This window comes from Pseudomonas sp. LB1P83 (genome assembly GCF_054897885.1).
Genome location: NZ_CM142709.1, coordinates 173,014 through 285,076, shown reverse-complemented (window position 1 = coordinate 285,076; position 112,063 = coordinate 173,014). Strand labels below are relative to the sequence as shown.

The window sequence follows — 112,063 nt, the reverse complement described above, 5'->3', positions numbered from 1 at the left end:
GAGTGTAAATCGGTAATCGCTCCAGGCTGCCGACCGAGTCACGCCACTCACGTGGGTAACGCACGTTAATCGGAAAGCGTGCGAGACCTTCAATGGTCTCCCCGACGTTTTCGCCGCCGATAGCGCCGGCAACGATGGACTGCACATCAGCGATATTTAGTCCGTAGCGGGCGGCGGCCTTGCGGTCGATATCTACGTCGATATAGCGGCCACCGGTCAGTCGCTCGGCCAGAGCCGAACTGACACCGGGCACACCCTTGGCCACCCGCTCGACCGCCTGAGTAGCGGCATCGATCTCCGTCAGGTTGGTGCCGGCAACTTTCACGCCGATAGGACTCTTGATCCCAGTGGCCAGCATGTCGATGCGGTTTCGAATCGGTGGTATCCAGATATTGGTTAGCCCAGGAACTCGTACCACTCGATCCAGTTCCTCCACCAATTTTTCCTGTGTCATGCCTGGGCGCCATTGCTCGTGCGGCTTGAATTGAATGGTGGTTTCGAACATCTCCAGCGGAGCCGGATCGGTAGCGGTTTCGGCACGCCCGGCTTTACCGAAAACGTGTTCTACCTCTGGAACAGTCTTGATCAGGCGGTCGGTTTGTTGCAGCAATTGCGCCGCTTTCTGCGCCGACAATCCTGGCAGGGCTGAAGGCATATAGAGCAGATCGCCCTCGTCCAACGGGGGGAGAAACTCGCCGCCCAAGCGCGACATTGGCCATAGCGCGCTGACAAATACCAACAACGCGACAAGCAGCGTGATCTTTGGTCGACGCAAGACTGCGTCCAGGGCAGGCTGATAGATCCGAATCAACCACCGGTTCAACGGGTTCTGTTGTTCAGTGGGGATTCGCCCCCGAATCCAATAGCCCATCAGCACTGGCACCAGGGTCACTGACAATCCCGCCGCTGCGGCCATGGCGTAGGTTTTGGTGAAAGCCAACGGGCCGAACAACCGTCCCTCTTGCGCTTCCAGGGTGAACACCGGAATGAAAGACAGGGTGATGATCAACAGACAGAAGAATAGCGCAGGGCCTACCTCTGCCGCTGCTTCGGTCATCACGTGCCAATGACGCTCACCCTTCAGTTCCTCCCCAGGATTGGCCGCGCGCCAGGCCTCGATCTTCTTATGGGCGTTCTCGATCATCACCACGGCGGCATCGACCATGGCGCCGATGGCAATAGCAATCCCACCCAACGACATGATGTTTGCGTTTATCCCTTGGTAACGCATTACGGTGAAGGCAATCAACACACCAACCGGCAGGGAGATGATCGCCACCAGCGATGAGCGCAAGTGCCAGAGAAAGATCCCGCACACCAACGCGACGACGATGAACTCTTCGATTAGCTTGTGGCTGAGGTTTTCTACGGCACGGTCGATCAGCTTGCTCCGGTCATAGGTGGTGACGATTTCCACCCCGACCGGCAAACTGCTTTTCAGCTCGTCGAGTTTGGTCTTGACCGCCGCAATGGTCTCGCGAGCATTCTTGCCACTACGCAAAATTACCACGCCGCCGACGGTCTCGCCTTCGCCGTCGAGTTCAGTAATTCCACGCCGCATTTCCGGCCCCAACTGGATCGTGGCGACATCGCCAAGACTCACCGGTACACTTCCAGCACCGAGCTTCAACGGGATAGCACGAAAGTCATTAAGCGTTTTTAGGTAGCCTGAGGCCCGCACAATGAACTCGGTCTCTGCCATCTCCAGCACGGCACCACCGGTTTCCTGATTGGCCTTGCCGATAGCCTCGGTTACCTCTGCTTGAGTGATACCGAGGCTGGCCAGTTTGAGCGGATCAAGCTGCACCTGGTACTGCTTGACCATACCCCCCACAGTAGCCACCTCCGCAACGTTCGGCAGGGTCTTGAGTTCGAACTTTAGAAACCAGTCCTGAAGTGCACGAAGCTGTGCCAGATCGTGTCCGCCACTGCGATCCACCAGTGCGTACTGATAGATCCAACCCACGCCCGTCGCATCCGGCCCCAACGCTGGCTTGGCGCTGGCTGGCAACCGACTTTGTATCTGACTTAGATACTCCAACACCCGTGAGCGGGCCCAATACAGGTCAGTACCGTCCTCGAACAGTACGTAGACGAAGCTGTCACCGAAGAAGGAATAACCGCGCACCGTCTTTGCGCCTGGCACCGAGAGCATGGTGGTCGCCAACGGATAGGTCACCTGGTTTTCGACAATCTGCGGCGCCTGGCCTGCGTAAGGTGTACGGATGATCACCTGCACATCGGAGAGATCCGGCAGCGCATCGATGGGCGTGCTCTGCACCGACCAAATGCCCCAAGCCGTGACGAACAGTGTCGCAAGTAATACCAGGAATCGGTTGGCCACCGACCAACGAATGAGGGCAGCAATCATGGCTGGCTCCCCGATTTATCCAGACGCTCAACACGCAAACCATCATCGGTCTGGCTCACCGCAATCCGAACCTTGTCGCCCGTTTTGAGGCCCTGCATCAGAGCCGGATTGGCGAGTGGGAAAGTCATCGTCATGCCAGGCATGCCCAGCGTCTTGAAGGGGCCATGGGCAAGCGTGACTTCTTTGTCGGTGATCTCAACGATCTGCCCATCCGCCTCATGAAAACTGGAAGTTGCTGCGCTGGGCAGTGACGCTTCCTCCGAGCTTGCAACGATCCCCTTAAGACTGGCCTCCGAGTCGAGCAGGAACTGGCCAGACGTAACCACCTTCTGGCCTTCTTCCAGACCTTTCACTATCGCCGTCTTGCCATCGCTTTCCTGCCCGAGGTGCACTTCCACTGGACGGTAGCGGCCCGCGTCTTCGGCGAGCATCACCAAGGCGCGTCGGCCAGTGCGGATGACGGCCTCGCTCGGCACCCACAACACACTTTGCCCGGTCGAGCGAGTCAGGCGTACCTGCGCCGTCAAACCCGGTCTGAGGCGTCCGTCGGGATTGGGGAGTTCCACCCGCACGCGAAGAGTGCGGCTGTCCGGGTTGGTCTCGGGCAAAATCGCGCTGACTTTGCCACTGAGCATTGTCCCTGGGAAGGCTGGTAGACGCACTTCGACCGCCTGCCCCACGGTGATCGATCCGGCATCCGATTCTGGAACGGCCACGGCAAGCCAGACACTGCTCAAGCCATTGACGCGTGCCAGAGTATCGCCAGTAGCCACAGTCATACCCGCACGTACATTTAATTCTTGCAGCACACCACCAATTGGGCTGGTGAGAGTCAGGTAGGGCTGAACCTTACCGCCACGCTCTACCTGAGTAATCAGTGCTGCCGGCATCCCGGTGAGCTGCAGTCGCTGGCGGGCCGCAGCCAACAAATCAGCATCCCCGCTGCGCTTCAATGCAAAAAACTCTGTCTGGGCAGCCGCCCATTCCGGCACCAGGATATCCGCCAACGCCGCGTTGGCTATGAGCACATCACCGGGAGCGTGGGCATAGACCCGCTCCACAAAGCCCGTGGTGCGTGCCTGAATCACAGCGACATCACGTTCGTTGAATCCCAAGACACCCGTCACATCGAGGCTGGAGTCAAAGATTCCACGGGTGACTGTTGCAAAACGCAGACCGAGATTCTGGGTCAGACTCGGATCGATACTGACGGTCGCACGATCCCCTGCGCCCCCGGCGTACTTAGGAACCAGTTGCATGTCCATGAAGGGGGACTTACCCGGCTTATCGAACTTTTGCTGCGGGTACATGGGGTCGTACCAATACAGTGCTTTGCGTTCGCCCGGTAAATTGAGGCTCTGCTCCTGTGTGGTATTTGGTAGTCCACTCATGCGCTGATGCGCCAACCAAAAACCACCGGCAACACCCAATGCCAGCGAGATGCCTACCAGCAATGCCCCGTTCCCTTTTTTAAGGATCATTGGCTGGACTCCCCATAAGCAAAATACAACCGCGCACTGGTCAGCGCTCGCTGCTCTTCCACGTCGATCTGTTTGAGGCGGGCCTCGATGAGTTCACGTCGGGCGGCAACAACGGCGTTTAAATCGCCTTTGCCCGAGCGATAACTGGCCATGCTGAGTTCGACCTTTTCCTTAGCCAACGGCAACAGGCTTTCCTGGTTACGGCGTACCGCACGATTCAGGCGCTCATAGTCAGCCAGTTCGTTTTCCAGTTGCTGGGTATGCTCGCGTGACAGGGCTTCGCGCTCGGCCTCAAGCTGACTGAGTTCCGCCTGTTTGGCTGCGATTTTGGGGTTTTGGCGAGAGTCAGGAAACAGCGGCAGATCCCAGGAAAATTGCACGCTGACCATATCGCCGAACTCACGGCCACGGCGCTGGTAATCCAGTTCCCAGCTCCAGTCTGACTGCTTCTCCGACACGGCTTCACGAACCTTGGCTTGCGCTTCGCGGGTCATCGGCGCAAACGCTGCCAACTCGGGATGGTGTTGCAGTTTATGGGAGTAACTTGAGGTGTCGACGGGCCATTCAGGCAAGCTGCCCACAGGCTTGTCGTTGGCGGCGGAGCCAATCCAGCGTTTGAGGGCCGCTCGGGCCTGTGCTCTCTGGAGAATCAGATCGTCCTGTTGCTCCGCCAGTTGAGCTGCTTCCTGCTTGGGTGTCACCGCATCGGCGGGCTGAGCGCGGCCCCCGGCGATTTGGGCTCGGACGGCATCGGTCAATAATCGGTTTTCTTTGTAGAAGTCCTGGAACAGCGCATCTTTACGCTCAACCGCATAGCTACTGATCCAGGCCAATGCCGTGGACTGGCGTACCTTCAGACGTTCGACTCTACGCTCCGCAGCAGCGCGATCAACAGCAGCATCGGCGACCTCGATGCGCGCTTTGCGCTTGTCGCTATTGGGCATCTCCTGCCTGACCCCGACCATTTGCATGGTCATGAAGTCCTGGTCGATGCTCCAGCGATCCGGGCCGCCAATGGGGTAGTTCTGCACACCCACCAATAACTTGGGATCAGGTAATTCACCAGCGGGGATGGCTGCACTGCTGGCAGCCTGAATTTTCGCGTCTTGTGCGTTCAGCGACGGCGCATTGTTTTCGGCCAGCCGCAACGCTTCATCGAGTGTCAATGCGGCAGCGAAGCTCGGCAATGCCAGTACGCTTGCCGCCAGACCGGCCACGAGGGGCCAACCTGTGCAATAGCACCTAGAGTTCATGTTTGCGATTCCTGTGATGATCCACTGCACACGAAAAAAGACATGCGCGCAGCTAGTCCATCCCGCTAATGCGGAATGAGGCTCAATGTGGGACAGGAATCAAACGCGAGGCGGTCGCCAAACCCCGGACGAGGTCTTTACAGGTAAGGAATCGCTGAAGAACGAAAGCACTACGGGGCTAAATACGGTTACAGGAGGCTTGAAGATCGAGACTTGCAGCATGCCGCCTGTCTTGCATTCCTGGCCCGGCTTACAAGGTTTGCCGTGCTCGGAAGGGCTTTTCATATCGTTGCAGCAGTCCATCCCCATGTCGTCCATCATCGCCATGCCCATCGTCTTCATAGGGCACGTTTCTATTGGTGCCTGAACGCCCGCCATCCCGCTGAGGGGAAGCGCCAAGCTGATCATGAAGATGATGCAAAACCGCAGATAGCGTTTCATGGTCTGGAGTCTAGTCGCTGCAAATGGCTCTTACAATTGGTCATGTATCAACAGCGCCCGGTCGTCAAGATGTGATGTAGGCAATCACACCTGACATCAATTAAGACAGAATTACGTGTCAAAAATAGATATTTAACCCATCGCTTTAACCATAAAAAATCCCGGCCCTGCGCGCCCCAATCAAAGGGGATTTTTCCCCGGAGTTGGCTGTAATTCCCCAATGTTCGTGTCTGACTGTCGGAACGGTCGCGGATTTAATTTTCCTGTTTCAACGCAGCGCAATTCAGATACGGGCTGCGCGCACCATCATTGCTTGGTAGCGAACATTTGGCATAGAGAATGCTGGATGTCACCTAGGCTTCATTGAGAAATTCAAATTGAAGGTGTAGTTAGGAAATTCTCTATAGGACGCTAGCATGCCTGCAATATCAGTATTGTTTAGGCGCCTACATCGGGTAGCAGCTGACTCAGTTGCTTCGACCAGACAACCGAATCTCCTGCGCTGGTTTTCGATCATCAGCTTCATCCTGATCAGCGCGATAGCTTTTGGGCTGGGTTCAGTATCGACTCGCTTCCTGGTCATCGAAAGCCTGGAGCGCGACGCACTGTTGTCGGCGCAATTTATCCAGACCATCGCTGTGGGTGAAATCCGTCACCACGGGTTGTCCGGGATGCGGATGGGTGACGTTTTGGCAGCCACCCCATATGGAATGCTGTCAGAAGAAATGGCGCTGAATCGGCACCGTGCCCGCTCCGAGTTCCTCGACCACCTTTCACACCTCCCGGATACACTCCTGATTAGCATCTACTCGCCACTTCGGGCGGTGATGTGGTCAACCAATCCGCAACTGATTGGACAGAAAATCCTCAACGACGAGGCACTTGAAGCGGCATTCAGCTCGAAAGACAGGGTTTCCACCAAGTACAGTAATGCTAATGAACGCCGTCCCGAACAGCAATTTTTGCTCGCTCCCAAAATGTTCTTCATCGAGAGTTACATCCCTTTGGTCGACGATCTGGGGAATACGCTGGCCGTGGTTGAGATTTACAAAGAACCAGCCGACTTGATCGAACGCCTTAACCGGGGCCACTGGATCATCTGGCTGTCTACCGCACTGGGCGGTCTACTGCTTTATTTCGGGCTGTATTGGATCGTTCGACGGGCATCGATTCAGTTGGCCTCACAAGAGGCGCAACTCGTCGCCAACAAGACTTACGTGGGCTTGGTCGAGATGTCCACGGCAGTCGCCCACAGTCTGCGCAACCCCTTGGCCTGTATCCGCTCCAGCGCAGAACTGGCGAACGAAACGGAGGGCCAACCCGCCAAGAAGAACATCGACGATATTGTCAGCCAAGTGGATCGGATGTCGCAGTGGGTGCATGAACTCTTGCAGTGCTTGCGCCCGATTCGTGGAGAGGCGGAACTGGTGGAGCCGATGAATGTGGTACAGGCCACGTTGGCCGGCTACAGCGCGCAACTGGCTCAATCAAGCATCCAGGTCGAGTTCAACAATGAGCCGACACCCCGGATCATCAGCAATCCACTTTTGCTTTCTCAAATTCTCAATAGCGTCATTGCCAATGCAATAGAGGCGATGCCGGGAGGCGGGAAGCTAACCATCCAGGCGAACGTGGATGACACCCATCAGTGGCTGCATCTCATCATTGCTGACACCGGGGATGGAACGTCACGACAACAGGAAATGATGGCGTTCAAGACCTTCTACACCACCAAGCAAGGCAAGCTCGGTATAGGGCTGATCATGGTGAAACAGATCATGGAAAATTTTGGTGGAGAAGCCAGTCTGACCCACCACGAAGACCATGGAACATCCGTGCACCTGAGTTTCAGGGTTGTGGAAAGAAGATCCAGTGGGGTGCGCTAGTCTTCGCGCAACAGTTCCTCTAGATCGGCAGAAAGCGGCATGGCGGCAAAAGCACTGACGCGCGCTCTTCCCGTGTTGCCGACAGGCACCCAGATCCTGGAAAACAACAACGCGGCAATGATCCGAGGAAGCTGACCTGCAACCTCCCGCCAATCCTTGGTCAGTAAACCCAGGTTCAACATAAGCCAATGAGATTTCGCGTGAGCCAGCGGCATACGCTGGGTAAGGATGTGCGCACGCTCAATCCAGCTGTAAGCAGCCTGAAAGTCATGGGCCCTCATAGCAAGCCCAGCCTCATGGAACGCCTCGGTTATGGCGTTACGCAAAACCTCTTTCATGTCGACCTCCAACGCTACTTCTTCAGCAATCGCCCGTTAAGCACCACCAGCAAGCTGACTACCACATCGGCAGAGACAGCCAACTGTCGCGCTTTGTCCACTATACGTTTAGGCCTATCCAGCCATGGAAGCCAACGTAGAGGCCAACAGCGATAATCAGCACGCTGGATAGGTAGGGCGCACGTCGAGCAACGGTGCCCAGCCATGGCCAACGGTTGGAAGCCTGCTTGGCACCGATGGCTGCCGCCGCACCGACAGATACCAACGTGAGCGCCAAACCAATACTGAAGCACAAGACGAGAACACCACCCAAGGCGACTTCTTTGACTTGAAGGCAGAGCAACAGGACGGTGATAGCCGCTGGGCAAGGAATGAGCCCACCCGTCAAACCGAATATGATGATCTGGCCCGTGGTGACTTCACGGTTGGTGAAGCGTTTGCGGATATCGTTGGCATGGGCACGCTCATGCGCATCCTGATAACCGTCAATCGACAATTCCAACCCTTCCAGTTCGGAATGCGCGTGCCCGTGTCCATGCTCTTGGTATTCCAGGTCGTAATCATGGGAATGGCCGGCATGGCCCAGACTCAGGCGGGCACTGAACTCATGTGGCTCGGGAATATCGACCGTCGACTCCAGGAAGCCTTCGCGCTCGACGAATGAAAACGTTTGAGTGCTGCCGTCAGCACGAGTCGTCATCAGGCGAACGTCTGAGGCGGCCCAGGCGTGTCCGGTCAATGTCTTCACACGCCAATGCGGTGGCATGCCTTCTTCGAAGATCGACAATTCGATGCGCCCGTGGCCGGTATCGATTCGATGGGTTTCATCATGATGACCATGGTCATGTTCGCCGTGGTGATGCTCATCACCTTGCTCGAACTTGAACATCTGCTCACCGCGCCAGGTACGCCACAGCATCCAAAGTGCAATCACGATGATCAGTGCAGAGGACGCAAGCTGGAAGTACGGCTCAGTGGTTTCAGCGTCCAAGCCTTTGCCCAGGTACATGCCGCCGATGGCGACCAACCACACCACAGCGGTGTGCGACAGCGTCGCGGCCAAGCCCAACAAAACGGCCTGTTTGACCGAGCCACGGATGGCCACGATGAAGGCCGCCATCATGGTTTTGGAATGGCCCGGTTCCAGGCCATGCAAGGCACCGAGCAGAATCGCGCTCGGGAAATACAGCCAGGCGTGAGCCCCGCCTTGTTGCAGTAGTTCAGCGAAGTTGGGCATGTCAGACCTAGAGGTACTTGGTGATTTGCTTGAAGGCTTCCAGTGGTGCGCGCTCGCCATTGTTCAACGCCGAGACGGTGTCCTCCAGACAATGATCGATGTGATCCTGTATGAGCGTGCGCTTGGCTTGGCACACCGCTTTTTCAACAGCATGCAGCTGCTGGGCGATGTCCACGCACTGACGACCCTCTTCGATCATGGTGATGATGCCGCGTAAATGGCCGTCCGCCCGTTTGAGACGCTTGATGATCGCCTCGTGACTTTGGTGGGTATGGGGATGGTTGTGTTGGTGATCGTGCTCACTCATGACTTGAGCCTCAGGCCTCAATGAATTACGCTGGCATCCTATCCCCCCTAGGAGGATGGGTCAAACGCATCAAAGCCCTACAAAACGAGTTGAAACCCGAACGCTATGTTCAGCAGAACACTGACAACGACGGTGGTAATCGCGCTTGCTCTCGCCATGTTTGTGGCCTGGGCCGGGCATACCTATACGTTGTCAGTGATGTCGAAACAGCCAGCCTGGGAGATTGCGCAAGACGCTCATCACTCCCATGAAGAACAAGCCGAGATGTCGTGTGCGAGCTGTTCGGATCACTATCACTCCCCGTTGACCCCTGACCACCAGCACGAAACGCCACAGCTCAGTTCTGTGTTGACTTTGTCTGCGCAGCCGAAGCTGTCCATGCGACTCGAAGCCCCATCCTATTCCGTTCCTCGTCCGCCGATTTTCTTGATCGAGCGTCCACCCCGTCCTTCGTTCGCATCCTGACCATGGCCGTACTGCGGCCTTTGATCCCTGCAACGTAGGATTGATCTATGCATTCGCACTCGATGAGCGGCGTTGACGCATTTACTGCGCCTTCGCGTCGCCTGCTACTGCTGTTGTTTTTATTTGTCGCGGCACTTTTCCTCGCAATGCCCGAGGCGATGGCTCATGCCGTCGCGGAAGGTGACAAGGGATTCATCCAGGAAAGCTCCGGCGTCATGTTGTTGCCCTTCATCTATATGGGCGCCAAGCACATGATGACGGGCTACGACCACCTGCTGTTTTTGTTCGGAGTGATCTTCTTTCTCTACCGCCTGAAAGACGTGGGGCTCTACGTCACGCTATTCGCTGTAGGCCACTCGGTCACGCTACTGCTGGGCGTGCTGACCGAGATCAGCATCAGCTCCTACATCATCGACGCCATCATCGGTTTCTCGGTGGTGTACAAGGCGCTCGATAACTTGGGTGCATTCCAGCGCTGGTTCGGTTTCCAGCCCAACACCAAAGTGGCCACGCTGATCTTCGGCCTGCTCCATGGGTTCGGTCTGGCCACCAAGATCCAGGAGTACGAAATCTCACCTGACGGCCTGATTCCGAACCTCATCGCCTTTAACGTCGGTGTCGAGATCGGCCAATTGCTGGCCCTCAGCGCGATTCTCATTCTGATGGGGTATTGGCGGCGCACCGGCAGTTTCTGGCGCCACGCCTATACCGCCAACGTCGCCATGATGAGTGCCGGCTTCCTCCTGATGGGTTACCAGATCACCGGCCTGTTTGTCTCCGCGTAAGGAATTCTGACCATGTTCAATACTCCGCTTCCAACTGTTAATGAATTGCCTAGCACTCGCAAACTGGTGCATTCGACTGTCATTGCACTGCTGACTGCGGTCGGTCTGCTGGTGACAGTGGTCATGCCTTCGGAATATGCCATTGATCCTACGGGTGTGGGCCGCGCACTGGGTCTGACCCAGATGGGCGAACTGAAGATCATCCTTGCCCAAGAGGCGTTGGCGGATGCCGCGCCACCGCAACCAGCAGCTCCAGCTCCAGCTCCAGCTCCGCAGGTTGCGCAAGTCCAACCTACTGCGAAACCTGCTGCTCAGCCGGTGGCGACACCTGACCCTACTTTGAAGACGGATCAAATGACCGTCACTCTCAAGCCAGGTGAAGGGACAGAAATCAAACTGGAAATGTTGAAGAACAAAACCGTCAGCTATGAATGGACAGCGGCTGGTGGGCCTGTGAACTACGACACCCATGGCGAGCCCTACAACGGTGAAAAGGGCTACTTCCACAGCTATACCAAGGGCAAGCAAGTCAAAAGTGACAAAGGTGAATTCACCGCCATTTTTGACGGCACCCACGGTTGGTTTTGGCGTAATCGCAGCAACAACTACGTGACCATCTCACTGAAAACGACCGGTGATTACTTGAGCGTCAAACAATGATCCGAAGCAGGCATGGCTGTTCTACAGCCAGGAATACAGAGTTCAGCCTGACCACAGGCCATTTAATTTCATCCATTTTTGAAGAGTCTTTCGATGAAAACCTCAACTACCTTGATCCGTTCGATGCTCCTGATCTGCTTGCTTGGCCTGATGACGGCATGCGGCGGCGGTGAAAAAGGCGCAACCTCCGAAAGCGCTGAGCACGGGCACTCGCACGAGTAGGTCGCTGGATGAAACAGGGCCGCATTAGCGGCCTTGTTTGCTTCCTTATCTCAACTTGCATGAGTTCGATCACACGGTTCAGCGGCAGATTTGAGCTTTCTAGTCGCTTACAGAGCAGGCGCCACATCCTGTTGTCATAGGGTAAGGCACGCAACCGATCTCTTGCTTTCACGCGTGGTCAGCAGGCCACGCGGGTAGGCTGATCACAAAGGTCGTATGACCTTCTTTGGATACACATCCAACGGTGCCGTCATGGGCGTCAACCAGTGATTTGACGATTGCCAGCCCTAAACCGGCATGGTTCGTGGCGCCCTCTCTCCGTGCAGGATCGACTCGGTAAAAACGGTCAAATAGCCGGGGCAGATGGTCTACCGCTATCTCCTCGCCGGGATTTTCTACAGACAGGCTAACCATCCTGCCAAGCGGCTCAATTTTCACGGAGATTACGGAGTTAGGCGGGGTATACCTGAGCGCATTGGACAGCAAATTGGAGACCATCCTATCCAGCATCGTCGCATCACCATTCACAGCGCCGTGCCCGACTACCTCTAGCTTTACCCCTGTGTCGTCTGCCAGAAGTTGGTAATACTCGAACAATTTCTCGACGACCGAACGCAATTCGATTTTCTCTTTGGCAGGTAGAACCAGACCGTTGTCTGACTTTGCTAAGAAAAGCATGCCATCAATAATGCTGGAGAGTCGGTTCAGATCTTCCAGGTTGGAATAGAGATTCTCTTCATAATCCTCTGGTGCACGTTTCTTTGTGAGGATGACTTCGGTATGTGTGCGCAGATTGCTGATAGGAGTACGTAGCTCATGCGCAATATCGGCTGAAAAGTTAGACAACCGAGCAAAAGATTCTTCAAGGCGAGCCAACATAGCGTTGAACGAAGTGACGAGGAGTTCTAGCTCGCGAGGCACAGAGTCCATGGGAATCCGCTCTTTCAGCGATCCGGCTGACATTGAGGCCGCGACTTGCGTCACTTGTGCGACCGGCTTCAGCCCGCTGCGCGCCACCAGCCACCCTAAACCTGCGCTGACCAAGGCGCTAATCGCCAGCCCGATCACCAACCACCAGCGCAGAGTTTCAACGAAATGCATATGGCTTGTGATGTCTAGACTCAGCCACGCGGTCAGTGGCTCAGCTTCATTGGCTAAATGAACTTGGGCTTTCATGCCTCGGTACATATGGCTTCCAGCTGTCCACTCCCACATACCTCCCCCTGAGTCACCAGAGGAGGAAGGTGGATGTCCAACTGCATTTGAAGTCGCGAAGAACGTCTTCCCTCCCTTCGTGATAATGGACGCGGAGAGTTCCTGGTGAGCACCAAGGAGAGCTTGAAGTTGCAACACAACTTCTGAGGGGGCTGCGGAGCCAGCTTCGCCATCCATTATTTGCCGAATGGATTCGAGCTTTTCCGTCATCGCTTGACGGTCGAGGGCCTTGAAGTGATGTTGGCTGAATCCGTCAAAAGTAAAGCCTGCTACTACCAACACGGCCACCACGGCACAGACAAACATCATGCTCAAACGGAGGGTAAGAGATGCGCGCTTCATTCTGTATCCGGAGCATCTAGCATGTACCCCATTCCCCTCGTGGTCTGAATCAGCTTGGTGTCGAAATCATCATCGATTTTGGCCCGTAGGCGACGAATCGCGACTTCGATCACGTTGGTATCACTGTCGAAGTTCATGTCCCAAACCTGCGATGCGATCAGTGATTTCGGCAAGACTTCTCCCCGGCGGCGCATCAGCAGCTCTAGCAGCGAAAATTCCTTGGCGGTAAGGTCAATACGTCGACCTGAGCGCGAAGCCCGACGCCTTAGAAGATCGACCTCCAGATCCCCGATTTTAATAGATGTCTGGTTGGGTATGGCGGCACCACGGCGAAGCAAGCTTCTGACGCGAGCAAGCAACTCGGAAAATGCGAAGGGTTTGACTAGATAATCGTCCGCACCTAACTCCAAGCCTTTGACCCGGTCATCAACTCCGTCCCTGGCCGTCAGAAACAGCACAGGGACTAAACTTCCGCCTGCGCGGACATTTCGGATGACTTCCCAGCCATCAATGCCCGGCATCATTACGTCCAGAATTAAGAGATCGTAGGTCTCGCTCAGCGCTTGGTGCAACGCCTCTGTTCCTGTCACAACCCGGTCGACACTGAAGCCAGCTTCCAAGAGGCCTTGCTGTAGGTACATTCCGATTTTGGGTTCGTCTTCTGCAACCAAGAGTTTCATGCTTGGGCTCCGGTTTTGCGGTGTTCTAGTGTGCTACCAATCTGACAACTGTGCGGAAACTTACGCAAATGTAATTGCTCCAACAGCAAACAGAAAGCACGCAGTCACGACAGGCTCGGGGGCAATTGAGCGGCGGCAGCGAAGATGCGGCTTACAAAAATGTAATCGGCAACATGACTTTTTGCGCTTAACCTACTTTTCTGACGGCGCGGAAGCGCTACTCGTGGCGCACGGCCAAGGGCATGCAGAGCAACCGCGCAATGACACGTGACGAGGTGCATAGAATGTTCAAACGAAAGCTATCGCTTGCTGTGGGATTGATGATTTGTGGGGTTGTGCAGGCCGCTGAGCCACTGACAATTGATGTACATCGTGATGCGAACTGCGGGTGCTGCAAGGAGTGGGTCAAGCACCTCGAATCGAATGGATTCAAGGTGGTCGACCACGTAGAAACCAACATGAGCGCTATCAAGCAGAACCTGGGCGTGCCACAGGGACTCGCTTCATGCCATACGGCTGTGATTGACGGCAAATTCGTAGAGGGTCATGTCCCAGCCGATGAAATCAAGAAGCTGAATGGTCGTTCAGACCTCGCAGGAATCGCAGTGCCAGGCATGCCCGCAGGTTCTCCCGGTATGGACTTCGGCCAGAATCATCAACCTTACCAAGTCTTAGGGCTCACCAAGGCAGGTGCGCAAGAAGTGGTCGCTGACTACCCTATCAGCCGATAGTCGTTGCCCAGATTTGAGCGCCTGTAGGGCTGCTCGGATCTAGCTCCTGGATCATCCTTGAGCCATCTCGATTGAGGGGCTCAGTGTTCCTAGCCAGGCCACCAAGCAAACGATGACAACAGCACAAGTTGATTCGAGCACCACGGTTTTTCTTAAAGCAGTTGCTGCTAGTGAATAATCACCCCCCTCCACAGAACGCTCTAGTGAAGGACTCAGGTAGAAACGATTGAGGGTAGCTAGTCCGATCATGCCGGCGAAAAGTAGGATTTTCAGGAGTAGAAGGACGCCATAGGTGCTGGTTGCGACTTCTATTACTGTCGGCCCGACAATGAAGAGATAGTTAGCGACGCCAGTAACTATGATCGTACCAACAATGAATGCGCCCGCTGTTTCGAATCCTCTGAGCGCTCGTGACAGCACTCGTACCAGATGCTCCGAATTCCCCCCCCTAATCCTTAACATCAGACCGAACGCCGCGAGGGCTCCGATCCAGCCGCCAGCGGCGAGTAGATGCAGAATATCAGCGGCAAAGTGCCAGAACCGCTGAGTACCTTCATCCATCGCCCCGTGACCTGTCCATGCAAGCGTCGCTAAGGCGATGCTGCCCGCCAAGGTAGCAACCCAGAGACTGCCTGTTGGCCATCGCTTGCTCTGGCTTCCGACAAAAATCACCACCGCTAGCGCGACCATGCGCGTCACCCAGCTGTAGCCGACCTCAGTCTCGTACAGCATCATTTCCAAGTGAGGCCGCAGCTCCGCCCAGTCGGATGCGCCGCTCATATTTCTTGTCATAACGATGCAAGCTGCTATCGACAAGAACACACCTATAGCAGCGATGCCAGGCAGTAGCGACCCGAAATGCAACACTGTTCCTGATACGCGCTCTTTTCCCCGAAGGCTGTATAGCCCAAAGACCGCTAGACCGAACAGGAGCATCAGATCCAGGTAAAGCGCGAGGCGCAGTACCACATTCAAAGGGTCGCTCATGCTTATTTCACTTTGAAAGTAACGCTGCCGGTAATTGGATGGGTATCGGAGGAAACCGCTCGCCATTCCACTTTGTAGGTGCCAGTTGTGAGAGGAGAGGCCGGGGTCAAGACCATGGTTTTAGGGTCGTTACTGCCGGCCACGCTGGCTTTCACACCCATAGGAGAGTGCGACGACATGCCAGGCATTTCGGTCATGATCAACTTGGCTCCGGAAAACTGGGTAACCAGGTTTTCAGAAAAGTGCAGCTCAATCTTTGCTGGGGCTGGGCCGTTCGCGCCTTCAGCTGGAGTTGAAGAGACTAGCTTCGGGTGAGCCTGGGCAACTGCACTGAGCAGAAGGCTGGATGAAAGAGCGACGGCCACAACACACGATTTAAGTACAGACATGCAAGGCTCCTCACAGCACGTAGCTGTTGTAATGAGGTTAGATAATTATTTGGTGCCGTTGACTTTGATTTAGAACCACACCCGGACGCCGAGCACCAGGCGTGCTTCGCTACTGTCTTCGCCTTCCTCGCGGGCATAGTCAGCGGTCTTTCCATAAGCCCGATTCCACGTCACACCTACGTAAGGTGCGAATTCTGGGCGGATTTCGTATCGGAGCCGCAAACCGACCTCACTCTCAGACAGCCCTGAACCGACTCCACGCTTGGGATCGTTTTTGCCATAGAAATTGAATTCTGCCGTTGGTTGCAAAATCAGCTTATTGGTTAGGAGAATGTCGTAATCACCTTCCAGCCGCGCTGCGGTCTGGCCGCCTTCTCCCAAATAAGCAGTAGCCTGGGCCTCGAAATTGTATAGCGCCAAGCCCTGGATACCGAAAGCCGCCCACGTTTGAGGGTCGCCTGGTTTGAAGTCTTGACGAACCCCGCCGACTAAATCCCACCAAGGGCTGATGGCGTGTCCCCATAAAGCTTGAACCTCAGCTTCTTCAGTCCTCCCATTGGTGCGCTCGCCTTCGGAGCGCAACCATAGACGATCAACATCTCCCCCTATCCAACCTTGGGCTTCCCAGTTCAGTGCGCTTCCATCATCAGCATCCTGCCATTCCAATTTCTCAAATATAAAAAAAGAGTTGAGGGCTGTGTCATGAACTTGGTGACCACCAGGGGACTTATAGACTGCGGCTCTGTCAGCATCAGTTAAGGGCGGTATCGGAGTCCGACTTTGGGTCTGTGGTTGGGGCTTGGCGGGCTGCATACCCTCCATTTTGCTGTGATCCATACCCTGCATCTGGCTGTGATCCATGCCCTGCATCTGGCTATGATCCATGCCCTGCATTTTGCCGTGTTCCATGCCCTTCATCTGGCTGTGATCCATAGTCTGCATCTGCCCGTCTTCGGTGCCCTGGCCTGGTTCAGCGGCTGCCGGCAAGACAAAACCAGCGGTCAGAGCGACCGTAAACACAGCTGAGTGCATGCGAGTTCCGCAAAGAAATTTGCTCATAGTCGACTCCTTATTCCTCTACACGCACTTCGCGGAACATCCCCATTTCCATGTGGTATAGGAGATGGCAATGATAGGCCCAGCGTCCCAGCGCATCGGCTGTTACTCGGTAGCTGCGCTTTGATCCAGGCGGCATATCAATGGTGTGTTTGCGGACAAGGAATTGGCCATTCTCGTCTTCAAGGTCGCTCCACATGCCATGCAAGTGGATGGGATGAGTCATCATGGTGTCGTTGACGAGAACGATCCGGACTCGCTCGCCGTATTTCAGTTTTAAAGGCTCGGCGTCCGAAAACTTCACGCCGTTGAAAGACCAGGAAAATTTCTCCATATGCCCGGTCAAGTGCAGTTCGATAGTTCGACTTGGCTCACGGCCATCTGGATCCTCAAACGTGCTTTTTAGATCGGAATACGTCAGCACCTTTCGGCCATTCTCGCGAAGGCCCATACCAGGATCATCAAGCTTTGGCGACGTCGACATTGCCTGCATGTCGACGAGAGGATTGTTGGATTCTGTGGCTGGGTGCGACTGCATTTCTCCCATACCACTCATGCCGCCCATAGACATTTTGCTGTGATCCATCCCAGCCATGCTGTCCATGCCGGACATGTCTTGCGTAGCGCCATGGTTCATACCTTCCATCGCACCGCCGTCCATGCCTGACATGCCCTCCATTGAGCTGTCCCCCATACCGGCCATCTTGCTGTGATCCATTCCAGCCATATCGCCCATACCAGCCATCGCGCCATGATCCATACCGGCCATACCCATGTCGGCCATGGTGACGAGAGGACGTGGGTCTAGCTCAGGTACTGGAGCGGCCAAGCCAGACCGGACGGCCAAGGTGCCTCTTGCGTACCCCGACCGATCCATCGACTGCGCAAACAGTGTGTAGGCGTCCTGAGTTGGTTCGACGATCACATCGAAGGTCTCAGCTGTGGCGATCCTGAACTCGTCCACGCTTACGGGCTTAACATACTGGCCATCGGCAGCCACAACAGTCATCTTCAAACCCGGAATACGGACATCAAAGTAGCTCATGGCTGAACCATTGATGAACCTCAACCTAAGCTTTTCGCCAGGTTTGAAGGTGCCCGTCCAGTTGGAATTCGGCGCTTGGCCGTTCATCAAGTAGGTGTATGTCGCGCCACTGACGTCTGCAATGTCAGTGGGATTCATCTTCATTTCGGCCCACATCTTGCGGTCAGCGACGGTGGCTGACCAACCTTTGTCAGCTACGTCATGGATGAAATCACTGACTGTGCGCTTGTGGGTGTTGTAGTAATCAGACTGCTTCTTCAGTGTTTTCATCAGCGAAGCCGGATCTTCATCCGTCCAGTCGGTAAGCATCACCACGTATTCACGGTCATACTCAAACGGCTCGGGCTCTTTCGCGTCGATTACCAGTGGGCCGTACACACCTACTTGTTCTTGGAAGCCGGAGTGACTGTGATACCAGTACGTTCCGTTTTGCTTGACCTTGAATTGATAGACATACGTGCCGTTAGGCTCGATCCCATGGAAGCTAAGGCCTGGCACACCGTCCATATTCGCGGGGAGGATAATCCCGTGCCAGTGGATTGATGTCATATCCTTGAGGCGGTTCTTGACCCGCAAGGTCACGGTATCGCCCTCACGCCAGCGCAGCTGAGGCCCCGGAATCCCACCATTGATTGTCATGGCAGTCCGGGCATTCCCAGTGATATTTACCGGTGTCTCTCCAATAAAGAGGTCGAACTCTGTACCTGACAGGACATTAGTCTCGCCCAAGCTACGGGCCGCCCAAATAGGGGTATGCCAGAGGCCTAAGCCACCGAGAATCCCGCCTGCGGTGAGACCTTTCACAAAGGTGCGCCGAGAAGTCTTGGAATGCATACCGATTCATGTCCCGTCAGTCGGATGTCAGGTGCACGCACGTTGGCGTGTTCCCGAGGGTTCACGCTTTGGAGAGCTAGTGCGCTTGATACATCGGAAGATGCCATAAGCCAGCAAACGGGGTGATTACATTTCCGTAAGCTGGGCGGCTCAGCATTGATGCTTCTGCTCTTCAGCCGTGGGCTTTTCCTGTGCAATATCCTCTTGCACTTGCGCTTGTGGGACGGGTTTGGTGGTGGCCATTGCCGTCTCGCGAGCTCGTTCCATGCGCTCAACCGCACGGTCGCCGCCACCTTCGGCAAAGGCCAGGGACGATATAGCCAAACTGAGTATAAGAATCACAACGTTGGTTGCTTTCATAGTGCATCTCCTTCAAGGAATTGACTCTCGATGAAACCAGAGAGTTTGAGCGTCAGCTCGATGAGGATGATGAGGGGACGCACCTGTCAGCACGCTTAGCCGGTGATTACACTTTTGACAGCACACGGAGAAACTCAACATCTGAAAGATCGACGGGCGTCATAAAATTTGACCGCACCACAGAACCGACAGCCGGCTGCATAAATTGATGTAGATCAACCGTGGCACTTCAATGTGCTGTATGTTGAAAAATCAACATCCGCTAATCAGTACCGGAGATTCTCCATGTTCTGGTTTCGCCATCGTCAACCAACGTTCCTACGCCTCGCCATCGTGCTGTGGGTGTTAGCGTTTGGTCTGGCAGCGACCCAGGGATGTCTGGCACAGCCCAGCCACAATCCAGCTACAACTCATGTCTCGCTGATCACCGCGCAAGATCACGATAGTCACGACGCCCATGCCCTCGGTTGCCTTAAGCACTGCGCCGATGCGGCAATAGCTGTAAGTCCTTCGCTCCATCTTCAAATATTTGACCTGTTCAGTTGGACGTTTCTGCTCCTTATCCCAGCGTTGCTGATTTTGTATCCCGCCAATCCCTCCGCTTTTGCCTTTCTTGCATTACGGCGCCCTGTACCGGCCAGACCTCCTGCCCGCCTGATTTTCGTCCGTTTCAACGATTAATCCGACCTTCTGCGCGCCGATCTTCGGCGCACTGTCTGACTGCGCCAACCTGGCGCGGCTTGGTATTACCTGAGTTGTCCTGACCCTTTGGAGATTGCCATGCATGCCACATTGAAATTTATCCTCGCCACCCTGCTGGTGAGCAGCCCACTTATCGCCTCGGCAGTCGATGAGCATCACCCGGAGGGGCAGACCGCGCCCGCCAAGACAAGCGAAGCAGCTACGCCGATGCAAAACAATGTCATGACCGAGCAAATGCAAAAAATGCAGGCTGCACACGACAAGGCAGCCGCCGCCAAGACCCCTGCCGAGCGACACGCCGCCATGCAGGAGAGCATGAAGACGATGAAGGACGGCATGGCCATGATGCATAAGAACTGTCATGGCAAGGGCATGGGCATGGGCATGGGCATGGACGGCAACAAAGACGGCATGGAGATGGGAATGATGAACATGATGATGAAAATGATGGATCAGCAATCGAGCATGATGAACATGCCGATGAGCAAGTGACGCGCACAAGCCTGTAGGCAATGCAGCGACGGTTTTACCTTAATCAATATGCCAAGGGTAAAACTGCCGCCCGTTGCACCTTTACGACGTATCACTAAACAGCACTCCCTCAGGAGTACAAAACCATGATGAATTCACCACATTCCGCTAACACCTCTCCAACATTTTGGAGGAGTAAACCCGGTATAGCGCTGGTCATGCTGCTGGTGATCGTGCTGTTCTATCTAGCAAGAGAACACTACGGCCATATGCTGGGCTTACTGCCTTACATGATTTTGCTGTTGTGCCCGCTGATGCATTTTTTCGGGCACCACCACGATGGTCACAATCATCACGGCGAAACCTCAGTCTCAACCAAGGATGCGAACAGGAGTTAGCTCATGCACACCCCTGAGGTTCGTCAAGAGCACGGCCCAATACAGAACTCTGAACCCCAACCCACCGGCTCCCATGACCCGGTATGTGGCATGACCGTCAGTAACGACAGCCAGTTCAGCACGGAATATGAGGGGCAAAACTACCGGTTCTGCAGCCAGAAATGCCAAACGACCTTCAGGGCAGCGCCCGAGCGTTATCGAATATCTCAACTGAAAATCGAACAAATCCCTCAGACAACAGCAGAACCGTTAACGGGTGCCGCTGAATACACATGTCCCATGCATCCGGAAATTCGCCAGATCGGCCCCGGCGTCTGCCCTAAGTGCGGCATGACCTTAGAGCCGGTGATTCCCGAATTGGAGGAAGAAGAGAACTTAGAACTCAAGGACTTCACCCGGCGCTTCTGGTGGACATTGCCACTGACAGTGATCGTAACCGTGCTGGCTATGGGTGGCCATGCCCTGGTGCTGTTCCATGGCACCACGCAAAATTGGGTCGAGCTGGGATTGGCTACACCCGTCGTTCTGTGGGCTGGCTGGCCGTTTTATGTGCGTGGTGTGCGTTCGGTGATTCAGCGAAGTCCGAACATGTGGACGCTAATCGGCCTCGGCACGGCGGCGGCCTTCCTTTACAGCGTCGTGGCCACCCTGACCCCCGATGTATTCCCCAGCACCTTCATGATGGAGGGCCGCATCGGTGTGTACTTCGAAGCGGCGGCTGTGATCATCTCACTGACCCTTCTCGGCCAGATGCTTGAACTCAAGGCTCGCTCGCAAACCTCGGCTGCCATCAAGTCGCTGCTTGGACTGGCACCCAAAACTGCCCGACGGATCAATGCCGATGGCACGGAAGAAGACATCCCTCTGACACACGTACACAGCGGCGACACGTTACGTGTGCGACCGGGCGAAAAAGTGCCTGTCGACGGCCAGGTATTGCAAGGCGAAAGCGCTGTAGATGAGTCGATGCTCACCGGCGAACCGATACCGATCATGAAGAGGGCCGGCGACGCGCTGATCGGCGCCACTCTCAACATCCACGGCAGTCTGGTGATGCAGGCGCAGAAGATAGGGTCGGCGACCCTGCTCGCACAGATTGTGCAGATGGTTGTGCAGGCACAACGCTCAAAAGCGCCGATGCAACGGCTGGCAGACGTGATTGCCAGTTACTTCGTGATCGTTGTGATTGCTATCGCCGCGCTGACTCTACTCGGCTGGGGGCTGTGGGGGCCCGAGCCAAGTTGGGTGTTCGGACTGATCAACGCTGTCGCGGTCATGATCATCGCCTGTCCCTGTGCCCTTGGCCTAGCGACACCGATGTCAGTCATGGTTGCCACCGGCAAGGCTGCTGGCAGCGGCGTATTGTTTCGCGATGCCGCCGCCATCGAAAACCTGCGCAAGATAGACATCTTGATAGTCGACAAAACTGGCACCCTCACTGAAGGTCGACCAGCGTTCCATAGCGTCGAGGCCGTACCCGGATTTACTCAGGATGAAGTGTTGCGCCTGGCCGCAAGTCTCGATCAGGGCAGTGAGCATCCATTGGCCCACGCCATCGTCGAGCAGGCTCGTGCCGCAGGGCTAAAACTGGTGACACCTGAAACCTTCGAGTCAGCCTCAGGTATTGGTGTAAGCGGTCAGGTCGAGGGTCGCCGCCTGATGCTAGGCAATACCGCGTTGATGCAGGAGGCCGGCGTTTCCACAGAGAGCTTGCAAGAACATGCCGAGAAGCTACGCGGCGACGGTACGAGCATCATGTACCTGGCAGTCGATGGCGCGCTGGCGGGTTTGCTGGCTGTTGCCGACCCCATCAAACCCACCACGAAGCTGGCCGTCGAGCGTCTGCAGGCGGATGGCGTCAAGGTCATCATGGCCACTGGCGACGGCCTCACGACTGCTCGCTCGGTAGCTCGCCAGTTGGGCATCGAGGAGGTTCACGGCGAGGTCAAACCGCAAGATAAAGAGCGCTTGGTGGCATCTCTGCAACAAGCCGGACACCGGGTGGCGATGGCCGGCGACGGCATTAATGATGCCCCCGCACTGGCTCGCGCTGATGTAGGTATCGCCATGGGCACTGGCACTGACGTGGCGATGAACAGCGCTCAGGTCACCCTGGTCAAGGGGGATCTGCTCGGTATCCTGCGTGCTCGCAGCCTGTCAGTCGCAACGGTGAGAAATATGCACCAGAACCTGACCTTCGCCTTCCTTTACAACGCCATGGGTATCCCACTGGCTGCCGGCTTGTTCTTTCCACTTACCGGTCACCTTCTGTCACCGCTCATTGCCGCACTGGCCATGAGCGTGAGCTCGGCGTCGGTAGTATTCAACGCCTTGCGTCTGCGCCAGGCTTCCATTGAGTGAGTGAAAACGACCGCTTGACCTTGCCATGGCGGCAAGGTTGAGGATAAGCCAACGCCGCAGAAAAGCCTCATGCGTCAGTCTTTCCATGATCAACTTTGTTGTGAGGAGTCACGAATGAAAACTGTTGAACTGCAAGTCCAAGGCATGAGCTGTGGTTCATGTGTCAAACATGTCACCGAAGCGCTGCGCCCAGTTGAAGGCGTCAGTGACGTAGCGGTGGATTTACAAGCCGGACGGGTGAAGGTCAGCGGCGATTCGGACAACCATGCGCTGCTTGCAGCCCTGCAGGACGCGGGCTATCCAGCACAGCTGGCGACAGTGGAAAGCGTAGCGAGTAAGAAAACCTCGGGCTGTGGCGGGAACGGCGGTGGTTGCTGCTGTCGGTAAGCGTTATTTTTAAACTGGAGACTCGCAGGTACGGGTCTTCGCCCAGTCCAAAAGGGCAAAATCATGAAAAAAACAGGTCGTGATTTTCTCGAAAGCGTTCAGAAGCCCTAAGTTATCCTAGAATGATTTGACATTCACTGGGGCTCTGAAAATGATCGACGCAGAACTGCTGAAACTGGTGGTTGAAGCATCCAACGATGGCATCGTGGTAGCAGAGCAGGAAGGCGACGAAAACATCCTGATCTATGCCAACCCCGCCTTTCAGCGCCTGACGGGGTACAGCGTTGACGACATCCTGTACCAGGACTGCCGCTTCCTGCAGGGTGATGACCGTGACCAAGCCGGCCTTTCAGTTATCCGAGAGGCGATAAAAAACCTTCACCCCTGCCGGCAAATCATTCGCAACTACCGCAAGGACGGGAGTGCCTTCTGGAACGAACTGTCGATTACTCCAGTATTCAACGACACCGATCAACTCACCTACTTCATCGGTATCCAGAAGGACGTCAGCGTCGAGGTTGAGGCTAGCGAGCGAGTGCGCGAACTGGAAGCTGAAGTCGCACTGTTGAAGAGCCAACTGGCTCAATTGCAACGCTAAATCTAAGAGCACTCGGTGAAAGAACAACTTTGAACATAGACTTGCCCCTACAAAAACCGGACACCAACTGCCAGTTAAATTGATGCTATCGCTAAGCGCCTGAACTCCCTCAGTGAACAATATTTCAAGGCGCTGTGCGGATGCTGCTCGTTGTAATGTTCGAAGGTGATAGCCAGGTATCGCAGCGCCGTTTCTCGATCTGGCGTGAGTATATGCGCAAGTAGTCACGCGTGATTGTCTTCACGAAGCTCTCGGCCTTGCAGTTGCTGCGTGCTGTGGTGGTCTCCCGTCGCAGGCTGATCTCTCGAGCATGCATCATCTCCTCCTGGCAGCCGACCGATCAAGCGCATCAACCACCAATCGCCTAATGAGAGCAACAGAAAATATCAACACATCTCCTTACAGAACTCTGTTAAAACTGGACTCGCTACAATTAAATCAGCTTCCAATAAAGCAATTATCTGAGTGCAACTGGTAAGTAATGGCGTGTTGAAGTCCTGCATAATCAAGGTAAGTCATCTTGGATTGTATTATTTCGCAATGATTGGTGTGAGGTTTTTCAATTGAAAGCACCTTGGCGACATCTAAGCTCATGCCATAAGCGTAAGGAATCGCTGGTACAAGCTCGGGATCCGTAGACGCTGATGCAAAGGACGCCGTCAATCCGGACAGAGAAATGGAAAGCAAGAGGCCAACTATCGATAAACGTTTCATAACCTTTCTCCAAGACCAGCGCGAATTGCGTTGGGTATGGAGCTATCTTCGTTTGTCTCGACGATTCTGAGCATACCGAATTTCTCAATAATTGTGCAGATCGTCTAAATCGCCCGCGACGGATAAAGGTTTTCTGGCGACATGTTGGCTCACCATTTCAAATTGTTGGATTTCCGATTAAAAACTAAGACGGTATGCAGTCTGCGCTTGATTTCAGAACCATTGGTACCCGTTTGCATAGGCACTTATTAACTATTTCGATCATGGCTATAGTTTTTAAATAGCTGGAAAATTACTTTCAACATGACGCCTATTTTCATTTCCCCAATCACACAGTGGCATGAGAGCTTGAGCAAGCGTCCTGCCAAACTCAGTTATCGAATAAACAACGCGAGGTGGTACTTCTTGATAATCACGTCGTACAATAATTCCGTCGTCCGTTAGCCCTCTCAATTGTTGGATCAATACCTTTTCGCTGATGCCTGCCACAAGCCTTTTCAGTTCACCAAAGCGGCGCGAGTCGGCACTTAGGTAAAAAAGAATCAGCGGCTTCCATTTGCCGCCAACCACCCGCAACGCTACATCCAGCCCACAAATATTTTCCATCACAGCACCATACTTACCTTTTAGTAGGTACTACCTTAATTGAAATCAATCCTTCAAAGTAGTCCTTCTTTTGATTGAGGTTTCCGAAATGGGCAAGCTTGAAGGAAAAATCGCGGTGGTCACAGGTGCAAACAGTGGTATCGGCCTAGCCACCGCGAAGCGATTCGCAGAAGAAGGCGCACGAGTGTTTATGACTGGCCGGCGCCAGAAGGAGCTTGATCTAGCGGTTTTAGCGGTTGGACAAAACGCTCGGGGAATCCAAGGTGACGTGTCCAAATTAGAAGATCTCGATAGACTGTTCGAGACAATCAAAAAGGAAGCCGGTGCAATCGACGTGTTGTTCGCGAATGCCGGCGGTGGAACGTTTGCAGCCTTAGCGGACATTACTGAGGAACATTTCGAAAGCATTTTCGCCACCAACGTCAAAGGAACACTGTTCACAGTCCAAAAGGCGCTTCCCCTACTGAAAAATGGATCATCGATAATTCTGACAGGATCGACGGGCGCTACGACAGGTATACCGGCATTCAGCGTCTATTGCGCAAGCAAAGCGGCAATACGTAACTTCGCAAGGGGTTGGATTCTCGACCTTGCCCCTCGAAAAATCCGCGTGAACGTTCTGGTTCCAGGCGCAACTTCAACTCCTGGATGGCATGATCTAGCCCCGAATTTAGAGACTAATCAGGAAATGATTCGGTTCGTGGAGTCGAGCACGCCACTGGGCCGTTTGGCGAACCCTGAGGAGTGCGCAAGCGCAGCCTTGTTCCTAGCCTCCGATGAGAGCAGCTTCGTTAATGGAAGTGAATTGTTCGTGGATGGGGGCTCAGCGCAGATCTAAAGGAAAACAACGGCGCTGAGAAAAGAAGGTCATCGTGAAAAACCTTAACACGATGACTTTCCATAAGTTTTGATTGGGCGTCTTTGAGTTTCAATCGTCGAATTTTTGGCAAAAAAAAGCTCGCAATGCGAGCCGAATCAAAACAAGGAGCCCTACTAACATGCCGTTTCAATTGTGAAATTTTTGTGAAATGGTGTATTGGCGGATCAAAAAAGGCGGTAAATTGTGCTTGGGTTTCCAAAGCGGCGACCCTTATGCTAATTCGTTAATTTCTGATCAAATGGTACAGGAATTATTGGTAAACTCTTTTCGCAGATAACCGGAGTTTTCTTCTAGTATAGTAATTGCCAAAATCATATCCAGCCTAACCTCTTGTATTCGGCCCGGCGACTCCAATTGAAGATACTCCTCCTTGGATGTTGATATCTTCGTAGTTAAGGCTCTCGCTTTCAGACATTCACCGTCGAGCAATTCTACTTTAAGTTCGTAATTTCGCATGCAGACAATCTCAATAAAATCGTAGAGACTACAATCCAGCGGTTGGTATTTCATATTGATGACCTTTTTCCTTCGAGTGCTGCAAGCCAACGACCAGCGATAAAATTTGAAATCGCGAGAAGCGCTAGATCTTTTCGCAAAAATTGCCCAGGTGCAACAGTTTCTTATCGTAGGCCCGCACCGAGCCAGAGCTAATACCAACATCAGTGCCGCATGTAAATATGCGGCACTGACGGATACTCAGCTAACAGCTGGAAAATCAAGTGGCGTATCGTTTACTCGGTTGATCAGGTTAGTGAATGTAATGCTGGTGACGGCGAGCAAGATATCCATAATCTGCTGATCACTGTACCCTGCATGCTTAACGGTATTAACAGTATCGGCAGAGATGGTTCCCGAAGTGCTCACCAGCGTTCTAGCGAACTTGGACAAAGCATCAAATTTTATGTTTCCAGAAGATGTGCTATGGCGAGCCGCCAGTATCTCATCGTTCTTAAGGCCGGCACCTTTCCCGATGACAGTGTGTGCAGCAAGGCAATAGTCACAGCCAGAAGTCTGGCTGACGGCAAGCTTGATGACCTCGATTTCCTTGACGCTCAAACTGCCCTTATGTAGGGCGCCGTCAAGTGCAAGTGCAGCTTCCAAAGCTAAGGGACTATTGGTGCCAGCAACCAAAAAAGCGTTCGGTACAGCACCAAATGCACGTTTGATAGAAGCAAATACTTCTGCGGTGTGGCCAGTTGCTTCGTCGACGCTAACAACATTTAAGCGGTTCATAGTAATACCTTTTTTTTTGCATGGGAGAACACGGCAGCGCCTTCGTAATGAGTGCTGGATTCTGCTTTCGTGTTCATATTTACGCCTTAGTATAGGCGATCTCTAATGCTGGCTATAAAACCAGCATTGGTGGATTTAGGGTGATGGAAAAACTAATAGTATCGCGACGATTACTTCAAATTCTGTCCGAGAAATTTAAGCATTTTCTCAGCGATGACATCTCCATGAGTTTCAATCGCGAAATGCCCGGTGTCGAGAAGTACGATTTCAGCATTTGGAATGTCGCGTTTAAATGCCTCGGCGCCAGCGGGCAAGAAGAATGGGTCGTTTTTACCCCAGATTGCTAACACAGGAGGTTGCTTAGATTTAAAGTATTTATGTAATTCAGCGTACTGCTTAATGTTTTCGCCATAATTCATAATCAAATCAAGTTGAATGTCAACGCCTAAGCGCTCTACAGCGGCTTGTGCCAAGAAATAACTTTCGGGCGGTATAAGAGCTGGATCCTTGACTCCTTGGGTGTACTGCCATTTAGTCATTTCCAGCGTATTCAACTTGCGCAACGCTTCGCGATTTTCAATGGAGGGATCTGCCCAAGCTTTACGCATATCAGCCCAACCAGGACTAAGCCCCTCCTCGTAGGCGTTTCCATTTTGAGTGATAATAGCTGTAATTTTCTCAGGGTTTTTTACCGCCAGACGCCAGCCTACAGGCGCACCGTAGTCGAACACATACATTGCATATTTATCTAAAGCTTTAGCCTCGGTGAATTTTTGTATTGTTACTGCTAGATTATCGAAGTTGTAGACAAACTTCCTTTCCGGATTGACCGTTGTTAAGCCAAATCCTGGCAAATCCGGTGCGACAACGTAGTATTTTTTAGCCAATTTCGGAATTAGATCGCGAAACATATGAGATGATGCGCCAAAGCCGTGCAGCAACAGAATCGCAGGGGCGCTCTTGTCACCCGCTTCGCGATAAAAGACTTCTACTCCGTCGATATTTATACTTAGGTGATGAGTTTGGTTAGCAGCAGGGTTCGCCGAGGTGACGCTTGAAAGCAAACCTAAAGCAGCCACCAATCCGGCAAACAACACAGTTTTCACATTGAGTTTCATAAATTTCTCTCGCCTCATAAAGTTAAGCACTCTATAAATACAGATTGACTCATTTATTAATAGAGGCCAGGCAGCGGCCTTCAATAAACTTCTGAGTATTCGCCTGTAACTGCAAAGGTTACTGCAAGTTCCACAGAAGCCCCAAGGGGCAACTGTGTTACAGAAAATGCCGTTCTGCTATGGCGACCTAGAGACTCGCCAAAAACCGATACAAACAGCTCTGACGCTCCATCCAACACATGTGGCTGCGCAATGAAACCCGGCGCACTCGCAACATAACCTTCCACTCGGAGTAAACCGCCAAACCGTTGAAACCCGCCTAAGGCCGTTTCGATTTGCGAAATGACATTGAGTGCTGCCGCCCTAGCAGCGGCATAGCCATCAGCTTCACTTAAATGGAAGCCAACCGCACCTGGGTGCAAAAGTTTGCCGCCTACCAAAGGAAACTGGCCAGAGACAGCCCCAATGCCATTGCGAATCACGACCGCACGATAGGAACCTACCGGCTTAGGGGCCTGAGGTAACGTAATGCCTAGCAAGCGTAGTCTTTCGGCAATCTCGTTGGCATTGCGCGCGTCTGACGATAATTCCAATGACATAGGCGTCTTCATAGGCTGCTCCAGATTAAGGCTTCAAGACAAGATTGCCCGACACACGACCTTCAGCAAGTAATTCATGAGCACGAGATGCTTCAGAAAGCGGAATCACTTGATCCAGTACCGGGCGCACCGCGCCTTTCTTAATCAAGTCCAATCCGAAGCTTAAGTCATCCAAATCCCCCATAAGCGTCCCAAGCAGCCGGCGCTGACTGAAGAAGAAGCTTCGAATATCAAGATTCAGCTCAGACCCCGCGACGAAGCCCAGGGTAACCACTGTGCCAGTAGGACGCGTGGCTTCAATACTGCGCGCCAGAATCTCACCGCCGAGGTTATCGATAGTCACATCGATACCTTTACCCCCTGTCCATTCACGAGTCACTGCAACAAAGTCTTCAAGCTTACTGTTGACGACCAGATCGGCACCGAGCTTACGTGCGACTTCAGCTTTCTCATCGCTACTAACTGTCGTTACGACCCTGGCACCAAGCGCCTTGGCAATTTGGATGCTCATCGAGCCAGTGCCCGAACCGCCCGCTTGAACCAAAACGGTGTCTCCTGCTTTCACTGCGCCAACGACTTTCACAGCTCGTACTGCGGTCACCACAACCATTGGCAGCGTGGCGAGCTCCTCAGGTGAAAGTCCGGTATCGTCGCGCAGCAACCAATGTGCTGGCACCTCCATGTATTCAGCGTAAGCGCCCCAACTCATGATGCCTGCAATGGCATAGCTGGGAGCTGCGCTCATTGGGGAGAAGGCATAGTCAGCGACATCTAGCGGGTAACCTGGCATTGGAACAACACGCTCGCCCAGAACGAAGTCAGTCACACCGGCACCCAGCTCAACGACTTCACCAACCGCATCTGATCCCAGAACGTGGGGAAGAGCGAGATCACGTGTTATGGCACCTTCACGCAGGTAGAGTTCAAGGCGGTTTATGCCCGCAGCTAGTACCCGGATGACCACGTGTCCCGGACGCGCGCTAGGCGTAGCGACATCCTCGTAGCGCAAAACACTTGGAGCACCAAACTCACGAAAAATAGACGCTTTCATAAACACTCCGTTAATAAGAAACAGTTACAACAATTAGAGAGATCATGTCGGCGGTCATCCATCTCACTTACCCGCGTGGCATGGCTACAATTATGTTAGCTAATGAATCAGCCGAATATTGGGATTTTCTTGCCGGGGTAATAAGCTGTGCTTAACGAAGAAGCTCGCCGAATCGCCATCTATTTGAATGCTCTCCGAGCATTCGAGGCAGCAGCAAGGCTGCAAACGTTTTCCGCTGCTGCGGAGGAACTCCACGTGACCCCTCCTGCGATCAGTCAGCTAATAAAAACGCTAGAGGATTACGTAGGACGCTCACTATTTGAACGATCTCGGAGTGGCGTGACATTAACGCCGGAGGCCGCTGCTATTTATCCCCAAATTCGTGACGGCTTTGCGCTTCTAGCAGGGGGACTGCACCGTTTGCGAGCAGCCCTACCGGTTAACGTCGTAACGCTATCGGTGACACCTGCTTTTGCTAGCAAATGGCTTCTCACCCGCATTTCAGGCTTCAGTGCTCGCTATCCACAATGGGATATTCGATTGCACACCACTGACCGTCTTGTCGATTTTCGCAGTGAGGGCGTAGACATCGGAGTTCGCTTTGGTATCGGTCGTTATCCCGATTTGACCGCAGAGCGAATGATGGGAGAGTACGTATTCCCGGTTTGCAGTCAAAAGCTGTTAGATAAGCTAGGAAAAACCTCATTGAGTCTCGACGACATTGCCTCTTTGACCCTGATACATGATGCAACCATAAGCTTTGACTCAAATTTCCCAACGTGGTCTTCCTGGCTGTCATCACGAGGCTACAGCCGCAACCAAGGCTTACGAGGCATGCACGTAAATGCGTCGGCTTTGGCTATCCAGGCTGCGGTAGAAGGGCAAGGCGTCGCGCTAGCACGCAGCCAGCTGGTAAAAGAAGATTTGGCTTCAGGGCGATTAGTGCGTCCTTTTGAGGGATACGAAACCTCTCACTCATCCTATTTTGTAGTGTATCCCCATCATGCAACCTTACAACCCCAAGTGAAAGCAGTGCGTGATTGGCTAATGGCGGAAGCGGAGGTAGAGCAAATACTACATCTCTGATTTTTAAAGTGTGGGTTCAGGCATTATCTAAAAAATGGAAAGCATTCTACCAATGAAGTTGGCTATCCATTGAGATATGCATTTTTACTCGGGAATGGAGAGATGATTCCCTACGCAAAAAAGACAATGACAATGGCCTGCCTTTTCCAATTCCCGAAGCAGGCGATGTAAGGTTATTTAAGGTTGCTATAGCGGTGGCGGTCAAAATCCCACAAATAACAACTGCCCGGAAACAGACAAAAAACTGTAGCAATTGCATAGCACTCTTCATGACGGACTATGACACTTCCGATTGGATGTTCCAGGAGTGGCGAATAATTGGCTTTAATTAAGTTAAGTTATAGTCTTGGTCAGCTCAAGATGTCTGACCAAGCCCATATTTTTCACAATCCTAGCAGTGCGTCAAGACGACCAGTACGTTCGAGCGCAGCCATATCATCGAAGCCACCGATGTGGCGCCCACCTATAAAGATTTGCGGCACACTGCGCCGTCCACTTTTTGCGACCATTTCGCGCAACCGCTCTGGGCTTGCTTCAACATTGATTTCTTTTGCCTTTATGCCCTTGCCTGCTAGCAACGCTTTCGCGTTACGGCAATATGGGCAAACACTGGTGGTATACATAGTCACGTTGTTCATTTTCACTTCTCCAGATTTAAAATATTAGTCTTCGATGGCAGGCCAATCGATGTCAGTAGCCGCGACGTTGTTGAGGTAGTTCGTAAAGGTAAGCAGCGCGACCTGTGCAATGATCTCTACGATTTGGGCATCGTTTAGTCCCGCCTGACGGGCCTCCGAGAGTTGTACGTCCGTAACCTGCCCACGGCTTTCGGTAACATGGAGAGCAAAACGTGCGAACTCGTTAAGTTGACCATGGCGAGCATCCCGAATTTCCGATGCAGACAAGCCGGCCTTCTGAGCGAACAACGAATGCGCCGCCAAGCAATAATCGCATCCGTTTACTTGAGACGCGGCGAGCGCTACTGCTTCCCGCTGGCTCGCGCTGAGCGAGCTTTTACCCATTGCCTGATTGAATTGCATGAAGCCGTTTAGCGCGGCTGGTGAGTGGGCAAGTGTCCTAAAAGTGTTTGGCAAAAAACCCAAGCCCTTCTGAACGCTTTCCAATGTCGGGCGAATGTTTTCAGATGCGTTTTCGATTAAAAGTGCGGGTATGCGGGACATAATTTTTCTCAAAAGCCCAGGCGCAAAATGCGCTAGGTACAACGCCATATTGGAGAAAAAATAGATTTTCTTGGATGCAAATCGTCGATAATATGATGCAGATCGTCCAAGCTTGATAAAGGTGAATCCATGGATCGCTTGTCAACGTTGCTGTCCCAATTCGGCGTGCGCGCAAACCTATTCCATAGCGGGCGGGTTTGTGGAGTGGCGTCATTTGATGGCGTCGAGCAGCGCGGTCACATTCACTTGCTGCAGGCCGGTGATCTTACGTTCAGCGGGCCCAACGAGCGTGGTTTGCTTATCACTAAGCCAAGCCTTATTTTCTCGCCGCGCCCTAGCAGACATAAGCTAATAGCCAACGAGGCAGAAGGGGCGCAACTTCTTTGTGCATCGTTGGAGTTTGCGGGTGGTATCGATAATCCGTTAGCTGCGTCCCTACCGGACTTGCTGGTACTCACACTAGATGAAATGCCGATGCTAGCCGATACGCTGACATGGTTATTCGCGGAGGCTGAAGGTGCGCATTGCGGTAGGGAAGCAATGCTGGATCGCTTGTTTGAATTACTAATTATCCAACTGTTGCGATACCTCCTTGACCATCAGGAACTTAGCACCGGTATGATGGCAGGACTAGCCGATTTGCGCCTCGCGCGCTCGCTGGTGCAGATGCACAATGCACCGCAGCGGAGTTGGTCAGTTGCCGATTTAGCAAACGAGTCAAACATGTCACGAGCTAGCTATGCTGCGCACTTTCGTGACGTGGTAGGTAAGACACCCGCCGAGTATCTTTTGAGTTGGCGCATTAGTTTGGCCCAGAAGCGACTGCGTGAAGGCCGGCCAATTACGTTGATTGCTGACGAAGTGGGTTATGAAAGTCCTTCAGCCCTTGCGCGCGCTTTCCGGCGCAAGACAGGATTAAGTCCTAGAGAGTGGATGAAGTGACGCGACACCGAAACAGAGCTTTGTGCACAGCGTTTCACGAGTCGACGGGGTAACTGATGGATAAGGTGGCGACTCCGAGAGGGAACGCTTGCGGGTTGTATCTGTGAAAACGCAACCTTGAAAATCTATCGCTATTGAATTGAGTTTAAGATTTACCACCCAAAGCCGTCGCTTTCAGGCACCTTGGTACTGTAAACCAAGAAAAAAACCTCAATTTCAAACTGAGTGCAATAGAAGTTCTTATTGACTCTATAGGGGTTATCCGTAGAGTCTATAACGCAAGGGAAATTAATAACCGCAGGCAGATAGAATCTGCCGCACCTCAGTGCGGCCTAAGTCTAGTCTCTGCTGGATCGTTATTTGTTAACTATTCGATCTCTTAAGTTTGATAACAGCTTTTGAAGTTTCACGATATCTGTTGGTGGTAACCCAAGAGCAGCATCGATACAAGCCGGAACCTCAAGAGCACGAGCTTTGAGCGCTCTCCCCTTATCCGTCAAACTAATGATTACTTGACGTTCATCTCGTAGATCGCGTGTACGACCTATAAAGCCTGCAGCTTCTAGGCGCTTAATCAGGGGGGTTAAGGTGCTGGAATCCAGAAACAACGCGTGGCCTAAGTTCTTCACAATTTGATGATCCTTAGCCCAAAGCGCAACCATCAGAAGATACTGGGGATACGTCAACCCCACAGAATCTAAAAGTGGACGATAAAGCTGCGTAAAAGCGTGTCCAGCGGAATAGATAGAGAAACAGAGGAATTCGCTCAATGGGGCGAAATCCTCGGCTTCTGCTTGCGGCGCCTTACTCAAAGGAATGCCCTCCAAGAAATCGAGATAAATTATTACGTGCACGATTCAATCGCAAGCTATTGACAGTTTTTTTTTGCTCAAGCATGATAGTACCTGTGCGATTAATTTGCGCGCAAACATATTTTGTGACCGTCAAACCACTCGAAAGGCATTCAGAATGATCAAGATTTTTGCAAGCTTGGCTCTCACCAGTGCGTTCATGTACAGCGCTTTAGCAGGGGCTACAGACGTGAAACCCACCGTGGTGCTCGTACACGGCGCATTCGCCGACTCATCCAGTTGGAATGGGGTGGCAAAAATTCTCAAGGAGGATGGTTATACCGTAGTGTCGGCAGCAAACCCTCTGCGCAGCGTCAAAAGTGACGCGCAATACGTTGGAACACTCATCAATGGAATCAAAACCCCCGTGGTGTTGGTTGGGCACTCCTACGGAGGGCCAGTGATCAGTCAAGCAGCATTTGGCAATCCAAAAGTAAAAAGTCTCGTGTATGTGGCCGCTTTCGCGCCAGAAGCTGGCGAGTCTGCTGCCCAGCTGTCGGGGCGCTTTCCAGGTGGAACCTTGGGCTCTGCGTTGGCTGAGCCAGTAGAACTCCCTGGCGGCGGTAAGGAACTTTACATTCAGCAAGACAAATTTCATGACCAATTTGCCGCAGATTTGCCCGCAGGTGAGGCACAGTTAATGGCAATAGCTCAGCGTCCTGTTACCGTTGAGGCTTTAAATGAAGCTGCGGCGGAGCCTGCCTGGAAAACTAAACCCTCATGGTTTGTATATGGCGACAAGGATAAAAACATTCCCGCCCAGGCGCTCGCATTTATGGCTGAGCGCGCTCATTCGAAGCAAACTGTTGTGGTGAAGGGTGCATCCCATGTGGTGATGATCTCCAACCCTAAAGCTGTGGCAGACTTGATTGAAAAGGCCGCACAGTAAGCGAAAAATGGCTGCCAAAAGGATAGGGCAGCCGATACAAACCGAGAATTTGCTCGAATTTTCTAAATTCAATCGTTCTGTGAAGCGTGTTTCTGAACTTAGTCAGCGATGCTATACAGTAAGATGATTCTCATCGTTCGCTAAACGTATCATTTAGGTATCGAAGGGCTTCGGCCCCATAACCTGGAAGCCTATCGCAGCTGGTATTTCGCCCCCGCCATCAGCCTTACGATGACCAGCCTACTTCCGTAGCGGGTGTTTGTAGCGATAACGAAAAATGAGCGCTGTCGATTAAACCCAGATACTGCCGAACTTTGCCCCTTTCGGGAATCTTCCGATCTTACGCCTCCAGATATGATATTGCAGGGCCCAATACTGCGAAGTATAGTGCTCAAAAGTATCATAATTGGACTTCCACATGACTACACCAATACGGCAACAGGATTGGCTCAGTCAACTCTTGGACATGATGACTGTTAAAGGCCGGTTGGAGATCCGGTGCTCATACGGAGCCCCATGGCAGGTGGCGCATGAAGATTCAGAACCTGGCGAAATGCCTTACCACATTATATTGCGTGGGTCAGCTTTTCTTGAAACTCCTGGCATGGGAGCGCCACGACTACTGCAGGCAGGCGACGTGGTGCTTCTTCTTCATGGATCCCAACACCGTCTTCATGACGGGAGTGGAATCACGCCTTTACCGGCAAGTACGCGTGATGAACTGAATTTTTCGGTTAGCGCGAACGCAGGCACTGGTGAACGTTTGGACATGCTATGTGGTCGTTTTGTCATCACGCCACCTCATGACCGCTTCATTCGCGATTACTTGCCAGGGCGCCTCATTGTCAGCACCTCAAATGCAGATCAACCATTAAATACAGAGACCGCCGCCCAGTTGACCAATCTGGTTGCCCTGATGAGAGGAGAATCTAGTGCCCCAAGTCTTGGGGGTAAAGCAATGCTCAACGCCTTATCCGCAGCTTTGTTTACCCTGACGCTCAGATTGGCCAGCGAGTCTAACGATACTCCCATCGGCTTATTGGCAATGGCTGGCCATCCCCGGCTTGCTCCTGCACTTACCGCTATTTTCAATGACCCAGCTCATCCTTGGACGTTGCCTGAACTAGCTGAACTCTGCAACATGTCCCGAGCAACCCTAATTCGCCAATTTCAAGTAAAGGTCGGTAAATCGGCAAATGCAATTTTGACTGATGTAAGAATGACCATGGCTGCAAATGAACTTGCTTCCACGACCGTGTCGACAGAGGTCGTTGCAGATAAGGTCGGTTATCAATCTGTCGCTGCATTCCGACGAGCATTCACTCAACGCATGGGTATGACGCCGGGTGACTTGCGAAGATCGAGCCACGTAGAAAATCAGTCATGATTTGATTCTCGCCTCGCGCTGTAATTGGCCATTTTGCTATAGGTTTATATGTAATATCAGGCGAATTGGCTGGTAAGCGTCATAATCTAAGTGATCCGAGAATATGCTAGTGTTTCAGGCAAAGCTCTAAAAGTGAGGCGCAATTGGATCAATCGCTATATCCAGGTGCATCCGGACAACACTCCACGACCTAGCCACCAATCAATACAATTGGATTCGATTGGCCTGAGCAGCACTCTGATTGATGACGAACTCCGATCTTGCACAGATTCGCTGTTGATACCTACCAGCATCGATATTACCTCAGCTCGCTGCTGTGTAGGGCGTGAATGCGATTCTGCTGGAGAGATCAAGGAGCCGGCTTAACAATCCGTTCAATAGAGACCTAAGCCTTACATTTGATACTTTTAGGCATGTCATCGAGACGTTTCGACCTTATTGATATTACTCCTGGCGCATATAGTGGGGTCACTTACGAAAAGCCATCACTGATGGAAGGAGTTTCCAATGTTACGCATCCAAATCCAAGCCATTCAAATCGGCACCAATGCCTCAGAACTCGCGGCTAAAAATTGGAGAAAGTCATGAATTATCTCGTTAACATACTGGGACGTTCAGGTCTTCTGAAGCGCGATTTGGACTACCACCTTCTCCGCGCGGCCATGGTGATCATTTTTGTGTGGTTCGGATACGACAAATGGTTTGAGGCTGAAATCAGAGACTTAATTCCATTAATCAGTAACGGCCCATTAATCTCTTGGACGCTTCCAGTCTTGGGTGTTCGAGGCACAAGCTTTCTTTTGGGTGCTTCAGAATGGACTTTTGGTTTGTTACTGCTGCTGGGATTTTGGAATAAAAAGTTAGGGGTGCTAGGGGCTCTTGGATCTTGCGCTACCTTCATTGGTACCCTCACGATCTTGCCATTCGCTCCTGGCGCCTGGCATCCCGAGGCTGGAGGATTTCCAGCCATGACAATTGTTTCGGCCTTCCTTTTGAAGGATCTCGTTTTGCTGGTTGTCTCTGTCTACCTACTTAAGCAAGACGTAGCCAGAGTGATCGATGCTCGGGCTCTGCCGATTACAGAAAATCCGAACAAGTCCTCAAATGTGCTGAAAGCAGGCAGGTCATAGCAGGGTTAAATCACCGAGAACGCCTCGGAGCCGGCACGCTGCGATACTAAACCGACTCAAGACTCAAAGTTGCTCAATCTTCAACCTGAGTTTTGAGCGAGGCTCAAGCGCAGGGCAGATCATCGTGTTGGCTCAGGAACGGCAAAGGACATCAAGGAAGAGCTGTTTTCGCAGATATTAGAACGGCTCAACGAGCTATTTGTGACTGATCAGCTGACTGAGAAAGACATGGTGACTTACGCTTACACCATCCGCGACAAGGTTAGTGAAAATCAGCTGGTCACGCAGCAGCTGGAGAACAATACCGCTGAGCAAGCCCTGCTGGGTAACTTTGCCAACGCGGTAGATGACGCAATTATGGACAGTGGCGATACTCACCAGAATCAGATGATGCAGTTGCTATCTGATCCGGCTAAAGCAAGTAAATCTGCGAAGGTGGTTTTTGATTTGCTTAACTTGACGGCGTAATGATTGGCTGAAGCATCGACAGCACCTGGGCCACTTAAAGTCAGTGGCGCTGGGCTCGACAGGCTCTCACTGCTTTAGTGCCTTGGCCGCCGCGATGCCACCGGGGGTGAGCCCCCCCGAATCCACTTAGACTTCAGAAGTCTTCCTTCTCTTCCCGGATGTCGACCTCGCCCATAGCCCCCAAATAGATCTTCCGACAGGCAGCTCGGTGATGAATCCGCTTTCGAAAAGCATCCTGGGGATATCCCCAAACAAGCTCGACACTTCCCATTTCTCTGTGAGCGGCTTCATTGCCTCTGCAACGAATGAATCGAGGTCGAAGTACTGCGTAGCGACAAATGGCCCGGCGCGGTCGTACCCTTCGAAAATGCCCGAGGCTATGCAGATGATTTCGCCACCCTTGACGATCATGACACCACCTTGGAATTATTCAGGAGGCTTCACCTATGGCGAAGAAAAAAACGACCATCACTGCAGCACGTGAGGGGTCAAATGATGGTGCTTCCGTGAAAGACGCAGGTACTCACGGAGGCTAGAGCGTCCGTTCTCTCTCTGAAAAGTTGCGATCACATATCGAGAGTTCACCGTCGTCAGCACCCAAAATCGTCCCTCGCGTTCAGCCTTAATAACGTCTGAAGTTCGGATTAAATGACCATCGCCGAACCGACCGTACTGGTCTTCGCGTTTGTGACCAAAAACTACGCCTATACCAGCGCACGCCCTGATCGACACTCCACAGAGGTAGGCGGTGACTGGCTCGTCAAACCCTTGCTCCCGAGCTTTGATGATTCGTCTAAGATCGAAATCCGTATGGCGCTTTACGTGAAAACTTACCTCAATCGTATTCAGCATAATTGCGTTCCTTTGAGCGCACGTATGGAGAGCAGGAATTCGACACGGAATCATCCACGCTGATTCTGTGACGAAAACCTGATGGATTTCAGGCTGCGCGGATCATGCCCACTTGAAAAATCGGGCTGAGATTGGTCAGCAAGTTGCTTTGAAACGCAGGGTTGTGGGAGCTGTGATATGTGGAGCCCGTCTCTACTTCTACTAGACACACCACACACTCGTTCTCATCCTCACCAAGTGTCACCTTGGTCAGAGTTTCCATGCGCCAACCTTTTGTGCCATTCATGTGGGCCGGCGTGACAACCTGAACGTCGGTGACGATGGTCTCGGCGTCTTGGGCAATCAAGATTTGTTGTAGCCGATTTTCGCTATCGACCATCAACGCCGCTTCGGTGATTCTGTCTTGGTGCTTTGCTTGGACGGTCACGTGATACCAGTGGGTGCGTAGCACTCTGGATACCTTCTGCCAATGGCATTGGCCTTCGCCGAACATACCAGGGAGGCCAATCATCTCGTTGTCATGGGTTCTAAACATTTTGTGTCTCTGAAGCTCAACGGGCTCGACGTGGAAACCGAGGTTAAAAGAAGGAAAAAATGGTCTTCAGGCTCGCGGTTTGTTCATGGCCTTGGCCAATCAAGATGTAAACCGTGTTTCTGGTTTCGAATACGGCACCGTCATCGAACCTGGTGCACATGCTTGAACGAACCCAGTCGCCCTGTTGGAAACGCCCTTGGCTGTCCTCGATTACTTTGTGGGCAAACACGATCAGTGGGAGCTGGCCGGCGGCATGAACTGTGGTGAGCTCTTCGGGCGTGATATCGATACGAAAAACTGTCCAGTCTTCAACCAGGCAGTACGCCTTGCCAGAAAAGTTTTCGGAGACGAGAGTTCGAGCTTCTGAACTGCTTGGCAGACCAATACGCGGGGTACGTGGCCCACCTGCAACGTCGGACTCTTCGACGCTAACCATAGAATTTCCTTCCACTAATTTTCATTAAATTGACAATACGACCCTTCCTGCCGCCGTTCACGGGGGCCGGGCTGCCCCATGCCAGCGATGTCTTGGCCTCATGGGTGAGACCATTAAACCGTTACGAAAGCCGATAGGCAATCATAATGAACCTTTTAATGCGTGTTATGACGGATTGGTGTGTGGCCTTATCCTCAAATTTGGTTGGGGAAAATACCGATGGATGCGGCAGAAGCGCTGGCTGTCGTGGTTCGTGGGATTCGCAGAGGACAAGGCCTGTCTCAAGAGGACGTCAACAGCATCGGCCGCTCTCATCTCAGTCGGATCGAGCGGGGGGAATTAAGCATCACGCTTGACGTCCTGGTACGGCTCGCCGGGATCCTAGATCTCGACCCGGCTGCGCTGATTCTGATGGCGACCTCGCTGCAAGCTCACGAGTCATTCAGTGACGGTCTAAAACGTCTCTCGAAGCAACTGACCAGAATCAAGAAGGCTGGGATCGATCTTGAAATTGAGTCACTGGTTCAGGCTGGGAAGCTACCTCCTGGTCGACCAGCTCGATCTGGGGCGGCGGCTAATGCGCTTGAGGCCATTCAATTGAAGAATGACGGAGTGCCCGTTGTCGAGATCGCGGAAAAATTAGGGCTGTCCGAAGCTACTATTCGTAGATATCTGAAAACAACCACGTTCGAACAACCGTGATTTCTGAATGACCTGTAAATGACCAGCACCCGACTGAAAATGTCACAGGAAGGACAGTTGTGGAAGACTGCTCTGGAACACCTTGGCCCCATAGGTCTCCATCGATTTGTGGTCGAGATCTGGGCTAGCACCCGGCCTGCCGCTCGTCCAACTGTCGAGTACCTGGACAGCGACCACGTTGGCGGTGACGTGCTGGATTTACTGAGAATTGCTCAAATCGCTGTAGGCGCGGTTGTGCCTTACAGGCCGGTTGAGTCAGGACGGATCGCGATCTACTCCGCTCATGCCGAGCATCTCGCTGCCGAGTTATTGCAGGCCGTGCCGGTCGGAAAGCTTCCACCCAGTTTGAAGGGGCCCCGGCTTGAGGGTGAGCTGGGAATGTAGATCGAATTCCGAGCCCCAGCCCAATCAGACTTTTCAACAAACTCCTTGTTTGTCCCAGCCCAGACCAGCCCTGGAAGGGGGTAGTCGGGTCATGCTGTCTAGGAGCGGGCCAGAATCAAAGGGTTCGGCTTGATTCTGACCCTTGCTCAATGACTCACGTTAACTGGCTCTAGATCCAAACTCGGTGATCCAGTTGTACAGGGCTGTCACATCGGCTTCAAATACATCCAGCTCAAGACCGCTGCTTGGCATCTCCTCAGACTGAGCATGCTCAAACACTGAGTAGCGGGTCATTAGGTCATCAATGAAATTACAGTCGTCATTTGTTACCTTGGCCACCTTGTACAACTTGCCCTGGGTATTGATTGCACGCCTGAAGCGACCGACGACATCCGCCAACAGAACGTACTCAATCGTCTTCTCGACGATGATCCTGAAGTCACTGCAGGCGCTCTTGGCGAGCACCTCATAAGTCTCGACCTCAGCCTTCTCCTGAAGCTTTCTCAGACGGGTAATCGTATTGTCGATCAAACCCCTGACCGCGCTTTCCGGCCTCAAGTCTCTGGCACTCGCAGTGGCGACAATGCCTGCCGTTTTTTCCATCCTCCGAAGTGACGTCAGCGTTGACTTGATGGAGGGCATCCCTGGCGTTTGCTCCCATTTCTTAGTAACAGCTTCTACCTGGGCCACGAGAGAAAGTCGGTGGGTGAATATGATGACCTGCCTTGTCTGTGACAAGGACGCGAGGCGCTCGACCACCTTCTCTTCAAAGTCTTGGTCAAGCGACGAAATCGGGTCATCGAAAATGAAAGGGGCCAGTTGGTTTGAGCCTGTGGTGTCTGCAAGGAACGCGGCCAGTGCGGCGATTCTGGTTTCACCTTCGCTCAAGATGTATTCCAGGCCGTGAGAGCCATGTGCACCTACTAGGTTCAAACCGAACGTGATTTTCCCCTTGCCGCCAGATTTACTCTGCGGAGCTATTGGGATGCGGTGGCCGCCTAGAAGCTTCAACTCTTCGATGAATCGAGCTTGGTAACCAGCATCCAGTTCGGTCTTGGCCAGCTCATTTTTCTTGGTGGTCAGGGAGTTGGTGGCGGCTGAGCGTGAAGCTTTGTCTATCGCTGCAACCGCGATCAACCTCGCCTTTTCAGCGCTGATGGAGGTCTTGTTCTGTGAGAGCCACTGCTTGGCTTGAAGCCGCTGAACTCGGTCTTGCATTGCCTGGCGATGCTCATCTTTCAACAGGGCCGACAGGCTCACTTCTTCGGCAATCAGGTCTGCAGACTTAGCTTTTGCCGCTTCGTTTATGTTCGACCAGTCGAAAGGCTGCAAGGTGCCGACAGGGCTTCCCAGCACAATTTGATCGAACCGCGTTTTCAGCATGCCAAGCCAGGTGATCCCATCGGTCTCTTCGAAGCCCAGAGTGGACATGTGAACAATCCAGTCCGCTTGTCCTGGAAGAGCTGGCAGCTGTTTTTTTCGATCAGTAAAACTACCTTCAGCTTTCTTGGCGGTTGTCTCAAGGCCGTCAGTTACAAACTTCTCAAACCCCGCCAGGCGGACTGTCGCCTCCTCGCCGAGGTTTTGGTGGCAAAGCACGCAACGTGAATCAGCCGAGACGTTGGGGAACGGAGATTCAGCGTAGGCCATGCTGGTAGAGTAGGCACGTGCGTGTTCCCACATCTGCTGCCAGGTCGCAGAGCCGACGCCTTCAAGCTCTGCTTTCCCGAAAATGGCTGCCGCCGCCTCTTCGCAGGTACTTCTTGCCTTGACGGCTACATTCTTTAGATTTTCCAGCTCAGCCGCCGCTGCGTCGTTCAATCCCAATTGGAGTGCCAACATCGTTGTTTCAATATTTTTCAGTGCGGTTTTTTCTTTGTTGATGGCCAAAAGCCGACCAGCAATATCCTTCTCTGCGAGCAAGGATTCGTTCTCTATACGCTCCCGATCAAGTTGGTCTGTGTACAAACATTCCTTATCAATGCTCGCGGTAGTAGTCGTACCCTTCAGACCCTGAAGCCATTTCGCTTCGGCAGTTTGATTTAGGATCTCAGGGAATGCGGGTAGTGCTTTGCTGAGTAATGCCTTTTCTCCGGCAAGCTCTGCGTTAACTGCGTCCGCTGTAATGATCAGCGCCGATACAAACTTCATCCGGCTGGGTTCATAGCATGCCTCAGTCCTGCCCATGTACTGCTGGGCTGCCTTGCTGTCGAACACCTGTGCATGCCGTAGAGCTTTGTGGGGCCCGCTGGGTATATCCCAGTGAACATCAGCGGGCTTGCCGTCAATGGACACCTTGAAATGAGCACGGCATGCCGTAGGGGTTGGATCGAAGACATTGCTGTGTATCTCGTCCTTGGAACGTGACCCGCAGATCTGCTTTAGCAACCGTGCAAATCCGCTCTTGCCGGTTCCATTCTGTCCGTAGATCACCGCGAGATTGCTTTTACCGAATGGCAGATTGGCGCCGGCTTTAATCGCGTTCAACCCATGCACATCAAGGATCTCGTCAATCCGAAGCAAGGGTCTATTGGCTGCCTGCGATAACGTACCAGGTGTTACGGTCAGAAATCCTGGATCAGCCTCATCCTTGGCTTCGAGCTTGCAAAGCCTAGCTAGCGTTTTGATCTCCTCTTGGTTCAGCTGTCGCTTCGAGTCGATCAGCATACGAGCTGCTGTCTGCAACCATTTAGGGCGTCCGTTCAGCCAAGTCTCGAAATCATCAGCTACTACCGGCTCTATCTCAATCGTCGACATGGCGTACCTATCTCACGGGTAAATCATTGAGCGTAGCCGTTGAGTGGCGTTTTGCTACTATTTCGCCATTAAGTTAATTGCGAGATGTGACCGCTATGGTCTCGCCGTGACCGTAGGTCTTGAGTAGCGGTCGTGTTAGCTATGTGAGGCCATGTTGCTAAATCGATTAGTTCCAAGGCTGAACATACCGGCTATGATTCTGGCGTCTAAAAGAGCGTGGTGTGGGAGCTCGTCCCCATCATTGAGCGCGGTCAGGGTAGTTGCGTCAGTGGGATGGTTCCGCACATTCTGTGGCCACTTCCCACCATCGTATGCGAGCTCGCAAAAAAGCTCCCAGTCGTATTGAGGGGCGTCTGTGACAATCTCCAGAACCTCATCAAACGACGCGATGAACTCGAGCAGTGCTTTCCTCGCCTCTATGACGGGCATAGCGTGAATTCCTCCCCAGAGCTGTGGAAGGACGATCCTCACCACGAACTCGCTGCAATCCGCTACTCGCCATGCGTCCAGCAATTCGACGTAGAATTCGCGCCCATCCTCAGCGACCAATGCTAAGGACACCAGCTTGGCTTCAGCGCTGAGATGGGTGAACTCGCAATCTAGAAAGAGCCTCATACTGTCGAATCCTCTTACATGACTACCCAGTTAATCAGACAATGGATGTGAGTAGTTTCCATGCCGGGCACTGCGATGTGATCGTGGCTTTCTCTGGAGTCAACAATCTATTTCGAAGGAAGGCCGAAGCTGGCGATGAGGCTTGCCGTCGCTAGAGTGCACATCACAATGAGCAAAGGCGTTGAACCGAGCTTGTCCAGAATAACGGCAGCTGTCACAGGGCCGACGGCTTGTGCGACCAGCATGGGACGCGCCAATAAGCCCATGCGAGCGCCGTAGCCATCTTGCCCAAAAAGAGCCAGTGGTAATGTCCCACGTGCAATGGTCAGAATCCCATTTCCAGCGCCGTATAGCGCCATTGCAATGAATGCCAGCCATGGAATGGCCGGTAACAGAAGCCCGATTCCTATCCCACTTAGCAATATCGCTGCCTTGGCAGATGTGGTCGGATGCAAATTTCGACCAAGGGAGAATTCTGCAAGCCGGGCTACGACTTGAGATGGCCCTATCATCATGCCAATGGCCAGTGCGGTGGCCGTAGCGATGCCGAGAAGCTTCAGCACATCAAGCAGATGGACAGAGATTGACGAGATCACCAGCGACTGGAGTGTCAATAACGCTGCCAACAGCAGAAAGAGGCGATTGCCTGATTTTGTGTCATGGGCAGTGGCGACGGAAGAGGCGTGTGTAGGAACTACCGCACTGCTAGGAATGCTCTCACTCTTTGGAATCAACAAGAGATGAATCGGCAATCCTATGACCAGATGAGCTGCGGCTAACGTGACGCAGCTATATCTCCAGCCAATCTGATGTTCTAGGCCGGCGATCAGTGGCCAGCCCAAAGTGCTGGCGAACCCACCCAGCAGAGTGAGGCCGGTCATCGAAGTGCGTGCGCTGTCCCCAAATAGACGTCCAAGAGTCGAGAAGGCGGCGTCATACAGGCCGGCAGCCATGGCGGCGCCAATGAATGTCCAGGCCAGGTAGTAGATGACCAAGTTGCTAGCCACACCCATCAGCAGTAGCCCCAGTGCCATCAGCATCGAACTGGTTGCCAGGACGGGGCGGCCACCGTGCCGATCTATCTGCCTCCCGACCATGGGAGAGCACGCCCCTGCAACCAACAAACCCCATGAAAGTCCGGCCACGGTACTGGTAATCGACCATCCCATTTCTCGTGCAATCGGCGTCGCGAGGACTGCGGGCAAGTAGTACGTTGTACTCCACGCGAGTATCTGTGCGATGCCCATCGCCCAGACCAGCCCAACTCGATTGATTGTGACCTGACTGCTAATTGGATAACTCACAAGGTGCGAGCCTATTTTAGTTGTTAGGTGCAACAAATTAGCGACGCCGGTACAGCATCGTCAACCAAAATGAAGGAGTGATTGACCGTTTCCTGAAATCGGGATTATTGTTGCATCTAACAACTAATTTGTGATGATCATGGCAAAGCGAAACAAAGACCAGCTGACTCAGGATTCCGAAGATCTATACGAAGCCTTAAACCAGCTCGTTCGGGTGTATCAGTTCCGCGACCGGGATCGCATCTGCTGTTACGACGTTTCGGTCACGCAATGCTACGCCATCGAGACTCTCGTCAAAAAGGGTCGACTCCGCCTGCAAGCGCTGGCTGAAGAGATGTTTCTGGATAAAAGCACCGCGAGCCGGGTGGTCGATACACTTGAACGCAAAGGCTATGTGTCGCGGGTGGAAGACAGCGAGGATCGTCGCGCAGTGCAGGTCGAGGTCACTGAATCTGGCCATGAGCTTTACCAAAAGATCCGTGCTGACCTGATAGCTGAAGAGCGGGCAATGATCGAACAGCTGTCACCTGAAGCGCGGCAAGGCGCGTTGAGCTTGCTAAAAAAAATCACTCGAGCGACTGAGATTCGCTGTGGTCTGGTCAGTGGCTGTTGCCCGTCGGTGCCCGATGTGAAATGAGGGCGGGAGCCCCTTTTTTGTTAAAAATGTTGTTACTACCAACTGGATGGATTCAAGCATGCATATTCGATTTGCTGAAGTCAGGGACGCTGCGTCGATAGCTGGCATCTACAACCAGGGTATTGAAGAGAGAAGCTCTACATTCGAGACAGCGCCGCGTAATCCAAATGACATGCTTGAGCGCATCTCCCTGATGGAGCGCTATCCGACCCTGGTTATGGTCAACGATGCGGATGAAGTGGTCGCGTGGGCAGGATTGAGTAGCTATCGTTCTCGCGCCTGCTACGACGGTATCGCAGATTTTTCGATCTATTTGGATCGGAGTGTTCGAGGCCAAGGGCTAGGAAAAGTTTTGCTTCAAGCGCTACTGGATGAGGCCCGAGCCCGAGGATTTTGGAAGGTGCTGTCGCGCATCTTTACCTTTAATGCGGCCAGTTTGGCGTTGTGCTGTTCGTGTGGGTTTCGGGAGATGGGTGTGTACGAAAAACATGCATGCCTTGAAGGCCAGTGGCTCGATTGTGTGATCGTCGAGCATCTAATCCCTGCTAATCAGCCGTACTAAAGCGAGGAATCAGTCATGGGCAGTAAACTTCCTGTCGCCATCATCGGCGCCGGCCCCGTGGGGTTGGCTGCTGCCTGTCATCTCATCTCGAGAGGACTGACTCCCTTGATCTTCGAGGCAGGGCCCAGTGCAGGGGCAAGCATCGAAAACTGGGCACACGTGCGGATGTTCTCTCCATGGGGGTTCAACATCGACAAGCAGGCTGCCAGGCTGCTTACGGCCCAAGGATGGGTGACGCCCGCAGAGGACGTTTATCCCACCGGACGTGAACTGCTGGATGACTACGTACATCCACTTGCAGCACTGCCATCCGTGAATAGGAATCTGTGCCTGAACACCGAAGTCCTGGCGGTGACTCGGTTCGGCCAGGACGTCATGAAGACGAAGAACCGTGCAGCCGCATCATTTCTGCTACGGGTCAGGACTCCAGAGGGCGAAAAGGATGTGCTCGCCAGCGCCGTCATAGATGCATCCGGCACCTTCCGCTCGCCAAATTGGATGGGAGCACATGGTATTCCTGCGCTGGGTGAGAAGGATTTGGCTGAACGTATCGCCTATGGCATTCCCGAAGTGCTTGGTAGTGAACGCCAACGCTATGCAAATCGGCGTGTCATGGTGATAGGCAGTGGGCACTCTGCGTTCAACGTCTTGCAAGACTTGGCCCGGCTTGCCCTCCAGGAGCCTGTCACAAAGATTTTCTGGGTGATTCGCGGCTCCTCTTTGGATCGCATATTGGGCGGAGGGGCAAACGACAAACTGGAGGAGCGGGGGAAACTGGGACAGAGGATTCGCCAGCTGTTGAACGATGGGGCCATTGAGCTATTCACCAACATCGCCATCGACAGGGTTGTTGCAACTGACGATGGCATCGTTGTTGAGGCGGGCGGTCAAGCCCTTCCCATGGTGGATGAGGTCGTAGTCGCAACGGGTTTCCGACCTGAATTGGGACTACTTGCCGAACTGCGCTTGGCGCTAGATTCAGCGACTCAAAGCCCCATTCATCTTGCTCCGCTGATTGATCCGAATGAACATAGTTGCGGCACTGTTCGCCCACATGGTGCCGTCGAGCTGGCTCACCCTGATGAAGGGGTCTTCATCGTAGGAATGAAGAGCTATGGCCGTGCCCCGACTTTCCTGCTCCTGACAGGCTATGAGCAGGTGCGTTCGGTGGTAGCGGCGTTGGCCGGTGATTGGGATGCGGCCAAGCGAGTTGAATTGGTCTTGCCAGAGACAGGTGTGTGCAGCACGCAGTTCGATGATTCTGAGTGCTGCGACCGAGCGGCAAGCCCTGACTGCTGTGAGCCAAGTTGTTGCACCGATGCGGCTAAGGCTGCCGAAGTTGCGCCGGCGTCGAAGGGTTCCTGCTGCTCGTAGCTGTGTACGAAGTTGCATGCACTTGACCAGATTTAATGAGCCATTCTCAGTGGCCCGACGACCAGCCATAGCCCCAACAGCCTCGTAGGGCGAGCTCAACCAAGTATCGTCTGTATACACTCATGGACAATTGCTAAAGCTGGCTATAGCTTCGCTTCGCTGCTTTGTCAGCATCCAACCTGTTGGCAGACTAGAGAGCTGACGGGGCCATTCATTGGGCCTAAGCGGGCAGGTTGCAGCTTCTGGCGCGCGGAAACGAAAGACGAGCGATGACCTCAAACAGAGAGAAAAACAAACTAACTGTATTTGGTAGCGGCACTATTATCGGCGCCCTGGGTGGGCTGATTGGATTGGGTGGCGCAGAGTTCAGGCTGCCACTACTCATCGGGTTGTTTGGTTTCGGGGCGTTGGAGGCAATAATCCTTAACAAGGCCATGAGTCTCGTGGTGGTCGCCACAGCCCTTCCATTCAGAGCATTCAGTGTCCCCTACACGGCTGTTTTTGATCGATGGGACATTATTGTCACGCTTCTGGCCGGAAGCCTCGCAGGCGCTTGGTTTGGAGCGGGGTGGGCAACCAAACTCAAGAGTAAAACCCTGTTCCGCGTTTTGGCCGTGCTGCTTGTAGGGATCGCCGCTGCGTTGCTCTTCGGCCATGAAACAAGTGCTACTGGGGTTGCCCTGTTTCATGGCATGACACTGGCTATCGTCGGGATCGTGGTCGGTTTCGGTATCGGAGTGGTTGCTGCCTTGATGGGGGTCGCTGGTGGTGAGTTGTTAATACCAACAATCGTTCTTCTATTCGGTGCTGACATCAAGCTCGCCGGCAGTCTTTCACTTGCTGTGAGCCTACCCACAATGATTGTGGGTTTCACGCGATACAGCCGCGACCAAAGCTTTTCAATAATCCGCGCTCAACGGCCCTTCATCCTGGTCATGGCAGTGGGCTCCATCATCGGGACATTCATCGGAGGGCAATTACTAGGCCTGATCCCAACGGCATACCTGCTCCCATTGCTCGCTGCCATCCTTCTGATTTCCTCCGTAAAAGTATGGAATCACAGTTGAACTCCAAGTGAGCGTCCGTCGCACGTTCCATGACTACGCTGCCTTCCACTTATGCGGTAGCAATCCGTAATCTCACTTGCTCGCTGTGTCGGCAAGCGTGTGACGCCCCTCATGCAGGTTAACTAGGCACGAGGGGCGGAGAGACTAACTGGACGACCTAGAGAAGAAACGCCCGGCTAGCTGCTAAACAAGCGTGATTACACGTTAAACCTCCGCGACTTGAAGCTGATCTTCTCTTTGAATTCCTCCACTTTCCCGATGCGGCGAATGCTCGCCCACGTCCCTTTGTAATATGGGATTACGTTTCGGTCTGTCCATGGTGTGGTCAGATCGCCCATCACGCCGTTGAAATGGCCGAACTGCATAAACGTCTGGTTCCGCTTGATATCTGGCTCCAGGTAGGCCAACGCGTAGGATGAACCGTAGTCGTTAAACACCTCGACCACGTCCCCAGATGTAATAGCCAAGACTTGTGCATCGTCGGGGTTAATTTCCAGATAGGCCATCGGCACACGCCGTTGCACGAAGTCGTTGTATTGATCGTGGTAGAGCGTTTGCCACACTTCGTTGATGCGCCCGTTGTTGACCCAGAACTGGTATTTCTCCTTCTGCTCTGCCACCGGCTTCGGCAACCCTGGCCACGTCGCGGACTTGAACTCAGCCTTGCCGTCCGGAGTGTCAAATTTGTAATCGGTGTAGAGCATCTCGGTGCCGATCAGCTTACCGTCTCGGTATTCTTTAGTGGGTAACTGGACGCCATTGTTGCCCATGGCTTTCAGCCGCTCGTAGGTGACGAGATTTCCCGTGGTGCCTCCCTGACTGTCGATTGGGCCAGCACCGGGTTGGCCAGCCATACGGAAGCCGTCATTGAAGGCGTCCTCCTCGCTTTTCCAGTCGAACCCTGCAAAACGCGCCGCCATGTCCTGTTTCCCTTCGTCCGTATACATCTGCCGAAGGGTGTTAGCGATAGCCGCTGCGATGAGGCAATCGGCTTTTGCCGAACCAGGGGGATCCATGAATTTTTGTGAAAGGCGCATCCGGCGCTCGCCATTCATTGAGGTGAGATTCATTTCGCCTGGATGGGTCGCCGGCAGCATCACATGGGCGGCTTCTGCCAGCTTGGTAGGGTAGAGGTTGATGTTGGCGAAAAAGAGACCGCCTTTGTTTTTCACCGCGTCGTAGATTGCGTCCACCATCTGCGCAGTTGTACCGCCGCGAACACTGGCCATGGCCTCTCTGACAATGCTGGCGCGTTTCAGAATGACTGCTCGATGTTGCTCAGCATTGAGTGTGGTCTGGAAGGGATTGGCCCCCCATGCCGTGTACATCATGCCCTTGCCGTTGATGATCTCCTGATCCACGTAGATCTTAGTGTCCCCTGGATAGGGAGGACGTGTGTACCCCTCCTGATGCCCACCCATCCGCACCACGCCCGTACCTCGTCGTCCGACGTTGTGAGTGGCTAGCACCAAGTCGACCAATGCCGACTGGATGAGGTAGTTGTCATTGCCCCAGATGATTCCTTTTTCGTATGCGTGCATGGTGTGGGGACGGTGGCCAGAGGTTTTGGGTTTGTAAGCCCATTCGGCTGCTTGCTTGAGCTTGTCCACCGATACCCCGGTAACGCGCCTGGTTTCCTCAAGCGACATTCGATTGGCTTGAAGTGCCTGCTCAAACGCTTTGGTATGGGCCGCGATAAATTCCTGGTCATGCCATTTTTGGTCGACCACGTAAGTCAGCAGACCATTGAACAGAGCGATATCCGTTCCCGGTTCGATATCCAGGTGAAGTACGTTGTCTTTACCTGCTGCTTGCTCCGCTATAGCGATGGTCGGCGTCCTGCGAGGGTCGACAAAAATCACCTTGGCTGGGACAACGGCCTCTCCTGGAAAACGCTGCTTACGTTTGTCGACTGTCTGCCCCTGCAAGTTGGGCAGCCAATGTGCCAGGAAGTAGTTGGTTTGGGTTTCGTATGAGTTGCAGCCAATGGCAACAATGACGTCAGCCAACTCCGCGTCTTCGTAGCTGTTATTGAGTTCGCCAATGCCCATTTCGCGGGTGGCGTGGCACTCGGAGTTATAGGCTGGACGGTTGTGGATTCGCACCAATGGGGTTTGCAGTGCGGTGAACATCAGCTTGCCGGTGCCCCAGGTATTCTCAAATCCGCCCCCGGCGCCTCCGTGATCAAAGCAGTCAAAGGCGAGCGAGGCAGGCCCGTCATTATCAAGAATCTTCTTGGTCACCCCAGCGTAGAGCGCCAGCGCATCATCCCAACTGGTGTCCACCCACTGATCAGCCACATAAATGCGTGGGCTCCGTAAGCGCTCCCTGCCTACCCCGTCGGGGCTGTACATGACCTTGGCCAGTTGTCCGCCTCGAGTAGACGAGAGTCCTTTATTAACGTCGCACTGTTTGTCCGGCACGATCATGATGTTGTAGCGCTTGCCGTCCTTGTCGGTGATCGTGTTCTGCATTGCCGGTGTCATGGTGACAGCAAAGGGGGGTAACTGTTTGCGGAAGTCGAGCCCTAGTGCGTTCTCATCGGGTGCTCGTCCACCTTCCTGATTTTCCGGCCACTTGTACACGTGATAGCCACAACCCACGATGCAGAAGTGGCATGTCAGGTTGGTCTTTTGGGCATCTACAGGAGGCAGTGCCACACGATCTTTATTGGTTGCCATTTTAATCTCCTTATCACAGGAGGTTGGACTGACGTCCGTAAATCAACCCTTCGACGGCAACTGCACGTACCGAATCGTCTTTGGGGTTGTATTCGAGCACTACGCTGGGCAAGTTCTCGGTGGCTTGGCCGGAAACCATCTGACCAGTATTCTCAGGGTCGAAGATGCTGAAATGGCAGGGGCATTTGAACAATCTCCTCTCTGCGTCATAGGTAACCGGGCAGCCCATGTGTGTGCATAGGATGCTGTAGGCGACAATGTCACGTTCCGGGCCGACGCCGCCTGGAACAGGAACGCCCATCTTGATCAATGCACAAGGCGAGGCGGCATCGGGATAGGAAAATTGGACTGGCGTATTGACCTGTAATTTCTGCGCTTTGGTGATCGCTTTCATTTGGTAGGGGAGATTGACTCGCCCCTCTACCGCAGGCGTTGATGTCGCCGCTTGTGTGAATTCGGGCAGCCCAATAGCCACGCTCGCAGCAACCCCGCCTCCAACCTTCAGGAAGCCTCTTCTAGAAATAGATGCCATCTCTGCCTCCGCATTACGCTTGCGATGCAGTCGACCTCGCCTGTTTCGTAAGCGACTTTTCATTCAACCTACTCAGCATAGGATAGAAAGCCCTGTTTTGCGGCCAAAGTGGCTTTGGATGTCGAGTGAGTTCACAGGGCCCGCTATTGGCAATGCAAAGATTCGGTCACATTGTGCATCATTGCTTTGGTTGCTCATCGCTGCGCGGCTATCACCTGTTCTGTACCTGTGGAACGCAGATGGTGTAGCAAATGTGGAAGGATGACTTCAGCGTCAGGCCCTACACCTCTGAGAGTTGCTGAGGCGAAATTGCGCTGCTTTGGTAACCCCATAAAGTACAGGCCTGGGATGTGCAGTGCTCGTCCATCGCGCTGCATTAATCGCCCTCGATCATCCGTCACCGCGAGGTCTTCAAGAAAGGAAATATTTGGGCGGAAACCAGTGGCGAAGACTAGGCAATCAACGGCTTCGTGGTGACCATCCGCCCAAATAACTCCGGTTGGGGTTACTTGCCCGAACATCGACCGCTGGTTGAAAAGGCCTGACTTCAGTGCTTTTTTGTAAGTACCGTCATCCAGTACCGGTGTGCTCTGATCATTGAGCCAGCGGGTTCTTTCCAGGCCTGTCCATTTCAGCCAGGCGTGAAAATTTGCGCCGAGCAGCTTCTGCGGAAAGAATCGAATTGCCTCACGCGTGGCGAGCGTGACCTTGGCCACCTTCGCTAGCTCGTAAGCAATCTGCACCGCCGAGTTCGCCGCTCCAATCACTACGATGCGTTGCCCAAGGAGCATTTCCACATTCCGATACTCGGCACTGTGAAGGCGAACACCTTGGAAGCTTTCGAGCCCAGGAATGTCCGGTGTATAGGGACGACTGAATGCCCCCGATGCCACGATCAGCGCCCTGGTAAAGAAGCGCTGCCCATTGGCAGCCACTATCTGGAACCCCCCAGCTTCCTGATCCACCTTTATGACCTGTATCCCCGGAAGAATCGGTAACTGGAAGAAGCTGGCGTACTGCTCCAGGTAGCGCACTACTTCATCGCGGGAGGGGTAGTGCCCCGGTTCTCCAGGAAACGGCAGTCCCGGTAGTGAGGAATACGCTGCCGGCGAGAACAACTCGAGGCTGTCGTAGTAGTTACGCCAGTTTCCACCCGGTTGCTGCTGCTCATCCAGGATTAGGAAATCGAGTCCCTGCTGTTTCAAATGCCAGCCACAGGCCAGTCCTGCCTGCCCTGCGCCTATTACGACAACATCGAATAGGTGATCTATTATGTTCATGTGTGCGCACCTATACACATATAAAGGTAAGAAAAAATCAGCGAGATCCGCCTGGGCAGCACAATAAAGCAACGCTCTTGGTGTGATGGAGGATGTCCTCCAGTCGCTTGACGATGGCTGGGCCATCCACCTCATAAAACATCTGACGTCCCACCTTCGTGGCGCGCACGATCCCGGCATCCAGCAGCACCTGAAGATGACGAGATACCACCGAACGCTCCTGGGGTAGATCAGCCGCAATCGCGGTCACATCTGCTCGACCTAATTCCATCACGCGCTTCAACACGGCGACTCTTGGCGGCTCGCAGAGGGCTTTGAAAAATGCACCATCGAGAGACTCAATGGCAGACTCAATGGCTTGAGATCGGTTGGTGATGACGTTCATGTCGAGAATATATGTGCATGTTAATGCACATGTAAAGTCCCGTTTGGAGGGTGGCACTGCCTCCTTCAGTAGAGAGCAGTGCCACTGCAGCTTATTTCTTAATGGTCTGTAGATAGTCTTTCAGGGTTTTTTCATCAGCCGATTTGACCGTCATTCCATTCGGGCCAGCACCAATATCGGAGAACTGTTTGGCGGGCTCACCGGTTTTTTTGAAATCTACCAGTTCCTTGGAGCCTTCGCGGAATACCCAAAGTCGACCATCTTCTACCTCGGCAACGAAGCCTGGCTTGTCGTATTGACTGGCGAATGTAGCGCTGGCGAACAGGCTGGTGAGTAGCATCGCGGTCAGGGGCAGTTTGTTCATCGCAAGGTTCCTGCTTGGAGTTGAGGTGTGGGGAGCCTAAAGCCACTGCGATGACAGATTAATTACAAAATACGGATATACGAGTAACCAGATGTTACAGGGCGAGACTGCTGAGAAACGACCGACTCTTGCGCTGATGCTCCTAATTTATTACCAATATCGGCCTCGTAAGGCAGCTTTTCATGCAGAAATCGGCGTTAGTGCTTTACTGAATATTCGTAAAACCATATATTCGTCGAACCATATCCTCTTCGAGACTTGGCAATGACCGACAAGACCCGCGTACTGTTTGTTTGTGTGGCTAACGCTGCTCGCTCGCAGCTGGCTGAAGCGCTGCTGCGGCACACTGATTCCGAACAATTCGACGCCTTCAGTGCAGGTACTGCGCCCGGCGAGATCGATCCCCGCACCTTGGGATCGCTTCAGCACCTAGGTGTGAGTACCGAAGGGTTGTACAGCAAATCCATCGATGAGTTTGCGGGAGAGCGTTTCGATTACGTCATCACGCTGTGCGATAAATCGTCGCTGGAATGTCATGCCCTTCCAGGCGCCGGAGAGATGCTGGCCTGGAACTTTGAAGATCCGGTGACTAGCACCAAGCACGATGCATTTCGTCACACCCTTCACGAGATCCATGAACGCATCAAGATGTTCGTGTTGGTGAAAAACAAACGTTGTGACCCCTATGGCTGACCATCTGACACCGACCACCGTATTCAAATGCCTGGCCGACGAAACCCGCATTCGCCTTATGTTGCTCATCACCCGTGAGGAAGAGCTGTGCGTTTGCGAACTGACCTGCGCTCTCGATGAGAGCCAGCCGAAGATTTCCCGCCACTTGGCGCAACTGCGCAATTGCGGATTGCTGGAGGATCGTCGGCAAGGTCAATGGGTGTATTACCGCCTGCATCCCCGTCTGCCGGATTGGGTGATCGCCGTACTGAAAACCACGCTTGACGCCAACCAGCATTGGCTCAGTCCCGCCGCCAAACGCCTCGACGTGATGGGTGATCGCCCTCAGCGCCTAGCCGCTTGCTGCTGAGTTAACGCCTTCCCGAGCAGCGCTCGGCCTTTACGAGATCGCCTGATGAAGATTCTGTTTCTCTGCACCGCCAACAGCTGCCGCAGCATTCTTTGTGAGGCCATGTTCAATCATTTGGCTCCGGCGGATATGCACGCCTACAGCGCCGGCAGCCAGCCGAAGGGTGAAGTGCATCCGCTGAGTCTGAAAACGCTGAATAAGGCTGGAGTCTCGACTTCGGAGCTCTACAGCAAGTCCAGCGAAGTCCACGAGAACCTGGCACCTGATTTCGTCATCACGGTGTGCGACAAGGCTGCCGGTGACGCCTGCCCGGTATTTTTCGGGCCCGCCACCAAGGCCCATTGGGGGCTGGCTGACCCATCGGAATATCAAGGGACTCAAGAAGAAATCGAGGCGGCTTTCGAAGCCACTCTGGAACAGATCAGAACCCGTATCGAAGCCTTCCTGGCTTTACCGCTCAAGCAGTTAAGTGCCGAACAACTCAAGGCCGAGCTGGCCCTGATCGGCACCCTCTGACACTGGAGACATGACGATGAGTAAAAGCCGTCTTTCTTTTTTGGATCGCTATCTGACGGTCTGGATCTTTCTCGCCATGGCGATTGGTGTCAGTTTGGGCAGTCTGTTCGAGGGGCTGCCGACCTGGCTTAACAGCCTTTCGGTGGGTTCGACCAATATCCCGATTGCCATCGGTCTGATCGTGATGATGTATCCCCCGTTGGCCAAGGTCAGGTATGAAGAGCTGCCGGAGGTGTTCAAGGACAAGCGCATCTTGGCGTTATCGCTGATCCAGAACTGGGTGATTGGCCCAGTGCTGATGTTTGTCCTGGCTATCGTGTTTCTCGCTGACAAGCCGGAGTACATGACCGGGCTGATCCTTATCGGACTGGCACGCTGCATCGCCATGGTGCTGGTGTGGAATCAAATCGCAGGCGGCAACAACCAATACGTCGCTGGGCTGGTGGCCTTCAACAGCATCTTCCAGATCCTGTTCTTCAGTGTGTATGCATGGATCTTCCTTGGTCTGTTGCCGCCATTGTTCGGCCTGCAGGGCAGCGTGATTGATACCAACTTTGTCAGCATCGCCGAGTCAGTGCTGATCTACCTGGGCATACCATTCCTGGCTGGTTTCCTTACGCGCAAGATCCTTATCAGCCGCAAAGGCGAGACCTGGTACAGCCAACGCTTCATTCCGCGCATCAGCCCTCTGACACTGGTCGCGCTGCTGCTGACCATCGTGGCGATGTTCAGCCTCAAGGGTGACACGGTGTTGCAGCTGCCGCTGGATGTGCTGCGCATCGCTATGCCGCTGACCATCTACTTCGTGGTGATGTTCTTCATCAGCTTTTGGATGGGCAAGCTGCTACGCGCTGACTATCCACGCACCACCGCGCTGGCCTTTACCGCTGCCAGCAACAACTTCGAGCTGGCCATAGCCGTGGCCATCGCGACTTTCGGCCTCGCCTCGCCGGTGGCCTTCGCTACGGTGATCGGCCCACTGGTTGAAGTGCCGGTTTTGATCATGCTGGTCAGTGTGGCCCTCTGGCTCAAACGCCGCTGGTTCGATCATCCGAAGGGCGCCCTCGCTGAGGAGTAAATTTATGACTGAAGAAATGATCCCCAATCTTGATGCCGAACTGGTCGACCTGCCGACCCTCGATAAGCTCGGCAGTACGTTGTCGGCCACGCACAAGCCGCGCATCCTGCTGCTCTACGGCTCGACTCGCGAGCGTTCGTTCAGCCGCCTGCTGACCGAAGAAGCTGCGCGCTTGTTGGAGCACTTCGGCGCAGAAACACGCATCTTCAATCCATCTGAGCTGCCGTTGCCAGATGACGTGCCGGACAGCCATCCCAAAGTGCAAGAGCTACGCGAACTGGTGCTCTGGTCAGAAGGTCAGGTCTGGTGCTCCCCCGAACGCCACGGTTCGATGAGCGCAGTGTTCAAGGCGCAGATCGACTGGATTCCATTGACCATGGGCGCGGTGCGCCCAACCCAGGGTAAGACGCTGGCGGTGATGCAGGTCTGTGGCGGCTCGCAATCCTTCAACGTGGTCAACCAGCTGCGTGTGCTGGGTCGCTGGATGCGTATGTTCACTATTCCCAACCAGTCCTCGGTGCCGAAGGCCTACCTGGAGTTCGATGACAACGGTCGGATGAAACCTTCTCCCTTCTACGACCGTGTTGTGGACGTAATGGAGGAGTTGGTGAAATTCACACTACTGCTTCGCGACCGCCAGGACTATCTGGTCGACCGCTATTCCGAACGTAAGGAATCTGCGGAAGAACTCTCCAAACGCGTTAATCAACGCTCTATCTGAAGGACGCCTGATCGTGCACCAACATCCGTACTCCGTGCTCACCACGACAGCTGTGCAAGGCCAACTGATCTTCACGCCTTGCCCAGGCACCAAAGACGTGTCGGTCGCTGAGGCGCTAGACACTCTGAAGGCAGCAGGTGCTTCGGCCTTGCTGACGCTGATGCCCACCGAAGAGTTGAACCAGAACGAAGTCGAGAGTCTGCCAGAGCAATGCCAACAGCACGGCATCGAGTGGTTTCACCTGCCTGTGGAAGACGATCAAGCACCTGCTGAGCCGTTTCAGGCTGCCTGGGGTGCGAATCGTGAGCGGATCAAGCAACTGCTCACCGAAGGCAAGAATATTGCCATTCACTGCAAGGGCGGCTCGGGTCGTACCGGATTGATTGCAGCGCAACTGCTGATCGAATGCGCAGTGCCGTTCCACGAGGCAATAAGCGAAGTGCAAGCGCTGCGTCCGCGTGCGATTCAGCACCCCGCACATATCGACTACATCAGCCAATTCGACATCGCGAAGTCGTAATTGCCCCCAGACAGCAGCCCCAAGAGAGCGACAACATGAGCATCAAAGTAGGTATCAACGGTTTCGGTCGCATCGGTCGTCTCGCCCTGCGTGCAGCCTGGGGCTGGCCAGAGTTCGAGTTCGTGCAAATCAACGACCCGGCAGGCGATGCAGTAACCCATGCGCACCTGATCAACTTCGACTCTGTACATGGTCGTTGGAACAACGAAGCCAGCGCAGAAGGCGATCATGTAGTGATTGGCGGCAAGCGCATCAAGCTCACCGCGAACAAAGCGATTGCCGACACCGACTGGTCGGGTTGCGATCTGGTGATCGAGGCCAGCGGCAAGATGAAGACTGTGGCGGTGTTGCAGGCCTACCTGGATCAGGGTGTTAAGCGTGTGGTGGTCTGTGCGCCGGTCAAGGAGCAAGGGGCCTTGAACGTAGTGATGGGCGTTAACCAACACCTGTTCGACCCGGCGCAGCACCGTATTGTCACGGCGGCCTCCTGCACCACCAACTGTCTGGCACCAGTGGTCAAAGTGATCCACGAGAACCTGGGCATCCGCCACGGCTCGATCACCACCATTCACGACCTGACCAACACCCAGAGCATCCTCGATCAGCCGCACAAGGATCTGCGCCGCGCCCGCGCTTCAGGCATGAGCCTGATCCCGACCAGCACCGGCTCGGCCACCGCCATTGCGGAAATCTTCCCCGAACTGCGTGGCCGGCTGAATGGTCACGCGGTGCGCGTACCGCTGGCCAACGCCTCGCTTACCGACTGTGTGTTCGAAGTGGAGCGCGCCACCTCGGTGGATGAGGTTAATGCGTTGCTCAAAGCCGCAGCAGAAGGCCCGCTGAAAAATATCCTCGGCTATGAAGTACGCCCACTGGTGTCTATCGACTACCGCACCGACCCGCGCTCATCGATCATCGATGCCCTGTCGACGATGGTGATCAATGGCACTCAAGTGAAGATCTATGCCTGGTATGACAACGAATGGGGTTACGCGAACCGCGCTGTTGAGCTGGCCAAACTGGTCGGTTTGGCCGATTAACAGGGAGAGATCATGAACGCGTTGTCAGCCCTTTCCCCGCAAGTGCGCCAGTACCTGTTGGTGACCGGCAATTACTGGGCCTTTACCCTCACCGACGGTGCGCTACGCATGTTGGTGGTGTTGCACTTTCATGCGTTGGGCTACAGCCCGTTGCAGATTGCGTTCCTGTTTCTGTTCTACGAAATTTTCGGTGTTATTACCAATCTAGTGGGCGGTTACCTGGGTGCCCGTCTAGGCCTGAATCGCACCATGAACATTGGTTTGGGCTTACAGGTGGCAGCCTTGCTGATGCTAACTGTGCCCGCCGCCTGGCTGACCATCCCTTGGGTGATGGGAGCCCAGGCACTGTCGGGTATTGCCAAAGACCTCAACAAGATGAGCGCAAAAAGCTCAATTAAGTTGCTGGTGCCTGACAACCAGCAAGGCACCCTTTACCAGTGGGTGGCAATTCTCACCGGTTCGAAAAACGCGCTCAAAGGCGTGGGTTTCTTCCTGGGCGGTGCGCTGCTGGCATTGCTGGGCTTTACGGTTGCCGTGCTGGCGATGGCCGCAACTCTGGCGCTGATATGGATAGCCAGCCTGTTCCTGCTGAAGAAAGATCTGGGTAAAGCCAAGGCCAAACCGAAGTTTCGCGACATTCTCTCCAAGAGCCGGGCGATCAATATCCTCTCGGCGGCGCGGATGTTCCTCTTTGGTGCCCGCGATGTGTGGTTCGTGGTGGCGTTGCCGGTCTACCTGAGCACGGTGTTTGGTTGGGACTTCTGGATGGTTGGCGGCTTCTTGGCGGCCTGGGTCATCGGCTACGGCATCGTCCAGTCGTTGGCCCCGAACATCACCGGAAAGAAGCACGGCCACGTCCCTGATGGGCGGGCTGCCTTCGTTTGGGCGGCATTGCTGGCGGGTCTGCCAGCGGCAATCGCCCTCGGTCTCTCGGCAGGTTGGTCGCCTCACGTTGTGCTGCTAGGTGGGTTAATGGTGTTCGGCGTGCTGTTCGCGGTGAATTCCTCGCTGCACAGCTATCTCATCGTCTCGTATGCCAAAGAAGACGGGGTGTCGCTGGACGTGGGTTTCTACTACATGTCTAACGCCTTGGGCCGACTGCTCGGCACCGTGCTGTCCGGTTGGATTTATCAGAGTTACGGATTGGAGGCCTGTTTGTGGGTTTCCTCGGCCTTCGTGTTGCTGGCCGCTCTAATTTCTATCGCCTTACCCAGGCATGCTGAGGCGATGTAAAGCCGTCGACATGACGGAATGAGCCTTCGCAAGCTTGGGGCGAGCGGAGTCTTCGGTAGCCTGAATTAACGGAAGTTGGAGGCACGCCATGAGCACGTTTCTCAATTTATCCGCACTGCCACTGGTGGTGCTTGTAGCCTTTGCATTGACCGCTTGTGATCAAGGCGAGACACCAGCCAAGCGTCCGTCCGGTATGGATAAGACGATTGAAGGGACATGGTTTATAGGTGAGTGGCGCAATAATCATAGGGATGCTTTGGCGCCACCGGCATTTCGGCTTTCCTCCGACAAGCTGCAATGGGGCGATTGCACGGCGGAGATTGGCAGCCTGATAAGCCGCGACGAGAAGCGAGCATCCCTAGTGGTAAAAGAGGGCAGCACCTGTCCAGCCAACAGCCAAAGACTGCTGAAGGATATCCTCCTTCAGCGAGTAAACGACTGCATGGTCAATATCCAGCTATACGCTTCAGCGGAAGATATCAAGCAAGGCCCCCCTCAACAGTCAGCGGTATATACCAAGGCCGACTGCAGTCCGCCTCAGGTGGACTGATTGGCAAGAAAGGCCACGATCTCACTGACTGTGCTCCGTGCAGTTCGTGTTACACCGATCAGCGTGGCGGAAGCCGAACCTGTCCACTCGCCGTAACCGACCAGCCACAGCCTTGGCTCTTCGGTCGAGTGGGTGCCTTCGACCTCAACGCGGCCCTCGGTGTTAATCACCCCCAACGTATCCAGATGCTGAAGGGCTGGCCTGAATCCGGTACACCAGATCACCACATCCACGGCATATTCAGATCCATCGTTCCAAATCACGCCATCGCGAGTGAAACGTTCAAATGGACGTACAGACTTGAGAACGTCGCGCTCACGGGCTTCGACAACTGGCGGCACCATCACGATGTCACCCAGCCCACCAACGGGTTGCTCAATGACGCGTCCCTCCTGTTGGGCTTGCCAGCGCTCAGTTGCGCGCTCAAACAGTACGCGCCCGTCCACTTCGTCCGGTAAGAACAATGGTTCAACGGGGGTCACCCAAGTGGTATCTGCGACCTTGGAGACCTCGGCCAGAATCTGTGCCCCTGAATTACCGCCACCCACCACCAGCACCTTCTTGCCCGCGAATGACTGTGCTTCGACATAGTGCGCGGAGTGCAATTGCCGACCAGCGAAAAGCTCCGCATCGGGGTAGTGAGGGATGTAGGGATTGCTCCAGGTGCCTGTAGCGCTGACCACGATCTTGGCATCCCAATACTTGTCGTCAGAACGTACTCGTAAGCCAGACTCTGTACGTTCCACAGAAGCGACCCGAACTGGACGCTCAACCGGAAATTGGTAGCGCTGCTCATATTGGTTGAGGTAGTCGACCACATGATTTCGTGTGGGGTAACCATCTTGCGCGGGCGGCATCATCCAGCCGGAGATCGAACTCCAGGTGGACGGGGAGAATAAACGCAGCGAGTTCCAGCCATGCCGCCAGGCACCACCGGGTTCTTCCTCCGCATCGAGGATAACGAATGAAAGTTGAGTTCGGCGAAGGAAATACGCCACCGCCAAGGCTGACTGACCCCCACCGATAATGACTACATCTAATTGGCCACTGAGCGAATGAGTCACGGGGGAAACCTTAGGTCGATGCTGGGCGGTAGTTAGTATAGCGACTCAGGTTTGAATCCAACTGATCTAGCTCATATGTTGAGGATGCTGATCGACATTGATTGGGAGTCTCTCCAGCGCTTGCAGACGCCAGTGCCCATGTGCCTATACCACCTACTTAGCTCAATTGAGAACGCGCCCCATAGGGCCCACACCTATTGCGGCTTGCGGTAGGCATTATTTGCCCTGCACTACTCGAACATTTGCATGGCTTATAGCTCTGTAGACGCGAATCGATCTTAAAAGCGGCCACCAGTCATATAGAAAAATCTGCAGCGGTCGCCACATTGCCACCCAGCCAACGATCATCAGACTTTCGCGCGCTATGCCGACTACGGCGCTAGCACTAAGTTGGCCGATGACATCGACTGCGATCAGGCAAAGGGTAACAAAACCGATGCCGATCAACAGGCTAATGCGGCCCTCTCGAAGGAGGCGTTTCAACTCACTGCGCACGAGACCTGCTTTATGATCAAAGTAGTTGTGGATTGCCTCGACCATGATCGCACTTGGATCGCCTTCTGCTGGCAGGTGCTCAAGGTGGATTGTGATACGAAGCAGGCTGTCCGACGGAAACTCTGCTGCCCAGGTCTCGATGAACGCTTCAGCCTCGCGATCAAGATCCTTGTTAAGAAAAGGTGTCGGATCCATCGAGTTAAACAACTGTGCAAGTTCGCTTACCCGGAGTTGAAGGTGATGCTCATGGTGATGTTTTTTTTTCATGGCACTACTCGATTATCATGCATTAGCAGTTTCGATTCGGGCGACTCGCTTGCGCTGCGCCTCTGTCCTTGCAAAGCGCACTGACCGCCGCTGGCATCACCCTCAAATTCCAACTCCAAATTACTCTACAGCCTGCCGGTGAAGGACGGGCTGAGAGGACGTGATTGGCGTGCGCGGATTGTCCGAGGAGGACAGCCATGAACGAGGAATTGAGGTGGATTGCACGTAAACCTTTAGGGAACAACTGCTTGCCACGCAAATGTCTTAGTGTTCCTTTATCTCGGCATAACGACTATAGCTAGGACTCAGCAGCTCACGCTTCATGCTCCATTCAGAAGCCGCAGGTATCAGGGGCTCACGGGCGTCGGAGCACTCGCGCTTTGGATCGCTGGGGTGACGCCGTTTGAAGCGGTCAACCTTGCAATGTCGTTGATCTCTACCGGGGAATTCTCAAATTCGGACGCCTCACTTGGGCACCTGGTTTGAGCATCTGTAGCAGTAGCCCGGATCGCTCAATCACAAAGCCAAAGGCCATAAGCGAAAGACTGACTCGGTTCCACGCTAGCAAAGTTCTCTCAGCGGAAAGAACAAGTGTGGATCGTTCAGATCGGACATTAAATACTCCTAAGCCCAACAATGCGTGAGATCGCTATGGTCGGATGGTGCAAGTATCGGACAGTGTTTCCGTAATTTGCGTCCATGGTTATCATCTGATCACATGCGTCGGCTTTCTAGTACAGAGAACAGATACATACCAGCCAACATAGCCAATACGAAAATGATTATTTGCCAGTGACCTGTTAGCAGAATAGCTACAGCCGGCCCAGGACAAATACCCGCAATTCCCCAACCAACACCGAACACTAGACTGCCGCCAATAAAGCGGGGGTCTAGCTCCCGCTTTACGGGTAACTGCATGCGGGCACCCAGCAAGGATTGCTTGTTCTTGCGCGCCCAATTCAGGGGGATAACCGCCACTGCGATGGCCCCTCCCATCACCAGAGCAAGTGACGGATCCCAGGCCCCGGCGACATCAAGAAAAGCCAATACCTTGGCAGGGTTCGCCATGCCTGCCAGGAGTAGACCCAGGCCAAAGATCAACCCTGCAAAAAATGCGGTCAACTTGATCATCTTCAAGCTCCCAAAACATGACGAATGACGTACACCGTTGCAAAGCCGGCGGTCATAAAGCACACCGTTGCCACGATGGAGCGAGGAGACAACCGGGAGATCCCGCACACTCCATGACCACTCGTACAGCCCGAGCCGTAACGGGTTCCCACGCCGACGAGCAGGCCCGCAATGATCAGGGCCGGCCACTCTGTCTTGATCTCTATTTCGGGCAAAACGGTCAACGCTCCCCACAACAAGGGCGCAAGTAAAAGGCCAAGAAGAAACAACGCCTTCTCGCTCCAGCCTTCACTCTCAAATTGCATCACGCTTCCAAGCAAGCCGCTGACGCCTGCGATGCGACCATTAGCGAGAACGAACAAGTTAACGGCCAGCCCTATCAAGGCACCTCCGCCTAATGAAGTCCAAGGTGTGAAGTTGATCCAATCGATGCTCATTTTGCATCTCCTGTACAGAAGTGCTGGTAAAAGACGTTGATCAGCGAAGCAACAACACAGGCATGGTGGCTGGCCAATACAGACTTCGGTTCCATGCGCCTTAGCAGGGTAGCCCTTTCTTTGGACTCCCTCGGGCGAACATGCTAGCGATGATACGGGCATCCAGGAGAGCGTGATGTGGAAGTGGAATCCCGTCGCTTATGGCATCTAGAGTGGTTGCGTCAGTGGGGTAATTCCGGACATTCCTTGGCCATTTCCCATCGGCATATGCGAGCTCGCAGAAAAGCTCCCAGTCATACTGTGGAGCATCTGTGACAATCTCCAAGGCTTCGTTGAACGATGCAAGAAACTCGAATAACGCTGATCTTGCCCCAATCATCGATAGTGCATAGCTTCCGCCCCAGAGCTGCGGAAGGACGACCTCTACGACGAAGTCGCTGCAGTCTGATTCCCGCCATGTGTTGAGTAATTCCACGTAGAACTCGCGCCCATCCTCGGCCACCAATGCGAGCGATATAAGCTTCGCTGACGCTGAGAGCTCGGTAAACTCGCAATCAAGAAAGAGCCTCATGCTGTTAGAACTCCGTGATGACTAGGGCTCGCCTACATATGGCGAAGGAAGGTCACCCATGGGAGATGGCCCTCGAGCATCTGGGCCCAGACGGGCTGCTTCAATCCTATTAGAATTTGTCGAGCTAAGTGCGGCCCTTTGAGATTTTGTATGAACTCTGAGTTAACTGAAGAAGAAATGCGTCGTGCCCTGTTCGGTACGCCTCAGCCCGAAGAGCAGGTGCCTGCTCCTGTAGTAGAGGAGCCTGTGCCAGAGGTTGTCTTTACGAAGCCGGTAGCTGCTCCCGTGGCAAAGAAGAAGGCTGCGAAAGCGTTTACGCCCAGGCTTAGGGTCACGCTCCGGGTTGGGAACGAATTTGAGGGGAAGATGCAGGAGTTGACTCACGAGGCCGACACGTTGAGCTCGTTGCTTGCCGAGCAAGAGGCTGTGAAGGCTGCCAGGAAGAAGTACAAATATGTGGAAGTGGTATCGGTCAAATCGATGTAGACGCTCCCGCTGACTTGGCTATGCGGCTGGACGTGCGCTCGCTAGGATCGTCGATTGTGGCACCTACATGAGCGGCTGTCGGAACCCAGCCGCTTGGCGATGGCGAACGTATCGCCTGATCAGTCTGGGAGAATATGACATTGTCACTGCGGCCAACCTTTCTGAGTTAGCCTAGCTCCTCGCTGCCCTAGAAGCATTTGCGGATGAGTGAGACATGCCAGCATCGCTGAATTGTTGATTTTGAAAGGAGGCACCGCACATACTGAACGTATAGCACATCCCCCAATCGCCTCCCGCCAAGGCCCAACCTTGCGAATCCTGAGTTCATTATCTCAAGGTAGCATGAGTGAAATCGTATTTTTTAAGTCGTCGAATTCTTCAGAGAAGTTTTTATATACAATACCGCATACCAATATGAGGCATCGCTCTGGCTCTAGGTTAACTTGTTCACCGACTTCGGCGAATTCCTCATGTTTACCTGCTTGCAATGCATATTCGACAATTGCAGATGCGCGCCTAGAATCAACACCTAGTTCAACACCGAGCTCTTGAGGTATTTCGCTGCACTTTTGCAAAAGCCAAGCTTCAGGCCATGTGTCGCCTGGGAGATAGCTTGTTCGTGCAAGTAACCAACTGTTGATTACATCATCTTTTCTCTCCGCCATGTTTTTGGCATGTTCGATATTTTTAGCTTGGAGCTTTCTCTGATCGGCGTCATATACAGCCAATATGTTTGCGTGCTCATTTTTTAGATAGTTGGCTGCTAACTGACGAGCCACTGCAGCGGCGGAGCCTATACGAGTAACATTGACTCTGCTGCGGGTGTTTCCATCCAATACTGTTTCGATCATTACCTTTGCGACTGGGTCTTCAACAAATATTTCGAGTTCTTTTTCACCAATCGCTCCCATTTTCGAGAACGCAAATTCCGCTGAAACACCGGGGGTGATCTTCGTCTTGCCTCCGTTCTTCTCAATAAAAAACCTAGCGTCGTCAGGTAGGCACTGAAAGATTTGCTTCGAATGTGTCGTGCATATAACTTGAGTGCCCGTGCTCATGCAAACTTCTTTTAGACGCTCAATGAATAGTCTTTGAGCCTTTGCGTGGAGGCCAAGCTCAATTTCGTCGAGAACTAATAAGGCGCCTTCGCCGGAAGCATAAATTGTGGAGAATATATCAAATAACGCATTTTCACCTGCACCCATGTTAAAACCAGAGTAAATCACATCACCGACCTTAACTATTGGGAGGCCGTACTTCCTGTATTCTAATTGCCTGTAATCATCGTATCGCTTTCCAAGGACATAACCGACCGCATCCTTAACCTTTTGCTCCCAACCATGAACTCTCAAGTCTTTGAAGGCGCGGGAGTAAGATCGTGACTGACTTCGTTCAGCATGAGGAACAATACGTTCAATGCCCAAAAAAACCACCGTCCGGTTAATCCTAGTATCGTAGTCGTTCCACTTACCGCCGGCCTTCTTTTTTCGTACTTGCGTTCCAATTCCTTCAGGTCTGCCTTTCCAATTGTCATGAGCGAAGGTATACCAAACCTCTACTCCTGGAGGAGCAATCTCTTCTGAATGCTGCACAAAAAAATCGGAAAATGTGTAATAGCTTCTAGTGCGCTTCGGAAGTTTGAAACCGTTCGACTTATTGTGATAAGCGCAGGCAGCGAGCGCCAGCATAGTTGACTTTCCGGATCCGTTAACTCCGGCAAAAGCGGTGATCGGATAGTCGAGGTTTACCTTGAATGACGTTAGCCCGCGAATACCGCCCGTTGAAATTTGAATGCTTCGAAGTAGGGCTTTGGTATTGTCCTTGCAAAACCACTTTCGTAATTTCTTATCTAGATTACTTTCCCTGTACTTCATTGGTTCTCTCAATATTGAATTAGCACTGGCTGAAAGGCTATGTGGCGATATGCTATACGTATCACAAATTTCGGAGACTATCGAGTCAGCCATGAAACTTTTCCATGACGCTCTGGGTATTTATGGCTATCGGCAAAAGATTGCCTCACAACAAAACTAGGGGGAATGAGAGGCGACCTTAGGCTTAACACTTTAGCGCCTTCCAAGCTCAGCCATGAGCACGCTGCACAACGTGCCAGGGCGAGCGGTCTCTCCGGCGCTGAGCAAGATTCAATAGTGGCATTGGGCACTGGGTGCCTCAAACTTGCCTGTTCCGCTCCATTATAAAATCAGTGAAGGCATTCGCGGGGTTGTGACCCCCCTCATCACCAGCCCTCCCAAGCGCTTCTGCGGTGACATCTGTCGTGGGCCAAACACAGCCGCTAACGAAATCATGTATGCAGCCCAGGCCATCCAGCCTCATGAAGAACTCATCATTGGTTTCGCCCTTCTGCCGCTTGGTGTAGTAGTACGAGAGCGCACTCGTGAGCACGTCGGTAAGCTGGATACCATCAGATTCGTGTGAAGCACTGAAGGCCAACGTGTTCAGTCTGAGAGGTAGCTCAATCTGGGCGTTTCCAAATCCAATCACTTGCTGCGCTTCTGCCTGTTCTTCCAACTCGGCGATTGCTTTGAAAAATTCGGCCTGCCGCTCAAGTGGCTCCGAGTCATCGCATATCGCGTCGAACCGGGCGTGGCGCCTGCCCCACGCGACACACAGCGAAAAGAATGCCGGTATCGCTGGGTTAAAGGTGCTTTTGGGCTGCTCGTCTAGGACATCACGGACAATCGCCGAGGTCATCGAAAGCACCTTGAGCTCCCACTCCATCGGCAGCGTGCTCTGGGCGGCAGCTTCTTTCATCACTTCCAAGTGCTCGTAGAACGCCGTGATTGTTTCGTCGCTCTTCTCACGGCACATGTCGTAGTAGAGGGAAAGAAACTGATCAAAACAGGCCTCTCCTACCGCCAGAGGTAGGCAGACGTAGAGCATGTTACAAAGGGAAATATTCTGGCCATTCTCGTAGAGGTTGAAGTCGAAGCGGTAGTACAGCAGCGGCTCCAGGAGGTCATCGATCACCTTGGTCAGAAGCATGAACCGCTTGTGAAACACTTGCGCTTTAAAGCGCTGAGGTGTCACCAGGCCGGACTGAAATAGCTCAATTATCCGATCTCGCCCTCGCGGCGACTTTCGAAGTTGTTTGAAGTGGATCTCAGGGGCCTGCCTGGAGCGCAGTGGGCGGAGGAGCTGCTCACACTCTTCAGCGCTAAAGTCACACGATCCTAGAATAAACAACGGTTGATCTAGATCGGCCAACTGCCGCCCGGTGTTGCCCGACTCATCGAAGTAGATTGTTGCCATTTCGCTGCCCTGATTTATGACCTACGCCGAGTATCAGACCAATGCCGGAGGAAGGGAAATCGGGCCATGGAGGAGCCGCTACAGAGCCTGCAGGCAAGGTAGCCGCTGTCAACCACACAAGCTGCTTACCCGGAGCCCGGTGACCTGGTGGCGTAGCGTTCGATCCGGCTCGGGGTTTAGGGTGGGAAGACGATGCGGAGTTGGGTTCCGTACTTACGTTTTGGGCGAAATACGCTGGCAACTGGTCAGCTTCCACCTCCCGGTTCCCAGGGGCGGTCGCACCTACACGGAGCGAAGGTCGACGAAATGACATAGCCATCCACGACTAGGACGGACAGTCTGTAATGTCCCCAAAACGGGACATTAGCGCACGCTTCGCGGGTTAATGACCCCAAAAGGGGTCATTATGAGTGATGTCGCTTTTAGATAGCCCAACTAGGCTCCTAGCGATAGACCATGTGCAACCTACACTCAAGTTTTTGTTAAACCGCAGGTAGCAGCCATGGTTACTTTGGGCCAAATTCAGCTACGAGGATTCTGTACTCTTAACCCGGACTCGCTTAGAGAGTTCATGGAACGCCACCCTGGCGGCGAAAAACAAGATGATAAATGGTTTCAAACTCTCGAACTTTATGATGCATATTTGACGGTAACCGGGTTCGACTCAACTACTCCATGTCTGGACGATTTCATTGCCCTTAGAGGGTTTATGAATGCGGAGATGGAACTCTCCGAAGAAGCCAACAAAGACATTGCATCTCAGTTGTGTGAAATATTCATCCGCGCAAACGTACTAAGTGAGACAGAGGCCTCATTAATTTTGGATGAAGCACAACTAAAGTGCAACGAAAAATATCTGGCACGTGAACCTTCAAAACCTGAATTACTAATTTACCAATCGCTATTCTCAACCAAAGAGCCGGGCTGCCCTGCATACGTAGATTTCGCCTCCCTTGGATCCGCACTCAGCGACTCATCTTTGCAATTCCTGAGCAGCTTGCTCTCAAAGTATCTTGCTTCACTTACTTGTGAACAGGCTGCAACAGATGCCGGACTGATAATCGGATTAGCGCAAGGCCTGCTGTACCAAAACCCTGGCTTGGACTTCGGTGATATCCACCTCCCTGCTACGAGTTCAACAGAATTCATTTCAGTCGCTCGGGCCCGTGCCGAATGGCAAATGCATGGTGCTGGCTTCTTTCGTGAGGACGTGGCTGAAAACTGGAAGTATGTCTCAACTGTGATCCTAAATTTCTTTGTTGCTAATAATGTTCTCCATCTTGATAAAGCCGGTCGTCGATTGCTAACACCCAATTAACTCAGTGCTGCAGGATCTCGGCAGAGCGTTCTAGTGAGCCCCTCCTCGACCCGGAGAACGTTGCCTTGGCACAGTTACCGAGCGACCTTGGAGCAAGCCGCCGCCGCCCCCTCCAGGAGGGCATTTACACGGTAACACCGAGCTCCCTGTAGAAGAACTGTCACCGCTTTCCCCATGTACTGCAGGTGCTCCACAAAAACCGCAGGTGTACGGCTAGAGCGCCCTTGTGGAGCAATACGTGAAATCTGTAGTATCACTCTGCCGGCACTCGGTGCCGAGTGACCCACTATCATGGAGAAAGAAATGTTCAGCTTCTTGAAGATTGTCGCTGGCGCAGGTGGAACCTTCGCAGCCCTGGGAGCTGCGATGCTCTACTCACTGTACGCCGGTTGGTTCAAGTCTGATTTGCTCAAAGGCTTACCAAGCGAATCAATCTACAAGCTGTTTCTGTACTCCATTGGAAGCTGTGTTTTCTGCTTTGTATTATTAGTCATTGTGCAAGCGTGTAGCCGAAAACCGTCAATCGTCACGACGGCAAACAACGGAGGCACTGCAGTTACCTCCACGGGTAGCGGCAGTGTCACTGTACATAAGCCATGAGCCTCTTCCCACCTAAACTTGAAGCTGAGGCATCGAACGGCGGCATAGCAGTAGTCAATAACGGAAGCGGGCCTATTACGATTGCAGCAACGGCTGCTGCTATTTCATCATTGCTCAACCCGCTGTTGATGAGAATCGTATCGACTCATACCCCGTATGATGAGATCTCAGATGTTGAAATGGACTACCCTGGGGTCGATGAAAAAATCGAATACAACAAGGTATCGGTATTTTCAGAAGTTATCATTGAAAATGTAGGCTACATGGATCTAATTGAAAGCCTCATATTGACTTTCGATGATGAAGATCCCGGCGCGCAAAAGAGATTTCTTTACGCTATAAATCAAAAATATAAAAGCGCTAAGCGCGAATTATTTATGAGAATGGCTGAGCGGCCAGTTACACCTGAGCAAAAACTCAATGCAGTACGGGTAGGCTCAGACGAGCTTGTTTTGAAAGTCTCAGAACTTATTGTAGACATCAAGACAGGTTTCCCCGGCGTTCCAACTGAGCTTGTTGAGTGGGCCAGACAGCTGATTGTTTGTTATGGCTTTATTCACTGCAAAATATTGGAGCCACCTAGATGATCATTCAAAATACCAGTTCCCCACTCAAGAGCCTCTACATCATCGGCGGTCGGGTATTGATGGTCTTAAAGTCCAGCGAGCGAGGCGCCATGAGCCCACTGGCACTTTTTGAAAAGTATCAAGAAAAATTTGAGCGTGCTTCGTTTGCCTACATTCTATACGCGCTCGATTGGCTCTACATAACTGGATGTGTAGAGCTCACGAAACAAGGTGATATTTCTTTATGCAACTAATTAAATTGTCTGTGTTTGATGGAAGCAAAGAAATACGTACCATAATCTTCAAGGAAGGACTGAACATAATTACCAACCTGGGGGAGACTGGCAACCAGATTGGAAAAAGCACGTCGCTTCGAGCCTTGGCATTTTGTTTGGGCGGCAAGTCTGAACCACTCTGGAAAGATCCCGACAACAACAAGATCAACGAAAAAGTTAAAGAGTTCCTAACTAAGGGCGATGTAAGGTTCGAGCTAACTCTAAATATTTCCTCTATCACTCACACCATCACTCGGGTGCTCTCGAGAAAAATGGGTGCCCAACGCGAAAGTATCACAGCTGTTAGCACTATCGATGGCGTTGTACATAAGAGCGGCGCATCTTTCACTCGCGAACTGCCACGCCTGTTTGGATACACGAGAGAGCAGCCTAAGTTTAATTCAATTCGAAGCAAGTTCTTCCGAACCAATAGAGCCACCAGCAACAACACACTGAAATACTTACACACCTACACTAGCGACAATGATTACGACCTGATCTACGCTTACCTTTTTGACTTTGAATTTATCGATTCCGTTCGCCAGATCAATCTAATTGAACATCAAACACAACTAGAAGACAATCGTATCAGGACATTGCTAGGCGGCCTTCCTCTGGACAGCCGCCAGGAAGAGCTTTATGAGATCGATTTAAAAATAGCCGACTTGCAAGTCAAGGAAGATGAATATGACATCTTCGAATCTCAAAGCTATGCTATTTCAGAACTCCGTGAATCTCGAAGAAGCGTGGCTGCACTAACGTCACGCATTGTCAACTTGGAAACAAAACTTTACTACAACAACAAAACAATTGAGCGATACAAAAACAGCCTGGTAGAGGTAAACGTAGGGGAGATCACGTCTCTCTACAACGAGGCTAAATCATTAGTACCAAACCTAAGCAAAACTCTAGAAGAAACAATCGAATTCCATAATTCAATAATGAGCCGCAAGGCTGCTTATGTTGAGGAAATGTCCGCAGAGACAGCAGATGAGCTCGACAGCTTAAGGTTAAGTTTAGGGCGACTTCTGGTTGAGGAAAAGAGCAAAGTAAAAGATCTTTCCAGAGATAGCCACGTCAGCGGGTTGATTTTGGTTGAGAAGCAGATGCAAGATTTGCGAGAAGCTCGTGGCAGGCTTGCTTATGTCATAAGCGAGGTAGAGGTCTCTCGCAAGAGAATTAAGGATTTAGAAAGTACCGCCGAAGGCGTGAAGCGGAGTATAGCAGTCCACTATTCAGACCTAAATTCAAAGCTTGACGTATTTAACGAAGCATATACCGAAATCACCAAAAGATTATTCGTTACTCACCACAACGAACTTGTGGTTTCAGCTGGCCAGAAAGGTAAGGCAGACTTTAAAATCATCAATGAAGAGCTCAATACTGGTGACGGTGTTCCCAGGGCTGCAGCCATGGCATTCGACATGGCCTATGTATATTTCGTAAATGAATTTAAGTCCAAACTACCAGCATTTACTGTCCAAGACTATCTAGAGGTTGTCGATGAAGACAAGCTGACCAAGCTATTCAACTTCGCCAACGAGAAGAACATTCAGACTGTCGTAGCCATACTAAATGACAAACTAGATGGCTTCGACAAAAATTTCCTAGAAGAAAATACCGTTCTCCGTCTCACTAAGGACGTAAAGTTCTTCAAGCTCTAGCCAGACCGCACCAGGCAAAGAAAAAAGGGGCGCAACGGCGCCCCTAGTACATTCAATCAACTGGCTAAGCTATCAGTCACCGATGCTCCAGCCTGAAGTGATTGGGTAGCGACGGTCACGGCCAAAGCCACGCTCGGTCACCCGTGGGCCCACTGCCGCCTGGCGCCGCTTGTACTCGTTCAGGTCGACCAAGCGAATCACCTTCCGTACAACCTCTTGGTCGAAGCCCTTGTCAGTGATGGCATCGGCGGACAAGTCCTGCTCGACATACAAGCGAAGGATCTCATCAAGAACTGGGTATGGAGGCAGGGAATCCTCATCCTTCTGATCCGGAGCCAGCTCAGCAGATGGCGGACGATCAATGACGCGTTGCGGTATTACGTAGCCCAGGGTATTGCGGTATTCGCAGACGCGGAATACCAGAGTCTTCGGCACATCCTTCAGGACGTCATATCCACCAGCCATATCACCGTACAAGGTCGCATACCCGACAGCCATTTCACTCTTGTTGCCGGTGGTCAGGACGAGATACCGCTTTTTGTTGGAGATCGCCATCAGCATGGTGCCGCGACACCGTGCCTGGAGGTTCTCCTCGGTGGTGTCCTTGCCCAGACCTTCGAACATTGGCGCAAGCGTAGCTAGGAAGGCTTCTACCATGGACGCGATGGGCAGTACGCTGTACTTCACACCCAGAATATCGGCTTCTTCTTTCGCATCGTCCTGGCTCATCTGGGCCGTGTAGTGGTACGGCATCATCACGGCTTCGACGTTTTCGGCGCCCAGCGCATCAACAGCAACAGCCAGCACCAGCGCCGAGTCGATACCGCCCGAAAGGCCCAGCACAACGCCTTTGAAGCCATTGCGTCGCACGTAGTCCTTAACGCCGGCTACCAGTGCCTGGTAGACGCTGGCCTCAAGGCTCAGAAGGTCAGTGGTCTGAGCCGGAACCGGCACCAAGGCACCTTCCTTGATCTCAAACTCCGAGACGAAGAGTCCCTCTTCGAAAGCAGGGGCACGCTGAGTGACCTTTCCGCCGCGATCCACCACAAAGCTATTGCCGTCAAACACCAACTCGTCTTGGCCACCAACCTGGTTGACGTAGACCATGGGGATGGAGCATTCGCTGGCACGTTTCGCCAGCAGCTCTTCACGCTCAGCCTGCTTCCCACGATGGAACGGTGAGGCGTTCAGGGTCAGCATGATCTGAGCACCGGCATCACAGGCCTGCTTGAGAGGCTCGGAGAACCAGATGTCCTCACAGATGGTGATACCGACCGACACGCCGAAGAGATTGACCACGGTTGGGCCGCTGCCTGGCTCAAAGTACCGTTTCTCATCGAAAACACGATAGTTTGGCAGGCGCTGCTTGTTGTAACGGGCGAGTTCCTTACCGTCCGAAATCACGGCGCAGCTGTTATAGCGTGCTCCATCCTCGACCCACGGAAAGCCGATTACAGTCACGATGCCTTGGACAGCGTCCTTGATATGCTGCAGAGCTTTTTCGATCCGACTCTGCATGCTGGAGCGAAGGAGCAGATCCTCTGGTGGGTATCCACAAAGGGTCAGCTCTGGGAAAACAATGACCTGAGCTTTGAGGTCGTCGCGGGCTTTGCGGGCTGCCTCGATGACCTTCTCAACGTTGCCGTACACATCCCCAACGCGGATGTTCAGCTGGGCCATTACCACTCTCAAACTTTGCTCCATGGTTCCTCCAGAAATGCCTAGACCGAGATCGGCAAGATGCGACGCTGTCCTGACATCTGCGATCAAAGAAGCACCATCTGAAGCTCCATGCTGAGCGAGAAGCTATCGGATTACTGCTAGCCATTGCGGCTCATTGAACCTGGGTCAGGGCTTCCCAGAGGGTTACGGGCATCTTGCGAACTAGGACATTATGCCCTATCCAAGCACAGCTCCCTCGACCGAATTTGGGCGGGGCTGCAAGTGATGAAAATCAACGAGTTCCAGATTGGGCAGGTGCGGTGCCTGCACAATAGAAAAATCAGCCTCTCACTCAATAACTCCGCTGAATTGGGCACTATTTAGGGGGGAAGAAAGTGATGGGTTTCTTCACCAAGTTCGGCGATGGCGCCTGTGACCTGGCCCCGTTGAGCGGTCTGGTGAAAAACCAGGTTCGCGACATCGCCCGCAGTTTCGGCGCACCGGAATCGCTGGTGGAAAAAATCCCGACGGCCGACCTTGAAGACCTGTCACCGGGCAAACCGGACGAAGCGTCCCACGGCGTGACTTATGCCGAGATCGACGCGTTCCTGCACGGCAAGCCGGTGCGGGAGGAAGCGTTCAAGATCATTTGTGAAACGTATAAGAAGACGCATCACAAGCGGGTGATGCCGTTCGCGCCATAAGGACGGTGGCGTCTGGACCGACGCCTTCGCGGGCAAGCCTCGCTCCTACAGGTACAGCGCTGTCCTTGTAGGAGCGAGGCTTGCCCGCGAAGAACAATGACACGGTCAAATATCAGGCAAAAAAAAGCGTCCAGATCGGGACGCTTTTTTTATGAGCTCGAATCGATTACTTCAGGGTAACCGTGCCTTTCATCATCGAGATGTGGCCCGGGAATGAGCAGAAGAAGCCGTACTTCTCGTTGGCATCGAGCTTCGACACGTCGAAGGTCACCGAATCGGTTTCCTTGGCACCAATGATTTTGGTGTGGGCGATGACGCGTGCATCGCCTTCTTTCAGGTAGTTCTTGTCGATGCCGGCAGCCAGGCCATCGGTAGCGATCGGCTGCATATCAGCTTCTTTGCTCAGCACCCAGTTATGGCCCATGACGTTTTTCGGCAAGCTGCCGGAGTGGGTCAGTTCGACGGTAAACGTCTTGCAGCTTTTGTCGATTTCAATGGCCTTGGTGTTGAAGGACATCTGATCGGTGGAGTCGACAGTGACCTTGCATTCGGCAGCCATCAGTTGGCTGCTGGCCAGTGTCAGCAGGGATACCGCAACAAGTTTGGCAAACATGGTGAATCTCCAAGGCAGGGTTAACAAAAGTGCGAATGGACAGAAGACTGCCTGAAAACTTCGCAAGTTCCTATGACCTGAATCAAAAATTGTATACAACTTTCGGGCTATGACACCTATCGAAACAATCTACCAGCCAGACGTCTGGCCCGGCCCTATCATCAGGGCGTCATCCCTCATCTGGAGCGCCTGTCATGTCCTTTAACAGCCTGTTACGCAGTTTGCTCGCCGCTTATGCCTGTGGCGCCAGCGGCACGTACGAAACACCTGAACGCGAAGTTTAGACCTTGGAGCGCCGCGCGCCTGCCTTTACTCTGTGGTCATCCTGACCATGGAGTAAGGCATGTCTTTAGCGTCCGTTTGTGTATTTTGCGGTGCCAGCACCGGCACCAACCCGGCTTATCGTGAAGCGGCTGTCGCCTTGGGGCGAGCACTGGCCGAGCGCAAGCTGACCCTGGTCTATGGCGGCGGCGCCGTCGGGTTGATGGGCATCGTCGCCGATGCTGCACTGGCGGCCGGCGGTGAAGTGATCGGGATCATCCCGCAAAGCCTCAAAGACAAAGAAATCGGCCACAGTGGCCTGACTCGCCTGGAAGTAGTCGACGGCATGCATGCGCGCAAGGCGCGGATGGCCGAGCTCAGCGACGCATTCATCGCGCTGCCCGGCGGCCTCGGCACCCTGGAAGAACTGTTCGAAGTCTGGACCTGGGGCCAGCTCGGCTACCATGGCAAACCGCTCGGTCTGCTGGAAGTGAACGGTTTCTACAGCAAATTGACCGGTTTTCTTGATCATATCGTCGGCGAAGGCTTCGTTCGCGAAGCGCACCGTGACATGCTGCAAGTGAGCGAATCGCCGCAAACCCTGCTCGATGCCCTGGACGCTTGGCAGCCGACAGTGGTGCCGAAGTGGACAGAGCAAAAACCCAGCTAACGGCTCGGTACCGATACAGGGCAGAATATGCGCCGCTCAACCTCACCTTCGACCCCAGAGGATCGCCCATGGCTAAACCTAATTATTCCTTCGCCAAACGTCAGAGAGACTTGGCCAAGGAGCAGAAGAAAGAGGAAAAGCTTCAGCGCAAGAAAGCTACAGCTGAAGAAGAAGCAGCAGCACTGAACCCGGATGCCGAAGGCGAAGTGGCTACAGACGAAACTGAAGCACCGAAAGATCAGGCGCCCGACGCCTGAGACCCTCAGGGCCCGATGATCTGATCAGGCCCACCGGATCTGTGTCCAGGGTCAGCAGCGACGTTGCTGACCCTCACAGTCCCCTCTGAAATACCCCTCCAGAATTTATGCACATCCACTGTGGGAGCGAGCTTTGTGGCGAGGGGATTTATCCCCGTTGGGTCGCGAAGCGGCCCTAAAAAATGGGACTGCTGCGCAGTCCAACGGGGATAAATCCCCTCGCCACAAGCCCGCTCCCACATGGGTTCTGTATTACTCCAATGGCATCACGGTGACGCGGACTTCGGGGTCGTGGTTACCGCCCCCCAGAATCACCCCACGCAACGGCGAAACATCGGAGAAATCCCGGCCCCAGGCCAAGGTGATGTGTTCCAGCGCTGGCTGCACATTGTTGGTCGGATCGAAATCGACCCAGCCCAGCACCGGGCAAAACACTGAAACCCAGGCATGGGACGCATCGGCGCCGATCAGTCGCGGCTGGCCGGGCGGTGGCTGGGTCAGCAGGTAGCCGCTGATGTAACGCGCCGCCAGTCCACGGGAGCGCACGCAAGCAAGCATCAGGTGAGCGAAGTCCTGACAAACCCCGCGCCGACGTTCCAGCACCTCCACCAGCGGTGTCGCCACTTGGGTCGCTTCGGCGTCGAAGGTAAATTCGCTGAAAATCTTCTCCATCAATGCCTGGACGCCCAGCAACAAAGGCCGCCCCGATGGAAAACAGCTTTGCGAGAATTCGACAAAGTTGCGTTTCAAATGCACATAGGGCGATTCAAACCGGTAACGGCACGCTTCCAGCAACTCAGGGGAAAGCGGCTGACTGCTGTAGGTCAGCGCGTTGCGGGTCTCTTCCCACGCGGGGGATTGATTGAAATCCAGCGCCGGCCGGGGCAGTACCTCGACGGTGAGCCGGGCATTGACCAGCAATTCATCATGCGGCCGCTCGAATGCCAACCGGGTGAGCGGATTGCCAAATACATCCAGCTCGTCCCGGCGCGAGGTCGGGACGGGACTGATCTGCAATTGCTGCTCAGTGCAGCGCTGCCAGGCGCATGCCCGTGGCCACAGGTGCGCGAGTTGCTGGGCCAGGGACACCGGGCTGTCGTAGTGATAATGGGTGTCGTGGAGAATCTGGTAATGGGCACTCATCAGACGGACACCGTGCGCTGACTGACATCATCGACATGGGCGAAATGGCGCAAGGCCAGACGATCCGACACTTGCCCGCTGGCATCGGCGATTTCTTGCAGCAAATCCGCCAGACCGTTGATGGCGGCACGAACACTGGCTTCGCCGAACAGTGAATTCTCCAGGCATCCCAGATCGAAGCGCGCCAAGCGCTCCACCAGTAGCGGCAGACCCGCTTCGCGAGGCGCACCAAAATCGTCGTTCAAGCGTTTCAGGGTGCGGGTCACCAGTTTCAACTGGAACAGCACCGCGTGGGGGTTTTGCTCGTCGAGCAGCAAAAGATCAAGCACCGGAATCAACTGCGCCACTGCCAAGTACCGCGAACGATAGGTGATGCTGCTGTTACCCAGTTCCAGCAGCCATTCCAGTCCGGCCTGATCGAAAGCGCCAGCACCGCGCAGAAACGCCGCCAGGCTGGCGCTGAGAAATTGCAATCGCTCGATCCGACGGCCAATCATCAAGAAACGCCAGCCTTCATCCCGTGTCATGTCGTCCAAGGCAAAACCGGACAGCGCCGCCAGGGACATCACCAGCCGGTTGAGGAAATCCAGCAACTCGCCGAAATCCGGCTCTTCGGTTTCCAGTTCCATGGCTTCGCGCTGCAATTCCACGAGCGCCTGCCAGTTTTCCCGCGAGAGCTTGCCGCGCACTTGCGAAGCAGCCCACTGCAAGCGCTGCAGGTTGGAGCGCAGGCTGAAGGGCCAATCATCGCCCAGTAGCGCGGCCAACAACCGCTCGGGCAACTCGCCTTCGTCTGGCAACAGATTCAGCCGCTCCCCTAGATCGACCGCCGCTTCCAGGGCCTGCGGATCATCGCCATCGACGTAGCGCGCCAGCATGATCCGCAGCAGTCGCGCGCTGTCATCACACCGCTCGCAATAGCGGCCAAACCAGAACAGGTTCTCGACCACCCGCGACGGCAGGTACGGATCCCGTCGAACCAGGTCATGCACGCCGATCGTGCGCTGGGTTTTCCATTGCTCGCCGCTGGGAGGACGATCCCCCAATACCCAGGTGTCCTTGCTCGCACCGCCGCGCTGCATCGACACCACTTCGGCATCTGCTTCGGCGGCAACCCGGGTCAACCCGCCCGGCAATACCCGATAACCGTCGCGGCTGGCCACCGCATACACACGCATCCCGATGGCTCGCGGTTGCAGCTGACCATCCTCGGCCTGCCAGATCGGCGCCTGGGACAATTGCGCCAATTCTTGCGCAACATAGGCATAAGGCCGTGCCTGCATGCGTTTAGCCAGAGCCTGACGCTGTTTTTCACTCAGATCGCGGCCAAACACAGGTGAGAAGCTTTGCGACGGGAACGCTGGTTTGATCAGCAACTCCGGCAGTTTCTCCAACGCTTGGGCCAGCACCGGCGCTTCGCCGCACCACCACGTCGCGATGGAGGGAAGGATCAGTTCTTCGCCGAACAGGAATTGATTGATCTTCGGCAGAAAGCCCAGCAACCCCGGCGACTCCAGCACGCCGCTGCCGAGGGCATTGGCCACCAACACCCGTCCCTGCCGCACGGCTTCGAGCAAGCCCGGCACACCGAGGGCCGAATCGGTTCGCAGCTCCAGCGGATCGCAGAAGTCATCGTCGAGCCGACGCATGATCGCGTGAACCCGGCGCAGGCCACTCAGGGTTTTCAGATAGACCGTGGCATCGCGCACCGTGAGGTCGCCGCCTTCCACCAGCGGATAACCGAGCTGGCGTGCCAGGTAGAGATGTTCGAAATAGCTCTCGTTGAAACGCCCCGGCGTCAGCAGCACGATCAGCGGCACGTCATCATCGCTGGGCGCCTGACGGGCGAGGGTTTCCTGAAGCGTGCGGAAGAACCCGGCCAGATGCTGCACCTTCAGGTCGCGGTACAACTCGGGAAAGGCCCGAGACACGATGGTGCGGTTTTCCAGCGCATATCCGGCACCGGATGGCGCTTGAGTCCGATCCGCCGTCACCCACCAGCGCCCGTCCGGCGTACGCGCCAGATCGACGGCATACAAATGCAGAAAGGCCCCGTCCGGCGGCGTAATGCCCTGACAGGGCCAGAGGAAATTGTTGTGACCGAACACCAGTTCCGCCGGCAGCAGCCCTTCGGCAATCAAGCGCTGCGGGCCGTAAAGGTCAGCCAGCACGGCGTTCAACAGCCGGGCCCGCTGGGCGATGCCGGCGGACAAGTGTTGCCATTCATCCGCAGCGATCACATGCGGCAGCAAGTCCAGTTCCCACGGCCGATCGGCGCCCTTGGGATCGGCGTAGACGTTGTAGGTCACGCCGTTTTCCTGGATCTGCCGGGTCAACAGGGCCTGACGCTGCACCAATTGCGCTGGCGTGCTGCGTTGCAACTGGTCGAACAAACGGCGCCAGTGCGGGCGCACGGCGCCGCTGTCGTCGAGCAGTTCGTGATAAGTGCCCGCCGTCAGCGGGTAGCGGTCAAGCAGGTCAGGCATGGAAAGCTCGGCAGACAGCAAAGAACGGTCAGACTAACGCAGGCTCATGACGCCCGGATATACGAAAAATCCGAGCGTCGCGTACGGTTTAGAAACGTCGCAAATCGAGCGTCATCGGCAGCTCGTCGTTAATTTCCAGAAGCGGTACAGGCAGTTTCCCCGGGCTGTGTCCAATGCGGAAGAAACGCGCCATCCGCCGGCTCTCGGCCTCATTGGCATTCACCGGCAAACTCTCGTAGTTGCGCCCGCCAGGATGGGCGACGTGGTACTGACAGCCACCCAGCGAGCGCTGCATCCAGGTGTCGAGCAGGTCGAACACCAGTGGTGCGTGGACCGGGATGGTCGGTTGCAGGCAGTTGGCCGGTTGCCAAGCGCGGAAGCGCACACCAGCGACGTACTCGCCGACCCGTCCCGTCGGCTGCAAGGGCACGGGAACGCCGTTGCACGTCAGCAAATAACGCTGCGGCGCCAGACCGGTGAGTTTCACTTGCAAGCGCTCCAGGGACGAATCCACGTAGCGCACCGTGCCGCCGACCGCGCCCTCCTCGCCCAGCACATGCCAAGGCTCCAGCGCCTGACGCACTTCCAGTTCGATGCCGCTGACGGCGTAATCGCCGACCTTGGGAAAACGAAATTCCAGGTGCGCGGCAAACCACTCCGCCCGCACGGGATAACCCGCAGCGTTGAGATCGACGATCACATCCGCGAAGTCCTGCTCGATAAAGTGCGGCAGCAGGAACCGGTCATGCAATTCAGTGCCCCAGCGCGCCAGTTTCGGCGGCGCATAAGGCTCGCGCCAGAACCGCGCCACCAGTGCCCGCAGCAGCAACTGCTGCGCCAGACTCATGCGCGCATGCGGCGGCATTTCAAAGGCGCGCAACTCGAGCAAGCCAAGACGCCCCGTCGCACCATCCGGCGAATAGAGCTTATCAATGCAGAACTCGGCGCGGTGGGTGTTGCCGGTCACATCGATCAGCAAGTTGCGCAGTAACCGGTCGACCAGCCATGGCGCGCACTCCTCGCCCGGCTCCGGCATTTGGGCGAAGGCGATTTCCAACTCGTACAACGCATCGTTGCGTGCTTCATCGACGCGCGGCGCCTGGGACGTCGGGCCGATGAACAATCCGGAAAACAGGTAGGACAAGGACGGGTGGTTATGCCAGTAACTGATCAGGCTGCGCAGCAAATCGGGACGGCGCAGAAACGGTGAGTCCGCCGGTGTCGCGCCACCCAGGACGAAATGGTTACCGCCGCCCGTGCCGGTGTGCCGGCCGTCGATCATGAATTTCTCGGTGGTCAGTCGAGTCTGGCGTGCTTCTTCGTACAGAAACTCGGTGCGCTCGACCAGCTCATCCCACGTGGCGGACGGCTGCACGTTGACCTCGATCACGCCCGGATCGGGGGTGATGCGGAAGTTGCTCAGGCGCGGATCGCTCGGCGGCTCGTAGCCTTCCAGCAACACCGGGCAATGCAGCTCCTGGGCCGTGGACTCGATCGCGGTCACCAGCTCCAGATAGTCCTCGACCCGTTCCAGCGGCGGCATGAACAGGTACAACCGGCCTTCCCGAGCCTCGGCGCAGAACGCGGTGCGGGTCAGCCAATCAGCGGATTCATCGACCTCCAGATCCCGCTCGACCGCTTCGGCCGACGCGCCCGGACTGTTCAACTGCTGAGTGTCGGGTAGCGGCGGGAATTCCTGGTTGGGGTCGTTCGGGTAGATAAAAGGGTACTCGGCCGCTTTCACCCAAGGCTGCGAACCCAGCGGCAAGCGATAACCCAGCGGCGAATCCCCCGGCACCAATCGACAATGCTCGTCGCGCAGATACCAGCGACCGCTTTGCCATTGATCACCCTTGGCGGTGCGCGCCAGCGGCAGGACCTGACCGATCACTTTGTCCAGGCCCTGGTTGAAGACTTTACGCAGGCGCGCCCGCTCCAGCGGTTCTTCGAGACGTGAGTCTTCGGCGCTGACGTTCTGCGGCAACGTACCTTCGCGCCAGAGGTAATAGAAATTGTCTTCGTAAGCAGGGAACACAAAGCGTGTCGGAATTTTCAGGCGCTCGGCGACACTCGAGAGAAAACGCCCGGCCAGCTCGCCGTCGGCACCGTAGTCTTCCTGCTCATCGGCGATCAGCGCGCTGTTGTGCCAGATCGGCACGCCATCGCGGCGCCAGTAACAATTGAGTGACCAGCGTGGCAGTTGCTCGCCGGGGTACCACTTGCCCTGACCGAAATGCACCAGGCCTTTGGGCGCGTAGCGTTTGCGCATGCGCTGGAACAGCTCTGCGGATAACCGACGTTTGTCCGGCCCGAGCGCTGCGGTGTTCCACTCGGCGCCGTCCGGGTCATCGATGGAAACGAAGGTCGGCTCGCCGCCCATGGTCAGGCGCACGTCGCCTTCCAGCAGGTCGGCATCGATCTGCCGGCCAAGCGCCTGGATCGCCAGCCACTGGTCTTCGGTGTAGGGCTTGGTGACCCGCGGCGCTTCCCAAATCCGCTCCACGGACATTTCGTGGGTGAATTCGCACTCGCACGGTTCCACCAAGCCACTGATCGGTGCCGCAGAGCCCGGATCGGGACTGCACGCCAACGGAATGTGTCCTTCACCGGCAAACAGCCCCGAGGTCGCGTCCAGGCCGATCCAGCCGGCACCGGGCAAATACACCTCGCACCAGGCGTGCAGGTCGGTGAAGTCCACGTCGGTGCCCGAGGGACCGTCGAGGCTTTTGACGTCAGCGGTGAGTTGAATCAGGTAGCCGGAGACGAAACGCGCCGCCAGCCCGAGGTTGCGCAGCAGTTGCACCAGCAACCACGCCGAGTCGCGGCAGGAACCGGAAGCCTGTTCAAGGGTGTGCTCGGGTGTTTGCACGCCCGGCTCCATGCGGATCAGGTAACCGATGTCTTCGCTCAGGCGCTGATTGAGCGCCACCAGGAAATCCACGCTCGGCAGCGGCGTGCGGTCGATGCCGTCCAGATAGGCCTTGAACGTCGGCGTCAGGGGCAAGGTTTCCAGGTACGGCGCCAGCTCTTTGCGCTCGTCTGCGGCATAGGTGAACGGGATCTTTTCTGCGTAGGGCTCGAGGAAAAAGTCGAACGGATTGAAGACCGCCATCTCCGCCAGCAAATCGACCTCGATCCGCAGTTCATCGGTTTTTTCCGGGAACACCAACCGCGCCAGGTAATTGCCCTGGGGGTCCTGCTGCCAGTTGATGAAATGCTGCTCGGGGGAAACTTTCAGCGCATAGGACAGAATCCGCGTGCGACTGTGGGCGGCCGGGCGCAGGCGAACGATCTGCGGACCGAGCTCGACGGCGCGGTCGTAGCGGTAATGCGTGACGTGGTGCAATGCGACATGAATCGACACGGCGTGCCTCCTGCGAGCCTTAAGCGTATTGGAAAGCGCGCAAGACTTATGCCATCCAGCGGCGCTGGCGCTTTCTCCGGTTGCTTGAGGCAGTACAGCACCAAAATCGGGCGATGCGGGAAATTGGTTCGAGGGAGTTGCACGGAAATGTTGCGGCTGGGGGCTGTCAGCCAGGATTGCTGCAGCTGTACCGGCCTCTTCGCGGGCAAGCCTCGCTCCTACAGGTTTTGTGTCGAATCACGATTCCGTTAGCGACACATGACCTGTAGGAGCGTGCGATGCGGCGACCCGACTTGCCCGCGAAGAGGCCAGATGCCCCAACACAGCTTCTCGTTCCACTCCCGCGTGGGAACGATCATTTCCCGACATCCACAACGCAAAACGCCAACCCGAAGGTTGGCGTTCTGTTCAGCTCAAGCGAGGCTTAGCGCGGTACAACCGGCTTACGCGCAGGCTTCGGCCCTTTGCCTTTAGCCGCATCCTTGCGCTCCTTGGCCGCCTGCTGGTTGCGGGCGAATGCCGCCGCCTTGGCCTGTTCACGTTTGTCCCACGGATTGCCGCCATCACTGGCGCGCGGTGGCAGGCCGGTGTGCTGGGTCAGGATCTTGGTGGTTTTCTCACCCGCCACTTTATGGCTGCCGGCCGGTGTCGAGTTCTTGCGACGGGCGCTCTGGTAGCTGTCGGTCGCTGGCTGGTGCAGCGGGATCAACTGATTCTTGCCCGGCCCGATCAGGTCGGCGCGACCCATGCGGGTCAGCGCTTCGCGCAGCATCGGCCAGCCTTTCGGGTCGTGATAACGCAAGAACGCTTTATGCAAACGGCGCTGCTCTTCGCTCTTGACGATGGTCACGGCGTCGCTCTTGTAAGTGACCTTACGCAGCGGGTTCTTGCCCGAGTGGTACATCGCGGTGGCGGTGGCCATCGGCGACGGGTAGAACGCCTGCACCTGGTCGGCACGGAAGCCGTTGCCTTTGAGCCACAAGGCCAGGTTCATCATGTCTTCGTCGGTGGTGCCCGGGTGAGCGGCGATGAAGTACGGAATCAGGTACTGCTCTTTCCCGGCTTCCTTGGAGTACTTCTCGAACATGCGCTTGAACTTGTCATAGCTGCCAATGCCCGGCTTCATCATCTGGTTGAGCGGACCTTCCTCGGTATGTTCCGGGGCGATCTTCAGGTAACCACCAACGTGGTGAGTCACCAGTTCCTTGACGTATTCCGGCGACTCGACCGCAAGGTCGTAACGCAGGCCGGACGCGATCAGGATCTTCTTCACACCCGGCAACGCACGGGCGCTGCGATAGAGCTGAATCAGCGACGAGTGGTCGGTGTTCAGGTTCGGGCAGATGCCGGGGAACACGCACGACGGCTTGCGGCACGCGGATTCGATTTCAGGCGTTTTGCAAGCGATGCGATACATGTTCGCGGTCGGGCCGCCGAGGTCGGAAATGACGCCGGTAAAGCCTGGGACCTTGTCGCGGATCTCTTCGATTTCGCGAATGATCGACTCTTCGGAACGGTTCTGGATGATCCGGCCTTCGTGCTCGGTGATCGAGCAGAACGTGCAGCCGCCGAAGCAGCCGCGCATGATGTTCACCGAGAAGCGGATCATGTCGTAGGCCGGGATTTTTTCCTTGCCGTACGCCGGGTGCGGAACGCGTGCATAGGGCATGCCGAACACGTAGTCCATTTCTTCGGTGGTCATCGGAATCGGCGGCGGGTTGAACCAGACGTCGACTTCGCCGTGCTTCTGCACCAGCGCACGGGCGTTGCCCGGGTTGGTTTCCAGGTGAAGCACGCGGTTGGCGTGAGCATAAAGAACCGCGTCACCGCGGACTTTCTCAACCGAAGGCAGACGAATCACGGTCTTGTCGCGGGTCATTTTCGGGCTGGCCAGGATCTGCACGACCTTGGCTTCGCTTGGATCCTCAACCGGACCCTTTTCCTGCTCAATGGCGCAGGCCTGGGTGTCTTGAGTATTCACGTACGGGTTAATGATCTTGTCGACCTTGCCCGGACGGTCGATACGCGTGGAATCGACTTCGTACCAGTCTTTCGGCGTATCGCGACGGATGAACGCGGTGCCACGCACATCGGTGATGTCTTCGATCTTGTGACCGTAGGACAGACGCTGGGCGACTTCGACGATCGCACGCTCGGCGTTGCCGTAGAGCAGGATGTCGGCGCAAGCGTCGATCAGGATCGAGTTGCGAACCCGGTCCTGCCAGTAATCGTAATGGGCGATACGGCGCAGCGAAGCTTCGATGCCACCGAGCACGATCGGCACGTCCTTGTAGGCTTCCTTGCAGCGCTGGCTGTAAACCAGACTCGCGCGGTCCGGACGTTTGCCCGCCAGGCCACCGGGGGTGTAGGCGTCGTCAGAACGGATTTTCTTGTCGGCGGTGTAGCGGTTGATCATCGAATCCATGTTGCCGGCCGCGACGCCGAAAAACAGGTTCGGCTCGCCGAGCTTCATGAAGTCGTCTTTGGACTGCCAGTTTGGCTGGGCAATGATCCCGACGCGAAAGCCTTGCGACTCCAACAGCCGGCCGATGATTGCCATACCGAAAGACGGGTGATCGACGTAGGCATCACCGGTGACGATGATGATGTCGCAGGAATCCCAGCCAAGCTGATCCATCTCCTCCCTGCTCATCGGCAGGAATGGCGCTGGACCGAAACATTCGGCCCAGTACTTGGGATAGTCAAATAACGGCTTGGCTGTTTGCATGACGATGACCGGTGTTGAGATGAAAAATCGCGGGCGCGGAATATAGCACAAAAAATAACCAATTCCGACGGCTATGGTCGGAAATCGGTGTCGACCCCATTCGCGGGCAAGCCTCGCTCCTACAGGTTTTGTGTTGAGTCACGATTGCGCGAACGACACATGATCTGTAGGAGCGAGGCTTGCCCGCGAAGAGGCCCGAATAGACGCCGACTATTCGTCGTCGAAGTTGTAGCTGCCCGGCGCCAGGTTTTCGAAGCGGGTGTACTTACCGATGAACGCCAGCCGCGACGTACCGATCGGGCCGTTCCGCTGTTTGCCGATGATGATCTCGGCGATGCCTTTGTGCTCGGTTTCCGGGTGGTACACCTCGTCCCGGTACACGAACATGATCACGTCAGCATCCTGCTCGATCGCTCCGGATTCCCGGAGGTCGGAGTTGATCGGGCGTTTGTTCGGTCGTTGCTCCAGGGAGCGGTTGAGCTGGGACAGCGCCACCACCGGGCAATTGAATTCCTTGGCCAGCGCCTTCAAGGAACGGGAGATCTCGGAAATTTCGTTGGTCCGGTTGTCACCGCCCGAACCCGGGATCTGCATCAACTGCAGGTAGTCGATCATGATCAGGCCGACATCGCCGTGCTCACGAACCAGACGCCGGGTCCGCGCACGCATTTCCGAAGGGCTGATGCCCGCCGTATCGTCGATGAACAGCTTGCGATCGTTAAGCAGGTTGACCGCCGAGGTCAGGCGCGGCCAATCGTCGTCTTCCAGGCGACCGGCACGGACCTTGGTCTGGTCGATACGGCCCAGCGACGACAACATACGCATGATCAGCGATTCGCCTGGCATCTCCAGCGAGTAAACCAATACGCACTTGTCGCTGCGCAACACGGCGTTTTCCACCAGGTTCATCGCAAAGGTGGTTTTACCCATGGACGGACGGCCGGCGACGATGATCAGGTCGGACGGCTGCAGGCCGCTGGTCATCCCGTCGAGGTCGGTGTAACCAGTCGACAGGCCAGTGATGGCATTGTCGGTGTTGAACAAGGTATCGATGCGGTCGATGGCCTTGGTCAGCAGGTCATTCACGCTCACCGGGCCGCCGGTTTTTGGCCGGGCCTCGGCGATCTGGAAGATCTGTCGTTCAGCTTCGTCGAGGATCTCTTCAGCCGTGCGCCCTTCCGGGTTGAAAGCGCTGTCGGCAATCTCGGTGGCGATACCGATCAACTGACGCAACGTCGCCCGAGCGCGGACGATCTGCGCATACGCCTTGATGTTGGCGACGGACGGCGTGTTTTTTGCCAACTCACCCAGGTAACCGAGGCCGCCGACTTGCGACGTCTGACCTTCCTTGTCCAATTGCTCGGCAAGGGTCACGACGTCGATGGGGGAGTTCTGGTCGGCGAGCTTGGCAATCGCGCGGAAGATCAGGCGGTGGTCATGTCGATAGAAATCGCCGTCCGACACTTGATCCAGCACGCGTTCCCAGGCGTTGTTGTCCAGCATCAAACCACCGAGCACGGCCTGTTCGGCCTCGATGGAGTGCGGTGGCACTTTCAGGGAAGCGGTTTGCAGATCGTATTGCTCGGGTGCGGAGATATCGTTCATGGCCACTTGGAATTAGGGGGGATCAGAAAGACAAAGGGCACGACCTGTAAACAGGATCGTGCCCGATGTTACCGGTAAGCACCCGAGGGTGCCAGCCGACAAGTGCTGCTTAAGCTGCTACCACGACAACGCGTACGGTGGCTTCAACTTCGGCGTGCAGGTGCACGGCTACGTCGAATTCGCCTACGTTGCGGATGGTGCCGTTCGGCAGACGAACTTCGCTTTTTGCAACTTCAACGCCAGAGGCGGTCAGTGCATCAGCGATGTCGTGAGTACCGATCGAGCCGAACAGCTTGCCTTCGTCACCAGCGGTGGCAGTGATAGTCACTTCCAGCTCAGCCAGTTGGGCGGCACGGCTTTCAGCCGAAGTTTTACGGTCTGCTGCGGCTTTTTCCAGCTCAGCGCGACGCTCTTCGAACGCAGCCAGGTTGGCAGCGGTCGCAGCGGTAGCTTTGCCGTAAGGCAGCAGGTAGTTACGACCGTAACCAGCCTTAACGTTTACTTTGTCACCCAGGTTGCCCAGGTTGGTGACTTTTTCCAGAAGGATCAGTTGCATGTGAAAATCCTCTTAACTTTTAACCTTCACCGTTCGCGCTATCGGCGTCTTTCGGCGCCGAACGACCGCGAAAATCAATCAGGCTGTCGACGATGGCCAAGACCACCAGCAACGGATAGATCAGCTGCATGAACAGCAACAGCGTGACGTACAACCCCACCAGCCAGAACCTGGCCAGTCGCTTTTGCGCCACCAGCCCGTGAATCAGGGCCAGCCCGGCGAACACCAGCGGTACGCTGCACAACGGCGTCAACATGGCCATCTGTGGACCGATGTTCGGTCCCAGAAGCATGAACGCCAGCAGCAACATCGCTGGTAAAAGCGGGAATCGAATGGCGCGAAACTCGCGACCAAAACCACCCGGGTTGTACAACAACGCCTGCCAGTAGCGCCCTACAATCAGGCTCAGCACACTGACGATTTGCAACAAGGCCGCAATCAGGCCGGTCAGGACCGGTGCAATCAGGGACGCAAAATGCGCTTGCTCGTCTACCGACAACTTCTGGTAGACATCACCGAGGAGCGACGGCATGACTTTTATCAAAGCCTGCGCCAGCATCTCGATTTGGGGAGCAAAAACTGTCCCCAGCACCACTGCAAACACCACTCCCATCGCTATGCTGACCAGCAGCACGCGGTTCCAGGACTCGCTTGCGCGCAAAACCAACGCAAGGCTCCAAGACCCCAGCAGCACCAGAAGTGCCCGTGGGTCATCGGAGTAAAGCCACCAGATCAACGCTGGCAGCAGTCCCAGAGCAAGTACGCCAATGGCGTCCTTCAATCCGCGCCGCAGGAGCACGAAGCATCCAGCGGCAGCACCCAACCAATACAACAACGGCAATGCCGCGCATCCAGCCACTACGAGAGTGGCCTGCATACGGCCGCGCATGATGAACTCAGCTATGGCACGCATGCTTTCAATCCTTTGCTACGTGTCGACTGCCCGGTCTCAGCGGCCGTGGCTGTCGGTGTAGGCCAGCAGGGCCAGGAAGCGGGCGCGCTTGATAGCGGTGGCCAGCTGACGCTGATAACGTGCTTTGGTACCGGTGATACGGCTTGGAACGATTTTGCCGGTCTCGGATACATAAGCTTTCAGAGTGTTGAGATCTTTGTAATCGATCTCTTTCACGTCTTCAGCGGTGAAGCGGCAGAATTTACGACGACGGAAGAAACGTGCCATTTGATAGGCTCCTTAAAAGGTCCGTGGATTACTCGTCAGCGTTATCGCTGTTGTCGCTGTCATCACTATCAGCGCTTTCAGCGCCTTCGTGCTCAGGACGGTCGCGACGCTCACGGCGCTCACTGCGGTTTTCTTCAGCCTTGAGCATCTCGGATTGGCCGGTAACGGCTTCTTCGCGACGGATGACCAGGTTACGGATCACTGCATCGTTGTAGCGGAAGTTGTCTTCCAGCTCGGCCAGGGCCTTGCCAGTGCACTCAACGTTCAGCATCACGTAGTGAGCCTTGTGAACATTGTTGATTGCGTAGGCCAGTTGACGACGGCCCCAATCTTCCAGACGGTGGATTTTGCCGCCGTCTTCTTCGATCAGCTTGGTGTAACGCTCTACCATGCCGCCGACTTGCTCGCTTTGATCCGGGTGGACCAAAAAGATGATTTCGTAATGACGCATGAATGCTCCTTACGGGTTGTAGCCTGCCGCTAAAAAGCGGTCAGACAAGGAGTGAATGACACTTATGGACTTGCTCGCGTAGACACATGCGTGCCTGCCGTCACAGCAAGGGGCGCAATTGTAGAGAAGGGGCAGGAGAGGTGCAAGGCAATTGGTGATTATTTGAACAACCACCGCATCATCCCTGTAGGAGCGAGGCTTGCCCGCGATCGGAGCTGCGCGATCTTTCAGGAATACCGCGTTATCGTTCTTCGCGGGCGAGCCTCGCTCCTACAGAAGCAAGGCTGCCGCGATGAATCAGGACTTCTTGGCGTTGGCGGCCCCGGCGGCTTTTACGCTGCGCTGGCGCTGGGCTTCAAACAGGCACACTCCAGTAGCCACGGAAACGTTGAGACTGCTGACGCTGCCGGTCATCGGCAGGTGCACCAGATAGTCGCAAAGATCGCGAGTCAGGCGACGCATGCCGCTGCCTTCCGCGCCCATGATCAGGATGGTCGGGCCGGTCATGTCTTGCTGATACAGACTCTGCTCAGCTTCGCCCGCCGTACCGACAACCCACAAACCGCGCTGCTTGAGTTTTTCCAGGGTGCGCGCCAGGTTGGTCACGGCGACCAACGGAATCACTTCCGCTGCACCGCAGGCAACTTTACGCACTGTCGGGGTCAAGGTCGCAGACTTGTCCTTCGGCACAATCACCGCCAGCGCACCGGCCGCATCGGCCGAACGCAGGCAAGCGCCGAGGTTGTGCGGGTCGGTCACGCCGTCGAGCACCAGCAGTAGCGGTGCGCCTTCAGAGCGATCCAGCAACTCGTCGAGCATCGCCTCGCCCCAGACCTGGCTCGGACTCACGTCCGCGACCACGCCTTGGTGCACACCATCCACCCAGGCATCGAGTTCACGACGCTCGGCGTTGCCGACGGGCACGCGATTTTCATTCGCCAGCGCGATCAGCGCCTGTACACGCGGCTCACTGCGGCCTTCAGCCAGCCAGATCTGCTTGACGCGTTTCGGGTGGTGACGCAGCAACGCTTCTACTGCGTGCACGCCGTAGATCTTTTCCAACTGACTCATGACTTGGCCTTAGGTTTACGCGACCCGCCGCTTTTGGCTGGAGCCGAACCCGCTTTCGGCGGGCCTTTACGGTGTTTGCTTGGCTTGCTGCCGGGAGCCTTGTCAGGCGCCGACCGTCCGGTCTTTCCCCCAGACGCCGCTTTACCGCCGCTTTTCGCTTCAGACAGCAACGCCTGTTTCAATTCACGGCTTTTACGCAGTTCGGCATTCTTCGCCGCGGCATCGCTTGGGCGATAGGCTTCGACAGCCTTTTCCTTGGCAGGACGACGACCGCTTTTCGCCGGTGCCGGCTCTGCAGCTGTTTTCGCAGCAGTCTTGGAAGCTGGCTCAGCCTTTTCAGTACCGCGCTTCTTGCGACCGATCGGCGCGCTGATGGTTTTTTCGGCCATCTCGAAGTCGATCTTGCGTTCGTCGAGGTCAACGCGCATCACGCGCACTTCAACGGTGTCGCCAAGGCGGAAGCTGCGACCGGTACGCTCACCGGCGAGGCGGTGGTGCACAGGATCGAAGTGGTAGTAATCGCCCGGCAGCGCGGTGACGTGCACCAAGCCTTCGACGTAGATATCGGTCAGCTCGACGAACAGGCCAAAACCGGTCACGGCGGTAATCACACCCGGGAACGATTCGCCCACGCGGTCTTTCATGAACTCGCACTTGAGCCAGTTCACCACGTCGCGGGTGGCTTCGTCGGCACGGCGTTCGCTCATCGAGCATTGCTCGCCGAGCTGTTCCAGCGCCGCTTCGTCGTACGGATAGATGCGCGCTTTCGGAATGGTCATCGCGCCGGCACGGCGAACGTGCGGAGTGTCCTGCTTGGAATGGATGACACTGCGGATCGCCCGGTGCGTGAGCAAGTCCGGGTAGCGGCGGATCGGCGAGGTGAAGTGGGTATAGGCTTCGTAATTCAGGCCGAAGTGGCCCTGGTTATCGGCGCTGTACACCGCCTGGCTCAACGAGCGCAGCATGACGGTCTGGATCAGATGGAAATCCGGACGGTCCTTGATGCTGGCCAGCAATGCCTGGTAATCCTTCGGCGACGGTCCGTCCTTGCCTTTGTGCAGGGACAGGCCGAGCTCGCCGAGGAAGGCACGCAGTTTTTCCAGACGTTCCGGTGGCGGGCCGTTGTGAACGCGATACAGCGCAGGGATTTCGTGCTTCTTGAGGAATTCAGCCGTGGCCACGTTGGCCGCCAGCATGCACTCCTCGATCAGCTTGTGCGCATCGTTACGAACGGTCGGACGGATTTCGGCAATCTTGCGCTCAGTGCCGAAGATGATCCGGGTTTCCTGAGTTTCGAAATCGATCGCGCCACGCACGTGACGAGCGCCCAGCAGCACTTTGTACAGTGCGTAAAGCTGCTTCAGGTGCGGCAGAACATCGTTGTACTCGCCGCGAAGCTGACGCGCCTCTGTGAGTTTCGGCGTCTCCAGCATCGAGCTGACCTTGTTGTAGGTCAGGCGCGCGTGGGAGTGGATCACCGCTTCGTAGAAGCAATAATCCGTCATCTCGCCGGTTTTCGAGATGGTCATCTCGCAGACCATGGCCAGGCGATCGACGTGCGGGTTCAGCGAGCACAGTCCGTTGGACAGCTGCTCCGGCAGCATCGGCACCACTCGCTCGGGGAAGTACACCGAGTTGCCGCGAACCTGGGATTCGTTATCCAGGGCCGAACCGATTTTCACGTAGCTGGAAACATCGGCAATCGCCACGTACAACTTCCAGCCGCCGGAGAACAGGCGCAGCTTGCCCGGCCTGGCTTCGCAGTAAACGGCGTCATCGAAGTCGCGCGCGTCTTCACCGTCGATGGTCACGAACGGCAGGTGACGCAGGTCGATGCGCTTCTCTTTGTCTTTCTCTTCAACTTCAGGCTTGAGCTTGGCGGCTTCTTTCAAGACCGCCTCAGGCCAGACGTGCGGGATATCGTACGCGCGGAGAGCGACATCGATTTCCATGCCCGGCGCCATGTAGTTGCCCACGACTTCAACCACGTCGCCTTGCGGCTGGAAGCGTGGCGTCGGCCAGTGAGTGATCTTCACTTCGACGAATTGACCGACCTTGGCATTGGCGTTGCGACCCGGGGTGACCAGCACTTCTTGCTGAATCTTCGGATTGTCCGCAACCACGAAGCCGATACCGCCCTCTTCGAAGTAACGGCCGACGATGGTTTCGTGAGCGCGGGAGACCACTTCGACGATCATGCCTTCGCGGCGACCGCGACGGTCCAGACCAGAAACACGGGCCAGGGCACGGTCGCCATCGAACACCAGACGCATTTGCGCCGGGCTCATAAACAGGTCGTCACTGCCGTCGTCCGGGACCAGGAAGCCGAAGCCGTCACGGTGACCGCTGATGCGGCCGAGGATCAGGTCGAGCTTGTCCACCGGCGCATACGTGCCGCGACGGGTATAGATGAGTTGAGCATCGCGCTCCATGGCGCGCAGACGGCGGCGCAGGGCTTCGATCTGGTCTTCTGTGGTCAGACCAAACTCTTCGACCAGTTGCTCGCGGTTAGCAGGCGAACCCCGATCAGCAAGATGCTGAAGGATCAGTTCGCGGCTAGGAATAGGGTTTTCATATTTTTCCGCTTCACGAGCGGCCTCGGGATCGAGGGACTGCCAATCGGCCATTAGAGAGTTTTCACCTTGTCTATATGCGGGTTAGTTTGGCATAGGCGTAATGAAACGGGAAATTTCAGGCTGTGAGAGCCCATCTAAAGTCTTATATCGACAGCGCAAAGCTGATTTAAATGCCGTTGGTAAAATTTTCCAGGTTTTTTTGATGTCGGGGGTTTACAGTTAAAAAGACGCTCCGTATAGTGCGCGCCATCGACGACGCACTAGCGTTGCCGATACTGCCCAGATGGTGAAATTGGTAGACACGCCAGCTTCAGGTGCTGGTGACCGCAAGGTCGTGGAAGTTCGAGTCTTCTTCTGGGCACCAATTCTGAGCTTGAGATTAGATCAATTTCAAGGCTCACACAAAAGCCCGCGAAAGCGGGTTTTTTGCATTCTAAACATCTGATTTATTAAATCTAAATCAGGGGTTTACAGATCAAAACGCTCTCCGTATAGTGCGCCACATCAACAGCGGCAACGCTGAAGATTATGCCCAGATGGTGAAATTGGTAGACACGCCAGCTTCAGGTGCTGGTGACCGCAAGGTCGTGGAAGTTCGAGTCTTCTTCTGGGCACCAATTCAAATTCAAGGTCACGATCTTGAATTTCACAGAAACCCGCGAAAGCGGGTTTTTGCGTTTCTGGCTTCCGAAAATAATCTCCCCCCATTGAGAAACACACGACCTGTAGCAGCCGCTCTAGCAAACACTTCCCAGCCCCGCAAGGCGCACTTGAGAAACAATATCGTTTATCATTGTTTCAAGTTTTTGCAATGCGACAGTGAGGAACCCTGCGAATGATGTTTCGAAATACCCTGCGCCGCGGCCTGACCTTCACCCTGCTCGGCCTGGTACTCGCCACTCCCCTCACCCAGGCTGCCGACCCAGTTTCCCTGACGCTCTACAACGGCCAACACAAGGAAGTCGGCGACGCCATCGCCAAAGCCTTCGAAGCCAAGACCGGCATTCACGTCAATGTGCGCAAAGGCAGCAGCAACCAGCTCGCCAGCCAGGTCGTTGAAGAAGGTGATCGCTCCCCTGCCGATGTGATCTACACCGAAGAATCGCCACCGCTGAATAAGCTCGGCGAACAAGGCCTGCTGGCCCAGACCGATGCCGCCACCCTCGCCGTTCTGCCAAAAGACTACGTCGCCGGCAATGGCACCTGGATCGGCATCACCGCTCGGGTCCGCGTCGTCGCTTTCAACCCGAAACTGATCGATGAAAAAGACCTGCCCAAGTCGGTCATGGAATTCTCCGATCCGAAATGGCAAGGCAAGGTCGGCTTCGTGCCTACCAGCGGCGCGTTCCAGGAACAGGCCGTGGCAATCATCAAAGTGCACGGCATGGACGCAGCCGAAGAATGGCTGACCGGCCTGCGCGCGTTCGGCAAGACTTACAGCAACAACATGGTTGCGCTGAAGGCCGTGGAAAACGGCGAAGTCGCGACCGTGCTGGTGAACAATTACTACTGGTTCGCCTTGCAGCGTGAAAAAGGCCAGCTCGATTCGAAACTGCATTACTTCACCGGCGGCGACGTCGGCGGATTGATCACTGTTTCCAGCGCCGCGGTGCTGAAATCCAGCAAGCATCCAAAAGAAGCCCAGCAATTCCTCGCCTACATGGCCAGCGAAGAAGGTCAGCGCGTGATCACCCAGACCACCGCCGAATACCCGCTGCACAAAGGCATGGAATCCGATCGAGGCCTCAAGCCATTCAGCGAACTCGAGGCACCGAAAGCCACTCCGGCCGACCTCGGCAACGCCGAAGAAGCCCTGGACCTGGAACGTGACGTTGGCCTGAACTGATGAGCGCATCGTTATCCGCCCCCGCCTCGCGCGGGGGTTACGTACCACGGCGCAAGCGGCCGTCGATCTGGCTGCTGCTGCCGGTTTTGCTGCTGGTGGTACTCAGTCTTCTGCCACTGGTGTATGTCGGGCTCAAGACCTGGCAGGCCGGTTGGGCCGAGGCGCTGCATCTGCTGTGGCGGCCTTACGTGTTCGGGCTGTTGCGCAATACGTTGGCGCTGATGGTCGGCGTGACAGTCGCGTGCGGCGTGATCGGCTTGTCCCTTGCCTGGCTGCTGGAACGCAGCAATTTGCCGGGACGGCGGTTGTGGGGCGTGATCCTGTGCTTGCCGTTCGCCGTGCCGGCGTTCGTCAGCAGTTTTACCTGGGTGTCCCTGAGCGCACATTTTGAAGGCTTGGGCGGGGCGATCCTGGTGATGACCCTGTCGAAGTACCCACTGATATTTCTGCCAGTCGCGGCGACCCTGCGCAATCTCGATCCTTCTCTTGAAGAGTCCGCACGGACCCTTGGGCAGAATCGTTGGGGCGTGTTTTTCAGAATCACCCTGCCGCTGCTCTGGCCGTCATTGCTGGCCGGCTCGCTGCTGATCGCGCTGCACATGCTGGTGGAATTTGGCGCCCTGTCGATCATCGGCCTGCAAACCTTCACCACCGCGATCTATCAGCAGTTCGAACTGGAATTCAGTAACGCCAACGCAGCAATGCTGTCGGCGGTGCTTCTGGCGCTTTGTCTGGTGTTGTTGTGGCTTGAGCTGCGAGTACGCGGCAACGGCCGGCACGTGCGCACAGGCCAAGGCGCAGCACGGCAGGCGGAACAGGTCAGGCTGGGACAATGGACGGTTGCCGGACAGGTTTACTGCCTGGCGCTGGCAATCATCGGCAGCGGTATTCCGCTGGGGATGCTCGCGTACTGGCTGGCAGTGGGATCTTCGGCGGCATTCCCGGTGGCGGCGATCAGCGAGGCGCTGCTGTCCTCCCTGGCGTTGTCGTTGGGCGGCGCTGCGCTGTGCCTGGTGCTGGCGGTGCCGGTGGGGCTGCTGGTGGTGCGTCATAAAGGCCGACTGGCGATCTGGGCCGAGCGCTTGCCGTATCTGCTGCACGCGCTGCCAGGCTTGGTGATTGCGCTGACACTGGTGTATTTCGCCCTGCACTACGTGCCGGCGCTGTACCAGACTTCGGCGTTGCTGCTGATCGCTTATGCGCTGCTGTTTTTGCCTCTGGCTCAGGCACCGATTCGCACGGCGCTGAACAAGGCCGCGCCACAACTGGAAGAGGCGGCACGCACGCTGGGGGCGTCGTCTTTCAGTGCGTTCTGTCGGGTGACGCTGCCGATCATCTTCCCGGCGCTGGGGGCGGCGTTCGCGCTGGTGTTTCTGGATGCGATGAAGGAACTGACGGCGACGCTGTTGTTGAGTCCGACCGGGCTCAATACGTTGGCGACTGAGGTTTGGGCGCATACCGCGAATGTGGAGTTTGCGGCGGCGGCGCCTTATGCGGCGTTGTTGATTCTGGTGTCGGGGGTACCGGTTTATCTACTGACGACGCGGATGTATTTGAGCCGCTGAAAAGCTTCGCGGGCAAGTCGGATCGCCGCACCGCTCGCTCCTACCTTTGGATCGCGTCATCCGTAGGAGCGAGGCTTGCCCGCGAAGGCGTCAAACCAACCAATACAAATCCTAAGCCCTGAACTGCCCCAGGCTAGCCTTCAATTGCGCTGCCAAGCCATCCAGCACCTTGCCACTGGCCGTGGTTTCCACCACCGCCTGAGCCGCTTTCTCAGCCTGTGCATGAATGGTCTCAACCCGACCTCTTACCGCTTGCGCGCCTTGCGCCTGATGGGCTGCTGCCTGCGTTGCCAGACCAATCGCCGCATGCACCTGCTCGACCGATGCCTGCACCGATTGCTGCAATCTTGCGCTATCACGCAATACCAGCAAACCTTCATTGGCCTGACGCCCGGCCTGGCCAATCGCGGCCACCGCCTCACGCGCACCTTGCTGCAAGGCCACGATGTGCGCCTGGATGTCGCCGGTAGAACTCTGGGTCTTGCTGGCCAGCGCCCGGACTTCGTCCGCCACCACCGCAAAGCCGCGACCGGTCTCGCCGGCACGCGCCGCTTCGATGGCGGCGTTCAGTGCCAGCAGGTTGGTCTGTTCGGCGATCCCGTGAATCACCGTCAGCACCACTTCAATCTGTTCACTCTGCTGCGCCAGCCGTTCGATGACTTTCGACCCGGTATCGACCTGCCCGGCCAACGCCTCGATCAGGCTGCCGACTTTTGCCGAGGTCCGGGTGTTTTCATCGGTGGCCGAACGAATGTCCACCACCTGCTGCAACGCTGCCTGCATGGCGTGGCTTTCTGACTGCGCTTCATCCGCCATCTGCGACAACGCGCGCAGGCTCTCGGCCACTTCATCGCGCTGCATGCCCGCCGCTTTATCGGCTCCAGCATTGCGCAGGGTCATGGCGCCGATTTCCACACCGGTGCGCTGAGCCACATCGCCCGCTTCGCGCACGATTGGCTGCAACTTATCCACAAAGCGGTTGACCGCCGCGGCCATGTCGCCGATTTCGTCTTTGCTGTTGATCTGCACACGCTTGGTCAGGTCACCCTCACCCGCCGCCAGGTCATCCATCGCGGCGATGAGCAATTTCAAGCGATTGACCACTCGACGGCCCAACACCACAGCGAGCAACAGCAGCACACCGCAACCGACCAACGCCAGGAACATCCCGATGCGCCAGCGCAACGTCGACGCCGCTTCCTGCACGGTGCTGGTGGTGTTGGCCTTCATTTCCGACGCCGTGGCCTGCGCGGACGTCAGACGCGCACGCATCGCGGTGGCGCTGTCGGCAGCCGCGCCTTTGAGGCTGTCGCCGACCAGTTGATCACCACTGGCGATCAGCGCCGCAAAACGTTTATCCAGGGCTGCCAGATCGGTTTCCACCGAAGCGGTGGAGACGCCCATCAAGACCTTGCCGATTTCCACGCCGTTGGGGTTGATCGAGGCTTCGAGGTAGTAGACCGACGGATCGTTCTTCGCCGCATCCAGCACCTTGTCCAGCGCCCGTTCGCCCTGGCCTTTCTCCAGAAGCGCCTTGTTGATCGGGTTTTCGCGGTTGAGGTAACGCGTCAGGTGCTGACCCGTCGCATCGTCATACACCACGAACAACACGTTGGGATTGCGCTGCGCCCGGCGGGCGAATTCGGACAGGGTTGGAACGTCGCTGTCCCACATGGCGCGCGGGGCGACCGAGGCCAACAGTTGCGCCATGTCGTTGGCCGAATCTTTCAGATCCTTCTCCAACGTTGCACGCAGTTGCACCTGCTCGTCTTTCAATCGCGTAGACAGGCCGGCAGTGAGTCGCTGGCGGGTGCTGGTGGAGAGGTTGTCCAGGCTCGACGTGACTTCACGTCCGGCCTGCTCAAGCTCGCCAGAGAGTTTTTGACTGTCCGCACCCAGGCGCACACCGAGTTCAGCCTCAAGCGCAGTCACTGTGCTCCGAGTCAGGGCGACAGCCACCAGCACCTGCACCAAAAGGGCGATACCAAGGGTAACGAACACAGGCCGCAACAAACGGCTTTGTAACAATGAGAGAACGGCCGACACTTGGAATCCCTCTGCTTTGGCGCCATTAAATTGATGGCGCGCTGGAAGCGATGCTTTTATTCAACATCACAGCAAAGGTCATGCCGTCCGGCAGGCAGAAACGACAAAGGGTCCAATTAAGGACCCTTTGCTTTTTACATCAACGACTTATTAAGCGAACGGGTGACGCAAAACGATGGTTTCGTTGCGGTCCGGGCCCGTCGAAATAATGTCAATCGGCGCACCGACCAACTCTTCAACGCGTTTGATGTAGTTGCGAGCAGCTTGCGGCAGCTCTTCCAGCGTCTTGGCGCCGACGGTGGATTCGGTCCAGCCTGGCATCTCTTCGTACACCGGCTCCAGGCCGATGTAGCTGTCGGCGTCAGTCGGTGCGTCGATCACTGCACCATCCTGGTTCTTGTAGCCAACACAGATGTTGATGGTTTCCAGACCGTCCAGCACGTCCAGCTTGGTCAGGCACAGGCCCGAGATGCTGTTGACGTCGATCGCGCGACGCAGGATGACGGCATCGAACCAGCCGCAACGACGGGCACGGCCGGTGGTAGCACCGAACTCGTGGCCACGCTTGGCCAGGAAGGCGCCAACGTCGTCGAACAGCTCAGTCGGGAACGGACCCGAACCGACGCGAGTGGTGTAAGCCTTGGTGATGCCGAGGATGTAATCCAGGTACATCGGGCCAAACCCCGAACCGGTGGCAATGCCGCCCGCGGTGGTGTTGGAGCTGGTGACGTACGGGTAGGTACCGTGGTCGATGTCCAGCAAGGAGCCTTGGGCGCCTTCGAACATGATGTCTTTGCCAGCGCGACGCAGCTCGTGCAGCTCGGCGGTGACGTCGAGCATCATCGGCTTCAGCAGCTCGGCGTATTCCATGCACTCGTCCAGAGTCTTCTGGAAGTCGATTGCCGGCTCTTTGTAGTAATTGACCAGAACGAAGTTGTGGTAATCCAGCAACTCGCCCAGCTTGGCGGCAAAACGCTCACGGTGGAACAGGTCACCGATGCGCAGGCCGCGACGAGCAACCTTGTCTTCGTAAGCCGGGCCGATGCCGCGACCGGTAGTACCGATCTTCAGCTCGCCACGGGCCTTTTCACGGGCCTGGTCCAGCGCTACGTGGTAGGACAGGATCAGCGGGCAGGACGGGCTGATACGCAGGCGCTCACGCACCGGTACGCCTTTCTCTTCCAGCTTGATGATTTCCCGCAGCAGAGCGTCGGGTGCAACCACCACGCCGTTGCCGATCAGGCACTGCACGCCTTCGCGCAGCACGCCCGACGGGATCAGGTGCAAGACGGTTTTTTCGCCATCGATCACCAGAGTGTGACCAGCGTTGTGGCCACCCTGGTAGCGCACTACGGCGGCAGCATGTTCGGTCAGCAGATCAACGATCTTGCCTTTGCCCTCATCACCCCATTGGGTGCCCAGGACTACGACATTCTTACCCATAACACTTGTCCTCATTCGCGCAAACTTGGTGCCGGCCGCAGCCGGCGGGAAAACTCAAGAAGCCAGTGGCGATACTTGCCAAAGCCCGTTCTGCTGAATCAATTGCCGGTCGCAGTCCGCTTCACGGGCGGCGGCCAAAGGTTGTCCAGGCAACGCCTGAACGACACGCTGACCCTCACTGCGCAACTGGCAAACCTGCTGCCAGAGTGCCGCATCCGTACTGTCAGGCATCCAGATACCGCCAGACGGTAGCTCGATCTCAGCACGCCCCAGGGTCACCAGGGTTTTCAAATCGGTAGAGAAGCCGGTTGCCGGACGTGCGCGACCGAAGTCGGCGCCGATGTCGTCGTAACGACCGCCCTGAGCGATGGACTGACCAACACCCGGCACGAACACCGCGAACACTACACCAGTGTGGTAGTGGTAGCCGCGCAACTCGCCCAGATCGAAGTAAAGCGGTAAATCCGGAAAACGCGTGGACAGACGCTCGGCAATCGCCAGCAAATCGTCCAGCGCCGCCAGAACAGGCGCCGGTGCTTTCGCCAGACGCTCGCGGGCAGCGTCCAATACTTCGCGACCGCCACACAAACCGACCAACGCTCGCAGCATGCCCGACAGATCGGCAGGCAAGCCTTCGGTCAAGGTAATGACCTCGTCGATCGCCTTGCGTTGCAACGCATCGAACAACTGCTGTTCAACTTCACCGGACAAACCGGCCGCACGGGCCAGGCCGCGGTAGATGCCAACATGACCGAGGTCCATGTGCACATCCGGCACATCGGCCAGTTGCAGCATGGCCAGCATCAGGCTGATGACTTCCACGTCGCTGCTCGGGCTGGCATCGCCGTACAACTCGGCGCCCAGCTGGATCGGGCTGCGCGAGGACGACAAGGCGCGGGGCTGGGCATGCAGCACGCTGCCGGCATAGCACAGACGGCTCGGACCTTCGCGACGCAGGGTGTGCGCATCGATGCGCGCCACTTGCGGCGTGATGTCGGCACGAAAGCCCATCTGCCGGCCCGATTGCGGGTCGATGACCTTGAAGGTACGCAGATCGAGGTCCGAGCCCGCGCCGGTCAGCAGGGATTCCAGGTACTCGATATGGGGAGTCACGACAAACTCGTAACCCCAGCTCTGGAACAGATCCAACACCTGACGACGCGCTACTTCAATGCGCGCCGCCTCTGGTGGCAGTACTTCTTCGATGCCATCTGGCAGCAGCCAGCGGTCTACCGTTGCCATTACGCCATTCCCCTATGATCCGGGCGGCCAGCCGTTGGGCGAGCCTTGAGTGAAGCAGAAAATGATCGGCTCATGTGCAAACCACGCGCATAAACAACGTGGCGAAAAGCCTGAAACCGGCTTCGCCCACCACTTTCCTCGAAAAACCTGTCGAGTCATTCAACTCGCACATCTGCATAAAAACAGCAATCAAACGTGCAGACGCAAAAAAGCCGGGAATTTCCCGGCTGCCGCATCATACACACGTTTTCCCAAAGGATCACCCCGCCCGAGGCTTTAGCCGCCAGGCGGGGGATGATTCAGGTCAACGTCGTATCAAGGCTTGGCTTTTTCCAGGTAACGGAAGAAGTCGCTGCTTGGGTCAAGGACCATGACGTCGGATTTGTTCGCGAAGCTTTCACGGTAGGCACGCAGGCTACGGTAGAAACCGTAGAACTCCTGGTCCTGGCCGTAGGCCTTGGAGTAGATCGCAGCAGCCTGGGCATCACCGTCACCGCGAACCTCTTCGGATTCACGATAGGCTTCAGCCAGCAGCACGCGGCGTTGACGATCGGCGTCGGCACGGATGCCTTCTGCCAGTTCGTTACCCTTGGCGCGGTGCTCGCGAGCTTCACGCTCACGCTCGGAGCTCATACGCTCGAACACACTGCGGTTCACTTCTTTCGGCAGATCGATGGCCTTGACCCGGACATCGACTACTTCGATGCCCAGCTCTTTTTCCGCCATCTTGTTCAGCGAAGCCGTGATGTCGGTCATCAGCGCGTCGCGCTCACCGGAAACCACTTCGTGCAGCGTGCGCTTACCGAACTGGTCACGAAGGCCGGATTCCAGACGACGGGAAAGACGCTCGTCGGCAATCTGCTTGAGGCCGGAGGTCGCGGTGTAGTAACGCTCAGCGTCCTTCACGCGCCACTTGGCGTAGGCATCGACCATCACGGCTTTCTTTTCCAGCGTCAGGAAGCGTTGCGTCGGTGCATCCAGCGTCATCAGGCGTGCGTCGAATTTGCGCACCTGGTTAACGTAAGGCACTTTCACATGCAGGCCTGGCTGGACATCAGCCTGAACCACGCGACCGAACTGCAGCAGCACCGCACGCTCGGTCTGAGCCACGATGTAGAAGCAGTTCCAGGCAGCGATGGCCACGACGACGCCGACAATAAGGGCGATCAGCGATTTATTGCTCATCAGCGACTCTCCCTGGTACGTGCTGGCTGTTGCTGCAGATCAGCTGCCGCACGCGCGCTCGCTTCATTGCTGGTGGCTGCCGCGCCGGTCACAGAAGTGCCGGTGCTACGACCACTCTCGACCATTTTGTCCAGCGGCAAGTACAGCAGATTGCTCTGGCCATTCTTGTTGCCGGTCACGAGAACCTTGCTGGTGTTGCTGAAGACTTCCTGCATGGTGTCCAGGTACAGACGCTCGCGGGTGACTTCAGGTGCCTTGCGGTACTCGGCGACCAGCTTGGTGAAGCGATCGGCCTCACCCTTGGCGCGCGAGACGGTTTCGTCACGGTAACCATTGGCATCTTCGATTATGCGCTGGGCCTGACCACGGGCTTCCGGCACGACGCCGTTGGCGTAGGTTTCAGCCTGGTTGCGCGAACGCTGCTCGTCTTCACGGGCGCGGATGACGTCATCGAAAGCTTCCTGTACTTCACGCGGTGCCGCTGCGCTCTGTACGTTAACCTGAGTGACGGTGATACCGGTGCGATAGGTATCCATGAAGCGTTGCAGACGCTCCTTGATTTCGCTGGCCATCAATTCACGACCTTCGGTCAACACCTGGTCCATCGCGGTGGAACCCACCACATGGCGCAAGGCACTTTCGGTCGCGTGCTGCAGGCTGATTTCAGGCTGGTCGACGCTCAGCACGAAGTCCTGCAGATTGCTGATCTTGTACTGCACGGTCAGCGGCACTTCGACGATGTTCTCGTCTTCAGTCAGCATTTGACCCTGCTTGGTATAGGCACGCTCACGCGTGACGTTTTCCAGGTACTTGCGATCAAGCGGCGGAAAATAGATGTTCAGGCCCGGGCCGACGGTTTCGTAGTACTTGCCGAAGCGCAGCACAACGGCTTGCTCCTGCTCGTCGACTACGTAGACCGCGCTGTACAGCCAAACAGCTGCCAGCACGACAAGGCCGATGCCAAGAATGCCGCCGAAGCCGCCACTCTTGCCCGAACCACCGCCGTCATCACCACGTTTCTTACCACCACCGAACAACCCGTTCAGGCTTTCCTGCAGCTTTCGGAAGGCCTCGTCGAGATCCGGTGGTCCCTTGCGGTCGCCGTTATTGCGGCGCTTGCCACCCCAAGGATCCTGATTATTCGAGTTGCCACCCGGCTCATTCCAAGCCATAGCGCTCTCCATCTGATAAAGCAAAGACGCACCCACGGCGCGCCGACCAATGCTACAGAATGCCTGTCACCGCGGCACAACCGCTTTCTCAGGCTTTTATTGCAAAGTGTGTTGCTCGATAAACTCCGTCGGCACAACGCCTTCACGGCTGACCAGTCGATTGAGCTCCGAGCGCGGCAATCTAACGGCCAGCAAGCTGACACCTTCTTCGTCGTGTTCTTCTTTCTGTACCACGCCCAGTTCAAAAAACTGTGCACGCAGTCGCGCAAAACGCTGAGGCAAGCGCAAGGTACCGATAAACAAATCACCGCCCAACAACTCGGCAATGGCTTGCTCAAGCAATTCCAGACCACTGCCATCACGCGCCGAAAGCCAGACCCTTTGAGGCTTGCCGTTTTCGTCACGCTGGATTTGTGGCTCAACGCCTTCAAGCAAATCGAGTTTGTTATAGACCTCGAGGATCGGCAAGTCCTGGGCACCAATCTCGCCCAACACCACCATTACCTGCTCGATCTGCAACATGCGATCCGGTTCGGCTGCATCAATCACGTGCAACAGCAGGTCGGAGTTGCTCGACTCTTCGAGCGTAGACCGAAATGCCTCGACCAGTTTGTGGGGCAAGTGGCGGATGAAACCCACGGTGTCGGCCAGGACAATCGGCCCCAGGTCGTCCAGTTCCAGACGGCGCAGGGTCGGGTCCAGCGTGGCAAACAACTGGTCAGCCGCGTACACGTCGGATTTCGTCACGTTATTGAAGAGCGTGGATTTACCGGCGTTGGTATACCCCACCAAAGACACGGTAGGGATATCCGCACGCGAACGGCCACGTCGCGACTGTTCGCGCTGGCTGCGCACTTTTTCCAACCGACCCTTGATCTGTCGCAGGCGAACCCGCAGCAAACGGCGGTCGGTTTCCAGTTGGGTTTCACCCGGGCCACGCATGCCGATACCGCCACCTTGACGCTCAAGGTGAGTCCAGCCACGAACCAGCCGGGTGCTCATGTGGTCAAGCTGGGCCAGTTCGACCTGGAGCTTGCCTTCATGGGTACGGGCACGTTGGGCGAAAATATCGAGAATCAGACCGGTGCGGTCGATCACGCGACACTCGAAAACACGTTCGAGGTTACGTTCCTGACTGGGCGTGAGGATGTGATTGAAGATCACCAGATCGGCCTTTTCGGCATGCACCAGGTCGCGTAGTTCCTCGACCTTGCCGCTGCCAATCAGGAATTTGGCGGTTGGCCGATGACGCGGCACGTTAAAAAACGCAACGGTCTCGGCGCCGGCCGAATTAGCCAACTCCTGAAACTCCTGCGGATCTTCGCGCGCCTCAGGGTCCTGTCCATCCAAGTGAACGAGGATGACTCGCTCACCACCACCGTGGCGCTCAAAGAACAAAGGAGACTCCTATCAGGCGTTACCTGGCTCAGCGTCACCTGCTTCGGATTCGGTTGCGCTAGGCAGACGAATTGGACGAACCGGCACCACTGTAGAGATAGCGTGTTTGTAAACCATCTGGCTGACGGTGTTTTTCAGCAGGATAACGAACTGGTCGAAAGACTCGATCGTGCCTTGCAGTTTGATCCCGTTGACCAGGTAGATGGACACCCCAACTTTCTCTTTACGTAAAGTATTCAAGTAAGGGTCTTGTAGCGAATGCCCTTTTGACATGTGCCGCACTCCTTTAAGGATTCAATATAAAAAATAGGTAAACAGATGGCTTGTGGCCGTCACACCCCCAAGGATAGACGGCAATTGCAAGGACTCAGCTCAATATGGAGATGGTCCCCAGGTATTTCAAGGCGCGCGGCAGATTGTCGCAATCCAGGCTGTCCAGCCAGTGTAAATCAGCCCAACTGCGCAGCCAGGTGAACTGACGCTTTGCCAATTGGCGCGTGGCAATGATTCCACGCTCCTGCATCTCGGCTTGTGTCAGCTTGCCATCCAGGTAGTCCCAGACTTGTCGGTAGCCTACCGCACGTATAGACGGCAACCCTGAATGCAGGTCACTCCGTTTACGCAGGGCTACGACCTCGTCAATGAATCCCTGTTCCAACATAACTGTGAATCTTTGTTTAATTCGCTCGTGCAGTACCTGGCGATTTGCCGGAGCAATGGCCAAGTTCGCGACAGTATAGGGCAATTGTTGCAGTCCCGAAGCGGCTGCTTCAGTACTTTGCGCACTTTGTCTCAGTCGCAGCTCGGTCATGCTCTGACCGCTGACGCGATAAACTTCCAGCGCTCGACTGAGTCGCTGCGGATCGTTCGGATGAATACGTGCAGCAGAAACCGGATCAATGACCGCCAACTGGTCGTGCAAGGCTTGCCAGCCAAGGCGTTCAGCCTCTTCTTCAATTTGCGCGCGAACCTCGGGATCGGCCGCCGGCATTTCTGCCAGGCCTTCGACCAAAGCCTTGTAGTAGAGCATCGTGCCGCCTACAAGCAGCGGAATTTTGCCTCTCGAAGTGATCTCGGCCATGGCTTCCAGCGCATCGCGACGGAAATCGGCGGCCGAATAGCTCTCGGCCGGGTCGAGAATATCGATCAACCGGTGCGGAAACTCGGCCAGAATCTCTTTCGAGGGTTTGGCGGTGCCGATGTCCATGCCGCGATAGACCAGCGCCGAATCGACACTGATCAGCTCGCAAGGCAGGACCTTGGTCAGCTCGATGGCCAGATCAGTCTTGCCCGCTGCGGTCGGGCCCATCAGGAAAATCGCAGGTGGGAGCTGGCTCATCAACGACCGCGCAAGAACAGTTTGTCCAGATCGTCCAGACCCAGTTGGGTCCAGGTCGGTCGGCCATGGTTGCATTGACCGCTGCGCTCGGTGTTTTCCATGTCCCGCAGCAGACCGTTCATTTCCGGCAACGCCAAACGCCGATTCGCCCGGATCGCGCCGTGACAGGCCATGGTGCCGAGCAATTCGTTGAGATGAGCCTGAATGCGGTCACTGGTGCCGTATTCCATCAGATCGGCCAGAACATCGCTGACCAAGCGGTTGGCTTCCGCCTGCTTGAGCAACGCCGGAATTTGTCGGATCGCCAGCGTTTCCGGGCCCAAACGCTGCAACTCAAAGCCAAGGCGCTGGAACCATGCGACGTTTTCTTCGGCGCAATCGCCTTCGCGCTCGCTCACCGCCAACGATTCCGGGACCAACAGCGGCTGGCCGCTCAGGCCTTCGCTGGCCATGGCGATCTTCAGGCGCTCGTACATGATCCGCTCGTGGGCGGCGTGCATGTCCACCAGCACCAGGCCCTGGGCGTTTTCAGAAAGAATGTAGATGCCTTTGAGCTGCGCCAAAGCGTAACCCAACGGTGGAATATCGTCCTGCCCGGCTGGAAGTGCAGCAGCGTTAGCTTCAGGCAGCGGCGCAAAAAACTCCTTGTACGCAGCCTGAGCCTCAGCCGCCGGCACGCCGGACTGAGGGCGCGGCGTGTACTGATACTGATAACCCGCGCCTGCGCCCGAGCCCGCCGCGGTGTTGAACGACGGCTGCGCCTGGGGCTGCTCCAGCAACGCATTGGCTGCAAGGCGCATTTCGCCCTGTGGACCGAACTCGCCGGCATCGATACCGGACGGGCGAACATTCGCCGTCGCAACAGTCGCAGCCAAATGATCATCCGGCCGCACATCACCCAAGGCGCGGTGCAAGGTGCCGTAGAGGAAATCGTGAACCATGCGCCCGTCACGGAAACGCACTTCGTGCTTGGTCGGGTGCACGTTGACGTCGACACCGGCCGGATCGACCTCGAAAAACAGCACGAACGTCGGGTGCCGGCCATTGAACAGCACGTCGCGATACGCCTGGCGCACCGCGTGGGCCACCAGTTTGTCGCGCACGGCACGGCCGTTCACAAAGAAATACTGCAAATCCGCCTGACTGCGGTTGAACGTCGGCAACCCGACCCAACCCCACAAATGCAGGCCGTTGCGCTCGATTTCGATCGGCAGCGCCTGCTCGAGGAAACCCGAGCCGCAGATGGCCGCCACTCGCCGCGCGCGAGCTGCGTCGTCATGGGCTTCGTGCAGGCTGAGGATGGTTTTGCCGTTGTGACGCAAATGGAACGCCACGTCGAAACGCGCCAACGCCAGACGTTTGATCACTTCTTGCAGGTGATCGAATTCGGTTTTTTCGGTCTTGAGGAATTTGCGCCGTGCCGGGGTGTTGAAGAACAGGTCGCGCACTTCAACCGAGGTGCCCACCGGGTGGGCCGCGGGTTGGACGCGAGGCGCCATGTCCCGACCTTCGGTCTCGACCTGCCAGGCCTGATCGGCATCCTTGGTGCGGGACGTCAGGGTCAGACGCGCCACGGAGCTGATCGAAGCGAGGGCTTCACCACGAAACCCGAGGCTCATGACCTGTTCGAGGTCTTCGAGGTTGCGGATCTTGCTGGTGGCGTGTCGCGCCAGGGCCAGCGGCAGGTCATCGGCAGAAATGCCGCTGCCGTCATCCCGCACCCGCAGCAGTTTGACGCCGCCCTGCTCCACATCGACATCGATGCGCCTGGCGCCGGAGTCGAGGCTGTTTTCCAGCAACTCCTTGATCACCGAGGCCGGGCGCTCAACCACCTCACCGGCGGCAATCTGGTTCGCCAGTCGCGGGCTGAGCAGCTCGATGCGAGCCGTATTGGTCAGCACCTGGTTCATTCTTTGGACGCCAGTTCAGTGCCGGGAATGGTCAGGTTCTGACCGATTTTCAGCTCGTCGCTTTGCAGGTTATTGGCGCTGCGCAAGGTGGCCGGAGACACCTGATAACGCACGGCAATCATCGCCAGCGTCTCGCCCGGGTTCACCCGATGGTCACGTGGACCCTGGGCGATTTTGCCGGAATCACGCAACCAGGCGATGTAGGTGCCTGGCGGAGGGTTCTGCTGGAAGAACTGGCGCACGCCGCTGCTGATCGAACGCGCCAGCGCCTGCTGGTGGTTTGCTGCAGCCAGCTTGGAAGCTTCGTTGGCGTTGGAGATGAACCCGGTTTCCACCAGGATCGATGGAATGTCCGGCGACTTCAGCACCATGAACCCGGCCTGCTCCACGCGCTGTTTGTGCAGCGGCGTGACGCGGCCGATGTTGCTCAAGACTTTTTGGCCAACGTTCAGGCTGGATGTCAGGGAGGCGGTCATCGACAAATCGAGGAGCACGCCAGCAAGCATTCGGTCCTTGTCGTCGAGGCTGACGTTGCCGGCACCGCCGATCAAGTCGGAACGGTTTTCGCTGTCGGCCAGCCAACGGGCGGTCTCCGAGGTGGCGCCGCGATCAGACAAGGCGAACACCGATGCACCGAACGCAGCAGCCGAAGGCGCGGCATCGGCGTGGATCGACACGAACAGGTCGGCGCCTTTTTTGCGGGCGATTTCGGTACGGCCGCGCAACGGAATGAAGTAGTCGCCGGTACGGGTCAGTTCGGCGCGGAAGCCTTTCATGCCGTTGACCTGGCGTTGCAGCTCGCGGGCGATGGCCAGCACCACGTCTTTTTCACGCTGACCGCGAGAGCCCGAGGCACCCGGGTCTTCGCCGCCGTGACCGGCGTCGATCACGACGATGATGTCACGCTTGCCGGCCGGCGCGGGCGGCAGTTTGACCGGGGGATCGATCGGGGTGACAGGCACCGGTGCGACGGTCGCGACGTTGGTCGGCGCAGGAATCGGCGCGGCATCGGCGGCGTTATCGAACAAGTCGACCACCAGGCGATTGCCGTACTGGGCGTTTGGCGCCAGGGTAAAACTTTTTGGCGTGACGGCTTTTTTCAGGTCGATGACCACCCGCAGATCGGTCGGCGTGCGTTGAGCCGAGCGCATGGCAGTGATCGGGCTATTGGCGCTGTTGACGTTCAACGGCGCACCCAGGGTGGCGCCATTGATGTCGATCACCAGCCGATCAGGTGCGGTCAGGGTGAACACGCTGTGTTGCACCGGCCCGGACAAGTCGAACACCAGCCGCGTGTTGTCCGGCGCCCGCCACAGGCGAACGCTGTTGACCTTTGTCTCGGCCACAGCGTCGACGGTCACCGCCAAAAACAACATCCCTACGGCAGCTACCATCGCGCGAAAGCGCATACCTGACCCCATCATTTAATTGGTTTCCAATGCCAAAGCGGCACACCAGGACTCGCCGCGCGAGCCTTGGGACAAAATTTTCAGCGAACGCCCGCTGTCTTGCGGGGTAATGGTAATGGTCAGGTCGGGCTTTGGCAAAAAGCCTGCACCCTTCTGGGGCCATTCGATCAGGCACAACGCGTCGTCTTCGAAGTAGTCACGAATCCCGAGGTACTCCAGTTCTTCCGGATCGACCAGTCGATACAGATCGAAGTGGAAGGCCCGAACGTCGCCGATCTCGTAAGGCTCAACCAGGGTGAACGTCGGGCTCTTGACCGCCCCGACATGCCCCAGACCACGGATGATGCCCCGCGACAGCGTGGTTTTCCCCGCCCCCAGATCACCTTCAAGAAAAATAAGACCGTGCCCTTGGGTGGTTTGCGCGATGCGTGCGCCAAATGCGGTCATCGCCTCTTCATCGGCCAGGTACAGGTTTACTTCAGACACGGTGCTTGCTCCTCCAACAACTGACGAATGGCTGGGATCAGATCACTGGCCGCCAGCCCACGGCCCGATTTACCTTCTTGCGCGCCGGCATTGGCGTGCAGCCAGACCGCCAGGCAGGCCGCGTCGAACGCGTTCATGCCTTGGGCCAGCAAAGCGCCGACCAGGCCGGCCAACACATCACCCAAACCGGCGGTGGCCATGGCCGGATGGCCCTGATGACACAACGACAGGCGCCCATCGGGGC

At 55.4% G+C, this 112,063-nt stretch carries 111 protein-coding genes, 2 tRNA genes and 2 pseudogenes (2 of these 115 running past the window's edge); 45 read left to right on the top strand and 70 right to left on the bottom strand.

Annotated features, from left to right (window positions below):
* The 4 genes from ACYZTY_RS01270 to ACYZTY_RS01255 all read right to left on the bottom strand — a co-directional run.
* On the bottom strand, positions 1 to 2,371 hold the 5' portion of the coding sequence (locus tag ACYZTY_RS01270; RefSeq protein WP_461956978.1) for an efflux RND transporter permease subunit. The gene continues 788 nt to the left of window position 1, outside the view; only the first 2,371 of its 3,159 coding nucleotides appear in the window; it begins with the start codon at positions 2,369 to 2,371; the stop codon falls past the left edge of the window.
* Positions 2,368 to 3,852, bottom strand: coding sequence for an efflux RND transporter periplasmic adaptor subunit (locus ACYZTY_RS01265; protein WP_461956977.1), 1,485 nt, complete (start codon positions 3,850 to 3,852; stop codon positions 2,368 to 2,370). Before ACYZTY_RS01265 ends, ACYZTY_RS01270 begins: the two co-directional genes overlap by 4 nt.
* Positions 3,849 to 5,105: a TolC family protein gene (locus ACYZTY_RS01260; protein ID WP_461956976.1), complete on the bottom strand. Its 1,257-nt coding sequence runs from the start codon at positions 5,103 to 5,105 to the stop codon at positions 3,849 to 3,851. Before ACYZTY_RS01260 ends, ACYZTY_RS01265 begins: the two co-directional genes overlap by 4 nt.
* 99 nt (positions 5,106 to 5,204) lie before the next feature.
* Entirely contained in the window at positions 5,205 to 5,546 is a 342-nt protein-coding gene (locus tag ACYZTY_RS01255) for a hypothetical protein (RefSeq protein WP_461956975.1), read from the bottom strand.
* Positions 5,547 to 5,962: 416 nt separating this feature from the next.
* Between ACYZTY_RS01255 and ACYZTY_RS01250 the strand changes: the two genes are divergently transcribed.
* Positions 5,963 to 7,432, top strand: coding sequence for a sensor histidine kinase (locus ACYZTY_RS01250; RefSeq protein WP_461956974.1), 1,470 nt, complete (start codon positions 5,963 to 5,965; stop codon positions 7,430 to 7,432).
* Here the strand turns inward: ACYZTY_RS01250 and ACYZTY_RS01245 are convergent.
* The 3 genes from ACYZTY_RS01245 to ACYZTY_RS01235 all read right to left on the bottom strand — a co-directional run bounded on the left by ACYZTY_RS01245 (position 7,429) and on the right by ACYZTY_RS01235 (position 9,314).
* Positions 7,429 to 7,770: a DUF3703 domain-containing protein gene (locus ACYZTY_RS01245; RefSeq protein ID WP_461956973.1), complete on the bottom strand. Its 342-nt coding sequence runs from the start codon at positions 7,768 to 7,770 to the stop codon at positions 7,429 to 7,431. The genes ACYZTY_RS01250 and ACYZTY_RS01245 overlap by 4 nt on opposite strands.
* A 100-nt stretch (positions 7,771 to 7,870) precedes the next feature.
* Positions 7,871 to 9,007: a nickel/cobalt efflux protein RcnA gene (locus tag ACYZTY_RS01240; protein ID WP_461956972.1), complete on the bottom strand. Its 1,137-nt coding sequence runs from the start codon at positions 9,005 to 9,007 to the stop codon at positions 7,871 to 7,873.
* Positions 9,008 to 9,014: 7 nt separating this feature from the next.
* Positions 9,015 to 9,314 (bottom strand): metal-sensing transcriptional repressor, encoded by a 300-nt coding sequence (locus ACYZTY_RS01235; protein WP_461956971.1) that lies wholly within the window; start codon positions 9,312 to 9,314, stop codon positions 9,015 to 9,017.
* A 512-nt stretch (positions 9,315 to 9,826) separates the two neighbouring features.
* Here ACYZTY_RS01235 and ACYZTY_RS01230 point away from each other — a divergent pair.
* Positions 9,827 to 10,564: a HupE/UreJ family protein gene (locus tag ACYZTY_RS01230; protein WP_461953390.1), complete on the top strand. Its 738-nt coding sequence runs from the start codon at positions 9,827 to 9,829 to the stop codon at positions 10,562 to 10,564.
* A 12-nt stretch (positions 10,565 to 10,576) separates the two neighbouring features.
* Positions 10,577 to 11,224, top strand: a complete 648-nt coding sequence (locus ACYZTY_RS01225; protein ID WP_461956970.1) for a transmembrane anchor protein — start codon at positions 10,577 to 10,579, stop codon at positions 11,222 to 11,224.
* A gap of 390 nt (positions 11,225 to 11,614) precedes the next feature.
* Here ACYZTY_RS01225 and ACYZTY_RS01220 read toward each other — a convergent pair whose 3' ends face one another.
* The gene (locus ACYZTY_RS01220; RefSeq protein WP_461956969.1) at positions 11,615 to 13,003 is read right to left on the bottom strand and encodes a heavy metal sensor histidine kinase; all 1,389 of its coding nucleotides are present in this window, start codon (positions 13,001 to 13,003) and stop codon (positions 11,615 to 11,617) included.
* Positions 13,000 to 13,683, bottom strand: coding sequence for a heavy metal response regulator transcription factor (locus tag ACYZTY_RS01215; protein ID WP_461956968.1), 684 nt, complete (start codon positions 13,681 to 13,683; stop codon positions 13,000 to 13,002). The genes ACYZTY_RS01220 and ACYZTY_RS01215 overlap by 4 nt, the downstream gene beginning before the upstream one ends.
* A gap of 284 nt (positions 13,684 to 13,967) precedes the next feature.
* Between ACYZTY_RS01215 and ACYZTY_RS01210 the strand changes: the two genes are divergently transcribed.
* On the top strand, positions 13,968 to 14,414 hold the full coding sequence (locus ACYZTY_RS01210) for a DUF411 domain-containing protein (RefSeq protein ID WP_461956967.1): 447 nt from the start codon (positions 13,968 to 13,970) through the stop codon (positions 14,412 to 14,414).
* A gap of 51 nt (positions 14,415 to 14,465) precedes the next feature.
* Here ACYZTY_RS01210 and copD read toward each other — a convergent pair whose 3' ends face one another.
* The 5 genes from copD to ACYZTY_RS01185 all read right to left on the bottom strand — a co-directional run bounded on the left by copD (position 14,466) and on the right by ACYZTY_RS01185 (position 19,085).
* Complete coding sequence (gene copD, locus ACYZTY_RS01205; RefSeq protein ID WP_461956966.1) at positions 14,466 to 15,401, bottom strand: copper homeostasis membrane protein CopD; 936 nt, start codon at positions 15,399 to 15,401, stop codon at positions 14,466 to 14,468.
* Between the two features lie 2 nt (positions 15,402 to 15,403).
* Positions 15,404 to 15,790 (bottom strand): copper homeostasis periplasmic binding protein CopC, encoded by a 387-nt coding sequence (gene copC / locus ACYZTY_RS01200; protein WP_461956965.1) that lies wholly within the window; start codon positions 15,788 to 15,790, stop codon positions 15,404 to 15,406.
* Positions 15,791 to 15,859: 69 nt separating this feature from the next.
* Complete coding sequence (locus tag ACYZTY_RS01195) at positions 15,860 to 16,732, bottom strand: copper resistance protein B (RefSeq protein WP_461959232.1); 873 nt, start codon at positions 16,730 to 16,732, stop codon at positions 15,860 to 15,862.
* Positions 16,733 to 16,859: 127 nt separating this feature from the next.
* Positions 16,860 to 18,725 carry a copper resistance system multicopper oxidase gene (locus ACYZTY_RS01190; protein WP_461956964.1) on the bottom strand — a complete coding sequence of 622 codons (1,866 nt, stop codon included), beginning with the start codon at positions 18,723 to 18,725 and terminating at the stop codon, positions 16,860 to 16,862.
* Between the two features lie 150 nt (positions 18,726 to 18,875).
* A complete protein-coding gene (locus tag ACYZTY_RS01185; RefSeq protein ID WP_461956963.1) occupies positions 18,876 to 19,085 on the bottom strand; it encodes a co-regulatory protein PtrA N-terminal domain-containing protein in 210 nt (69 codons plus the stop codon).
* Between the two features lie 285 nt (positions 19,086 to 19,370).
* Here ACYZTY_RS01185 and ACYZTY_RS01180 point away from each other — a divergent pair, with 285 nt between their 5' ends.
* From ACYZTY_RS01180 to ACYZTY_RS01155, 6 genes are all read left to right on the top strand, one after another.
* Positions 19,371 to 19,766 (top strand): hypothetical protein, encoded by a 396-nt coding sequence (locus ACYZTY_RS01180; RefSeq protein WP_461956962.1) that lies wholly within the window; start codon positions 19,371 to 19,373, stop codon positions 19,764 to 19,766.
* 99 nt (positions 19,767 to 19,865) lie between these two features.
* Entirely contained in the window at positions 19,866 to 20,279 is a 414-nt protein-coding gene (locus ACYZTY_RS01175; protein WP_461956961.1) for a hypothetical protein, read from the top strand.
* 125 nt (positions 20,280 to 20,404) lie between these two features.
* Entirely contained in the window at positions 20,405 to 20,656 is a 252-nt protein-coding gene (locus tag ACYZTY_RS01170) for a DUF2933 domain-containing protein (protein WP_461956960.1), read from the top strand.
* Positions 20,657 to 20,746: 90 nt separating this feature from the next.
* Positions 20,747 to 23,017, top strand: coding sequence for a heavy metal translocating P-type ATPase (locus ACYZTY_RS01165; protein WP_461959231.1), 2,271 nt, complete (start codon positions 20,747 to 20,749; stop codon positions 23,015 to 23,017).
* Positions 23,018 to 23,131: 114 nt separating this feature from the next.
* Positions 23,132 to 23,404 (top strand): heavy-metal-associated domain-containing protein, encoded by a 273-nt coding sequence (locus ACYZTY_RS01160; RefSeq protein WP_461956959.1) that lies wholly within the window; start codon positions 23,132 to 23,134, stop codon positions 23,402 to 23,404.
* Between the two features lie 151 nt (positions 23,405 to 23,555).
* Complete coding sequence (locus ACYZTY_RS01155) at positions 23,556 to 24,002, top strand: PAS domain-containing protein (protein WP_172791745.1); 447 nt, start codon at positions 23,556 to 23,558, stop codon at positions 24,000 to 24,002.
* A 74-nt stretch (positions 24,003 to 24,076) separates the two neighbouring features.
* Here ACYZTY_RS01155 and ACYZTY_RS01150 read toward each other — a convergent pair.
* From ACYZTY_RS01150 to ACYZTY_RS01140, 3 genes and pseudogenes are all read right to left on the bottom strand, one after another.
* Positions 24,077 to 24,303 (bottom strand): annotated as a pseudogene (locus ACYZTY_RS01150) (integrase core domain-containing protein); the annotation flags it as partial.
* A gap of 137 nt (positions 24,304 to 24,440) precedes the next feature.
* Positions 24,441 to 24,716, bottom strand: a complete 276-nt coding sequence (locus tag ACYZTY_RS01145; protein WP_172791746.1) for a DUF2790 domain-containing protein — start codon at positions 24,714 to 24,716, stop codon at positions 24,441 to 24,443.
* 276 nt (positions 24,717 to 24,992) lie between these two features.
* Positions 24,993 to 25,322, bottom strand: a complete 330-nt coding sequence (locus ACYZTY_RS01140) for a winged helix-turn-helix transcriptional regulator (RefSeq protein ID WP_172791747.1) — start codon at positions 25,320 to 25,322, stop codon at positions 24,993 to 24,995.
* 88 nt (positions 25,323 to 25,410) lie between these two features.
* Here ACYZTY_RS01140 and ACYZTY_RS01135 point away from each other — a divergent pair, with 88 nt between their 5' ends.
* Positions 25,411 to 26,160, top strand: a complete 750-nt coding sequence (locus ACYZTY_RS01135) for an SDR family NAD(P)-dependent oxidoreductase (RefSeq protein ID WP_461956958.1) — start codon at positions 25,411 to 25,413, stop codon at positions 26,158 to 26,160.
* 276 nt (positions 26,161 to 26,436) lie between these two features.
* On the opposite strand, the gene ACYZTY_RS01130 is transcribed toward ACYZTY_RS01135, so the two are convergent.
* The 5 genes from ACYZTY_RS01130 to ACYZTY_RS01110 form a co-directional block, all read right to left on the bottom strand.
* The gene (locus tag ACYZTY_RS01130; protein ID WP_461959230.1) at positions 26,437 to 26,658 is read right to left on the bottom strand and encodes a Rho-binding antiterminator; all 222 of its coding nucleotides are present in this window, start codon (positions 26,656 to 26,658) and stop codon (positions 26,437 to 26,439) included.
* A gap of 240 nt (positions 26,659 to 26,898) precedes the next feature.
* Positions 26,899 to 27,435 (bottom strand): carboxymuconolactone decarboxylase family protein, encoded by a 537-nt coding sequence (locus ACYZTY_RS01125; RefSeq protein ID WP_172791750.1) that lies wholly within the window; start codon positions 27,433 to 27,435, stop codon positions 26,899 to 26,901.
* A gap of 170 nt (positions 27,436 to 27,605) precedes the next feature.
* Positions 27,606 to 28,553 carry an alpha/beta fold hydrolase gene (locus tag ACYZTY_RS01120; protein WP_461956957.1) on the bottom strand — a complete coding sequence of 316 codons (948 nt, stop codon included), beginning with the start codon at positions 28,551 to 28,553 and terminating at the stop codon, positions 27,606 to 27,608.
* An 80-nt stretch (positions 28,554 to 28,633) separates the two neighbouring features.
* Positions 28,634 to 29,164, bottom strand: a complete 531-nt coding sequence (locus tag ACYZTY_RS01115) for a RidA family protein (RefSeq protein ID WP_218585106.1) — start codon at positions 29,162 to 29,164, stop codon at positions 28,634 to 28,636.
* Positions 29,165 to 29,177: 13 nt separating this feature from the next.
* Positions 29,178 to 30,203, bottom strand: a complete 1,026-nt coding sequence (locus ACYZTY_RS01110; protein WP_461956956.1) for a quinone oxidoreductase family protein — start codon at positions 30,201 to 30,203, stop codon at positions 29,178 to 29,180.
* A gap of 147 nt (positions 30,204 to 30,350) precedes the next feature.
* On the opposite strand from ACYZTY_RS01110, the gene ACYZTY_RS01105 reads away from it, so the two are divergent.
* Positions 30,351 to 31,289, top strand: coding sequence for a LysR substrate-binding domain-containing protein (locus tag ACYZTY_RS01105; protein WP_172791753.1), 939 nt, complete (start codon positions 30,351 to 30,353; stop codon positions 31,287 to 31,289).
* A 383-nt stretch (positions 31,290 to 31,672) separates the two neighbouring features.
* On the opposite strand, the gene grxC is transcribed toward ACYZTY_RS01105, so the two are convergent.
* Together grxC and ACYZTY_RS01095 are read right to left on the bottom strand one after the other, a co-directional pair.
* Positions 31,673 to 31,927: a glutaredoxin 3 gene (gene grxC, locus ACYZTY_RS01100; protein WP_461956955.1), complete on the bottom strand. Its 255-nt coding sequence runs from the start codon at positions 31,925 to 31,927 to the stop codon at positions 31,673 to 31,675.
* A gap of 24 nt (positions 31,928 to 31,951) precedes the next feature.
* A complete protein-coding gene (locus tag ACYZTY_RS01095) occupies positions 31,952 to 32,470 on the bottom strand; it encodes a carboxymuconolactone decarboxylase family protein (protein WP_172791755.1) in 519 nt (172 codons plus the stop codon).
* A 129-nt stretch (positions 32,471 to 32,599) separates the two neighbouring features.
* Here ACYZTY_RS01095 and ACYZTY_RS01090 point away from each other — a divergent pair, with 129 nt between their 5' ends.
* Positions 32,600 to 33,412, top strand: a complete 813-nt coding sequence (locus ACYZTY_RS01090) for an AraC family transcriptional regulator (protein WP_461956954.1) — start codon at positions 32,600 to 32,602, stop codon at positions 33,410 to 33,412.
* A 356-nt stretch (positions 33,413 to 33,768) separates the two neighbouring features.
* On the opposite strand, the gene ACYZTY_RS01085 is transcribed toward ACYZTY_RS01090, so the two are convergent.
* The gene (locus tag ACYZTY_RS01085; RefSeq protein WP_461956953.1) at positions 33,769 to 34,266 is read right to left on the bottom strand and encodes a MarR family winged helix-turn-helix transcriptional regulator; all 498 of its coding nucleotides are present in this window, start codon (positions 34,264 to 34,266) and stop codon (positions 33,769 to 33,771) included.
* Between the two features lie 115 nt (positions 34,267 to 34,381).
* Between ACYZTY_RS01085 and ACYZTY_RS01080 the strand changes: the two genes are divergently transcribed.
* From ACYZTY_RS01080 to ACYZTY_RS01065, 4 genes are all read left to right on the top strand, one after another.
* On the top strand, positions 34,382 to 35,152 hold the full coding sequence (locus tag ACYZTY_RS01080) for an alpha/beta fold hydrolase (protein WP_461956952.1): 771 nt from the start codon (positions 34,382 to 34,384) through the stop codon (positions 35,150 to 35,152).
* Positions 35,153 to 35,570: 418 nt separating this feature from the next.
* On the top strand, positions 35,571 to 36,539 hold the full coding sequence (locus ACYZTY_RS01075; RefSeq protein WP_461956951.1) for a cupin domain-containing protein: 969 nt from the start codon (positions 35,571 to 35,573) through the stop codon (positions 36,537 to 36,539).
* Positions 36,540 to 37,123: 584 nt separating this feature from the next.
* Entirely contained in the window at positions 37,124 to 37,669 is a 546-nt protein-coding gene (locus ACYZTY_RS01070) for a YkgB family protein (protein ID WP_461956950.1), read from the top strand.
* Between the two features lie 201 nt (positions 37,670 to 37,870).
* A complete protein-coding gene (locus ACYZTY_RS01065) occupies positions 37,871 to 38,137 on the top strand; it encodes a hypothetical protein (protein WP_461956949.1) in 267 nt (88 codons plus the stop codon).
* Positions 38,138 to 38,263: 126 nt separating this feature from the next.
* On the opposite strand, the gene ACYZTY_RS01060 is transcribed toward ACYZTY_RS01065, so the two are convergent.
* The 4 genes from ACYZTY_RS01060 to ACYZTY_RS01045 form a co-directional block, all read right to left on the bottom strand.
* Positions 38,264 to 38,548, bottom strand: a complete 285-nt coding sequence (locus tag ACYZTY_RS01060; protein WP_461956948.1) for a hypothetical protein — start codon at positions 38,546 to 38,548, stop codon at positions 38,264 to 38,266.
* Between the two features lie 57 nt (positions 38,549 to 38,605).
* Positions 38,606 to 38,989, bottom strand: coding sequence for a hypothetical protein (locus tag ACYZTY_RS01055; RefSeq protein WP_461956947.1), 384 nt, complete (start codon positions 38,987 to 38,989; stop codon positions 38,606 to 38,608).
* Between the two features lie 88 nt (positions 38,990 to 39,077).
* Positions 39,078 to 39,524, bottom strand: a complete 447-nt coding sequence (locus tag ACYZTY_RS01050; protein ID WP_461956946.1) for a hypothetical protein — start codon at positions 39,522 to 39,524, stop codon at positions 39,078 to 39,080.
* 43 nt (positions 39,525 to 39,567) lie between these two features.
* Entirely contained in the window at positions 39,568 to 39,960 is a 393-nt protein-coding gene (locus tag ACYZTY_RS01045) for a DUF6957 family protein (protein ID WP_461956945.1), read from the bottom strand.
* A 219-nt stretch (positions 39,961 to 40,179) separates the two neighbouring features.
* Between ACYZTY_RS01045 and ACYZTY_RS01040 the strand changes: the two genes are divergently transcribed.
* Together ACYZTY_RS01040 and ACYZTY_RS01035 are read left to right on the top strand one after the other, a co-directional pair.
* Positions 40,180 to 40,662 carry a helix-turn-helix domain-containing protein gene (locus tag ACYZTY_RS01040; protein WP_461956944.1) on the top strand — a complete coding sequence of 161 codons (483 nt, stop codon included), beginning with the start codon at positions 40,180 to 40,182 and terminating at the stop codon, positions 40,660 to 40,662.
* Positions 40,663 to 40,680: 18 nt separating this feature from the next.
* The gene (locus ACYZTY_RS01035) at positions 40,681 to 41,046 is read left to right on the top strand and encodes a hypothetical protein (protein WP_461956943.1); all 366 of its coding nucleotides are present in this window, start codon (positions 40,681 to 40,683) and stop codon (positions 41,044 to 41,046) included.
* Positions 41,047 to 41,205: 159 nt separating this feature from the next.
* On the opposite strand, the gene ACYZTY_RS01030 is transcribed toward ACYZTY_RS01035, so the two are convergent.
* From ACYZTY_RS01030 to ACYZTY_RS01020, 3 genes are all read right to left on the bottom strand, one after another.
* A complete protein-coding gene (locus tag ACYZTY_RS01030; RefSeq protein ID WP_461956942.1) occupies positions 41,206 to 43,803 on the bottom strand; it encodes an AAA family ATPase in 2,598 nt (865 codons plus the stop codon).
* A gap of 135 nt (positions 43,804 to 43,938) precedes the next feature.
* A complete protein-coding gene (locus ACYZTY_RS01025; RefSeq protein ID WP_461956941.1) occupies positions 43,939 to 44,418 on the bottom strand; it encodes a hypothetical protein in 480 nt (159 codons plus the stop codon).
* A 107-nt stretch (positions 44,419 to 44,525) separates the two neighbouring features.
* Complete coding sequence (locus ACYZTY_RS01020; RefSeq protein WP_461956940.1) at positions 44,526 to 45,665, bottom strand: MFS transporter; 1,140 nt, start codon at positions 45,663 to 45,665, stop codon at positions 44,526 to 44,528.
* Between the two features lie 196 nt (positions 45,666 to 45,861).
* On the opposite strand from ACYZTY_RS01020, the gene ACYZTY_RS01015 reads away from it, so the two are divergent.
* The 4 genes from ACYZTY_RS01015 (at position 45,862) to ACYZTY_RS01000 (ending at position 49,362) form a co-directional block, all read left to right on the top strand.
* Positions 45,862 to 46,359, top strand: a complete 498-nt coding sequence (locus tag ACYZTY_RS01015) for a MarR family winged helix-turn-helix transcriptional regulator (protein WP_461959229.1) — start codon at positions 45,862 to 45,864, stop codon at positions 46,357 to 46,359.
* A 58-nt stretch (positions 46,360 to 46,417) separates the two neighbouring features.
* A complete protein-coding gene (locus tag ACYZTY_RS01010) occupies positions 46,418 to 46,921 on the top strand; it encodes an arsinothricin resistance N-acetyltransferase ArsN1 family A (protein ID WP_461956939.1) in 504 nt (167 codons plus the stop codon).
* 15 nt (positions 46,922 to 46,936) lie between these two features.
* Complete coding sequence (locus tag ACYZTY_RS01005; RefSeq protein ID WP_461956938.1) at positions 46,937 to 48,295, top strand: FAD-dependent oxidoreductase; 1,359 nt, start codon at positions 46,937 to 46,939, stop codon at positions 48,293 to 48,295.
* A 269-nt stretch (positions 48,296 to 48,564) separates the two neighbouring features.
* On the top strand, positions 48,565 to 49,362 hold the full coding sequence (locus ACYZTY_RS01000) for a sulfite exporter TauE/SafE family protein (RefSeq protein WP_461956937.1): 798 nt from the start codon (positions 48,565 to 48,567) through the stop codon (positions 49,360 to 49,362).
* A 197-nt stretch (positions 49,363 to 49,559) separates the two neighbouring features.
* Here ACYZTY_RS01000 and ACYZTY_RS00995 read toward each other — a convergent pair whose 3' ends face one another.
* The 5 genes from ACYZTY_RS00995 to ACYZTY_RS00975 form a co-directional block, all read right to left on the bottom strand.
* Positions 49,560 to 52,043, bottom strand: a complete 2,484-nt coding sequence (locus tag ACYZTY_RS00995) for an arsenate reductase (azurin) large subunit (RefSeq protein WP_461956936.1) — start codon at positions 52,041 to 52,043, stop codon at positions 49,560 to 49,562.
* Positions 52,044 to 52,056: 13 nt separating this feature from the next.
* Positions 52,057 to 52,575, bottom strand: coding sequence for an arsenate reductase (azurin) small subunit (locus tag ACYZTY_RS00990; RefSeq protein ID WP_461956935.1), 519 nt, complete (start codon positions 52,573 to 52,575; stop codon positions 52,057 to 52,059).
* 194 nt (positions 52,576 to 52,769) lie between these two features.
* Positions 52,770 to 53,855: a flavin-containing monooxygenase gene (locus tag ACYZTY_RS00985; RefSeq protein ID WP_461956934.1), complete on the bottom strand. Its 1,086-nt coding sequence runs from the start codon at positions 53,853 to 53,855 to the stop codon at positions 52,770 to 52,772.
* Between the two features lie 37 nt (positions 53,856 to 53,892).
* The gene (locus ACYZTY_RS00980) at positions 53,893 to 54,240 is read right to left on the bottom strand and encodes an ArsR/SmtB family transcription factor (RefSeq protein ID WP_461956933.1); all 348 of its coding nucleotides are present in this window, start codon (positions 54,238 to 54,240) and stop codon (positions 53,893 to 53,895) included.
* Positions 54,241 to 54,331: 91 nt separating this feature from the next.
* Positions 54,332 to 54,604, bottom strand: a complete 273-nt coding sequence (locus ACYZTY_RS00975; protein WP_461956932.1) for a hypothetical protein — start codon at positions 54,602 to 54,604, stop codon at positions 54,332 to 54,334.
* Between the two features lie 264 nt (positions 54,605 to 54,868).
* Between ACYZTY_RS00975 and ACYZTY_RS00970 the strand changes: the two genes are divergently transcribed.
* From ACYZTY_RS00970 to ACYZTY_RS00930, 9 genes are all read left to right on the top strand, one after another.
* Positions 54,869 to 55,297, top strand: coding sequence for an arsenate reductase ArsC (locus tag ACYZTY_RS00970; protein WP_461956931.1), 429 nt, complete (start codon positions 54,869 to 54,871; stop codon positions 55,295 to 55,297).
* Complete coding sequence (locus ACYZTY_RS00965; RefSeq protein WP_461956930.1) at positions 55,290 to 55,646, top strand: metalloregulator ArsR/SmtB family transcription factor; 357 nt, start codon at positions 55,290 to 55,292, stop codon at positions 55,644 to 55,646. Before ACYZTY_RS00970 ends, ACYZTY_RS00965 begins: the two co-directional genes overlap by 8 nt.
* A 45-nt stretch (positions 55,647 to 55,691) precedes the next feature.
* Positions 55,692 to 56,162, top strand: a complete 471-nt coding sequence (locus ACYZTY_RS00960; protein ID WP_461956929.1) for an arsenate reductase ArsC — start codon at positions 55,692 to 55,694, stop codon at positions 56,160 to 56,162.
* Positions 56,163 to 56,178: 16 nt separating this feature from the next.
* Positions 56,179 to 57,240, top strand: coding sequence for an ACR3 family arsenite efflux transporter (gene arsB, locus ACYZTY_RS00955; RefSeq protein WP_461956928.1), 1,062 nt, complete (start codon positions 56,179 to 56,181; stop codon positions 57,238 to 57,240).
* A 4-nt stretch (positions 57,241 to 57,244) separates the two neighbouring features.
* Positions 57,245 to 57,961: an arsenical resistance protein ArsH gene (gene arsH / locus ACYZTY_RS00950; RefSeq protein WP_461956927.1), complete on the top strand. Its 717-nt coding sequence runs from the start codon at positions 57,245 to 57,247 to the stop codon at positions 57,959 to 57,961.
* Positions 57,962 to 57,974: 13 nt separating this feature from the next.
* On the top strand, positions 57,975 to 58,481 hold the full coding sequence (locus tag ACYZTY_RS00945) for a cyclin-dependent kinase inhibitor 3 family protein (protein WP_461956926.1): 507 nt from the start codon (positions 57,975 to 57,977) through the stop codon (positions 58,479 to 58,481).
* Positions 58,482 to 58,516: 35 nt separating this feature from the next.
* Positions 58,517 to 59,521 carry an ArsJ-associated glyceraldehyde-3-phosphate dehydrogenase gene (locus tag ACYZTY_RS00940; protein WP_461956925.1) on the top strand — a complete coding sequence of 335 codons (1,005 nt, stop codon included), beginning with the start codon at positions 58,517 to 58,519 and terminating at the stop codon, positions 59,519 to 59,521.
* Between the two features lie 12 nt (positions 59,522 to 59,533).
* On the top strand, positions 59,534 to 60,754 hold the full coding sequence (gene arsJ / locus ACYZTY_RS00935; protein ID WP_461956924.1) for an organoarsenical effux MFS transporter ArsJ: 1,221 nt from the start codon (positions 59,534 to 59,536) through the stop codon (positions 60,752 to 60,754).
* An 88-nt stretch (positions 60,755 to 60,842) separates the two neighbouring features.
* Positions 60,843 to 61,304, top strand: a complete 462-nt coding sequence (locus tag ACYZTY_RS00930; protein WP_461956923.1) for a hypothetical protein — start codon at positions 60,843 to 60,845, stop codon at positions 61,302 to 61,304.
* Here ACYZTY_RS00930 and ACYZTY_RS00925 read toward each other — a convergent pair.
* The 6 genes from ACYZTY_RS00925 to ACYZTY_RS00900 all read right to left on the bottom strand — a co-directional run bounded on the left by ACYZTY_RS00925 (position 61,292) and on the right by ACYZTY_RS00900 (position 65,269).
* Positions 61,292 to 62,368: an ArsO family NAD(P)H-dependent flavin-containing monooxygenase gene (locus tag ACYZTY_RS00925; protein ID WP_461956922.1), complete on the bottom strand. Its 1,077-nt coding sequence runs from the start codon at positions 62,366 to 62,368 to the stop codon at positions 61,292 to 61,294. The genes ACYZTY_RS00930 and ACYZTY_RS00925 overlap by 13 nt on opposite strands.
* Positions 62,369 to 62,584: 216 nt before the next feature.
* Entirely contained in the window at positions 62,585 to 63,130 is a 546-nt protein-coding gene (locus tag ACYZTY_RS00920; protein WP_461956921.1) for a hypothetical protein, read from the bottom strand.
* A gap of 436 nt (positions 63,131 to 63,566) precedes the next feature.
* A complete protein-coding gene (locus ACYZTY_RS00915) occupies positions 63,567 to 63,698 on the bottom strand; it encodes a hypothetical protein (RefSeq protein WP_461956920.1) in 132 nt (43 codons plus the stop codon).
* 146 nt (positions 63,699 to 63,844) lie between these two features.
* Positions 63,845 to 64,261, bottom strand: coding sequence for a DUF6691 family protein (locus ACYZTY_RS00910; RefSeq protein ID WP_461956919.1), 417 nt, complete (start codon positions 64,259 to 64,261; stop codon positions 63,845 to 63,847).
* A gap of 2 nt (positions 64,262 to 64,263) precedes the next feature.
* Positions 64,264 to 64,698, bottom strand: coding sequence for a YeeE/YedE family protein (locus ACYZTY_RS00905; RefSeq protein WP_461956918.1), 435 nt, complete (start codon positions 64,696 to 64,698; stop codon positions 64,264 to 64,266).
* A 100-nt stretch (positions 64,699 to 64,798) separates the two neighbouring features.
* Entirely contained in the window at positions 64,799 to 65,269 is a 471-nt protein-coding gene (locus tag ACYZTY_RS00900; protein WP_461956917.1) for a 3'-5' exonuclease family protein, read from the bottom strand.
* Positions 65,270 to 65,419: 150 nt separating this feature from the next.
* On the opposite strand from ACYZTY_RS00900, the gene ACYZTY_RS00895 reads away from it, so the two are divergent.
* A complete protein-coding gene (locus ACYZTY_RS00895) occupies positions 65,420 to 65,755 on the top strand; it encodes a hypothetical protein (protein WP_461956916.1) in 336 nt (111 codons plus the stop codon).
* Between the two features lie 332 nt (positions 65,756 to 66,087).
* On the opposite strand, the gene ACYZTY_RS00890 is transcribed toward ACYZTY_RS00895, so the two are convergent.
* A complete protein-coding gene (locus ACYZTY_RS00890) occupies positions 66,088 to 67,722 on the bottom strand; it encodes an AAA family ATPase (protein WP_461956915.1) in 1,635 nt (544 codons plus the stop codon).
* A 205-nt stretch (positions 67,723 to 67,927) separates the two neighbouring features.
* Positions 67,928 to 69,028 carry a DUF3800 domain-containing protein gene (locus ACYZTY_RS00885; protein ID WP_461956914.1) on the bottom strand — a complete coding sequence of 367 codons (1,101 nt, stop codon included), beginning with the start codon at positions 69,026 to 69,028 and terminating at the stop codon, positions 67,928 to 67,930.
* A gap of 571 nt (positions 69,029 to 69,599) precedes the next feature.
* Here ACYZTY_RS00885 and ACYZTY_RS00880 point away from each other — a divergent pair.
* The 5 genes from ACYZTY_RS00880 (at position 69,600) to ACYZTY_RS00860 (ending at position 73,451) form a co-directional block, all read left to right on the top strand.
* The gene (locus ACYZTY_RS00880; protein ID WP_461956913.1) at positions 69,600 to 70,346 is read left to right on the top strand and encodes a hypothetical protein; all 747 of its coding nucleotides are present in this window, start codon (positions 69,600 to 69,602) and stop codon (positions 70,344 to 70,346) included.
* Between the two features lie 303 nt (positions 70,347 to 70,649).
* On the top strand, positions 70,650 to 70,946 hold the full coding sequence (locus ACYZTY_RS00875; RefSeq protein ID WP_461956912.1) for a hypothetical protein: 297 nt from the start codon (positions 70,650 to 70,652) through the stop codon (positions 70,944 to 70,946).
* The gene (locus tag ACYZTY_RS00870) at positions 70,943 to 71,533 is read left to right on the top strand and encodes a hypothetical protein (protein WP_461956911.1); all 591 of its coding nucleotides are present in this window, start codon (positions 70,943 to 70,945) and stop codon (positions 71,531 to 71,533) included. The genes ACYZTY_RS00875 and ACYZTY_RS00870 overlap by 4 nt, the downstream gene beginning before the upstream one ends.
* A complete protein-coding gene (locus ACYZTY_RS00865; protein WP_461956910.1) occupies positions 71,530 to 71,766 on the top strand; it encodes an ABC-three component system middle component 6 in 237 nt (78 codons plus the stop codon). Before ACYZTY_RS00870 ends, ACYZTY_RS00865 begins: the two co-directional genes overlap by 4 nt.
* Positions 71,757 to 73,451 (top strand): DUF2326 domain-containing protein, encoded by a 1,695-nt coding sequence (locus ACYZTY_RS00860; protein WP_461956909.1) that lies wholly within the window; start codon positions 71,757 to 71,759, stop codon positions 73,449 to 73,451. The genes ACYZTY_RS00865 and ACYZTY_RS00860 overlap by 10 nt, the downstream gene beginning before the upstream one ends.
* 72 nt (positions 73,452 to 73,523) lie before the next feature.
* Here ACYZTY_RS00860 and ACYZTY_RS00855 read toward each other — a convergent pair whose 3' ends face one another.
* Positions 73,524 to 75,155 carry an NAD+ synthase gene (locus tag ACYZTY_RS00855; protein WP_461956908.1) on the bottom strand — a complete coding sequence of 544 codons (1,632 nt, stop codon included), beginning with the start codon at positions 75,153 to 75,155 and terminating at the stop codon, positions 73,524 to 73,526.
* A gap of 350 nt (positions 75,156 to 75,505) precedes the next feature.
* On the opposite strand from ACYZTY_RS00855, the pseudogene nadE reads away from it, so the two are divergent.
* Positions 75,506 to 75,817 (top strand): annotated as a pseudogene (gene nadE, locus ACYZTY_RS00850) (NAD(+) synthase); the annotation flags it as partial.
* 166 nt (positions 75,818 to 75,983) lie between these two features.
* On the opposite strand, the gene azu reads toward nadE, so the two are convergent.
* The gene (azu, locus tag ACYZTY_RS00845) at positions 75,984 to 76,430 is read right to left on the bottom strand and encodes an azurin (RefSeq protein ID WP_109627717.1); all 447 of its coding nucleotides are present in this window, start codon (positions 76,428 to 76,430) and stop codon (positions 75,984 to 75,986) included.
* A gap of 343 nt (positions 76,431 to 76,773) precedes the next feature.
* Between azu and ACYZTY_RS00840 the strand changes: the two genes are divergently transcribed.
* Together ACYZTY_RS00840 and ACYZTY_RS00835 are read left to right on the top strand one after the other, a co-directional pair.
* Complete coding sequence (locus ACYZTY_RS00840; RefSeq protein ID WP_128874311.1) at positions 76,774 to 77,361, top strand: LOG family protein; 588 nt, start codon at positions 76,774 to 76,776, stop codon at positions 77,359 to 77,361.
* Positions 77,362 to 77,429: 68 nt separating this feature from the next.
* Positions 77,430 to 77,618 (top strand): hypothetical protein, encoded by a 189-nt coding sequence (locus ACYZTY_RS00835; RefSeq protein WP_007947526.1) that lies wholly within the window; start codon positions 77,430 to 77,432, stop codon positions 77,616 to 77,618.
* Positions 77,619 to 77,870: 252 nt separating this feature from the next.
* Here ACYZTY_RS00835 and ACYZTY_RS00830 read toward each other — a convergent pair whose 3' ends face one another.
* The 11 genes from ACYZTY_RS00830 to rnr all read right to left on the bottom strand — a co-directional run bounded on the left by ACYZTY_RS00830 (position 77,871) and on the right by rnr (position 94,829).
* A complete protein-coding gene (locus tag ACYZTY_RS00830) occupies positions 77,871 to 78,761 on the bottom strand; it encodes a transglutaminase family protein (RefSeq protein ID WP_461956907.1) in 891 nt (296 codons plus the stop codon).
* Complete coding sequence (locus tag ACYZTY_RS00825; RefSeq protein ID WP_461956906.1) at positions 78,761 to 81,247, bottom strand: circularly permuted type 2 ATP-grasp protein; 2,487 nt, start codon at positions 81,245 to 81,247, stop codon at positions 78,761 to 78,763. Before ACYZTY_RS00825 ends, ACYZTY_RS00830 begins: the two co-directional genes overlap by 1 nt.
* Positions 81,248 to 81,335: 88 nt before the next feature.
* Positions 81,336 to 84,611 (bottom strand): transglutaminase family protein, encoded by a 3,276-nt coding sequence (locus ACYZTY_RS00820; protein ID WP_461956905.1) that lies wholly within the window; start codon positions 84,609 to 84,611, stop codon positions 81,336 to 81,338.
* A gap of 424 nt (positions 84,612 to 85,035) precedes the next feature.
* On the bottom strand, positions 85,036 to 87,339 hold the full coding sequence (locus ACYZTY_RS00815) for a YgiQ family radical SAM protein (protein WP_461956904.1): 2,304 nt from the start codon (positions 87,337 to 87,339) through the stop codon (positions 85,036 to 85,038).
* 210 nt (positions 87,340 to 87,549) lie between these two features.
* Entirely contained in the window at positions 87,550 to 88,944 is a 1,395-nt protein-coding gene (gene dnaB / locus ACYZTY_RS00810) for a replicative DNA helicase (RefSeq protein ID WP_131058822.1), read from the bottom strand.
* 109 nt (positions 88,945 to 89,053) lie between these two features.
* A complete protein-coding gene (rplI, locus tag ACYZTY_RS00805; protein ID WP_003197251.1) occupies positions 89,054 to 89,500 on the bottom strand; it encodes a 50S ribosomal protein L9 in 447 nt (148 codons plus the stop codon).
* Between the two features lie 19 nt (positions 89,501 to 89,519).
* Complete coding sequence (locus ACYZTY_RS00800; RefSeq protein WP_461956903.1) at positions 89,520 to 90,413, bottom strand: hypothetical protein; 894 nt, start codon at positions 90,411 to 90,413, stop codon at positions 89,520 to 89,522.
* A gap of 36 nt (positions 90,414 to 90,449) precedes the next feature.
* Positions 90,450 to 90,680: a 30S ribosomal protein S18 gene (gene rpsR / locus ACYZTY_RS00795; protein ID WP_002551829.1), complete on the bottom strand. Its 231-nt coding sequence runs from the start codon at positions 90,678 to 90,680 to the stop codon at positions 90,450 to 90,452.
* A gap of 28 nt (positions 90,681 to 90,708) precedes the next feature.
* Positions 90,709 to 91,131, bottom strand: a complete 423-nt coding sequence (gene rpsF / locus ACYZTY_RS00790; RefSeq protein ID WP_003217491.1) for a 30S ribosomal protein S6 — start codon at positions 91,129 to 91,131, stop codon at positions 90,709 to 90,711.
* Between the two features lie 297 nt (positions 91,132 to 91,428).
* The gene (gene rlmB, locus ACYZTY_RS00785) at positions 91,429 to 92,202 is read right to left on the bottom strand and encodes a 23S rRNA (guanosine(2251)-2'-O)-methyltransferase RlmB (protein ID WP_461956902.1); all 774 of its coding nucleotides are present in this window, start codon (positions 92,200 to 92,202) and stop codon (positions 91,429 to 91,431) included.
* The gene (gene rnr, locus ACYZTY_RS00780) at positions 92,199 to 94,829 is read right to left on the bottom strand and encodes a ribonuclease R (protein ID WP_461956901.1); all 2,631 of its coding nucleotides are present in this window, start codon (positions 94,827 to 94,829) and stop codon (positions 92,199 to 92,201) included. Before rnr ends, rlmB begins: the two co-directional genes overlap by 4 nt.
* A 226-nt stretch (positions 94,830 to 95,055) precedes the next feature.
* On the opposite strand from rnr, the gene ACYZTY_RS00775 reads away from it, so the two are divergent.
* The 4 genes from ACYZTY_RS00775 (at position 95,056) to ACYZTY_RS00760 (ending at position 98,189) form a co-directional block, all read left to right on the top strand.
* Positions 95,056 to 95,142: transfer RNA gene (locus ACYZTY_RS00775), tRNA-Leu, on the top strand.
* Between the two features lie 166 nt (positions 95,143 to 95,308).
* A tRNA-Leu gene (locus ACYZTY_RS00770) sits at positions 95,309 to 95,395 on the top strand.
* Between the two features lie 218 nt (positions 95,396 to 95,613).
* Complete coding sequence (locus ACYZTY_RS00765) at positions 95,614 to 96,624, top strand: extracellular solute-binding protein (protein ID WP_461956900.1); 1,011 nt, start codon at positions 95,614 to 95,616, stop codon at positions 96,622 to 96,624.
* The gene (locus ACYZTY_RS00760) at positions 96,624 to 98,189 is read left to right on the top strand and encodes an ABC transporter permease (protein ID WP_461956899.1); all 1,566 of its coding nucleotides are present in this window, start codon (positions 96,624 to 96,626) and stop codon (positions 98,187 to 98,189) included. Before ACYZTY_RS00765 ends, ACYZTY_RS00760 begins: the two co-directional genes overlap by 1 nt.
* 111 nt (positions 98,190 to 98,300) lie before the next feature.
* Here ACYZTY_RS00760 and ACYZTY_RS00755 read toward each other — a convergent pair whose 3' ends face one another.
* The 12 genes from ACYZTY_RS00755 to ACYZTY_RS00700 all read right to left on the bottom strand — a co-directional run.
* Complete coding sequence (locus ACYZTY_RS00755; RefSeq protein WP_461956898.1) at positions 98,301 to 100,235, bottom strand: methyl-accepting chemotaxis protein; 1,935 nt, start codon at positions 100,233 to 100,235, stop codon at positions 98,301 to 98,303.
* Positions 100,236 to 100,385: 150 nt separating this feature from the next.
* Complete coding sequence (locus tag ACYZTY_RS00750; RefSeq protein WP_010464193.1) at positions 100,386 to 101,678, bottom strand: adenylosuccinate synthase; 1,293 nt, start codon at positions 101,676 to 101,678, stop codon at positions 100,386 to 100,388.
* A 54-nt stretch (positions 101,679 to 101,732) separates the two neighbouring features.
* Entirely contained in the window at positions 101,733 to 102,920 is a 1,188-nt protein-coding gene (locus ACYZTY_RS00745; RefSeq protein ID WP_461956897.1) for an ATP phosphoribosyltransferase regulatory subunit, read from the bottom strand.
* A gap of 315 nt (positions 102,921 to 103,235) precedes the next feature.
* On the bottom strand, positions 103,236 to 104,105 hold the full coding sequence (gene hflC, locus ACYZTY_RS00740) for a protease modulator HflC (RefSeq protein WP_131058813.1): 870 nt from the start codon (positions 104,103 to 104,105) through the stop codon (positions 103,236 to 103,238).
* Entirely contained in the window at positions 104,105 to 105,277 is a 1,173-nt protein-coding gene (gene hflK, locus ACYZTY_RS00735) for an FtsH protease activity modulator HflK (RefSeq protein ID WP_131058812.1), read from the bottom strand. Before hflK ends, hflC begins: the two co-directional genes overlap by 1 nt.
* A 96-nt stretch (positions 105,278 to 105,373) precedes the next feature.
* Complete coding sequence (gene hflX / locus ACYZTY_RS00730) at positions 105,374 to 106,675, bottom strand: ribosome rescue GTPase HflX (protein WP_461956896.1); 1,302 nt, start codon at positions 106,673 to 106,675, stop codon at positions 105,374 to 105,376.
* Positions 106,676 to 106,687: 12 nt separating this feature from the next.
* Positions 106,688 to 106,948 carry an RNA chaperone Hfq gene (gene hfq / locus ACYZTY_RS00725; RefSeq protein WP_007902656.1) on the bottom strand — a complete coding sequence of 87 codons (261 nt, stop codon included), beginning with the start codon at positions 106,946 to 106,948 and terminating at the stop codon, positions 106,688 to 106,690.
* Between the two features lie 94 nt (positions 106,949 to 107,042).
* The gene (gene miaA / locus ACYZTY_RS00720; RefSeq protein WP_461956895.1) at positions 107,043 to 108,014 is read right to left on the bottom strand and encodes a tRNA (adenosine(37)-N6)-dimethylallyltransferase MiaA; all 972 of its coding nucleotides are present in this window, start codon (positions 108,012 to 108,014) and stop codon (positions 107,043 to 107,045) included.
* Positions 108,014 to 109,924 carry a DNA mismatch repair endonuclease MutL gene (gene mutL, locus ACYZTY_RS00715; RefSeq protein ID WP_461956894.1) on the bottom strand — a complete coding sequence of 637 codons (1,911 nt, stop codon included), beginning with the start codon at positions 109,922 to 109,924 and terminating at the stop codon, positions 108,014 to 108,016. The genes miaA and mutL overlap by 1 nt, the downstream gene beginning before the upstream one ends.
* Positions 109,921 to 111,300 carry an N-acetylmuramoyl-L-alanine amidase gene (locus ACYZTY_RS00710; protein WP_461959228.1) on the bottom strand — a complete coding sequence of 460 codons (1,380 nt, stop codon included), beginning with the start codon at positions 111,298 to 111,300 and terminating at the stop codon, positions 109,921 to 109,923. Before ACYZTY_RS00710 ends, mutL begins: the two co-directional genes overlap by 4 nt.
* A gap of 48 nt (positions 111,301 to 111,348) precedes the next feature.
* Positions 111,349 to 111,819 (bottom strand): tRNA (adenosine(37)-N6)-threonylcarbamoyltransferase complex ATPase subunit type 1 TsaE, encoded by a 471-nt coding sequence (gene tsaE, locus ACYZTY_RS00705; protein WP_461956893.1) that lies wholly within the window; start codon positions 111,817 to 111,819, stop codon positions 111,349 to 111,351.
* Positions 111,807 to 112,063 carry the 3' portion of an NAD(P)H-hydrate dehydratase gene (locus tag ACYZTY_RS00700; RefSeq protein WP_461956892.1) on the bottom strand. Its footprint extends 1,243 nt past the window's final position, so only the last 257 of its 1,500 coding nucleotides appear in the window; its start codon lies off the right edge, out of view; it ends in the stop codon at positions 111,807 to 111,809. Before ACYZTY_RS00700 ends, tsaE begins: the two co-directional genes overlap by 13 nt.

Excerpts from the sequence above, each read along its gene's own strand:
- ACYZTY_RS01265 (WP_461956977.1), bottom strand. The coding sequence starts at position 3,852 with ATGATCCTTAAAAAAGGGAACGGGGCATTGCTGGTAGGCATCTCGCTG.
- ACYZTY_RS01260 (WP_461956976.1), bottom strand. The coding sequence starts at position 5,105 with ATGAACTCTAGGTGCTATTGCACAGGTTGGCCCCTCGTGGCCGGTCTG.
- ACYZTY_RS01255 (WP_461956975.1), bottom strand. The coding sequence starts at position 5,546 with ATGAAACGCTATCTGCGGTTTTGCATCATCTTCATGATCAGCTTGGCG.
- ACYZTY_RS01250 (WP_461956974.1), top strand. The coding sequence starts at position 5,963 with ATGCCTGCAATATCAGTATTGTTTAGGCGCCTACATCGGGTAGCAGCT.
- ACYZTY_RS01245 (WP_461956973.1), bottom strand. The coding sequence starts at position 7,770 with ATGAAAGAGGTTTTGCGTAACGCCATAACCGAGGCGTTCCATGAGGCT.
- ACYZTY_RS01240 (WP_461956972.1), bottom strand. The coding sequence starts at position 9,007 with ATGCCCAACTTCGCTGAACTACTGCAACAAGGCGGGGCTCACGCCTGG.
- ACYZTY_RS01235 (WP_461956971.1), bottom strand. The coding sequence starts at position 9,314 with ATGAGTGAGCACGATCACCAACACAACCATCCCCATACCCACCAAAGT.
- ACYZTY_RS01230 (WP_461953390.1), top strand. The coding sequence starts at position 9,827 with ATGCATTCGCACTCGATGAGCGGCGTTGACGCATTTACTGCGCCTTCG.
- ACYZTY_RS01225 (WP_461956970.1), top strand. The coding sequence starts at position 10,577 with ATGTTCAATACTCCGCTTCCAACTGTTAATGAATTGCCTAGCACTCGC.
- ACYZTY_RS01220 (WP_461956969.1), bottom strand. The coding sequence starts at position 13,003 with ATGAAGCGCGCATCTCTTACCCTCCGTTTGAGCATGATGTTTGTCTGT.
- ACYZTY_RS01215 (WP_461956968.1), bottom strand. The coding sequence starts at position 13,683 with ATGAAACTCTTGGTTGCAGAAGACGAACCCAAAATCGGAATGTACCTA.
- ACYZTY_RS01210 (WP_461956967.1), top strand. The coding sequence starts at position 13,968 with ATGTTCAAACGAAAGCTATCGCTTGCTGTGGGATTGATGATTTGTGGG.
- copD (WP_461956966.1), bottom strand. The coding sequence starts at position 15,401 with ATGAGCGACCCTTTGAATGTGGTACTGCGCCTCGCGCTTTACCTGGAT.
- copC (WP_461956965.1), bottom strand. The coding sequence starts at position 15,790 with ATGTCTGTACTTAAATCGTGTGTTGTGGCCGTCGCTCTTTCATCCAGC.
- ACYZTY_RS01195 (WP_461959232.1), bottom strand. The coding sequence starts at position 16,732 with ATGCAGACTATGGATCACAGCCAGATGAAGGGCATGGAACACGGCAAA.
- ACYZTY_RS01190 (WP_461956964.1), bottom strand. The coding sequence starts at position 18,725 with ATGCATTCCAAGACTTCTCGGCGCACCTTTGTGAAAGGTCTCACCGCA.
- ACYZTY_RS01185 (WP_461956963.1), bottom strand. The coding sequence starts at position 19,085 with ATGAAAGCAACCAACGTTGTGATTCTTATACTCAGTTTGGCTATATCG.
- ACYZTY_RS01180 (WP_461956962.1), top strand. The coding sequence starts at position 19,371 with ATGTTCTGGTTTCGCCATCGTCAACCAACGTTCCTACGCCTCGCCATC.
- ACYZTY_RS01175 (WP_461956961.1), top strand. The coding sequence starts at position 19,866 with ATGCATGCCACATTGAAATTTATCCTCGCCACCCTGCTGGTGAGCAGC.
- ACYZTY_RS01170 (WP_461956960.1), top strand. The coding sequence starts at position 20,405 with ATGATGAATTCACCACATTCCGCTAACACCTCTCCAACATTTTGGAGG.
- ACYZTY_RS01165 (WP_461959231.1), top strand. The coding sequence starts at position 20,747 with ATGACCGTCAGTAACGACAGCCAGTTCAGCACGGAATATGAGGGGCAA.
- ACYZTY_RS01160 (WP_461956959.1), top strand. The coding sequence starts at position 23,132 with ATGAAAACTGTTGAACTGCAAGTCCAAGGCATGAGCTGTGGTTCATGT.
- ACYZTY_RS01155 (WP_172791745.1), top strand. The coding sequence starts at position 23,556 with ATGATCGACGCAGAACTGCTGAAACTGGTGGTTGAAGCATCCAACGAT.
- ACYZTY_RS01145 (WP_172791746.1), bottom strand. The coding sequence starts at position 24,716 with ATGAAACGTTTATCGATAGTTGGCCTCTTGCTTTCCATTTCTCTGTCC.
- ACYZTY_RS01140 (WP_172791747.1), bottom strand. The coding sequence starts at position 25,322 with ATGGAAAATATTTGTGGGCTGGATGTAGCGTTGCGGGTGGTTGGCGGC.
- ACYZTY_RS01135 (WP_461956958.1), top strand. The coding sequence starts at position 25,411 with ATGGGCAAGCTTGAAGGAAAAATCGCGGTGGTCACAGGTGCAAACAGT.
- ACYZTY_RS01130 (WP_461959230.1), bottom strand. The coding sequence starts at position 26,658 with ATGCGAAATTACGAACTTAAAGTAGAATTGCTCGACGGTGAATGTCTG.
- ACYZTY_RS01125 (WP_172791750.1), bottom strand. The coding sequence starts at position 27,435 with ATGAACCGCTTAAATGTTGTTAGCGTCGACGAAGCAACTGGCCACACC.
- ACYZTY_RS01120 (WP_461956957.1), bottom strand. The coding sequence starts at position 28,553 with ATGAAACTCAATGTGAAAACTGTGTTGTTTGCCGGATTGGTGGCTGCT.
- ACYZTY_RS01115 (WP_218585106.1), bottom strand. The coding sequence starts at position 29,164 with ATGAAGACGCCTATGTCATTGGAATTATCGTCAGACGCGCGCAATGCC.
- ACYZTY_RS01110 (WP_461956956.1), bottom strand. The coding sequence starts at position 30,203 with ATGAAAGCGTCTATTTTTCGTGAGTTTGGTGCTCCAAGTGTTTTGCGC.
- grxC (WP_461956955.1), bottom strand. The coding sequence starts at position 31,927 with ATGAACAACGTGACTATGTATACCACCAGTGTTTGCCCATATTGCCGT.
- ACYZTY_RS01095 (WP_172791755.1), bottom strand. The coding sequence starts at position 32,470 with ATGTCCCGCATACCCGCACTTTTAATCGAAAACGCATCTGAAAACATT.
- ACYZTY_RS01090 (WP_461956954.1), top strand. The coding sequence starts at position 32,600 with ATGGATCGCTTGTCAACGTTGCTGTCCCAATTCGGCGTGCGCGCAAAC.
- ACYZTY_RS01080 (WP_461956952.1), top strand. The coding sequence starts at position 34,382 with ATGATCAAGATTTTTGCAAGCTTGGCTCTCACCAGTGCGTTCATGTAC.
- ACYZTY_RS01075 (WP_461956951.1), top strand. The coding sequence starts at position 35,571 with ATGACTACACCAATACGGCAACAGGATTGGCTCAGTCAACTCTTGGAC.
- ACYZTY_RS01070 (WP_461956950.1), top strand. The coding sequence starts at position 37,124 with ATGAATTATCTCGTTAACATACTGGGACGTTCAGGTCTTCTGAAGCGC.
- ACYZTY_RS01060 (WP_461956948.1), bottom strand. The coding sequence starts at position 38,548 with ATGATCGTCAAGGGTGGCGAAATCATCTGCATAGCCTCGGGCATTTTC.
- ACYZTY_RS01055 (WP_461956947.1), bottom strand. The coding sequence starts at position 38,989 with ATGCTGAATACGATTGAGGTAAGTTTTCACGTAAAGCGCCATACGGAT.
- ACYZTY_RS01050 (WP_461956946.1), bottom strand. The coding sequence starts at position 39,524 with ATGTTTAGAACCCATGACAACGAGATGATTGGCCTCCCTGGTATGTTC.
- ACYZTY_RS01045 (WP_461956945.1), bottom strand. The coding sequence starts at position 39,960 with ATGGTTAGCGTCGAAGAGTCCGACGTTGCAGGTGGGCCACGTACCCCG.
- ACYZTY_RS01040 (WP_461956944.1), top strand. The coding sequence starts at position 40,180 with ATGGATGCGGCAGAAGCGCTGGCTGTCGTGGTTCGTGGGATTCGCAGA.
- ACYZTY_RS01035 (WP_461956943.1), top strand. The coding sequence starts at position 40,681 with ATGACCAGCACCCGACTGAAAATGTCACAGGAAGGACAGTTGTGGAAG.
- ACYZTY_RS01030 (WP_461956942.1), bottom strand. The coding sequence starts at position 43,803 with ATGTCGACGATTGAGATAGAGCCGGTAGTAGCTGATGATTTCGAGACT.
- ACYZTY_RS01025 (WP_461956941.1), bottom strand. The coding sequence starts at position 44,418 with ATGAGGCTCTTTCTAGATTGCGAGTTCACCCATCTCAGCGCTGAAGCC.
- ACYZTY_RS01020 (WP_461956940.1), bottom strand. The coding sequence starts at position 45,665 with ATGGGCATCGCACAGATACTCGCGTGGAGTACAACGTACTACTTGCCC.
- ACYZTY_RS01015 (WP_461959229.1), top strand. The coding sequence starts at position 45,862 with ATGGCAAAGCGAAACAAAGACCAGCTGACTCAGGATTCCGAAGATCTA.
- ACYZTY_RS01010 (WP_461956939.1), top strand. The coding sequence starts at position 46,418 with ATGCATATTCGATTTGCTGAAGTCAGGGACGCTGCGTCGATAGCTGGC.
- ACYZTY_RS01005 (WP_461956938.1), top strand. The coding sequence starts at position 46,937 with ATGGGCAGTAAACTTCCTGTCGCCATCATCGGCGCCGGCCCCGTGGGG.
- ACYZTY_RS01000 (WP_461956937.1), top strand. The coding sequence starts at position 48,565 with ATGACCTCAAACAGAGAGAAAAACAAACTAACTGTATTTGGTAGCGGC.
- ACYZTY_RS00995 (WP_461956936.1), bottom strand. The coding sequence starts at position 52,043 with ATGGCAACCAATAAAGATCGTGTGGCACTGCCTCCTGTAGATGCCCAA.
- ACYZTY_RS00990 (WP_461956935.1), bottom strand. The coding sequence starts at position 52,575 with ATGGCATCTATTTCTAGAAGAGGCTTCCTGAAGGTTGGAGGCGGGGTT.
- ACYZTY_RS00985 (WP_461956934.1), bottom strand. The coding sequence starts at position 53,855 with ATGAACATAATAGATCACCTATTCGATGTTGTCGTAATAGGCGCAGGG.
- ACYZTY_RS00980 (WP_461956933.1), bottom strand. The coding sequence starts at position 54,240 with ATGAACGTCATCACCAACCGATCTCAAGCCATTGAGTCTGCCATTGAG.
- ACYZTY_RS00975 (WP_461956932.1), bottom strand. The coding sequence starts at position 54,604 with ATGAACAAACTGCCCCTGACCGCGATGCTACTCACCAGCCTGTTCGCC.
- ACYZTY_RS00970 (WP_461956931.1), top strand. The coding sequence starts at position 54,869 with ATGACCGACAAGACCCGCGTACTGTTTGTTTGTGTGGCTAACGCTGCT.
- ACYZTY_RS00965 (WP_461956930.1), top strand. The coding sequence starts at position 55,290 with ATGGCTGACCATCTGACACCGACCACCGTATTCAAATGCCTGGCCGAC.
- ACYZTY_RS00960 (WP_461956929.1), top strand. The coding sequence starts at position 55,692 with ATGAAGATTCTGTTTCTCTGCACCGCCAACAGCTGCCGCAGCATTCTT.
- arsB (WP_461956928.1), top strand. The coding sequence starts at position 56,179 with ATGAGTAAAAGCCGTCTTTCTTTTTTGGATCGCTATCTGACGGTCTGG.
- arsH (WP_461956927.1), top strand. The coding sequence starts at position 57,245 with ATGACTGAAGAAATGATCCCCAATCTTGATGCCGAACTGGTCGACCTG.
- ACYZTY_RS00940 (WP_461956925.1), top strand. The coding sequence starts at position 58,517 with ATGAGCATCAAAGTAGGTATCAACGGTTTCGGTCGCATCGGTCGTCTC.
- arsJ (WP_461956924.1), top strand. The coding sequence starts at position 59,534 with ATGAACGCGTTGTCAGCCCTTTCCCCGCAAGTGCGCCAGTACCTGTTG.
- ACYZTY_RS00930 (WP_461956923.1), top strand. The coding sequence starts at position 60,843 with ATGAGCACGTTTCTCAATTTATCCGCACTGCCACTGGTGGTGCTTGTA.
- ACYZTY_RS00920 (WP_461956921.1), bottom strand. The coding sequence starts at position 63,130 with ATGAAAAAAAAACATCACCATGAGCATCACCTTCAACTCCGGGTAAGC.
- ACYZTY_RS00910 (WP_461956919.1), bottom strand. The coding sequence starts at position 64,261 with ATGATCAAGTTGACCGCATTTTTTGCAGGGTTGATCTTTGGCCTGGGT.
- ACYZTY_RS00905 (WP_461956918.1), bottom strand. The coding sequence starts at position 64,698 with ATGAGCATCGATTGGATCAACTTCACACCTTGGACTTCATTAGGCGGA.
- ACYZTY_RS00900 (WP_461956917.1), bottom strand. The coding sequence starts at position 65,269 with ATGAGGCTCTTTCTTGATTGCGAGTTTACCGAGCTCTCAGCGTCAGCG.
- ACYZTY_RS00895 (WP_461956916.1), top strand. The coding sequence starts at position 65,420 with ATGAACTCTGAGTTAACTGAAGAAGAAATGCGTCGTGCCCTGTTCGGT.
- ACYZTY_RS00890 (WP_461956915.1), bottom strand. The coding sequence starts at position 67,722 with ATGGCTGACTCGATAGTCTCCGAAATTTGTGATACGTATAGCATATCG.
- ACYZTY_RS00885 (WP_461956914.1), bottom strand. The coding sequence starts at position 69,028 with ATGGCAACAATCTACTTCGATGAGTCGGGCAACACCGGGCGGCAGTTG.
- ACYZTY_RS00880 (WP_461956913.1), top strand. The coding sequence starts at position 69,600 with ATGGAACGCCACCCTGGCGGCGAAAAACAAGATGATAAATGGTTTCAA.
- ACYZTY_RS00875 (WP_461956912.1), top strand. The coding sequence starts at position 70,650 with ATGTTCAGCTTCTTGAAGATTGTCGCTGGCGCAGGTGGAACCTTCGCA.
- ACYZTY_RS00870 (WP_461956911.1), top strand. The coding sequence starts at position 70,943 with ATGAGCCTCTTCCCACCTAAACTTGAAGCTGAGGCATCGAACGGCGGC.
- ACYZTY_RS00865 (WP_461956910.1), top strand. The coding sequence starts at position 71,530 with ATGATCATTCAAAATACCAGTTCCCCACTCAAGAGCCTCTACATCATC.
- ACYZTY_RS00860 (WP_461956909.1), top strand. The coding sequence starts at position 71,757 with ATGCAACTAATTAAATTGTCTGTGTTTGATGGAAGCAAAGAAATACGT.
- ACYZTY_RS00855 (WP_461956908.1), bottom strand. The coding sequence starts at position 75,155 with ATGGAGCAAAGTTTGAGAGTGGTAATGGCCCAGCTGAACATCCGCGTT.
- azu (WP_109627717.1), bottom strand. The coding sequence starts at position 76,430 with ATGTTTGCCAAACTTGTTGCGGTATCCCTGCTGACACTGGCCAGCAGC.
- ACYZTY_RS00840 (WP_128874311.1), top strand. The coding sequence starts at position 76,774 with ATGTCTTTAGCGTCCGTTTGTGTATTTTGCGGTGCCAGCACCGGCACC.
- ACYZTY_RS00835 (WP_007947526.1), top strand. The coding sequence starts at position 77,430 with ATGGCTAAACCTAATTATTCCTTCGCCAAACGTCAGAGAGACTTGGCC.
- ACYZTY_RS00830 (WP_461956907.1), bottom strand. The coding sequence starts at position 78,761 with ATGAGTGCCCATTACCAGATTCTCCACGACACCCATTATCACTACGAC.
- ACYZTY_RS00825 (WP_461956906.1), bottom strand. The coding sequence starts at position 81,247 with ATGCCTGACCTGCTTGACCGCTACCCGCTGACGGCGGGCACTTATCAC.
- ACYZTY_RS00815 (WP_461956904.1), bottom strand. The coding sequence starts at position 87,339 with ATGCAAACAGCCAAGCCGTTATTTGACTATCCCAAGTACTGGGCCGAA.
- dnaB (WP_131058822.1), bottom strand. The coding sequence starts at position 88,944 with ATGAACGATATCTCCGCACCCGAGCAATACGATCTGCAAACCGCTTCC.
- rplI (WP_003197251.1), bottom strand. The coding sequence starts at position 89,500 with ATGCAACTGATCCTTCTGGAAAAAGTCACCAACCTGGGCAACCTGGGT.
- ACYZTY_RS00800 (WP_461956903.1), bottom strand. The coding sequence starts at position 90,413 with ATGCGTGCCATAGCTGAGTTCATCATGCGCGGCCGTATGCAGGCCACT.
- rpsR (WP_002551829.1), bottom strand. The coding sequence starts at position 90,680 with ATGGCACGTTTCTTCCGTCGTCGTAAATTCTGCCGCTTCACCGCTGAA.
- rpsF (WP_003217491.1), bottom strand. The coding sequence starts at position 91,131 with ATGCGTCATTACGAAATCATCTTTTTGGTCCACCCGGATCAAAGCGAG.
- rlmB (WP_461956902.1), bottom strand. The coding sequence starts at position 92,202 with ATGAGTCAGTTGGAAAAGATCTACGGCGTGCACGCAGTAGAAGCGTTG.
- rnr (WP_461956901.1), bottom strand. The coding sequence starts at position 94,829 with ATGGCCGATTGGCAGTCCCTCGATCCCGAGGCCGCTCGTGAAGCGGAA.
- ACYZTY_RS00765 (WP_461956900.1), top strand. The coding sequence starts at position 95,614 with ATGATGTTTCGAAATACCCTGCGCCGCGGCCTGACCTTCACCCTGCTC.
- ACYZTY_RS00760 (WP_461956899.1), top strand. The coding sequence starts at position 96,624 with ATGAGCGCATCGTTATCCGCCCCCGCCTCGCGCGGGGGTTACGTACCA.
- ACYZTY_RS00750 (WP_010464193.1), bottom strand. The coding sequence starts at position 101,678 with ATGGGTAAGAATGTCGTAGTCCTGGGCACCCAATGGGGTGATGAGGGC.
- ACYZTY_RS00745 (WP_461956897.1), bottom strand. The coding sequence starts at position 102,920 with ATGGCAACGGTAGACCGCTGGCTGCTGCCAGATGGCATCGAAGAAGTA.
- hflC (WP_131058813.1), bottom strand. The coding sequence starts at position 104,105 with ATGAGCAATAAATCGCTGATCGCCCTTATTGTCGGCGTCGTCGTGGCC.
- hflK (WP_131058812.1), bottom strand. The coding sequence starts at position 105,277 with ATGGCTTGGAATGAGCCGGGTGGCAACTCGAATAATCAGGATCCTTGG.
- hfq (WP_007902656.1), bottom strand. The coding sequence starts at position 106,948 with ATGTCAAAAGGGCATTCGCTACAAGACCCTTACTTGAATACTTTACGT.
- miaA (WP_461956895.1), bottom strand. The coding sequence starts at position 108,014 with ATGAGCCAGCTCCCACCTGCGATTTTCCTGATGGGCCCGACCGCAGCG.
- mutL (WP_461956894.1), bottom strand. The coding sequence starts at position 109,924 with ATGAACCAGGTGCTGACCAATACGGCTCGCATCGAGCTGCTCAGCCCG.
- ACYZTY_RS00710 (WP_461959228.1), bottom strand. The coding sequence starts at position 111,300 with ATGTTGTTTTTGGCGGTGACCGTCGACGCTGTGGCCGAGACAAAGGTC.